At 68.7% G+C, this 112,621-nt stretch carries 110 protein-coding genes, 2 pseudogenes and 1 riboswitch (2 of these 113 cut by a window edge); of the genes and pseudogenes, 63 read left to right on the top strand and 49 right to left on the bottom strand.

The window, feature by feature from the left end; genetic code table 11:
* From G6N56_RS11255 to G6N56_RS11225, 7 genes are all read left to right on the top strand, one after another.
* Positions 1–229, top strand: partial view of a tetratricopeptide repeat protein gene (locus G6N56_RS11255; RefSeq protein ID WP_085256107.1) — the end only. Its footprint begins 1,022 nt before the window's first position; the window shows 229 of its 1,251 coding nt (coding positions 1,023–1,251); its start codon lies off the left edge, out of view; it ends in the stop codon at positions 227–229.
* Complete coding sequence (locus G6N56_RS11250; RefSeq protein ID WP_085256106.1) at positions 226–1,101, top strand: NifU family protein; 876 nt, start codon at positions 226–228, stop codon at positions 1,099–1,101. Before G6N56_RS11255 ends, G6N56_RS11250 begins: the two co-directional genes overlap by 4 nt.
* Positions 1,098–2,276 (top strand): NHL repeat-containing protein, encoded by a 1,179-nt coding sequence (locus G6N56_RS11245; RefSeq protein WP_085256105.1) that lies wholly within the window; start codon positions 1,098–1,100, stop codon positions 2,274–2,276. The genes G6N56_RS11250 and G6N56_RS11245 overlap by 4 nt, the downstream gene beginning before the upstream one ends.
* Positions 2,273–3,118 (top strand): hypothetical protein, encoded by an 846-nt coding sequence (locus G6N56_RS11240; protein WP_085256104.1) that lies wholly within the window; start codon positions 2,273–2,275, stop codon positions 3,116–3,118. The genes G6N56_RS11245 and G6N56_RS11240 overlap by 4 nt, the downstream gene beginning before the upstream one ends.
* A 75-nt stretch (positions 3,119–3,193) precedes the next feature.
* Complete coding sequence (locus G6N56_RS11235; protein WP_158090724.1) at positions 3,194–3,340, top strand: hypothetical protein; 147 nt, start codon at positions 3,194–3,196, stop codon at positions 3,338–3,340.
* A 3-nt stretch (positions 3,341–3,343) separates the two neighbouring features.
* Positions 3,344–5,230: an NADH-quinone oxidoreductase subunit L gene (nuoL, locus tag G6N56_RS11230; protein WP_085256103.1), complete on the top strand. Its 1,887-nt coding sequence runs from the start codon at positions 3,344–3,346 to the stop codon at positions 5,228–5,230.
* Positions 5,230–6,729, top strand: coding sequence for an NADH-quinone oxidoreductase subunit M (locus tag G6N56_RS11225; RefSeq protein WP_142280631.1), 1,500 nt, complete (start codon positions 5,230–5,232; stop codon positions 6,727–6,729). Before nuoL ends, G6N56_RS11225 begins: the two co-directional genes overlap by 1 nt.
* On the opposite strand, the gene G6N56_RS11220 is transcribed toward G6N56_RS11225, so the two are convergent.
* Both G6N56_RS11220 and G6N56_RS11215 read right to left on the bottom strand, forming a co-directional pair.
* Positions 6,726–7,613 (bottom strand): phosphoribulokinase, encoded by an 888-nt coding sequence (locus tag G6N56_RS11220; RefSeq protein ID WP_085256102.1) that lies wholly within the window; start codon positions 7,611–7,613, stop codon positions 6,726–6,728. The genes G6N56_RS11225 and G6N56_RS11220 overlap by 4 nt on opposite strands.
* A 32-nt stretch (positions 7,614–7,645) precedes the next feature.
* Positions 7,646–8,719 carry a class 1 fructose-bisphosphatase gene (locus G6N56_RS11215; protein WP_085256101.1) on the bottom strand — a complete coding sequence of 358 codons (1,074 nt, stop codon included), beginning with the start codon at positions 8,717–8,719 and terminating at the stop codon, positions 7,646–7,648.
* 774 nt (positions 8,720–9,493) lie between these two features.
* On the opposite strand from G6N56_RS11215, the gene G6N56_RS11210 reads away from it, so the two are divergent.
* From G6N56_RS11210 to G6N56_RS11190, 5 genes are all read left to right on the top strand, one after another.
* Entirely contained in the window at positions 9,494–10,549 is a 1,056-nt protein-coding gene (locus tag G6N56_RS11210; protein WP_085256100.1) for a YncE family protein, read from the top strand.
* A 231-nt stretch (positions 10,550–10,780) separates the two neighbouring features.
* Positions 10,781–12,406: a long-chain fatty acid--CoA ligase gene (locus G6N56_RS11205; protein ID WP_085256099.1), complete on the top strand. Its 1,626-nt coding sequence runs from the start codon at positions 10,781–10,783 to the stop codon at positions 12,404–12,406.
* A gap of 350 nt (positions 12,407–12,756) precedes the next feature.
* Positions 12,757–13,824, top strand: a complete 1,068-nt coding sequence (locus tag G6N56_RS11200) for an IS110 family RNA-guided transposase (RefSeq protein ID WP_456299247.1) — start codon at positions 12,757–12,759, stop codon at positions 13,822–13,824.
* 14 nt (positions 13,825–13,838) lie between these two features.
* Positions 13,839–14,708 (top strand): class II glutamine amidotransferase, encoded by an 870-nt coding sequence (locus tag G6N56_RS11195; RefSeq protein ID WP_085257828.1) that lies wholly within the window; start codon positions 13,839–13,841, stop codon positions 14,706–14,708.
* A gap of 28 nt (positions 14,709–14,736) precedes the next feature.
* Complete coding sequence (locus tag G6N56_RS11190; RefSeq protein ID WP_085257827.1) at positions 14,737–15,606, top strand: patatin-like phospholipase family protein; 870 nt, start codon at positions 14,737–14,739, stop codon at positions 15,604–15,606.
* 3 nt (positions 15,607–15,609) lie between these two features.
* On the opposite strand, the gene G6N56_RS11185 is transcribed toward G6N56_RS11190, so the two are convergent.
* Together G6N56_RS11185 and G6N56_RS11180 are read right to left on the bottom strand one after the other, a co-directional pair.
* The gene (locus tag G6N56_RS11185) at positions 15,610–16,698 is read right to left on the bottom strand and encodes a patatin-like phospholipase family protein (protein WP_142280796.1); all 1,089 of its coding nucleotides are present in this window, start codon (positions 16,696–16,698) and stop codon (positions 15,610–15,612) included.
* A gap of 97 nt (positions 16,699–16,795) precedes the next feature.
* Positions 16,796–17,248 carry a lipoprotein LpqV gene (locus tag G6N56_RS11180; protein ID WP_085257825.1) on the bottom strand — a complete coding sequence of 151 codons (453 nt, stop codon included), beginning with the start codon at positions 17,246–17,248 and terminating at the stop codon, positions 16,796–16,798.
* Positions 17,249–17,361: 113 nt separating this feature from the next.
* On the opposite strand from G6N56_RS11180, the gene G6N56_RS11175 reads away from it, so the two are divergent.
* The gene (locus tag G6N56_RS11175) at positions 17,362–17,943 is read left to right on the top strand and encodes a cysteine dioxygenase (RefSeq protein WP_085257824.1); all 582 of its coding nucleotides are present in this window, start codon (positions 17,362–17,364) and stop codon (positions 17,941–17,943) included.
* Positions 17,943–18,386 carry a rhodanese-like domain-containing protein gene (locus G6N56_RS11170; protein ID WP_085257823.1) on the top strand — a complete coding sequence of 148 codons (444 nt, stop codon included), beginning with the start codon at positions 17,943–17,945 and terminating at the stop codon, positions 18,384–18,386. Before G6N56_RS11175 ends, G6N56_RS11170 begins: the two co-directional genes overlap by 1 nt.
* On the opposite strand, the gene G6N56_RS11165 is transcribed toward G6N56_RS11170, so the two are convergent.
* Genes G6N56_RS11165 through G6N56_RS11155 form a run of 3 tightly spaced genes read right to left on the bottom strand, consistent with a single transcriptional unit; the run spans position 18,387 to position 21,984 of the window.
* Entirely contained in the window at positions 18,387–20,132 is a 1,746-nt protein-coding gene (locus G6N56_RS11165) for an alpha/beta hydrolase (RefSeq protein ID WP_085257822.1), read from the bottom strand.
* A 10-nt stretch (positions 20,133–20,142) separates the two neighbouring features.
* The gene (locus G6N56_RS11160) at positions 20,143–20,934 is read right to left on the bottom strand and encodes an enoyl-CoA hydratase (protein WP_085257821.1); all 792 of its coding nucleotides are present in this window, start codon (positions 20,932–20,934) and stop codon (positions 20,143–20,145) included.
* A 12-nt stretch (positions 20,935–20,946) separates the two neighbouring features.
* Positions 20,947–21,984 (bottom strand): enoyl-CoA hydratase/isomerase family protein, encoded by a 1,038-nt coding sequence (locus tag G6N56_RS11155; RefSeq protein ID WP_085257820.1) that lies wholly within the window; start codon positions 21,982–21,984, stop codon positions 20,947–20,949.
* Between the two features lie 227 nt (positions 21,985–22,211).
* Here G6N56_RS11155 and G6N56_RS11150 point away from each other — a divergent pair, with 227 nt between their 5' ends.
* Complete coding sequence (locus tag G6N56_RS11150; protein WP_085257819.1) at positions 22,212–23,057, top strand: Bax inhibitor-1/YccA family protein; 846 nt, start codon at positions 22,212–22,214, stop codon at positions 23,055–23,057.
* A 202-nt stretch (positions 23,058–23,259) separates the two neighbouring features.
* Here the strand turns inward: G6N56_RS11150 and G6N56_RS11145 are convergent, their stop codons facing one another.
* Together G6N56_RS11145 and G6N56_RS11140 are read right to left on the bottom strand one after the other, a co-directional pair.
* A complete protein-coding gene (locus G6N56_RS11145; protein WP_085257818.1) occupies positions 23,260–24,477 on the bottom strand; it encodes an acetyl-CoA C-acetyltransferase in 1,218 nt (405 codons plus the stop codon).
* 95 nt (positions 24,478–24,572) lie between these two features.
* A complete protein-coding gene (locus tag G6N56_RS11140; RefSeq protein WP_085257817.1) occupies positions 24,573–25,529 on the bottom strand; it encodes an SGNH/GDSL hydrolase family protein in 957 nt (318 codons plus the stop codon).
* 240 nt (positions 25,530–25,769) lie between these two features.
* Between G6N56_RS11140 and G6N56_RS11135 the strand changes: the two genes are divergently transcribed.
* From G6N56_RS11135 to G6N56_RS11120, 4 genes are all read left to right on the top strand, one after another.
* Positions 25,770–26,837 (top strand): alpha/beta hydrolase, encoded by a 1,068-nt coding sequence (locus G6N56_RS11135; RefSeq protein WP_085257816.1) that lies wholly within the window; start codon positions 25,770–25,772, stop codon positions 26,835–26,837.
* Positions 26,838–26,886: 49 nt separating this feature from the next.
* Complete coding sequence (locus G6N56_RS11130; RefSeq protein WP_085257815.1) at positions 26,887–28,293, top strand: cystathionine beta-synthase; 1,407 nt, start codon at positions 26,887–26,889, stop codon at positions 28,291–28,293.
* 112 nt (positions 28,294–28,405) lie between these two features.
* Entirely contained in the window at positions 28,406–29,140 is a 735-nt protein-coding gene (locus G6N56_RS11125; RefSeq protein WP_163645110.1) for an RDD family protein, read from the top strand.
* Between the two features lie 38 nt (positions 29,141–29,178).
* Positions 29,179–30,345 (top strand): cystathionine gamma-synthase, encoded by a 1,167-nt coding sequence (locus G6N56_RS11120; RefSeq protein WP_085256427.1) that lies wholly within the window; start codon positions 29,179–29,181, stop codon positions 30,343–30,345.
* A 78-nt stretch (positions 30,346–30,423) separates the two neighbouring features.
* Here the strand turns inward: G6N56_RS11120 and greA are convergent, their stop codons facing one another.
* Together greA and G6N56_RS11110 are read right to left on the bottom strand one after the other, a co-directional pair.
* Positions 30,424–30,918, bottom strand: a complete 495-nt coding sequence (greA, locus tag G6N56_RS11115) for a transcription elongation factor GreA (protein WP_007168983.1) — start codon at positions 30,916–30,918, stop codon at positions 30,424–30,426.
* 214 nt (positions 30,919–31,132) lie between these two features.
* Positions 31,133–31,567, bottom strand: coding sequence for a DUF4307 domain-containing protein (locus tag G6N56_RS11110; protein WP_085256428.1), 435 nt, complete (start codon positions 31,565–31,567; stop codon positions 31,133–31,135).
* Positions 31,568–31,680: 113 nt separating this feature from the next.
* On the opposite strand from G6N56_RS11110, the gene mca reads away from it, so the two are divergent.
* Genes mca through G6N56_RS11090 form a run of 4 tightly spaced genes read left to right on the top strand, consistent with a single transcriptional unit; the run spans position 31,681 to position 35,210 of the window.
* Positions 31,681–32,553 (top strand): mycothiol conjugate amidase Mca, encoded by an 873-nt coding sequence (gene mca, locus G6N56_RS11105; RefSeq protein ID WP_085256429.1) that lies wholly within the window; start codon positions 31,681–31,683, stop codon positions 32,551–32,553.
* Positions 32,550–32,840, top strand: a complete 291-nt coding sequence (locus G6N56_RS11100) for a hypothetical protein (RefSeq protein WP_085256430.1) — start codon at positions 32,550–32,552, stop codon at positions 32,838–32,840. Before mca ends, G6N56_RS11100 begins: the two co-directional genes overlap by 4 nt.
* Positions 32,827–34,827: a thioredoxin domain-containing protein gene (locus G6N56_RS11095; RefSeq protein ID WP_085256431.1), complete on the top strand. Its 2,001-nt coding sequence runs from the start codon at positions 32,827–32,829 to the stop codon at positions 34,825–34,827. The genes G6N56_RS11100 and G6N56_RS11095 overlap by 14 nt, the downstream gene beginning before the upstream one ends.
* A gap of 11 nt (positions 34,828–34,838) precedes the next feature.
* Entirely contained in the window at positions 34,839–35,210 is a 372-nt protein-coding gene (locus G6N56_RS11090; RefSeq protein ID WP_085256432.1) for a nuclear transport factor 2 family protein, read from the top strand.
* Here the strand turns inward: G6N56_RS11090 and trhA are convergent.
* Positions 35,207–35,977 carry a PAQR family membrane homeostasis protein TrhA gene (trhA, locus tag G6N56_RS11085; protein ID WP_085256433.1) on the bottom strand — a complete coding sequence of 257 codons (771 nt, stop codon included), beginning with the start codon at positions 35,975–35,977 and terminating at the stop codon, positions 35,207–35,209. The two genes, G6N56_RS11090 and trhA, sit on opposite strands and share 4 nt — an antisense overlap.
* A 159-nt stretch (positions 35,978–36,136) precedes the next feature.
* Here trhA and G6N56_RS11080 point away from each other — a divergent pair, with 159 nt between their 5' ends.
* From G6N56_RS11080 to G6N56_RS11070, 3 genes are all read left to right on the top strand, one after another.
* Positions 36,137–36,925 carry a (2Z,6E)-farnesyl diphosphate synthase gene (locus G6N56_RS11080; RefSeq protein ID WP_085256434.1) on the top strand — a complete coding sequence of 263 codons (789 nt, stop codon included), beginning with the start codon at positions 36,137–36,139 and terminating at the stop codon, positions 36,923–36,925.
* 39 nt (positions 36,926–36,964) lie between these two features.
* On the top strand, positions 36,965–38,335 hold the full coding sequence (locus tag G6N56_RS11075; protein WP_085256435.1) for a hypothetical protein: 1,371 nt from the start codon (positions 36,965–36,967) through the stop codon (positions 38,333–38,335).
* Positions 38,336–38,627: 292 nt separating this feature from the next.
* Positions 38,628–39,038, top strand: a complete 411-nt coding sequence (locus G6N56_RS11070; RefSeq protein WP_085256436.1) for a hypothetical protein — start codon at positions 38,628–38,630, stop codon at positions 39,036–39,038.
* A gap of 46 nt (positions 39,039–39,084) precedes the next feature.
* On the opposite strand, the gene coaA is transcribed toward G6N56_RS11070, so the two are convergent.
* The gene (coaA, locus tag G6N56_RS11065) at positions 39,085–40,023 is read right to left on the bottom strand and encodes a type I pantothenate kinase (RefSeq protein WP_085256437.1); all 939 of its coding nucleotides are present in this window, start codon (positions 40,021–40,023) and stop codon (positions 39,085–39,087) included.
* Between the two features lie 127 nt (positions 40,024–40,150).
* On the opposite strand from coaA, the gene glyA reads away from it, so the two are divergent.
* The 5 genes from glyA (at position 40,151) to G6N56_RS11040 (ending at position 46,386) form a co-directional block, all read left to right on the top strand.
* Complete coding sequence (glyA, locus tag G6N56_RS11060) at positions 40,151–41,431, top strand: serine hydroxymethyltransferase (RefSeq protein WP_085256469.1); 1,281 nt, start codon at positions 40,151–40,153, stop codon at positions 41,429–41,431.
* A gap of 108 nt (positions 41,432–41,539) precedes the next feature.
* The gene (locus G6N56_RS11055) at positions 41,540–42,367 is read left to right on the top strand and encodes an acyl-ACP desaturase (RefSeq protein ID WP_085256470.1); all 828 of its coding nucleotides are present in this window, start codon (positions 41,540–41,542) and stop codon (positions 42,365–42,367) included.
* Between the two features lie 239 nt (positions 42,368–42,606).
* On the top strand, positions 42,607–43,908 hold the full coding sequence (locus tag G6N56_RS11050) for an RNA 5'-3' helicase PhoH2 (RefSeq protein WP_085256438.1): 1,302 nt from the start codon (positions 42,607–42,609) through the stop codon (positions 43,906–43,908).
* Between the two features lie 67 nt (positions 43,909–43,975).
* On the top strand, positions 43,976–44,851 hold the full coding sequence (locus G6N56_RS11045) for a polysaccharide deacetylase family protein (protein WP_085256439.1): 876 nt from the start codon (positions 43,976–43,978) through the stop codon (positions 44,849–44,851).
* Positions 44,852–44,925: 74 nt separating this feature from the next.
* Positions 44,926–46,386, top strand: coding sequence for an adenylate/guanylate cyclase domain-containing protein (locus G6N56_RS11040; RefSeq protein ID WP_085256440.1), 1,461 nt, complete (start codon positions 44,926–44,928; stop codon positions 46,384–46,386).
* Here G6N56_RS11040 and G6N56_RS11035 read toward each other — a convergent pair.
* Genes G6N56_RS11035 through glpX form a run of 3 tightly spaced genes read right to left on the bottom strand, consistent with a single transcriptional unit; the run spans position 46,376 to position 50,040 of the window.
* Positions 46,376–47,428, bottom strand: a complete 1,053-nt coding sequence (locus tag G6N56_RS11035; RefSeq protein WP_163645109.1) for a hypothetical protein — start codon at positions 47,426–47,428, stop codon at positions 46,376–46,378. The genes G6N56_RS11040 and G6N56_RS11035 overlap by 11 nt on opposite strands.
* Positions 47,429–47,475: 47 nt before the next feature.
* The gene (locus G6N56_RS11030; RefSeq protein WP_085256442.1) at positions 47,476–48,900 is read right to left on the bottom strand and encodes a class II fumarate hydratase; all 1,425 of its coding nucleotides are present in this window, start codon (positions 48,898–48,900) and stop codon (positions 47,476–47,478) included.
* A gap of 27 nt (positions 48,901–48,927) precedes the next feature.
* Positions 48,928–50,040 (bottom strand): class II fructose-bisphosphatase, encoded by a 1,113-nt coding sequence (gene glpX / locus G6N56_RS11025; protein ID WP_085256443.1) that lies wholly within the window; start codon positions 50,038–50,040, stop codon positions 48,928–48,930.
* Between the two features lie 55 nt (positions 50,041–50,095).
* On the opposite strand from glpX, the gene G6N56_RS11020 reads away from it, so the two are divergent.
* Genes G6N56_RS11020 through G6N56_RS11010 form a run of 3 tightly spaced genes read left to right on the top strand, consistent with a single transcriptional unit; the run spans position 50,096 to position 53,150 of the window.
* Positions 50,096–50,785, top strand: coding sequence for a DUF4245 domain-containing protein (locus G6N56_RS11020; protein WP_180150522.1), 690 nt, complete (start codon positions 50,096–50,098; stop codon positions 50,783–50,785).
* A 22-nt stretch (positions 50,786–50,807) separates the two neighbouring features.
* Positions 50,808–51,605 (top strand): dienelactone hydrolase family protein, encoded by a 798-nt coding sequence (locus G6N56_RS11015; protein ID WP_085256445.1) that lies wholly within the window; start codon positions 50,808–50,810, stop codon positions 51,603–51,605.
* Between the two features lie 9 nt (positions 51,606–51,614).
* On the top strand, positions 51,615–53,150 hold the full coding sequence (locus tag G6N56_RS11010) for a carboxylesterase/lipase family protein (protein ID WP_085256446.1): 1,536 nt from the start codon (positions 51,615–51,617) through the stop codon (positions 53,148–53,150).
* Here G6N56_RS11010 and G6N56_RS11005 read toward each other — a convergent pair whose 3' ends face one another.
* The 4 genes from G6N56_RS11005 to G6N56_RS10990 form a co-directional block, all read right to left on the bottom strand.
* Positions 53,151–54,239, bottom strand: coding sequence for a 3-beta-hydroxysteroid dehydrogenase (locus tag G6N56_RS11005; RefSeq protein ID WP_085256447.1), 1,089 nt, complete (start codon positions 54,237–54,239; stop codon positions 53,151–53,153).
* Between the two features lie 72 nt (positions 54,240–54,311).
* Positions 54,312–54,548 carry an exodeoxyribonuclease VII small subunit gene (locus G6N56_RS11000; protein ID WP_085256448.1) on the bottom strand — a complete coding sequence of 79 codons (237 nt, stop codon included), beginning with the start codon at positions 54,546–54,548 and terminating at the stop codon, positions 54,312–54,314.
* Complete coding sequence (gene xseA, locus G6N56_RS10995; protein WP_085256449.1) at positions 54,538–55,788, bottom strand: exodeoxyribonuclease VII large subunit; 1,251 nt, start codon at positions 55,786–55,788, stop codon at positions 54,538–54,540. Before xseA ends, G6N56_RS11000 begins: the two co-directional genes overlap by 11 nt.
* Positions 55,785–56,360, bottom strand: a complete 576-nt coding sequence (locus G6N56_RS10990) for a lipid droplet-associated protein (RefSeq protein ID WP_085256450.1) — start codon at positions 56,358–56,360, stop codon at positions 55,785–55,787. The genes xseA and G6N56_RS10990 overlap by 4 nt, the downstream gene beginning before the upstream one ends.
* A gap of 89 nt (positions 56,361–56,449) precedes the next feature.
* Between G6N56_RS10990 and G6N56_RS10985 the strand changes: the two genes are divergently transcribed.
* A complete protein-coding gene (locus G6N56_RS10985; RefSeq protein WP_085256451.1) occupies positions 56,450–57,457 on the top strand; it encodes a 4-hydroxy-3-methylbut-2-enyl diphosphate reductase in 1,008 nt (335 codons plus the stop codon).
* On the opposite strand, the gene G6N56_RS10980 is transcribed toward G6N56_RS10985, so the two are convergent.
* Entirely contained in the window at positions 57,454–58,620 is a 1,167-nt protein-coding gene (locus G6N56_RS10980) for a DUF6542 domain-containing protein (RefSeq protein WP_180150519.1), read from the bottom strand. The genes G6N56_RS10985 and G6N56_RS10980 overlap by 4 nt on opposite strands.
* A 209-nt stretch (positions 58,621–58,829) precedes the next feature.
* On the opposite strand from G6N56_RS10980, the gene ychF reads away from it, so the two are divergent.
* From ychF to G6N56_RS10960, 4 genes are all read left to right on the top strand, one after another.
* Positions 58,830–59,918: a redox-regulated ATPase YchF gene (ychF, locus tag G6N56_RS10975; RefSeq protein ID WP_085256452.1), complete on the top strand. Its 1,089-nt coding sequence runs from the start codon at positions 58,830–58,832 to the stop codon at positions 59,916–59,918.
* 113 nt (positions 59,919–60,031) lie between these two features.
* The gene (locus G6N56_RS10970; RefSeq protein ID WP_142280658.1) at positions 60,032–60,304 is read left to right on the top strand and encodes a hypothetical protein; all 273 of its coding nucleotides are present in this window, start codon (positions 60,032–60,034) and stop codon (positions 60,302–60,304) included.
* Positions 60,301–61,194: a tyrosine-type recombinase/integrase gene (locus tag G6N56_RS10965; protein ID WP_232069273.1), complete on the top strand. Its 894-nt coding sequence runs from the start codon at positions 60,301–60,303 to the stop codon at positions 61,192–61,194. The genes G6N56_RS10970 and G6N56_RS10965 overlap by 4 nt, the downstream gene beginning before the upstream one ends.
* Positions 61,195–61,226: 32 nt before the next feature.
* Positions 61,227–61,544, top strand: a complete 318-nt coding sequence (locus G6N56_RS10960) for a hypothetical protein (RefSeq protein WP_085256454.1) — start codon at positions 61,227–61,229, stop codon at positions 61,542–61,544.
* Between the two features lie 378 nt (positions 61,545–61,922).
* On the opposite strand, the gene G6N56_RS10955 is transcribed toward G6N56_RS10960, so the two are convergent.
* The 12 genes from G6N56_RS10955 to G6N56_RS10900 all read right to left on the bottom strand — a co-directional run bounded on the left by G6N56_RS10955 (position 61,923) and on the right by G6N56_RS10900 (position 70,425).
* Entirely contained in the window at positions 61,923–62,117 is a 195-nt protein-coding gene (locus G6N56_RS10955; protein WP_142280659.1) for a hypothetical protein, read from the bottom strand.
* A gap of 507 nt (positions 62,118–62,624) precedes the next feature.
* On the bottom strand, positions 62,625–63,026 hold the full coding sequence (locus G6N56_RS10950; RefSeq protein WP_085256455.1) for a hypothetical protein: 402 nt from the start codon (positions 63,024–63,026) through the stop codon (positions 62,625–62,627).
* Positions 63,027–63,562: 536 nt separating this feature from the next.
* Complete coding sequence (locus G6N56_RS10945) at positions 63,563–64,030, bottom strand: hypothetical protein (protein WP_085256456.1); 468 nt, start codon at positions 64,028–64,030, stop codon at positions 63,563–63,565.
* 74 nt (positions 64,031–64,104) lie between these two features.
* Entirely contained in the window at positions 64,105–64,596 is a 492-nt protein-coding gene (locus G6N56_RS10940; protein WP_085256457.1) for a hypothetical protein, read from the bottom strand.
* The gene (locus G6N56_RS10935; RefSeq protein ID WP_158090727.1) at positions 64,593–64,757 is read right to left on the bottom strand and encodes a hypothetical protein; all 165 of its coding nucleotides are present in this window, start codon (positions 64,755–64,757) and stop codon (positions 64,593–64,595) included. Before G6N56_RS10935 ends, G6N56_RS10940 begins: the two co-directional genes overlap by 4 nt.
* A gap of 167 nt (positions 64,758–64,924) precedes the next feature.
* Positions 64,925–65,320, bottom strand: coding sequence for a hypothetical protein (locus G6N56_RS10930; protein ID WP_232069272.1), 396 nt, complete (start codon positions 65,318–65,320; stop codon positions 64,925–64,927).
* 181 nt (positions 65,321–65,501) lie between these two features.
* Positions 65,502–66,929, bottom strand: a complete 1,428-nt coding sequence (locus G6N56_RS10925; RefSeq protein ID WP_085256459.1) for an AAA family ATPase — start codon at positions 66,927–66,929, stop codon at positions 65,502–65,504.
* Entirely contained in the window at positions 66,926–67,267 is a 342-nt protein-coding gene (locus tag G6N56_RS10920; protein WP_232069271.1) for a hypothetical protein, read from the bottom strand. The genes G6N56_RS10925 and G6N56_RS10920 overlap by 4 nt, the downstream gene beginning before the upstream one ends.
* 248 nt (positions 67,268–67,515) lie before the next feature.
* A complete protein-coding gene (locus G6N56_RS10915; RefSeq protein WP_085256460.1) occupies positions 67,516–67,734 on the bottom strand; it encodes a helix-turn-helix domain-containing protein in 219 nt (72 codons plus the stop codon).
* Between the two features lie 96 nt (positions 67,735–67,830).
* Positions 67,831–68,244 carry a hypothetical protein gene (locus tag G6N56_RS10910; protein ID WP_142280660.1) on the bottom strand — a complete coding sequence of 138 codons (414 nt, stop codon included), beginning with the start codon at positions 68,242–68,244 and terminating at the stop codon, positions 67,831–67,833.
* The gene (locus G6N56_RS10905; protein WP_232069270.1) at positions 68,241–69,875 is read right to left on the bottom strand and encodes a recombinase family protein; all 1,635 of its coding nucleotides are present in this window, start codon (positions 69,873–69,875) and stop codon (positions 68,241–68,243) included. The genes G6N56_RS10910 and G6N56_RS10905 overlap by 4 nt, the downstream gene beginning before the upstream one ends.
* Positions 69,876–69,924: 49 nt before the next feature.
* Complete coding sequence (locus G6N56_RS10900) at positions 69,925–70,425, bottom strand: nitroreductase/quinone reductase family protein (RefSeq protein ID WP_085256463.1); 501 nt, start codon at positions 70,423–70,425, stop codon at positions 69,925–69,927.
* A gap of 71 nt (positions 70,426–70,496) precedes the next feature.
* On the opposite strand from G6N56_RS10900, the gene G6N56_RS10895 reads away from it, so the two are divergent.
* The 4 genes from G6N56_RS10895 to G6N56_RS10880 all read left to right on the top strand — a co-directional run bounded on the left by G6N56_RS10895 (position 70,497) and on the right by G6N56_RS10880 (position 72,682).
* Positions 70,497–70,808 carry a hypothetical protein gene (locus G6N56_RS10895; protein WP_085256464.1) on the top strand — a complete coding sequence of 104 codons (312 nt, stop codon included), beginning with the start codon at positions 70,497–70,499 and terminating at the stop codon, positions 70,806–70,808.
* Positions 70,805–71,806: a hypothetical protein gene (locus tag G6N56_RS10890; RefSeq protein ID WP_085256465.1), complete on the top strand. Its 1,002-nt coding sequence runs from the start codon at positions 70,805–70,807 to the stop codon at positions 71,804–71,806. The genes G6N56_RS10895 and G6N56_RS10890 overlap by 4 nt, the downstream gene beginning before the upstream one ends.
* Before the next feature lie 123 nt (positions 71,807–71,929).
* On the top strand, positions 71,930–72,310 hold the full coding sequence (locus tag G6N56_RS10885; RefSeq protein ID WP_180150517.1) for an Mtp family mycobacterial-type pilin: 381 nt from the start codon (positions 71,930–71,932) through the stop codon (positions 72,308–72,310).
* 90 nt (positions 72,311–72,400) lie between these two features.
* A complete protein-coding gene (locus G6N56_RS10880; protein WP_232069269.1) occupies positions 72,401–72,682 on the top strand; it encodes a hypothetical protein in 282 nt (93 codons plus the stop codon).
* Here the strand turns inward: G6N56_RS10880 and G6N56_RS10875 are convergent.
* A complete protein-coding gene (locus G6N56_RS10875; RefSeq protein WP_085256467.1) occupies positions 72,669–73,163 on the bottom strand; it encodes a nitroreductase/quinone reductase family protein in 495 nt (164 codons plus the stop codon). The two genes, G6N56_RS10880 and G6N56_RS10875, sit on opposite strands and share 14 nt — an antisense overlap.
* 189 nt (positions 73,164–73,352) lie before the next feature.
* Between G6N56_RS10875 and G6N56_RS10870 the strand changes: the two genes are divergently transcribed.
* Both G6N56_RS10870 and G6N56_RS10865 read left to right on the top strand, forming a co-directional pair.
* Complete coding sequence (locus tag G6N56_RS10870; protein WP_163645108.1) at positions 73,353–73,871, top strand: C40 family peptidase; 519 nt, start codon at positions 73,353–73,355, stop codon at positions 73,869–73,871.
* Between the two features lie 353 nt (positions 73,872–74,224).
* Positions 74,225–74,548: a putative quinol monooxygenase gene (locus G6N56_RS10865; protein ID WP_085253957.1), complete on the top strand. Its 324-nt coding sequence runs from the start codon at positions 74,225–74,227 to the stop codon at positions 74,546–74,548.
* Here G6N56_RS10865 and G6N56_RS10860 read toward each other — a convergent pair.
* Positions 74,545–75,225, bottom strand: coding sequence for a guanylate cyclase (locus G6N56_RS10860; RefSeq protein ID WP_085253906.1), 681 nt, complete (start codon positions 75,223–75,225; stop codon positions 74,545–74,547). The two genes, G6N56_RS10865 and G6N56_RS10860, sit on opposite strands and share 4 nt — an antisense overlap.
* 147 nt (positions 75,226–75,372) lie before the next feature.
* Between G6N56_RS10860 and G6N56_RS10855 the strand changes: the two genes are divergently transcribed.
* The gene (locus tag G6N56_RS10855; protein ID WP_085253907.1) at positions 75,373–75,582 is read left to right on the top strand and encodes a hypothetical protein; all 210 of its coding nucleotides are present in this window, start codon (positions 75,373–75,375) and stop codon (positions 75,580–75,582) included.
* On the opposite strand, the gene G6N56_RS10850 is transcribed toward G6N56_RS10855, so the two are convergent.
* Entirely contained in the window at positions 75,534–76,367 is an 834-nt protein-coding gene (locus G6N56_RS10850) for an adenylate/guanylate cyclase domain-containing protein (RefSeq protein WP_085253908.1), read from the bottom strand. The genes G6N56_RS10855 and G6N56_RS10850 overlap by 49 nt on opposite strands.
* A gap of 122 nt (positions 76,368–76,489) precedes the next feature.
* Here G6N56_RS10850 and G6N56_RS10845 point away from each other — a divergent pair, with 122 nt between their 5' ends.
* Both G6N56_RS10845 and gnd read left to right on the top strand, forming a co-directional pair.
* Positions 76,490–77,878: a glucose-6-phosphate dehydrogenase gene (locus G6N56_RS10845; RefSeq protein ID WP_085253909.1), complete on the top strand. Its 1,389-nt coding sequence runs from the start codon at positions 76,490–76,492 to the stop codon at positions 77,876–77,878.
* A gap of 24 nt (positions 77,879–77,902) precedes the next feature.
* Positions 77,903–78,925 (top strand): phosphogluconate dehydrogenase (NAD(+)-dependent, decarboxylating), encoded by a 1,023-nt coding sequence (gnd, locus tag G6N56_RS10840; RefSeq protein ID WP_085253910.1) that lies wholly within the window; start codon positions 77,903–77,905, stop codon positions 78,923–78,925.
* 15 nt (positions 78,926–78,940) lie between these two features.
* Here the strand turns inward: gnd and G6N56_RS10835 are convergent, their stop codons facing one another.
* Positions 78,941–79,804 carry an alpha/beta fold hydrolase gene (locus tag G6N56_RS10835; protein ID WP_085253911.1) on the bottom strand — a complete coding sequence of 288 codons (864 nt, stop codon included), beginning with the start codon at positions 79,802–79,804 and terminating at the stop codon, positions 78,941–78,943.
* 163 nt (positions 79,805–79,967) lie between these two features.
* Between G6N56_RS10835 and G6N56_RS10830 the strand changes: the two genes are divergently transcribed.
* The 3 genes from G6N56_RS10830 to G6N56_RS10820 all read left to right on the top strand — a co-directional run bounded on the left by G6N56_RS10830 (position 79,968) and on the right by G6N56_RS10820 (position 82,801).
* Positions 79,968–80,450 carry a VOC family protein gene (locus G6N56_RS10830; protein ID WP_085253912.1) on the top strand — a complete coding sequence of 161 codons (483 nt, stop codon included), beginning with the start codon at positions 79,968–79,970 and terminating at the stop codon, positions 80,448–80,450.
* 186 nt (positions 80,451–80,636) lie between these two features.
* The gene (locus G6N56_RS10825; RefSeq protein ID WP_085253913.1) at positions 80,637–81,545 is read left to right on the top strand and encodes an alpha/beta fold hydrolase; all 909 of its coding nucleotides are present in this window, start codon (positions 80,637–80,639) and stop codon (positions 81,543–81,545) included.
* 29 nt (positions 81,546–81,574) lie between these two features.
* Positions 81,575–82,801, top strand: a complete 1,227-nt coding sequence (locus tag G6N56_RS10820) for a WS/DGAT/MGAT family O-acyltransferase (protein ID WP_085253958.1) — start codon at positions 81,575–81,577, stop codon at positions 82,799–82,801.
* 1 nt (position 82,802) lies between these two features.
* On the opposite strand, the gene G6N56_RS10815 is transcribed toward G6N56_RS10820, so the two are convergent.
* Both G6N56_RS10815 and G6N56_RS10810 read right to left on the bottom strand, forming a co-directional pair.
* Entirely contained in the window at positions 82,803–83,417 is a 615-nt protein-coding gene (locus G6N56_RS10815; protein ID WP_085253914.1) for a MarR family transcriptional regulator, read from the bottom strand.
* Positions 83,414–85,036: a pyruvate, phosphate dikinase gene (locus tag G6N56_RS10810; protein ID WP_085253915.1), complete on the bottom strand. Its 1,623-nt coding sequence runs from the start codon at positions 85,034–85,036 to the stop codon at positions 83,414–83,416. The genes G6N56_RS10815 and G6N56_RS10810 overlap by 4 nt, the downstream gene beginning before the upstream one ends.
* A gap of 134 nt (positions 85,037–85,170) precedes the next feature.
* On the opposite strand from G6N56_RS10810, the gene G6N56_RS10805 reads away from it, so the two are divergent.
* Complete coding sequence (locus tag G6N56_RS10805) at positions 85,171–85,680, top strand: DoxX family protein (RefSeq protein ID WP_085253916.1); 510 nt, start codon at positions 85,171–85,173, stop codon at positions 85,678–85,680.
* A gap of 13 nt (positions 85,681–85,693) precedes the next feature.
* Here G6N56_RS10805 and G6N56_RS10800 read toward each other — a convergent pair whose 3' ends face one another.
* The gene (locus tag G6N56_RS10800) at positions 85,694–87,058 is read right to left on the bottom strand and encodes a flavin monoamine oxidase family protein (protein WP_085253959.1); all 1,365 of its coding nucleotides are present in this window, start codon (positions 87,056–87,058) and stop codon (positions 85,694–85,696) included.
* Between the two features lie 68 nt (positions 87,059–87,126).
* Positions 87,127–88,572: a short-chain fatty acyl-CoA regulator family protein gene (locus tag G6N56_RS10795; protein WP_142280417.1), complete on the bottom strand. Its 1,446-nt coding sequence runs from the start codon at positions 88,570–88,572 to the stop codon at positions 87,127–87,129.
* Positions 88,573–88,682: 110 nt separating this feature from the next.
* Between G6N56_RS10795 and prpD the strand changes: the two genes are divergently transcribed.
* The 4 genes and pseudogenes from prpD (at position 88,683) to G6N56_RS10775 (ending at position 95,617) form a co-directional block, all read left to right on the top strand.
* Entirely contained in the window at positions 88,683–90,191 is a 1,509-nt protein-coding gene (prpD, locus tag G6N56_RS10790; RefSeq protein ID WP_085253918.1) for a 2-methylcitrate dehydratase PrpD, read from the top strand.
* The gene (gene prpB / locus G6N56_RS10785) at positions 90,188–91,105 is read left to right on the top strand and encodes a methylisocitrate lyase (protein WP_085253919.1); all 918 of its coding nucleotides are present in this window, start codon (positions 90,188–90,190) and stop codon (positions 91,103–91,105) included. The genes prpD and prpB overlap by 4 nt, the downstream gene beginning before the upstream one ends.
* Positions 91,102–92,229: a bifunctional 2-methylcitrate synthase/citrate synthase gene (locus G6N56_RS10780; RefSeq protein ID WP_085253920.1), complete on the top strand. Its 1,128-nt coding sequence runs from the start codon at positions 91,102–91,104 to the stop codon at positions 92,227–92,229. The genes prpB and G6N56_RS10780 overlap by 4 nt, the downstream gene beginning before the upstream one ends.
* 5 nt (positions 92,230–92,234) lie before the next feature.
* Positions 92,235–95,617 (top strand): annotated as a pseudogene (locus G6N56_RS10775) (pyruvate carboxylase).
* Positions 95,618–95,633: 16 nt separating this feature from the next.
* Here G6N56_RS10775 and G6N56_RS10770 read toward each other — a convergent pair.
* Entirely contained in the window at positions 95,634–95,849 is a 216-nt protein-coding gene (locus G6N56_RS10770) for a hypothetical protein (protein ID WP_085253922.1), read from the bottom strand.
* 118 nt (positions 95,850–95,967) lie between these two features.
* On the opposite strand from G6N56_RS10770, the gene G6N56_RS10765 reads away from it, so the two are divergent.
* A complete protein-coding gene (locus tag G6N56_RS10765; protein ID WP_085253923.1) occupies positions 95,968–97,692 on the top strand; it encodes a DUF3556 domain-containing protein in 1,725 nt (574 codons plus the stop codon).
* A 68-nt stretch (positions 97,693–97,760) separates the two neighbouring features.
* On the opposite strand, the gene metE is transcribed toward G6N56_RS10765, so the two are convergent.
* The 4 genes from metE to G6N56_RS10745 all read right to left on the bottom strand — a co-directional run bounded on the left by metE (position 97,761) and on the right by G6N56_RS10745 (position 103,490).
* Entirely contained in the window at positions 97,761–100,031 is a 2,271-nt protein-coding gene (gene metE, locus G6N56_RS10760) for a 5-methyltetrahydropteroyltriglutamate--homocysteine S-methyltransferase (RefSeq protein ID WP_085253924.1), read from the bottom strand.
* 156 nt (positions 100,032–100,187) lie between these two features.
* A riboswitch (cobalamin riboswitch) is annotated at positions 100,188–100,410 on the bottom strand.
* Positions 100,411–100,579: 169 nt separating this feature from the next.
* Positions 100,580–101,221, bottom strand: a complete 642-nt coding sequence (locus tag G6N56_RS10755) for an SDR family oxidoreductase (RefSeq protein ID WP_085253925.1) — start codon at positions 101,219–101,221, stop codon at positions 100,580–100,582.
* Positions 101,222–101,250: 29 nt separating this feature from the next.
* The gene (locus tag G6N56_RS10750) at positions 101,251–101,811 is read right to left on the bottom strand and encodes a TetR/AcrR family transcriptional regulator (protein WP_085253960.1); all 561 of its coding nucleotides are present in this window, start codon (positions 101,809–101,811) and stop codon (positions 101,251–101,253) included.
* A gap of 629 nt (positions 101,812–102,440) precedes the next feature.
* Positions 102,441–103,490, bottom strand: coding sequence for an aldo/keto reductase (locus G6N56_RS10745; RefSeq protein ID WP_085253926.1), 1,050 nt, complete (start codon positions 103,488–103,490; stop codon positions 102,441–102,443).
* A gap of 102 nt (positions 103,491–103,592) precedes the next feature.
* Between G6N56_RS10745 and G6N56_RS29760 the strand changes: the two are divergent.
* From G6N56_RS29760 to G6N56_RS10720, 6 genes and pseudogenes are all read left to right on the top strand, one after another.
* A pseudogene (locus G6N56_RS29760) lies at positions 103,593–104,030 on the top strand (DJ-1/PfpI family protein); the annotation flags it as partial.
* 121 nt (positions 104,031–104,151) lie between these two features.
* A complete protein-coding gene (locus tag G6N56_RS29020; RefSeq protein WP_232069267.1) occupies positions 104,152–104,463 on the top strand; it encodes a helix-turn-helix domain-containing protein in 312 nt (103 codons plus the stop codon).
* A 41-nt stretch (positions 104,464–104,504) separates the two neighbouring features.
* Positions 104,505–105,797, top strand: a complete 1,293-nt coding sequence (locus tag G6N56_RS29015; RefSeq protein WP_158090663.1) for a haloalkane dehalogenase — start codon at positions 104,505–104,507, stop codon at positions 105,795–105,797.
* A gap of 4 nt (positions 105,798–105,801) precedes the next feature.
* On the top strand, positions 105,802–106,803 hold the full coding sequence (locus G6N56_RS10730; protein ID WP_158090664.1) for an AraC family transcriptional regulator: 1,002 nt from the start codon (positions 105,802–105,804) through the stop codon (positions 106,801–106,803).
* A gap of 217 nt (positions 106,804–107,020) precedes the next feature.
* On the top strand, positions 107,021–108,649 hold the full coding sequence (locus tag G6N56_RS10725; RefSeq protein ID WP_085253929.1) for a GMC family oxidoreductase: 1,629 nt from the start codon (positions 107,021–107,023) through the stop codon (positions 108,647–108,649).
* Between the two features lie 47 nt (positions 108,650–108,696).
* On the top strand, positions 108,697–109,896 hold the full coding sequence (locus tag G6N56_RS10720; protein WP_085253930.1) for a cytochrome P450: 1,200 nt from the start codon (positions 108,697–108,699) through the stop codon (positions 109,894–109,896).
* A gap of 111 nt (positions 109,897–110,007) precedes the next feature.
* Here the strand turns inward: G6N56_RS10720 and G6N56_RS10715 are convergent, their stop codons facing one another.
* The 3 genes from G6N56_RS10715 to G6N56_RS10705 form a co-directional block, all read right to left on the bottom strand.
* On the bottom strand, positions 110,008–110,850 hold the full coding sequence (locus G6N56_RS10715; RefSeq protein WP_085253961.1) for an SDR family oxidoreductase: 843 nt from the start codon (positions 110,848–110,850) through the stop codon (positions 110,008–110,010).
* Between the two features lie 77 nt (positions 110,851–110,927).
* The gene (locus G6N56_RS10710) at positions 110,928–112,214 is read right to left on the bottom strand and encodes a TetR/AcrR family transcriptional regulator (protein ID WP_085253931.1); all 1,287 of its coding nucleotides are present in this window, start codon (positions 112,212–112,214) and stop codon (positions 110,928–110,930) included.
* A gap of 149 nt (positions 112,215–112,363) precedes the next feature.
* On the bottom strand, positions 112,364–112,621 hold the final stretch of the coding sequence (locus tag G6N56_RS10705) for an acyl-CoA dehydrogenase family protein (protein ID WP_085253932.1). 852 nt of this gene lie beyond the right edge of the window; only the last 258 of its 1,110 coding nucleotides appear in the window; its start codon lies off the right edge, out of view; its stop codon occupies positions 112,364–112,366.

The raw sequence follows: 112,621 nt of genomic DNA, 5'->3' as shown, positions 1-112,621 counted from the left end.
CGCGACCCGCTCTCGCGAAAGCGACCCACTGGGCAGGGCCAGGGTGCTGGCCAACCAGGGCAACGCGCTGGCCCACCTCGGGATCTTCGACCAGGCCAAGGCCAAGTTGTACGAGGCGCGTTTCTTGTTCGAGGAGCACCAGGACAACGAATCCGTGCGTGCGGTGCGCGGCGTGCTGGACGAGATCGCCCGACAGGTGGCGCTTTCGCGTTCCGGGGAACTCGCATGACCGTGATATCCGAGCCCGGGCTCGAAGAACTGGCCAAGCGGGTTGACGACGCCGTCGCGGCGCTGGCCGACCTCGACCCGAAGGCCCGGGCCGTGGCCGAGGAGCTCAAGGCGGCACTCGAGGCCGTGCATCGTGCCGGGCTGGTGACCATGGTGCGCCGCATGCGCGCGGACGACGCCGCCCGTGCGGTCTTGTTCGAGCTGGTGGACGACCCGGTGGTGCACCTGTTGCTTTCCCTGCACGAGATCATCCGGCCCGACCCCGTCACCCACGCCAACCGGGTGCTGGCCTCCGTGCGGCCCCAGTTGCAAAGTCATGGGGGCGATGTCACCCTCGTCCGGGTCGAGGACGGCACCGCGTACGTGCGGCTCGAAGGAGCTTGCAACGGATGTTCGATGTCCTCGGCGACTCTGCGGAACCTTGTCGAGCAGGCGCTGGTCGAGGGCGTGCCGGCGATCGGCGCGGTCGAAGTGCTGCCGAACGAGCCGTCGCCGACGCTGATTCCGATCGAGGCCCTGCGCATCGGGTCGGCCACGGCGCGCGACGGGTGGGCCATGGTCGGGCCGGCCTCCGGGCTGGCCGACGGCGACGTGACGGTGCGCAGCCTGACGGCAGATTCGGGCGAGCATGCCGACGTGATCCTTGTGAGTGTCGACCATCGGCTGTCCGCCTACCGCAACGAATGCGCCCACGAGGCAATGCCATTGGACAACGCCGTCCTCGACGCCGACAGCGGGACGCTCACCTGCCCCTGGCACGGTTTCTGCTACGACGCGTCCTCGGGTGAATGCCTGAGCGCACCCGGCGCGCAACTCGAGCAATTGCCACTGCGCGTGGACGACGGAGACGTTTGGGTCCGAGTGCGCGGATGAGCCGCTACACGGTCCGGCACAACGTCACTGCGCCACCCCGGCGGGTCGAGGCCGTGCCCGATCTCGATCTCACCGGTGGCTGGTCGCCCGACGTGTGGCTGGGCGCACCCGCCCCCGGCGGACTGGCTCTTCCCGCGGCGGAACCCACCATGGCGTGGATGTATTCGCCGCGCGGGGTATACCTCGACGATCAGCATCTGGTGGTCGCCGACTCTGGGAACCATCGAGTGTTGTTGTGGCACGGCGTCCCCCAGGTCGACGAGCAGCCGGCCGACGTCGTGCTGGGCCAGCCGGACGGGTCGACCGAGGGCCGCGCGGCCGGCGGCCGCGGGCCCGAACGCGGCATGAACCTGCCCACCGGCGTCCTCGTGCACGACGGCCGGCTCGTCGTCGCCGACGCGTGGCATCACCGCATCCTGGTCTGGGACGAGTTTCCCGCGTGCACCGACGTCGCCCCGGATGTCGTGTTGGGGCAACCCGACGCGTCCTCGGTGGAGCCCAACGGGGGCGGCGAATGCTGCGCGGCGTCCTTTTACTGGCCCTTCGGGATCGCGATTGTCGGCGGCATTTTTTGGGTCGCCGACACCGGCAATCGTCGCGTTCTCGGCTGGCGGGGCGGGATTCCCGATCCGGGCCGGCCCGCTGACGTCGTGCTCGGCCAACCCGACGCCTCTCACCGGGAGGAAAACCGGGCGGGGGAACCCGGCCCGGCCAGCTTCCGCTGGCCGCACGACATCGCCGGACGGGAAGATCTGTTGCTGGTTGCCGACGCGGGCAACCACCGGATCCTGGGGTGGTCGCCCCCGCCCGGCTCCGACGCTCCGGCCGACGTGCTGGCGGGACAGCCGGATTTCGCCAGTGCGCAGGAATGGCCGTACGGTCCGCACACGGGTGACCGGTTTCGGTTCCCCTATGCGGTCGGTCTCGCCGGAGAACGACTGGCGGTGGCGGACACCGCCAACAACCGAATTCTGTTGTGGGACGGAGTTCCCACCGATGGCCGCCCTGCCGACTACGTGCTGGCGCAGCCGCACTTCGGGGCCAACGGCGAAAACCGCTGGTCGTCGGTGCAGCGCGACACCCTGTGCTGGCCGTACGGGCTTTCGCTGTGCGGGGACCGCTTGGCGGTTGCGGACTCGGGGAACAACCGGGTCGTGATCTGGCGGCGCCGGTGAGGCCGCGCATCGTCCAGGTCGACGGCCAGGTCGGGTTTTATTGGACCACAGCGGCCGGCGCACCGACCTCGCTTGCGCAATTGGCGGCGGCGGACGACGAGCCCGATCGGCTGGTGGCCACCCACCTGGAGGCGCTCGATGACGCGTTGATCATCGCCGCCGAGCGTTTTGGCGAAATGCTCGGCGGGGGAAGGGGACCCGCGGACGCGACCGAACGCGACGATCTGCTCGAGCTGCACCGCACCCTGGATCGGTTGTGCCTCGAGTACGCGCAGGCGTCCGAATCTGCTGGGGTAGAACCGGACCTGCGCGCCGGCAAGATCATCGGGACGGCCGCCTTGTTCTCGATCCGGGCCCGGCAGCCGCTCGGCCTGCTGGGGCCGGCACCGTTCGACGGCCAACTCGACGAACCCGGGATCGGGGTGGTGGGCGGCTTCGGGGAGATGCGGCAGGTGGATCCGGCACGACCCTGGCTGGGCGGCCGGTGGGTTGTTCGCACCGAAGCGGGACAACGATTCCCACTCACCCTGTCGATGTTGATGTTCGACAGCTCGGGGGTGAACAAGGACGGCGCGCGCCGGGAACACCTGGATGCGCTCGGTTCGGTGATCGCCGCGTCCCGCAGCCCCGATGCCGACCCACTTGCCGTCGCCTGTGCCGTCGACTGGTTGCTCTACGACTGGCTGATGGCCCATCGCGACGGGCCCGACAGCGCCGAAATCGTCTTTCCCAAAGGACACGAGGAGGGTGCCGCCGTCGTGGTGGCGGCGGCCGCCACGTCGGTGTCGGCCCGGGCGACCTTCGACCCGGGTCTGAGGGGCGTGGGCACGCGGCGACGCTGAGCGCCCGCGGGATCACCTGGCGTATCCCCCGATTCGGGGTTTGGTGACACGGTTCGAACGCCCAAGCTACGGGGTGTGGACCTCTGTCTCCTCGTCATGGTCGTGGCGGCCGTCGCTCTGGCGGTCGCGTGTGAGGTGATGGTCGAGTTGGCCATCACCGTGTTCGTCGCCCGCTCCCAGCCCGGCGCCGACGTGGATGACGCCCGACTGTCGAGGCACTGAGGGATGGCACCGGTGCTGTGGCCGCTCATTGCGCTGCCCTTGACCGGGGCGGCGATCTTACTGCTCGGCGGCAGGCGCGCTGACTCGTGGGGCCATGTGCTCGGGTGTGCGAGTGTGCTGATGTCATTCGGTTGCGGGCTGGCGCTTTTCACCGGCCTGCTGCATCGGGCGGCGCCCGATCGGGTGCTGCACGAGACATGGTTCTCCTGGGTGAAGGTTGCCGCGCTGGACGTCGAGTTCGGGCTGCAACTGGATGCACTGAGCGTGTGCTTCGTGCTGCTGATCACCGGCGTCGGGGCGTTGATCCACCTGTATTCGATCGGCTACCTGCGCGGCGACCCGGCGCGGCGACGCTTCTTCGGCTACCTGAACCTGTTCGTCGCGGCGATGCTGCTGCTGGTGCTGGCCGACAATTACCTCGGGCTGTACTTCGGTTGGGAGGGCGTAGGTTTGGCGTCCTATCTACTCATCGGGTTCTGGTCGCACAAACCGGCCGCGGCGACGGCGGCCAAGAAAGCGTTCGTCGTCAACCGAGTCGGTGATGTGGGGCTGGCGCTAGCCCTGATGATGATGTTCGCCCACCTCGGGACCCTTTCCTACGCAGGCGTATTCGCCAAGGCGTCACCGGCGGCACAGCCTGCGCTCACCGTCATCGGGCTGATGCTGCTGCTGGCGGCCTGCGGCAAATCCGCACAGGTTCCCCTGCAGTCATGGCTCGGCGACGCGATGGAGGGGCCGACACCGGTCAGTGCGTTGATCCACGCCGCCACGATGGTCACCGCCGGCGTGTACTTGATCGTGCGCTCGGGTCCCGTGTTCGACGCGGCGCCCGTCGCGCGGACGGCGGTGGCGGTCGTCGGCGCGGTAACCCTGTTGTTCGGGGCGATTATCGGCTGCGCCAAGGACGACATCAAGAAGGCCCTGGCAGCCTCGACCATGTCGCAGATCGGCTATATGGTGCTGGCGGCGGGTCTGGGACCGGCAGGCTACGCGGTGGCGATCATGCACCTGCTCACCCACGGCTTCTTCAAAGCCGGACTTTTTCTGGGCGCCGGGTCGGTGATGCACGGCATGGACGACGAGACCGACATGCGCCGCTATGGCGGGCTGCGCAGGGCGATGCCGGTGACCTTTGCCACCTTCGGGCTGGGCTATCTGGCCATCATCGGCATGCCGCCCCTGGCCGGGTTCTTCTCCAAGGACGCGATCATCGAGACCGCCTTCGCCGCCGGCCGCGTCGGCGGCGCGGTCCTGGGCGGCGTGGCAATCCTCGGGGCCGGGATCACGGCGTTTTACATGACCCGCGTCATGGTCATGACATTCTTCGGCAAACCGCGCTGGAACCCGGGTCTTCACCCCCACGAATCGCCCCTCGTCATGACGGTGCCCATGATCGTGCTGGCGTGCGGGTCGGTGGGCGGCGGAGCCGCCCTCGCGATCGGCGGCACCCTGCAGCGTTGGCTGCAGCCGGTGACCGATCCACGGTCGGCCGAGCAGCACCCCGCCGGGCCCGCCTGGGCGCTCATTGCCGCCACCTTGGCCGTGGTCGTGTTCGGAGCCGCGATCGGCTATCGCAGCCATGGGACTCGACCGGTGAAAACCGTTGCCTCGGAATGGGTGTCGGTATGGGTGATCGCCGCCCGTCGGGACCTGTTCGGGGACAGCCTGAACGAGGCGGTGTTCATGCGTCCTGGCCGGCGCCTGTCGCGGAGGCTCGCCGACGTGGATCGCCGGCTGATCGATGCCGCGGTCGAAGGCATCGCCCGGTTGGTCGGCGCCGGCTCGGCGAAGATCAGCAGGATCCAGACCGGCTTCGCGCGCTCGTACGCGCTGGCGATCCTCTTCGGTGCCACCGGTTTGTTGTGCAGTCTTGTCGTGGGAAGGCTCTGATGACCCAGTTGCCGTTGTTGAGCGTGTTGTGGCTGGCGCCCCTGGTGGGAGCCTTCGTGGTCCTGGCGGTGCCGGGGGGCAGGCCGGTCGCAGCGAAATACACGGCCGTCGGTGTCTCGTTGGCCGGCGTGGTGATCGCCGGGGTGCTCGTCGTGCGCTTCGAACCGAATCGACCGGGTTACCAGTTCGTGGAAAGCCACTCATGGTTACCGACTTTCGGTGCAGGGTATGTCGTCGGTGTCGATGGTGTCGCGATGGTGCTCGTGGTGCTGACCTCGGGGTTGATGCCGCTGCTGCTGACGGCCGGGTGGAACGACGCCGAGCGGCCGCACGGCTATGTGGCGCTGATGCTGGTCGCCGAGTCGACGATGCTCGTCTCGCTGGTTGCGCTGGACCTCCTGCTCTTCTTTGTGTCCTTCGAAGCGATGCTGATCCCCATGTTCTTCCTCGTCGGCCGGTACGGGGGGGCCGGCGCGCCTCGGGCCGCACTGAAGTTCTTGCTGTACAGCCTGTTTGGCGGCCTGCTGATGCTGGCCGCGTTGATCTTCCTCAACCGGGCAGCCGCGGGGACTTTCGATTTCCGCGCCATCGTGGCCGCGGTGTCCTCGGGTGCGATAGCCCCGACTCCCGCGGTCATGCACCTGCTGTTCCTTGGCTTCATGTTTGCCTTCGCCGTCAAGGCACCGCTGTGGCCGCTGCACACGTGGTTACCGGGGCTGGCCGTCGAGGCCACACCGGTGACGGCGGTGCTGATGATGGCCGTCGTCGACAAGATCGGCACGTTTGGCATGCTGCGATACTGCCTACAACTCTTCCCCGGGAGCGCAATCCTGTTCCGGCCGTTCGTCATCGCCCTGTCGGTCGTAGCGATCGGCTACGGAGCCCTGGTGGCGATCGGGCAGAGCGACATCATGCGCGTGATCGCCTACACATCGATCAGCCATTTCGGGTTCATCGTCCTCGGCATTTTCGCGATGACCGAGCAGGGCCAGTCCGGTGCGACGCTGTACATGGTCAACCACGGCGTGGCGACCGCCGCGCTGTTGCTCATCGCCGGCTTTTTGGTCTCGCGCAGGGGCACCCGGCTCATCGCGGACTACGGCGGCGTGCAGCAAGTCGCTCCCGTGCTTGCCGGAACGTTCCTGATCGCCGGCATGGCGTCGCTGGCCCTCCCCGGACTGGCGCCCTTCGTCAGCGAATTCCTCGTGCTGGTCGGCACGTTCGGCAGGTATCCGGTGTTCGCGATCTTCGCCGGATCCGCGCTCGTCCTCTCGGCCATCTGCATCCTGTGGCTCTACCAGCGGTTGATGACCGGGCCCCGGAGCGAGGGCGACGCACCGGTCGGCGACCTGCGGCCCCGTGAACTGGCCGCGGTCGCACCGCTGCTGGCGTTGCTCGTCGTCCTGGGCTGCTATCCCCAACCCGCACTGGACGTGATCAATCCGGCGATCGGGCACACCGCGCTGGCCGAGCCGGTGCCGCCACCCAGGCGCGGCTAACGCGCCGCGGCCAGCTGTGCTTTGCGCAGCTCCAGCAGGCGCAGTACCATCGGCGTGAAGATCAGCTGCATGGCCAGATCCATCTTGCCGCCCGGGCACACGATTGTGTTCGCACGAGACATGAACGAGTCATGAAGCATCGCAAGCAGATACGGGAAATCGATGCCGTGCGGGTCGCGGAACCGGATGATCAGCATCGACTCGTCGGCGGTGGGTATGGACCGGGCGATGAACGGGTTGGAGGTGTCGACTACAGGCACTCGCTGGAAATTGACGTCGGTATGCGAGAACTGAGTGCACATGTAATTCACGTAGTCGGGCATGCGGCGCAGAATGGTGTCGGTGACTGCCTCGGAGGAGTACCCGCGCGACACCTTGTCGCGGTGCAACTTCTGAATCCATTCGAGGTTGATCACCGGGACCACGCCGATCCGCAGGTCGGCATGCGCCGCGACGTCGACCTCATCGGTGACGATGGCGCCGTGTAGTCCCTCATAGAACAGCATGTCGGTGTCCTCCGGAATCTCCTCCCACGGCGTGAAGGTACCCGGCTCCTGGCCGAAGGGCTCGGCCTCCTTCTCGTCGTGCAGGTAACGCCGGACCTTGCCGGTGCCGGTCTCGCCGTAGGTCTGAAAGAGCTGCTGTAGCTCGTCGAAAAGATTGGCCTCCGGACCGAAGTGGCTGAAGGAGTGGTCGCCGCGCGCACGGGCGTCAGCGATCGCCGCCTTCATGGCGACGCGGTCGTATCGGTGAAAGCTGTCCCCTTCGACGAACGCGACGTCGATGCCCTCGCGGCGGAATATCTGGTCGAAGGTCCGCATGACGGAGGTCGTTCCCGCCCCGGAGGAGCCGGTGACCGAAATGATGGGGTGCAGGCGCGACATGTGTTCCCTCCAAATACGATCGGGTGATCGGGTCAGCCGACTCCACTGCGGTACAGGCCGCGGACGCCGTACAGCGGTGACGTGGAGGGCCTTACATAGTCCTTGCGGTGGTAATCCTCGATCAGCTCGACCTCGTCGGCCGCCCCGAAGATCAGGGGCACACGTTGATGCAGGCTCGTCGGGACGACATCCAGCAGGCGGCCGCGGCCGGTGCTGGCCGCGCCGCCTGCCTGTTCGACGAGGAACCCGATCGGGCTGGCTTCATACAGCAGCCGAAGGCGCCCCGGCTTGTCGGGGTCCTTGTCATCCCGCGGATACAGGAACACACCGCCGCGGCTGAGAATTCGGTGCGTCTCGGCGACCAGTGACGCGACCCACCGCATGTTGAAGTCCTTGCCCCGCGGCCCGGTCCGGCCCGCCAGGCACTCGTCGATGTAGCGCTGAACCGCGGGCTCCCAGAACCGCCTGTTCGAGGCGTTGATGGCGAATTCGGTGGTGGAGACGGGGATTTGGATCGCCTGTCGGGTCAGAACGAACTCCCCGAGTGTGGGATCCAACGTGAAGGCGTGCACGCCCGTGCCGACCGTGAGCACGAGCATGGTCGACGGGCCGTAGATCGCGTACCCGGCGCACACCTGCCGCGAGCCGGGCTGCAAAAAGTCCCCGGGCGCCGGGTCGCCGCCGGGATCGGATGCGCGCAGGATCGAAAAGATGCTCCCCACAGAGACGTTGACGTCAATGTTCGACGATCCGTCGAGCGGATCGAAGACGAGCAGGTATTTGCCGCGGGGATACTGCGTCGGCAGCAGGTAGGGCTCGGCGAGTTCTTCCGAGGCCATTCCCGATACCTGGCCGCCCCACTCGGTTGCGCGCAGGAAGTAATCGTTGGCCAGCACGTCCAGTTTCTGCTGCACTTCGCCTTGCACGTTCACCGCGTCGGCTGCGCCCAGAACACCGCCCAGTTCTCCCTGCGCCACCCGGGTCGAAATGGCCTTGCAGGCAAGGGCGACATCGAGGATCAGCGAGTTGAGTTCGCCGCTCGCGTCGGGGTGGCGCCGGCGTTCCTCGATCAGGAATTTGACCAGCGTGGTGCGGTTGGTGAGCATGCGCAGATACCTTTGGCGGGGCGGCACGAGGCCGACGGGCGTTCGGAAGACCGGTCTTCATCGTCCGATCCGGGCGGGCGCTATCCATCCCCCGCATGGGTGGCCGCGCGGGGGACGGGCCCCGCGGCGAAGCCCGGTCCGGTGTATGCGTGAAAGCCGCTGCGGCGCAGCGATTCCGTCCTTTCGATTCCCGTTGTGTGCTCACACCGCACCGCGCCCCGACAAGCCCCCCGCGCGATGACAACGAATGCTGACCATGTCCATCGCGGCCCGGCGGTGTCCCGCGACGGGAGGGCATTTGGGCGCGACCGCGGGACGAATTCGAAAGACCGCGTGGGCGCCGGCGGTTATCGATGCTCAGATCGAACTGGATTGCGCGACGCGGCCGGATCCATCGGGTAACGCCCTGCAGTCGCGCGACGCCGGCCCCAACGGGCTGTGATCTGCGACTCCCTCACGGCCTCCACCTGAGAAATCCTTGTCAATTGCGCCGTTTCGGGAACTTCGCTCCGATCGTTAGCTAGCGGGCTGGACCCGCTGGCAGGACGGGTGCCGATCTTCGCTGCAATGGGCATGAAACGCATTCGTGCATCGGCTTATTAAGAAACGCGTAAGGCCGCGCTCGGAACATGCCCGGCAGGGAATCTTTTCATGCGAGCGGGCCGAAATTCCGCCACTAAACTCGCAGAAACGGCGCCTATGGGCGCGGAAATCAATGAAGTCCGGGCCGTGGATATGCACCAGTGACTTCGACCTAGATAGGCGGTGCTCGGTATGAGCAAGGTGAACGGCCGGAAGGCTGCCCACGATCGAAACGCTTGCGTTCCCGACGGCGCGGTCCGCATTGCGGTCGAGAACGGCCCGATCAGCGACGTCGTCGCCGACGCGGACGGCGGCCGGCTGTTGGTCACGAACTACGGCGGCGACAGTGTCTCCGTGGTCGACCCCTACGCCTTCCAGGTCATCGACACGATCGCCGGCCTGAGCGAGCCGTTCGCGATCGCCATGGGCGGCGGCCGGGCGTACGTCAGCGTCGCGACGCCGGCGTACGACGCGATCGCGGTCATCGACCCGGGCGCCGGCGAGGTTGTCGCCACCCATCCGCTGGCCTCCCGCATCAGCGACCTGGCGGTCAGCCCCGACGGCGGCTACGTGTACGCCGGCCGGAGCGGGGCGGACGGAGCCGACGTGGCGATCGTCGAGACCGCCACGGGCCGCGTCGAGGAAGTCCGCCTGCCCGGCCCGGCGCACACCACCGAGTGCGTGCGCGTCAGCGCGGACGGCGCGCGCGTCTACGTGGCCACCAACGGCCCGGCCGGCGGCCAGCTCGTCGTGCTGCGGGCCCGCGGCGCCGGCCCGCGCGTGATGAACGCGATCGGCATCGGGCTGCCCATCCGCGACGTGGCGCTGAGCCCCGACGGTGCCGTCGCCTACGTCGCCAGTTGCGCCCCGGATGCCGGCGCGGTGGTCGATGTCGTCGACACCCGCGCCCACAAGATCACCCGCACGCGGAAGGTCGGCGACCTCGGGGGCATCCTCACCGGGCTCACCGTCAGCGGCGACGGCGACCGCGCCTACGTCGTCAGCGACACGGGGATCACGGTGCTCTGCACACTCACGCACGACGTCGTCGGCACCGTCACCGCGACCGACCGGCCGTCGCGCGTCATCGAAAGCCCGGACGCCAGGCGCCTCTACGTAGCGGACTACTCCGGGGCGGTCACCGTCGTCCCCGTCGGCTCGGCCCCCGCGCTGGTTGATGACGACGAGGCCTCACCCGGGGGTCTCCTGCTGCCCGATCTCACCCCGCGCGAACCGGCGCTCGTCTAGGCGGGCTCTGCTCATTTGCCGCCGAGATCGCCGCCGTGGTCGTGATCCGCGGCCAAGCGCGACCCGCACGGCGATCTCGGCGGCTTGCGCTTGACCGGTTGACGCCGGTTGACACCGGTTGACAATGGGGCAAGTCGGGGTAACCCGTTACGCGCAGCTGCGCACGGCGATAGCATTCGCCCGATTGCGCAGCAGGCGGCGCTGCGCCGGACCACAAGAGGCGGTACATCGATGGACAGCACGATGCAGGACTTCCCGTTGACCATCGCCGCGATCGTGCGCCACGGCTGCGGTGTGCACGGGGCACGGACCGTCACCACATCGACGGGGAACGGTTACCGGAGCTGCACTTACCGCGAACTCGGCGAGGAGGCCGCCCGGCTGGCAAACGCGTTGCGCCGCCTGGGCATTACGGGTGACCAGCGGGTCGCGACGTTCATGTGGAACAACAGCGAGCACCTGGCCGCCTACCTGGCCGTCCCGTCGATGGGTGCGGTTCTGCACACCCTCAACATTCGCCTCTTCCCCGAGCAGATCGCCTTCGTCGCCAACGAGGCCGAAGACCAGGTGGTGCTGGTCGACTCGTCGCTGACCAGGCTGCTGGCCCCCATCCTCAGCGAGCTCAAGACGGTGCACACGGTGATCCTGGTGGGCGAGGGCGACACCGCTTCGCTGGAGGAATCGGGCAAGACGGTGCTGCGCTACCGCGACGTGATCGATGGCGAGTCGGCCGAATTCGACTGGCCTGAGATCGACGAAAAATCCGCCGCCGCAATGTGTTACACGAGCGGCACCACCGGCAACCCGAAGGGGGTGGTGTACAGCCACCGGTCGAGCTTCTTGCACGCCATGGCGGCCTGCACCACCAACGGCATCGGCGTGGGCGCCAGCGACAGCGTGCTGCCGATCGTGCCGATGTTCCACGCCAACGCGTGGGGTCTGCCGTACGCGGCGCTGATGGCCGGGGCCGACCTGGTGCTGCCCGATTGCCATCTCGACGCCCGGTCGCTGATCGGCATGGTCGAGGACCTGCGGCCCACCCTGGCGGGAGCGGTGCCGACGATCTGGAACGACGTCCTGCACCGGCTCGACGACGAGCCCGGGCACGACATGACGTCGCTGCGGCTGGTGGTCTGCGGGGGTTCGGCCGTCCCCGTGTCGTTGATGCGCGCCTTCGAGGAGAACCACGGCGTCCAGATCCGGCAGCTGTGGGGCATGACGGAAACCTCCCCGATGGCCACCATGGCGTGGCCGCCGCCCGGCATCCCGGAGGACCAGCACTGGGCCTACCGCGCCACCCAGGGCCAGCCCATGTGTGGCGTAGAGATGCGGATCGTCGACGACGAGGGCCGGGTGCTGCCCAACGACGGCACCGCCGTGGGCGAGGTGGAAGTCCGCGGGCCCTGGATCACCGGCTCGTACTACCTCGGGCACGACGACTCCAAGTTCGACTCCGGCTGGCTGCGCACCGGCGACGTCGGCCGCCTCGACGAGCGGGGCTTCGTCACGCTGACCGACCGCGCCAAGGACGTCATCAAGTCCGGCGGGGAGTGGATCTCCTCGGTCGAGTTGGAGAACTGCCTCGTCGGGCATCCCCACGTGGTGGAGGCCGCGGTGGTGGCGGTGCCCGACGAGCGGTGGCAGGAAAGGCCGCTCGCCGTCGTCGTCGCCAAGCACTCCGTGAGCGCCGAAGAGCTGCGAAAGTACCTCGCGGACAAGGTGGTTCGATGGTGGCTGCCGGAGCGGTGGACGTTCGTCGACGAGATTCCGCGGACCAGTGTCGGCAAGTACGACAAGAAGGCCATCCGGTCGCGATACGCCGAGCACGGCTATTGGGTGGTCGAGGCCTTCGACTGATTGCCGCTACCCCGTTCCCTCGCGAGCAGACGCAAAATCGGCCATTTTTGCGCCCGAGAGCCGGATTTTGTGTCTGCTCGCGGTGCGTGGCCGAGCCCGTCGGAGCACGCCGGCGCGGACTGAGGTGGGTAGCGTCGGCGTCAGTGTCAGGGTGAGGTGCCGCTGATCGCGGTGGTGGGATCCTGATCATCTGGTGCTTGGCTCGTAGCGTCGGTGCCGCCTTCGGGTTGGCGTGCATGCGTTTTGTCGGCACCAGGTGTGAAGGACCGGCCGGCGTGACTTGATAGGAGCGTGGCACCGCCCCCACTGAGGTTTGTCCGCCGACCGGCCCAACCGTCACCTCTCAGTGAATGGAGGCAACCACCATGGTTGTTGTTGGAGCCGATGTACACAAGCGCACGCATACCTTTGTCGCCGTCGACGAGGTGGGCCGCAAGGTTGGTGAGAAGACCGTTACGGCGGTCACCGCTGGGCATGCCGAGGCGGTGATGTGGGCCCGCGAACATTTCGGCGACGACGTCGTCTGGGCCATCGAGGACTGCCGGCACTTGTCGGCGCGTCTGGAACGCGACCTGTTCGGATTTGGTCAGAACGTGGTGCGGGTTCCCCCGAAGATGATGGCTCAGGTGCGGGCTTCGGCGCGCACGCGCGGCAAGTCCGATCCCATCGATGCGTTGGCGGTCGCGCGGGCATTTCTGCGCGAGCCAGATCTGCCCGTCGCCTCTCACGACGAGGTGTCACGTGAGTTGAAGTTGTTGGTCGATCGCCGCGAAGTCCTTGTCGCACAACGGACTGCGATGATCAACCGGCTGCGCTGGCGTATTCACGAGCTCGATCCCGAGCGCGCCCCGGTGGCTCGGTCATTGGACCTGGCCAAACACCGGGTCATCCTCGGTGACTGGCTGAACACCCTCGACGGTCTGCTCGCCGAGCTGGCCAGCGACGAGTTGGCCGACATCACTCGACTCACCGAACAGATCAACGCCTTGGCTAAACGCATCGGTGAGCATGTGCGTGCCGTCGCCCCGGTGCTGCTGGCGATGCCCGGATGCGGGGAGCTGACCGCGACCAAGCTTGTCGGCGAGACCGCTGGCGTCACCCGATTCAAGAGTGAGGCAGCTTTCGCCCGCCATAGCGGTGTGGCGCCGGTGCCGGTGTGGTCGGGCAACACCCACGGCCGGGTCCGGATGACGCGTTCGGGCAACCGCCAGCTCAACGCTGCGCTGCACCGCATCGCGGTCACCCAGATTCGCCTCGACGGCCTAGGCCAGAGCTACTACCGGCACCGCCTCGCTCAAGGCGACTCCGCCCCCGAAGCTCTTCGTTGCCTCAAGCGCCGCCTCGCCCGCGTCGTCTTTCGCCACCTTCACACCGACCACAACAACCGCCAAAAGCCTTGCCAACTGGCAGCGGCTTGACATAGGAGAAACTCATGTGTCGACTCTTCGGCCTGCACGCCGGAACCGATGTGTGCACCGCAACGTTCTGGCTGCTCGACGCCCCGGACAGCCTGGCCGACCAGAGCAGGAGGAACCCGGACGGCACGGGTCTCGGCGTCTTCGACGAACACGGTCGGCCGCGGGTGTACAAGCGGCCGATGGCGGCCTGGGAGGACGCCGCCTTCGCCACCGAAGCGCACGAGCTGAGCGGCACGACGTTCCTCGCCCACGTGCGGTACGCGACGACCGGGTCGCATCAGGTCCGCAACACCCACCCGTTCCTGCAGGACGACCGCATCTTCGCGCACAACGGCGTCGTCGAAGGGCTCGATGTCGTCGACCATCGGCTGCGCGAACTCGGCGCCGAGGGCCTCGTGCTGGGCGACACCGACTCCGAGCGGGTGTTCGCGCTCATCACCGCGTCGATCCGCGCCCGCGCCGGCGACGTCCCCGGCGGCCTGCTCGACGCCATGCGCTGGCTCGGCGCCAACGTGCCGATCTACGCGGTCAACGTGCTGCTGTGCACGGCCACCGACATGTGGGCGCTGCGCTACCCGGACACCCACGAGCTGTACCTACTCGACCGGCGCCACGACACCCCCGCCACGCGCGACTTCCACATGCGCACCGACCGGATCCGTGCGTATTCCCGGCACCTGTGCACCCGGTCGTCGGTCGTGTTCGCCAGCGAACCGATGGACGACGACGAGCGCTGGCGGCTGCTGGAACCGGGGGAGTTGGTGCACGTCGACTCCGCCCTGCGGATCAGCCGGGGTGTGGCGCTGCCCGACCCGCCCGCGCAGCTGATCCGCCGATCGGAGCTGAGCCCGGACGTCGAGCAGGCGCAGCACGTCATGGCCTGACCTTGCGGCACTGGCATAGTGGATCGACGTGACAGCCAGACGAGCCCTTGTGCTGGGCGGTGGGGGCATCGCCGGGATCGCTTGGGAGACCGGACTTTTGCGTGGTATCGGCGACGAGTCACCGGAGGCGGCCCGGCTGCTGCTGGAGTCGGACGTGCTGGTGGGGACCTCGGCGGGCTCGGCGGTCGCCGCCCAGATCGGCAGCGGCACTGCGCTCGCGGAGCTGTATGACCGTCAGGTGGCCGAGGCGTCGGCCGAGATCGACTCCGGTGTCGATGTGGACGCCATCACCGGCATGTTCCTGGCGGCCCTGCGCGAACCCTACGACGACCCGCGGGACATCACCCGCCAGCAGATGCGGCGGATCGGAGCCGTGGCCGTCGCGACCGAGACCGTCGCCGAACCCGTCCGCCGCGCCGTGATCGCCCAGCGCCTGCCCTCCCACGACTGGCCCGACCGGGTGCTGCGCGTCACCGCGATCGACGTCGGCACCGGCGAGCTGGTCGTCTTCGATCGGGACTCCGGGGTGGACCTCGTCGACGCGGTGGCGGCCAGTTGCGCGGTCCCGGGGGCATGGCCGCCGGTGACCATCGGGGGCCGGCGCTACATGGACGGCGGGGTGGCCAGTCCGGTCAACCTCGGGGTGGCCGGCGACTGCGACGCCGCGGTGGTGCTGGTGCCCTCCGGCGCGGACTCACCCTCGCCGTTCGGCGACGGGCCCGCCGCGGAGATATCCGCCTTCCCCGGCGACACGCTCGGCGTGTTCGCCGACCAAGAGTCGCTGGCCGCCTTCGGCCCCAATCCGCTTGATCCGCGGTGCCGCGTCCACTCGGCCCGGGCGGGCCGAGCGCAGGGGCGCCGTGAGGCCGCGGCCGTCGCCCGCTTCGTGGGCGCCTAGCGGTCAGGCCTCGATCGCGGGCGGCGTGCCGCCGTCGTCCCCGGCCTCAAGGGCGTCCAGCGCCCGGTCGGCCAGCGCCCGGCCCACGCCGATCACCTCGACGGCCCGGTGAAATTCCAGGCTCCGGCACGTCGAGCGGGGCACCTCGATCAGCAGGTCGGGCGGGTAGGTCGCCAGCGTGTGGCGTGCCAGCGCCGCCTGCGCGATGTCGATGGTCCGGTTCATCACCTCGAAGCTGCCGAGCTTCGGCACCCCGGGCGCGATGGCCGGCTCCGCGTCGTCGGACGCGTGCTGGGCGTCGAGGTCCTCGGTGTTCCCGGAGTCCTCGAAGTCTTCCGCGGCCCCGGCCCAGCTCTCCGACCCGCCGAACCTGCTCAACACCGCGCGCGCGGTCGGACGGTCCAGCAGCGATCGCGCCGCCGCCGTGTCCAGCAGGGCGGTGGTGCTGCGCACCATGCGGTTCAACCACTCGGCGGTGGCGCCGGGTTCGGGGGCGCGGTTGGGGATAGCCTCGCTGCCGCTGAGGCTTACCGCGATGGTCAGGTCGGCGCTGACCGCGGCCAGCGGCGCCATCGGCAGCGGGTCCAGGATGCCGCCGTCGGCCAGCAGGCGGCCGTCGACCTCGTGGGGGGCGATCACGCCCGGTATCGCGATTGACGCCCGGATCGCCTGGTCCAGCGGGCCGCGCTGGAACCACACCGATTTGCCGGTCAGCAGATCGGTCGCGACGGCGGTGTAGGGGACGGGCAGCTCCTCGATGGCGACCGGGCCGACGATGTCGCGCACGGCATCGAGGATTTTCTCCGCGCGCATCACCCCGGCCGCGGTGATGGAAGGGTCCAGCAGCCGCAGGATGGTCCGCTGCGTCAACGATTTCGCCCAGTCCGCGAACTCGTCGAGACGCCCCGCGGCCTGCAGACCGCCGACCACCGCGCCCATGGACGAGCCAGCGACGCCCACGACCTCGTACCCGCGGGCGGCCAGCGCCTCGATCACCCCGATGTGGGCGTACCCGCGGGCGCCACCGCTGCCCAGCGCCAACGCCACCCGGGACGCCCCGCGTGGGCGCGCAGGTTCAGGTGTGCCGGCCATCCCCACATTCTGCGCGGCGTGGCGGGGCCGTACCGGCTGGGCCGGCACTTCGGGTACCCGTGATTTCAACTGCGCGGGCGCCCGGCGCCGGTCCGCGCTACCCGCACTCGTCGTTGGCGGCGGCGCGCGCGGCGGTGATCACGGCGGCCTGCCGCGCCAGGGTCAGATCCGCCCACCGGGCGTTCCACGTGCCCGGGGTGCCCGCCGGCGACGCCTGCACCATCGCCAGATACGGCTCGAACTGCGGTTGACCGGTCTTGGGCTGGCCCTCCATCCACACCTTTGCGGCGTGGCAGGCCTGGTAGTACTCCTCCTCGGTCGACTCCGCGGGGACATCGACCCTGGTCGTGGTACCGGCGGGGGAAAGACCAATGGCGCCCGGCGGCGCCGAGCCGGGCCCGGTCGGGATGCTCGAGGGCCGCGGTGACGGCGACGCCGGATGGCCGGGCTGGGCGTCGCGGCCCTCGTGGGAGCACCCCGCGACCGCCAACACACCGGCGACGAAAACCGCCCCGACCCACCGCGGGGACCCATGACCGCACCAACGCACGTAGTCAATCTATGCAACACTGGCGGCCGTGATGGAGCGCTTCGGATTTTGCGAGTGTTGTCGGCCCTAACGCGCCGCCGCTCGTCCGTTCGTTTTCCCTGGAGCCCCTCCCCATGTCTTTGTCCTTGACCAGGCCCCTGCCTGTCGACACCTTCCCCGCGCTGCGCCCGTCGGCCCCGTCGGCGGGGCCGACGCGGCTGCGGGTACCCGACCTGCTGAACGCCACCGACCAGGCCGCCGACGACGTGCTCAGCGGGCGCTGCGACCACCTGCTGCCCGCGGGTGGCCTGCCGGACTCACGGCGCTGGTTCACCCGCATCTACGGCGACGACGAGCTGGACGTTTGGCTGATCAGCTGGGTGCCCGGCCACGCCACCGAACTGCACGACCACGGCGGGTCCCTCGGCGCGCTGACCGTGCTGTCCGGGTCGCTCAACGAATTCCGCTGGGACGGGCAAAGCTTGCGGCGCCGGCGGCTCGATCCCGGCGATCAGGCCGGCTTCCCGCTCGGCTGGGTGCACGACGTGGTGTGGGCGCCGAGGCCGGTCCCGGCGCCCGCCCTCGAGGCATCACCCACGCTGAGCGTGCATGCGTACTCGCCACCGCTGACCGCGATGTCCTACTACGAGGTCATCGATCGAAACCGGTTGCGCCGCAAGCGCACCGAACTGACCGACCACCCGGAGGGAGCTTGATGAGCCGCATCGATGTTGTTTTGAGATCCGCCCGGCGCCGGTTTCGTCGCCTGCCCGCGGCCGAAGTGCCCGACGCCGTGCGGCGCGGCGCGCTGCTGGTCGACATCCGGCCTCAGGCGCAGCGCTTCCGCGAGGGCGAGCTGCCCGGGGCCTTGGTCATCGAGCGCAACGTGCTGGAGTGGCGCTGCGACCCCACCAGCGAGGCCAGGCTGCCCGAGGCCAGCGGCGACGACGTCGAATGGGTGATCGTCTGCTCGGAGGGCTACACCTCCAGCCTGGCGGCCGCCGCGCTGCTCGACATCGGCCTGCACAATGCCACCGACGTCATCGGCGGCTACCGGGAGCTGGCCGCCACCGGTGTGGTGGACCAGCTGCTCGGGCCGGCCGACCCCCGCCGGACGGGGCTGGCCGACGCCGGCAACCCCGGTCACCGCTGGCTCTGACTAGCTGGCGTGCAGCAGCGGGCGCAGCCGTTCGGTCTTGTCCGGCGTCCAGCCCGGCGGGGACAAGACCGCCGCCCAGGCGTCGGCGACGTCTGCCACGTAGTCGTGACCGTGCCCGGGCGGAACCTTCTGGGCGACCGCCATGTCGGCGGTGACCTGCAGGAAGGTCACCACCGGAATCCACTCCGTCTGGGGTAGCACGTCGTATCCCCGCTTCTCCCGCAGCCAGTCCGGGCGGGCGAAAAGCAGGTCGGGCGTCCACCAGGCGATCGGGTCCGAGGCGTGCTGCAGATAGACCACCCGCGGGTGGTCCCACTCGGGTGAGGGGCGATTCAAATCGCTTGCGCGCGCGACAAACCGGACGTTCTGGCCGCCGTTGTAGATCGGCAGCCACTGCGGCGAACCGGCATCGCGGGTGGAGGTGAGGTCGGTCCAGATGGTGTTGTTGAAGGTCGGTCCGCTGAACAGGGCGCCGTCGGTGCGGGCCAGCACGTTGTTGAGGCTCATGAACGGCGCCTCGCCGCCGAACGAGCCCAGGCTCTCGCCGAACACCACGAGCTTGGGGCGCTGCCCCTCGGGCAGCCGCCGGATGAGCCTGTCGACGGCCTCGAACAGCGCCTGGCCGGCGTGTCGGGCGTTCTCCTTGTCCACCAGGAACGACAACCAACTCGGCAGGAACGAGTACTGCATGCTGACGATCGCGGTGTTGCCGTTGTACATGTACTCCAGAGCGTCGGCCTCGGCCTCGTTGATCCAGCCGGTGCCGGTGGTCGTCCCGACCGCGACGACGGCGCGCTGCAGGCCACCTTCGCGCTCCAGCTCCTCGGCCGCCACCTCTGCGGTCGCCGTGATGCCGTCCGCCGAGTTCAGGCCGGCGTAGGCGCGGATCGGCTCGGTGGCCGGCGCGCCGTTGAACTTGGTCAGCTCGTCGGTGGTCGGACCGCTCTCGACGAAGATGCGGCCCTCGCGGCCCAGCGAGTCCCAGGACACCAGCGACTGGGGCCCACCCGATCGCAACGGCGTCTTCGGGGCTGCGGTGTCGGGACTCATCTCGTTGTTCGCCGAGGCGAACGTGTCGTTCATGGTGCGCATCGCCGCCTTGAGGACGACGCCGTTCAGCAGCGTGATCGTCAGCGTCACCAGCAGCACCACCACGATGGCCGCGGAGAGCCGAAACGGCGCAAACCGGTCGACCTGCCCGACCAGGAAGATGACCAGCCAGCGGACGAACTGCCCGATCTCGACCAGAGTGAACAGCACCACCAGCGACGTGCCGGCGGCGATCGGGTAGTCGTACCACTTCAGATGACCGACGCCCATCAGGTCCCGCACGTCGTCCTGCCAGTCGTGGAAGCCGATCGCCATCACGACCATGCCGACCGCGCCGGACGGGATCAGCATCATCCACGCCCAGCGCGGCGCGGGCGGGCTGGACTCCCGGGCCCAGAGGTACCGATAGAGCCACACGGCGAAGACGCCCAGCCCGTACCCGCTGGCGCCCGAGAGGCCGCTCACCAGCCCCTGGAACAGACCGCCGCGGGGCAGCAGCGACGGCGTCATCGAGCACCAGACGAAGACCAGGCCGACGGCCGTGCCGGTGAACGTGTAGTGGCGAACCCACCAGGGGTTGCCCTCTCGCCGCGGCCCGGCCGCCTCCGCTTGCGCGCCTTCAGTTTTCGTGTCGGCGCGCTCGGTGCCGGCCCGTTCGTCGGCGGTGGCGGTTTTCGTGGCGGGCGCTTCGCTCATCGCGCGGGTCCTACCGGTGGGTGAAGTTCGCGGGTCGCTTCTCGATGAAGGCCGCCATGCCCTCGGACTGGTCGTCGGTCGCGAAGGTCGAATGGAAGAGGCGCCGCTCGTAGAGAAGCCCTTCGGCCAACGTGGATTCGAAGGCCCGGTTGACCGCCTCTTTGGCCATCCTGGCCGCCGAGCGGGACATCTGCGAGATGGTCGTGGCGGCCGCCTTGGCCTCGGTCAGGAGGTCGTCGGCTGGGACCACCCGCGAAACCAGCCCGCTCCGTTCGGCTTCCGCGGCGCCGATGGTGCGCCCCGTCAGGATGAGGTCCATGGCCTTGGCCTTGCCGATGGCCCGGGTCAGGCGCTGCGAGCCGCCCATGCCCGGCAGCACGCCGAGTTTGATCTCGGGTTGGCCGAACTTTGCCGTGTCGGCCGCGATCAGCAGGTCACACATCATCGCCAGTTCGCAGCCGCCACCCAAAGCGTGTCCGGCCACCGCGGCGATCGTCGGGGTCCGCACCGCGGCCAACTTGGCCCAGGGGGCGAAGAAGTCGGCGCCGAACGCGTCGGCGAAGGTCAGGCCCGCCATCTCCTTGATGTCCGCCCCGGCGGCGAACGCCTTGGCCGAGCCGGTGATCACGATCGCCCCGATGCCGGGGTCATCGTCGAAATCGGTTGCGGCTGTAGTTACTTCGTTCATCACCTGGGTGTTGAGCGCGTTGAGCGCCTGCGGCCGGTTCAGGGTGATGATCCCGACGCGCTCGTCGCGCTCGACGAGGATGGTCTCGTAATTCCTGGGGGTGCTGTCGGTCACCGAACCGCCTTTCTAGAAGCTCAGGTCGTCGTCGACCGGAGCGAAATACGCCTCGACGTCGGCCGGGGTGATTTGGTTGAGAGTCGCCGGCGACCACTTCGGCTGGCGATCTTTGTCGATGAGCTGCGCGCGGATGCCCTCAACGAGATCGTGGGAGTGCACCGACGCCGACGAAACCCGATAGTCCTGCACGAGTACGTCTTCCAGAGTGTCCAGCTTGGCGGCGCGTCGCACCACCTCCAGCGCCACCGACACCGCGATTGGGGAGCGGGTGCCGATCAGGTTCGCCGCGTCGTGGGCCGGGCCTGCGTCGCGCTCCCGCAAGCCGGCGACGATGTCGGCGACGGTTTCACCGGCGTAGCACTCGTCGATCCAGTCCCGTTGCGCGACAAGCTCGCTCGGCGGTGGCTCGACGGCATGACCGGCAACCGCGGCCTCGACGCCGTCGTCGACGATCGACCGCGTGAACGCCTCGAGCCGCTCGTGCGGAACATAGTGGTCGGCAAAACCCATCGCGATGGCGTCGGCCCCGGAGAACGGCGCGCCGGTCAGGGCCGCGTGCAGGCCCAGCGCGCCGGGCGCGCGCGACAGCAGGAAACCCCCGCCGACATCGGGAATGAAGCCGATGCCCACCTCGGGCATCCCCACCTTGGAGGTATCGGTCACCACCCGAACGCTGGCGTGGGCGCTGACGCCCACGCCACCGCCCATCACGATGCCGTCCATCACCGCGACATACGGTTTGGCGAACCGGCCGATCTGGCCGTCGAGCAGGTACTCGTCGCGCCAGAACCGCCTCGCCTCGACCCCGTCCTTGCGGGCGCTGTGGTAGATCGCGACCACGTCGCCGCCCGCGCACAGTCCGCGGTCCCCGGCGCCGGTCAGCACCACGGTCTGGATGTCGTCGTCGTCCGCCCACCGCGTCAGCACGTCGCTCAGCGCATCCACCATCGCCTGGTTGAGCGAGTTGATCGCCTTGGGTCGGTTGAGCGTGATCAAGCCGACGTTGCCATCGACTCGGGTCAAAACCTCGTCGGACCCCTCGGTCACGCGTGCCCTCCCATCGCCGCCGGGTCTCGACCAGCAATCTAGATCGTCAAGGGGGAGGCGGTGCCCGCGGGTAAGGGTTATGTTGGTCCCGACGAGAGCGGCGGTGTCAGTCGTAGGCGGGCAGCACCCACGAACAGCAGGTTCGTTGGGGAACCCGGCCGGAGCGCCGATCGTTGGGTAGGTGTTCGCACAGCTCGAACCACAGTCCATCGAGAGAGGAACCGACGGTGCGGGAGACAAGCAACCCGGTATTTCGTTCGCTGCCCAAGCAGCGGGGCGGATACGCGCAATTCGGCACTGGCGCGGCCCCGGTGCAGGGCTATCAGAGCAACCCCTACAACCCCTACGCCCCCTACCAGGAGACCAGGGCGTCGCGTCCGCTGACCATCGACGATGTCGTCACCAAGACGGGGCTGACGCTGGCCGTCCTGTCGGCGACGGCGGTTGTCTCCTACTTCCTGGTGGCGTCCAACCTGGCGCTGGCCATGCCGCTGACCCTGATTGGCGCGCTCGGCGGCCTGGGGCTGGTGCTGGTCGCGACCTTCGGCCGCAAGCAGGACAGCCCGGCGATCGTGCTGAGCTACGCGGTGCTCGAGGGTCTCTTCCTCGGCGCCGTCTCGTTCGTGCTGGCCCACTTCACCGTGTCGTCCGCCAACGCCGGCGTGCTGATCGGCGAGGCCATCATGGGCACGATCGGCGTCTTCGTCGGGATGCTGGTGGTCTACAAGACCGGCGCCATCCGGGTGACGCCCAAGTTCACCCGCATGCTGGTCGCGGCGCTGTTCGGCGTGCTGGCCCTGATGCTCGGCAACTTCGTGCTGGCGATGTTCAACGTCGGTGGCGGCGAGGGCCTCGGGCTGCGCAGTCCCGGACCCCTGGGCATCATCTTCTCGCTGGTCTGCATCGGGCTGGCGGCGTTCAGCTTCCTCATCGACTTCGACGCGGCCGACCAGATGATCCGCGCCGGCGCGCCGGAGAAGGCGGCGTGGGGCATCGCCCTGGGCCTGACCGTGACGCTGGTGTGGCTGTACATCGAGATCCTGCGTCTGCTGAGTTATCTGCAGAACGACTAGCAAGGCCCGATGCAGAAAACCGGCACGCCGATCGGCGTGCCGGTTTTTTCGGTGCGGCGTGCGTTTCCCGGCGCTCGCGGGGCCTCGGCTCCGGGGCCTCGGCTCCTCGGGCGAGCAGACGCAAAAGCGCATGCCGCGCGGCGTGTCGTAAGGCTCTTGCGTCTGCTCGCGGGAACTGGCGCGCGGGGTCAGCTGCCCGGCGTCAGCTCAGCCGCTCGATCACCATCGCCATGCCCTGGCCGCCGCCGACGCACATGGTCTCCAGGCCGAACGTCTTGTCGTGCGTCTGCAGGTTGTTGATCAGCGTGGTGGCGATGCGCGCGCCGGTCATGCCGAACGGGTGACCCAGCGCGATGGCACCGCCGGACACGTTCAGCTTGTCCTCGTCCATGCCCAGCTCCCGGGCCGAGCCCAGCACCTGTACCGCGAACGCCTCGTTGATCTCGTAGAGGTCGATGTCTTTGATCGACATGCCGGCGCGCGCCAGCGCCTTCTTGCACGCCTCGATCGGGCCGAGCCCCATGATCTCCGGCGACAGGCCGCTGACCCCGGTGGACACGATGCGCGCCAGCGGCGTCAGCCCGAGCTCCTTGGCCTTGGTGTCGCTGGTGATGATCAGCGCCGCGGCGCCGTCGTTCAGCGGGCAGGCGTTACCCGCTGTCACAGTGCCGTTGGGCCGGAAAACCGGCTTCAGCTCGGAGACCTTCTCATAGGTCGTGCCGGCGCGCGGGCCGTCGTCCCTGCTGACCGTCGTGCCGTCGGGAAGCGTCACCGGGGTGATCTCGCGCTCGAAGAACCCGCTGTTGATGGCCTCCTCGGCGCGGTTCTGACTGCGTACCCCCCAGCGGTCCTGGTCCTCGCGGCTGATGCCGGTCATCAGGGCGACGTTCTCGGCGGTCTGCCCCATCGCGATGTAGACGTCCGGCACGTTGCCGTCGCTGCGGGGATCGTGCCATTCGTCGGCGCCCGACGCCGCGGCGGCGGTCCGCTCCTGGGCCTCGTCGAACAGCGGATTCTTGGTATCCGGCCACGAGTCGGAGTTGCCCTTACCGAACCGCGACACGGTCTCGACACCGGCCGAGATGAACGCGTCACCCTCGCCCGCCTTGATCGCGTGGAAGGCCATCCGGGTGGTCTGCAGCGACGACGAACAGTAGCGGTTCACCGTGGTGCCCGGCAGGAAGTCGAAGCCGAGCTCGACGGCGACCACGCGCGCCATGTTGAAGCCGGACTCACCGCCCGGCAGGCCGCAGCCAAGCATCAGGTCGTCGATCTGATGCGGGTTCAGGGCGGGCACCTTGTCGAGCGCCGCCCGCACCATCTGCGTGGCCAGATCGTCGGGCCGCATGCTCACCAGCGACCCCTTCATGGCGCGGCCGATCGGCGAGCGAGCGGCGGAGACGATGACGGCTTCGGGCATGGGGATTCCCTCCAATGGGATGTGGGCTCGCTACAAAAGCGGCTGGCATGGCACCCAAACGGGCTAGCACAAATCTAGTCGCCGACGACGGGCGGTCATGACGACGGGGCACTCGGCCCGGACGGCGGGCGCCGCCACAGCCGCGACAGCATGCTCAGCCGGGTGTGGCGCGCGTCGAGCATCGGCGCGGCCGGCCGTGCCGGCAGCGCGACCATGGGCTCCTCGACGTCCTCGCCGAGCGCCTCGCACAGCGCGACCAGCAGCGCGTCCGCCGCCAGCGCGTAGGCGGTCGCCGAGGGGTGATAACCGTCGGCGGAGAACATCACCTCCGGCTTCTTCCGGAAGTGGGGGGCGAGCCGCTGCGCCAGCGGGACCGGCACGCCGCCGGCCGCCCGGACGACGGCGGCCTGGGCGCGGGCGAGTTGAACGCACCGCTCGTGCGCCAGGGAACGAAGCGGCTGCGGGATCGCACCGATCACGCCGAGATCGGGGCAGGTCCCGACGATCACGACCGCGCCGCGGGCCCGCAGCTTGCGGACGGTCAGCGACAGCCGCTGCGCGGACTGGCTGATGCCGTTGAGGGCCGTGACGTCGTTGGCGCCCAGCATCATCACCGCCACGTCCGGCGGGGGACCGGCCACGAACATCGCGTCGACCTGACTGGATACGCCCTTGGACGTGGCGCCGACGATGGCCTTGGTACTCAGCCGGATTCGCTTTCCGGTCTGGTTGGCGAGCCCGCGCGCGATCAGGACGCCCGGGACTTCCTCGGCGCTCATGCAGCCGTACCCGGCGGCCGTCGAGTCGCCGAAGATCATCAGGTGCAGGTCGACGGCCATGCCGCGGTGCCACCGCTCCACCGGCCCGTCGCCGCGGGTGTACACACCGTCCGCGCGCGGCGGGATGTCCCAGGACTTGGGGATTATGGTGCGTGCGTGCGTCGCCTGGCCGACCAGCAGATTGCGTGCGCCCAGATAGGCCGTGCCCGTCGAAGCGAGTGCGCCTGCCGTGGCCAGGGCGATCGTCGAACGCCGCCGCACCCGGATGATCACGGCGTCATTTTAGTTCGGCTTGAGGGTTTGCGCGGGCGGCTAACGAACAATGTGATCACGGTGCGAATCAAATGTGGTATCGAATCAGATTCGTCAAACGCGCTTCTCAGGAACGCCTGCCAAGCTAAGTTCGAGGCCTTGGCTTAACTGCCGCTGAACGGCTGGAAACTCGGGTTAAACCAGACGCTCGGCAGCCTCGTTACATGCTGTATGCACTACAAAGGCGTAGGAGTGTCGAGCATGACCGCACCGAGCAAGGTATCCGGCTCACCCCGGTATTCCGTTCGCCCACACGACGTCCTCAAGGCTCGTAAACTCGAGGCCCGACGATTCGCCATCAGCGACGGTGCGCCGGTCGAGGTCCTCGAGTCCGGGCCGAGCGTTGCTGCGCGGGTGGCGACCCTCGCGTCACGGCTAACCATCCGGCCCGTCCTCGCCGTCGGCAGCCACGTCCCCAACCTGCCGTGGCCGTGGGGCCTCATCGATCTCGCCGCCCGCGTCGTCTTGCCGGTGTCGGCCACCGTCCGCGAAACGGTGAACTTGCCAAACGCCTCGGCGCAACTCGTGCGCGCGCCCGGTGTGCTGCCCGCCGACGGCACCCGTCGGGTGGTCCTCTACTTGCACGGCGGCGCGTTCCTGACGTGCGGAGCCAACTCGCACGGCCGGCTGGTCGAGGCCCTGTCGAAGTTTGCCGACTCGCCCATCCTGGTGGTCAATTACCGGCTGCTTCCCAAGCATTCGGTGGGAATGGCCCTCAACGACTGTCACGACGCCTACCAATGGCTGCGCGAGCGCGGCTACCCACCGGACCAGATCGTGCTGGCCGGCGACTCCGCCGGCGGCTACCTCGCGCTGGCGCTGGCGCAACGCCTGCAGGACGAGGGGGAAGGTCCGGCCGCGCTGGTCGCGATCTCGCCCCTGCTGCAGCTGGCAAAGGAATTCAAACAGGCCCACCCGAACATCAGGAGCGACGCGATGTTCCCCCCGAAGGCCTTCGACGCCCTCATCGAGCTCGTTGCTGGCGCGGCCGCCAAGAACAAGACCGACGGCAGACCCGAGGAGATCTACGAGCCCTTGGAGCACATCAAGCCGGGCCTGCCACGGACGCTCATCCACGTCTCGGGGTCGGAGGTGTTGCTGCACGACGCGCAGCTGGCGGCCACCCGGCTCGCGGCCGCCGGGGTGCCCGCCGAGGTGCGGGTGTGGCCGGGGCAAGTCCACGACTTCCAGCTGGCCGCCCCGATCCTGCCGGAGGCGGTTCGTTCGCTGCGCCAGATCGGCGACTACATCCGCGAGGCCACCGGCTGACCGACGGCGCGGCTGTGCGCCCGGCGAACGGGCTTGAGACGATGAACGCATGCGGATCGCGCAGCACATCAGTGACCTCATCGGCGGCACGCCACTCGTCCGGCTGAACTCCGTCGTACCCGACGGGGCCGGAACGGTGGCGGCCAAGATCGAATACCTGAATCCCGGCGGCAGCTCGAAGGATCGGATCGCGGTCAAGATGATCGACGCCGCCGAGGCCAGCGGGCAGCTCAAGCCGGGCGGCACCATCGTCGAGCCCACCTCGGGCAACACCGGCGTCGGCCTGGCCCTGGTGGCGCAGCGCCGCGGCTACAAGTGCGTGTTCGTCTGCCCCGACAAGGTCGGCGAGGACAAGCGCAACGTGCTGCTCGCCTACGGCGCGGAGGTCGTCGTCTGCCCGACGGCCGTGCCGCCGGACCACCCGGACAGCTACTACAGCGTCTCCGACCGGCTGGTCCGGGAGATCGACGGCGCCTGGAAGCCGGACCAGTACGCCAACCCCGAGGGGCCGGCCAGCCACTACGCGACCACCGGGCCCGAGATCTGGGCCGACACCGACGGCAAGGTCACGCACTTCGTCGCCGGGATCGGCACCGGCGGCACGATCAGCGGCGCCGGCCAATACCTCAAAGACGTGTCGGGCGGTGCGGTGCGGGTCGTCGGCGCCGATCCCGAGGGGTCGGTGTACTCCGGGGGCACCGGCCGGCCCTACCTGGTCGAGGGGGTGGGGGAGGACTTCTGGCCGCAGGCGTACGACCGCACCGTGCCCGACCAGATCATCGCCGTGTCCGACTCCGACTCGTTCAACATGACCCGGCGGCTGGCCCGTGAGGAGGCGCTGCTGGTCGGGGGGTCGTGCGGGATGGCGGTGGTGGCCGCGCTGAAGGTGGCCGAAGAGGCCGGGCCCGATGCGCTCGTCGTGGTGCTGCTGCCCGACGGCGGGCGCGGTTATATGGCGAAGATCTTCAACGACGCCTGGATGTCGTCGTACGGATTCCTGCGCAGCCGCCTCGACGGGTCCACCGAGGAGGCCAGGGTCGGCGACGTGCTGCGCGGCAAATCCGGGGAGCTACCCGACCTGGTGCACACCCATCCGTCCGAGACGGTGCGCGACGCCATCGGCATCCTGCGTGAGTACGGCGTGTCCCAGATGCCCGTCGTCGGCGCCGAGCCGCCGGTGATGGCCGGTGAGGTCGCCGGCAGCGTGTCCGAGCGCGAACTGTTGTCGGCCGTCTTCGAGGGCCGCGCAAAGCTGGCCGACGCCGTCTCGCAGCACATGAGCCCGCCGCTGCCCATGATCGGCGCCGGTGAGCTCGTCAGCGCCGCCGGCAAGGCGCTGCGCGACTGGGACGCGCTGATGGTCGTCGAGGAGGGAAAACCCGTCGGGGTCATCACTCGCTACGACCTGCTGGGCTTCCTCTCGGAGGGGCCGCGGGGGCTCGCGGGGCGCCGATAGCGGGGCCCCGCCGGGCGCCTACCGAGGTGTGATTCGGCTCTCGCCCGGCCGCTCGGCCCTCAGGTACTGTAAGGCCGCCCAGTCGAGCCGATCCGCAGTGGAAGGGTTGCCCATGACCGATCAACCGCCGCCCGGCGGCGCCTACCCGCCACCCCCCTCGTCGCCGGGTTCTCCTGGGTCACCCGGAGGTCATGAGCCGTCATCCGGTGCGCACGCGGCGGCGCCCTCGCCGTCTGGGCCGCCGGTGCCCGGTGGAGGCTCCTACCCGCCGCCCCCGCCGCCGCCCGGAGGCTCCTACCCGCCGCCGCCGCCGTCGTCCGGCGGGTACGCGCCGCCGCCCCCGGGGCCGGCGATCCGCACGCTGCCGACCGAGTCCTACGCGCCCTGGCTCACCCGGGTGCTGGCGTTCATCATCGACTACATTCCCTACGCCGTCGTGGTGGGCATCGGCTCGGCGATCTACTTCAGCACCCAGCAGTCGTCGTGCGTCACCGACATCACCCAGTACGACGTCAGCCAGTTCTGCGCCACCCAGCCCTCGATGATCGGCCAGCTGTCCCAGTGGCTGGCCAGCCTGCTCGGCCTGGCCTACCTGGTCTGGAACTACGGCTACCGACAGGGCACCACCGGCTCGAGCCTCGGCAAGTCGGTGATGAAGATCAAGGTGGTCAGCGAGGTCACCGGGCAACCCATCGGCTTCGGGATGTCGGTCGTCCGCCAGATCGCGCACTTCGTCGACGCGGTCATCTGCTTCATCGGCTTCCTTTTCCCGCTGTGGGATTCGAAGCGGCAGACGCTCGCGGACAAGATCATGACCACGGTGGTACTTCCGATCCGGGAGGCGTGAAGGGGACGCGGCCGCGCCCGTCACTAGGCTGAAGCCCGATGAGCCACGACAGCGACGGGCACCACCCGTTCATCGGATTCGCGACCAAAGCCATCCACGCCGGTTACCGCCCGGACCCGGCCACCGGGGCGGTCAACGCCCCGATCTACGCCAGCAGCACGTTCGCCCAGGACGGCGTCGGGGGGTTGCGCGGCGGGTTCGAGTACGCGCGCACCGGCAACCCGACCCGGGCCGCGCTCGAGGCGTCGCTGGCGGCGGTCGAGGAGGGCGCGTTCGGACGGGCGTTCAGTTCCGGGATGGCCGCCACCGACTGCGCCCTGCGGGCCATGCTGCGGCCCGGGGAGCACGTGGTCATCCCGAACGACGCCTACGGCGGGACGTTCCGGCTCATCGACAAGGTCTTCACCCGCTGGAATGTCGAGTACACGCCGGTGGCGCTGCCGGACCTGGACGCCGTCCGCGCCGCCATCACCCCCCGCACCCGGCTCATCTGGGTGGAGACGCCCACCAACCCGCTGCTGACCATCGCCGACATCCCGGCCATCGCCCAGCTTGCCGCGCAAAGCTCGGCGAAGCTGTTGGTGGACAACACGTTTGCCTCGCCGGCGCTGCAGCAGCCGTTGACGCTGGGGGCCGACGTCGTGTTGCACTCGACCACCAAGTACATCGGCGGGCACTCCGACGTGGTGGGCGGCGCGTTGATCACCAACGACGAAGAGCTCGACGACGCCTTCGGCTTCCTGCAGAACGGGGCCGGCGCGGTGCCGGGCCCGTTCGACGCCTACCTGACGCTGCGCGGCCTGAAGACCCTGGCGCTGCGGATGCAGCGGCACAGCGAGAACGGCATGGCGGTCGCGCAGTACCTCGCCGGGCACCCAGCGGTGAGTGCCGTACTGTACCCGGGCCTGCCCGGCCACCCCGGGCATGACGTCGCCGCGCGACAGATGCGGGACTTCGGCGGCATGGTGTCGGTGCGCATGCGGGGCGGCCGCCCGGCCGCCGAAACCCTCTGCGGCCGCACCAAGGTGTTCATCCTGGCCGAATCGCTCGGCGGGGTCGAGTCGCTGGTCGAGCTCCCCAGTGCGATGACGCACGCGTCGACGGCCGGTTCGCAATTGGAGGTGCCCGACGACCTGGTGCGGCTGTCGGTGGGCATCGAGGACATCGCCGACCTGCTGGGCGACCTCGAACAAGCCCTGGGTTAGTACGCCGAGCAGTCGCAAAAGCCCGCGACACGCCGGGCGTGCGGCGGCGTCTGCGACTGCTCGCGCAACGGATGCGACTTAGGAGTGGTAGGGCTCCGCGCTGACCAGCGTGACCTCGACGGTGTTGCCGTTGGGCACCACGTAGCTGCGCGTCTCGCCCACTTTGGCGTCGATCAGGGCGCCACCCAGCGGGGAGTTGGGTGAGTACACCTCGAGCTTGCCGTCGTTGACGCCCTCCTGGCGGGTGGCGATCAGGAACGTCTCGGTGTCGGACTTGTCGCCGTTGTAGTAGACCTTCACCACCGAACCGGGCAGCGCGACGCCGGACTGCTTGGGGGCCTCGCCGACCTTGGCGTTGTTGAGCAGGTCCTGCAGCTGGCGGATGCGGGCCTCCTGCTGGCCCTGCTCCTCGCGGGCGGCGTGGTATCCGCCGTTCTCGCGCAGGTCACCCTCCTCGCGCCGATCGTTGATCTCCGCGGCGATGACTGGACGGTTGGCGATCAACTGGTCGAGCTCGGCCTTCAGTCGGTCATGTGACTCCTGGGTCAGCCAAGTCACGGAAGTGTCCGTCATCTCGTCGTGCTCCTCATTGTCGTTCGCGTATTCGCGTAAGCCTGTCAGCCCCGCCACCGGGGTCGCCGGGTCCTCCCCGTGTGCTGCCGGCCCGTCGTCCCGACGGCCATTAATGCAGCAATACACGGTCCCAGCAGGAACCGTGCATTCACCCATGTTACCACCGCGCAAACAAAAGATGACCCGGTCGAGCGGTTCGACTTCGCCGGCGCGGTCAGGCGGGGCGCAGGTAAGCGGGCACTTCGGTGCCGCAACCGTAGATGTCGGCCATCACCGGCGGCTGCGACGACTTCACTGTCGTCGTCACTTGTACCGTCGCCTGGCTGGCCGGCGGGACGAGCACCTCGCGCCGGCCGGTCTCACTGCCGTCCTTCGCCTTCACCCGGACGATGCAGTCCACCGGGCGCGACGGGTCGGATCGCGTCACGCTGATCGTTACCGACGCGGTCTCGTCGTCGATGACGCGGTAACCGGCCAGCGAGCCCGACACGCTGCTCGTGGCGAGCCGCTGATAGCCGATGACGGCGACGGCGACGCCGGCCGCGACGACCAGCACGGCGAGGGCGATAACCGCGCTGCGCCGGGACCTGGGCGTCAGTCGGGAACGCCCGTAGCGGGACTCGGGACGCGAGATGGGAGTTTCGGTCATGCCTGGGTATCTGGGAATTGAGGACCGGCCGGACCGCCGCCGGCGCGCGCAGGGATCCGGAACTGGAATTATAGGGTGCAGACCGGGCGACCAGCGGACCGACAAGGGGGCACGTGAGCGAACTGCGGTTGATGGCGGTGCACGCCCACCCGGACGACGAGTCCAGCAAGGGTGCGGCCACCTTGGCCCGCTACGCCGACGAGGGGCATCGGGTGATGGTGGTGACCCTCACCGGGGGCGAGCGCGGCGACATCCTCAATCCGGCGATGGACTTCCCCGACGTGCTCGAGCACATGGCCGAGATCCGTCGCGACGAGATGGCCAAGGCCGCCGAGATCCTCGGCGTGGAGCACACCTGGCTGGGCTTCGTCGACTCCGGGCTGCCCGCGGGAGACCCGCCCCCACCGCTGCCCGAGGGCTGCTTCGCCCTGGTGCCGCTGGAGGAGTCGGTCGAGGCGCTGGTGCGGGTGGTGCGCGAGTTCCGACCCCATGTGATGACCACCTACGACGAGAACGGTGGCTACCCCCACCCCGACCACATCCGGTGCCACCAGGTGTCGATCGGCGCGTTCGAGGCCGCAGGCGACTACCGGCGCTTCCCGGACGCCGGCGAACCGTGGGCGGTGTCCAAGCTCTACTACATCCACGGCTTCCTGCGGGCGCGGATGCAGCTGCTGCACGACGAGTTCGTCAAGCGCGGCCAGGAGGGGCCGTTCAAGAAGTGGCTCAAGCACTGGGATCCCGAGAACGATCCGTTCGAGTCCCGGGTGACCACGCGGGTGGAGTGCTCGGCGTACTTCAGCCAGCGCGACGACGCCCTGCGCGCGCACGCCACCCAGATCGACCCGAACGCCGAGTTTTTTGCCGCGCCGATCTCGTGGCAGCAACGGCTCTGGCCCACCGAGGAATTCGAGTTGGCCCGGTCGCGGGTTCCCGTTCGGCTGCCCGAGGACGACCTGTTCGCCGGGATCGAGCGCGACGGGTGACCCACCTTCTTCTGGCGGTCCTCGCCGACAACGCGCCGCGCAACACCGGGCCCGACTTCGGGAAGGCCAGCCCGGTCGGGTTGCTCATCGTGGTGCTGCTGCTGATCGCCACGCTGCTGCTGCTGCGGTCGATGAACCGGCAGCTGAAGAAGGTCCCCGAGTCGTTCGATCCCAGGCACCCCGAGGCCGACCAGGCCGCCGACGAGGGCACCGACACGGTCGAGCAGGCCCCCGACCAGCCGGACGGGTCGGCGCGCGGACCGGGGACCGGCGATGAGCCCGGCTGACCCCGGGACGAACACCCTCGGGCTCGCGACGAGCCCTTATCTGCGTCAGCACGCCGACAACCCGGTGCAATGGCGGCAGTGGACGCCCGAGGCGCTGGCGGAAGCGGCCGCGCGGGACGTGCCGATCCTGCTGTCGATCGGCTACGCCGCCTGCCACTGGTGCCACGTCATGGCCCACGAATCGTTCGAGGACGACGAGGTGGCCGCCGCGATGAACGCCGGCTTCGTCTGCATCAAGGTGGACCGGGAGGAGCGGCCCGACCTCGACGCCGTCTACATGAACGCCACGGTCGCGCTCACCGGACGCGGCGGCTGGCCGATGACGTGCTTCCTGACGCCCGACGGCCGGCCGTTCTTCTGCGGCACCTACTACCCGAAAGACGGCTTCCTGCAACTTCTTTCGGCGGTCGGCGACACCTGGCGGCAGCGCCGCGGCGAGGTCGAGGAGGCGTCGGACCGCATCGCCGGCGAACTGCGCAGGATGTCATCCGGCCTGCCCGGCGGCGGGCCGAACCTGGCCCCCGGACTGTGTGACCACGCCGTCGCCGCGGTGCTGGGCGACCAGGACACGGTGCACGGTGGCTTCGGCGGTGCGCCCAAGTTCCCGCCGTCGGCCGTCCTCGAGGCGCTGGTGCGCCACCACGAGCGCACGGGCTCGGTGGCCGCGCTTCAGGCGGTGCAGCGCACCGGCAACGCGATGGCCCGCGGCGGCATCTACGACCAGCTCGCCGGCGGCTTCGCCCGCTACAGCGTCGACAACGCCTGGGTGGTGCCGCATTTCGAGAAGATGCTGTACGACAACGCGCTGTTGCTGCGGGCCTACGCGCACTGGGCCCGGCGCACCGGAGACCCGTTGGCGCGTCGGGTCGCCGCCCAGACCGCCGCCTTCCTGCTCGGCGAGCTGGTCGACGGGGACCTGTTCACGTCGTCGCTGGACGCCGACGCCGACGGCCGCGAGGGGTCGACGTACGTCTGGACACCCGCGCAGCTTTCCGAGTCCCTCGGCGCCGAGGACGGGCGTTGGGCCGCACAGCTGTTCGCGGTCACCCGGTCGGGCACGTTCGAGCACGGGACCTCGGTGCTGCAGTTGCCCGCCGATCCGGATGATCCGGACCGGGCCGAACGCGTCCGAGCGGCGCTGCTCGCCGCGCGGTCGACGCGGGCGCAGCCGGGCCGCGACGACAAGGTGGTCACGTCGTGGAACGGGCTCGCGATCGCCGCGCTGACCGAGGCCGCCGTGGCACTGGAAGACCCCGGGCTGGGGCATGCGGCGCGGCGCTGCGCGGCGGCCCTGCTGGACGTGCACGTCGTCGACGGCCGTTTGCGGCGCGCGAGCCTGGGCGGGGTCGTCGGGGCGAGTGGTGCCATCCTCGAGGACCACGCCATGCTGGCCACCGGCCTGCTCGCGCTGCATCAGCTGACCGGGGAGAAAACCTGGCTGACGTCGGCGACCGACCTGCTGGACATCGCTCTGGCGCACTTTGCCGACCCGCAGCGGCCGGGGCGCTGGTTCGACACCGCCGACGACGCCGAACCGTTGGTGCTGCGGCCCGCCGACCCGCTGGACGGGGCCACCCCGTCGGGTGCGTCATCGATCACCGAGGCGCTGCTGACCGCCGGCCACCTGGTCGGCGCCGACCGGTATCTACGGGCGGCGGCCGACGCGCTTCGCGAGCATTCCGTGTTGCTGGAGCGGGCGCCGCGCTCGGCCGGGCACTGGTTGGCCGTCGCCGAGGCGGCGGTGCGCGGGCCGCTGCAGATCGCCGTCGCCTGCGACCCGTCGCGCTCGCCGCTGCTGGCCGAAGCGCGCCGGCTGGCGCCGGGGGGAGCGATCGTGCTCGGTGGCGCCGAGGACTCGGCGCCGCTGCTCGCGGGTCGGGGCCGGGTGGCCGGCGCCGACGCCGCCTACGTGTGCCGCGGGCGGGTCTGCGACCTGCCGGTCACCCGCGTCGAAGACCTGGCGGAGTTGCTCGCTGAGCCACGGTAGCGTGACATTTCATGCCGAGCGCCGAACACATCACCGACACTGTCAACCGCTACATCGCGCTGGTTGCCAAGGGCAGCGCCGACGACCTGGTCGAGCTGTACGCCGACGACGCCACGGTCGAGGACCCGGTCGGCGGGGAGGTGCACATCGGGCACGGGGCCATCCACGGCTTCTACTCCGCGGTCAACGACGTGGAGCGCGAGTGCGAGCTGGTGTCGCTGCGGGTGGCCGGCAACGAGGCGGCTTTCCAGTTCCGGCTCACCGTCGCTGCCGGGCAACACCGGATGGTGATCGAGCCGATCGACGTGATGGCCTTCAACCACGAGGGCAAGATCGCGACGATGAAGTCCTACTGGTCGGCGGCCGACGTCACGCGGCTCTAGCCGGCGAGCCACGCGTTGGTGCCGGTGTAGAAGACCGCGAACCACATGGCGATGTAGTGCAGGATCGCCGCGACGGCGGTGCAGGCGTGGAAGATCTCGTGGTAGCCGAAAGTGCTCGGCCAGGGGTCGGGCCAGCGCAGCCCGTAGCAAATGCCGCCGATGCTGTACAACACGCCGCCGACGGCCAGCAGCACCATCGCCGCCACGCCCGCCTGGTGCAGGATGGTCGGCGCGAACCATACGGCCACCCAGCCCAGCAGCAGGTAGAGCGGCACGCCCACCCCGCGTGGCGCCGACGGCCAGCACACCTTCAGCACGATGCCCAGCACGGCACCGCCCCACACGATGCACTGCACCAGCACCCCGGTGTTCTGTGGCATGACGAGACGGGCGAACGGCGTGTAGCTGCCCGCGATGAACACGAAGATCATCGAGTGGTCGAGCCGCTTCATCCGCTTGCGGGCGGTCTCCGACTTCCATTGGACGCGGTGATACGTCGCGCTGACGGCGAACATCGCCACCGTCGACGCGGCATAGACCAGTGTCGAGTGCCCCGCGCGGGGCGACGCGACCGCCCACGAGACCGACACCAGCGTCGCGCCGGTGATGACGGCCAGCCACGCCGAGTAGAAGTGGATCCAGCCGCGCATGCGCGGCTTGGTCAGGACGTGGGCGGCGCCTTCGACGAGCTGTTCGACGGTGTTGCCGGGGGTGATCGCTTCGGACTGGGGATCTTTGCCGGTGGCCGTGTTGATCTGGCTACTCATGTCTCCTGTTGCCTCGTGCAAGCGGGGTTGGTGCGAGGGGTCGCCAGGGCTGTTCCCCATCAACAGTAGACGGGAACGGTCCGGAACCGGTTCGCCGTGCGGTGAGATTGCCCGAGATGCGCCCGGAAATCGGTACCGCTCACAGTAGGGTGGTTCCTCGTGGAGATCATCCCGCCGCGCCTCAAAGAGCCGCTGTATCGCGTCTACGAGCTGCGTCTGAGGCAGGGGCTGGCGGCCTCCAAGTCCGAACTTCCCCGCCACATCGCGGTCCTGTGCGACGGCAACCGGCGGTGGGCGCGCAACGCCGGGTACGACGACGTCAGCTACGGCTACCGCATGGGCGCGGTCAAGATCGCCGAGATGCTGCGGTGGTGCCAGGAAGCCGGGATCGAAATGACCACCGTCTACCTGCTGTCCACCGAGAACCTGCAGCGCGATGCCGACGAGCTCGCCGGGCTGATCGAGATCATCACAGACGTGGTCGAGGAGATCTGCGCGCCGGCCAATCGCTGGAGCGTGCGCACCGTCGGGGACCTCTCGCTACTCGGCGACGAGCCGGCCCGCCGAGTGCGCGACGCGGTGGGGTCCACGCCGGGGGTCGCGGCGTTCCACGTCAACGTGGCCGTGGGGTATGGCGGACGCCGCGAGATCGTCGACGCCGTGCGCGCGCTGTTGAGCAAGGAACTCGCCAACGGCGCGACCGCCGAGGAGCTGATCGACGCCGTCACCGTCGACGGCATCTCCGAAAACCTCTACACCTCCGGGCAGCCGGACCCCGACCTGGTGATCCGCACCTCGGGGGAGCAGCGGCTGTCCGGCTTCCTGCTGTGGCAGAGCGCGTACTCGGAGATGTGGTTCACCGAGGCGCACTGGCCGGCGTTCCGCCGCGTCGACTTCCTGCGCGCGCTGCGCGATTACAGCCAGCGGCACCGCCGGTACGGCAAGTAGGACGGCTTAGGGGCCCGCACTGCGTGCGAGACTGGACGCATGGCTGCGCTGTCGGCGGTGGTCTTTACGCTGAGTGGCTGGCTCGGGCTGTACCTGCTGGCCCGTGATCCGCGAAAACCGGTACTCGCGCTGGCGGCGGCCGGATTGTGTGGGTTCGCGTTGGTGGTCGCGCTGGACGCGGTGCGCACCGGCGGTCCCACGCACATCGCGGTGCTCGGCCGGCTCGAGGTGTACCTCGTCGCCGTGCCGAGCGTCGCGTGGTTCGCAGTGCTCGTCGAGCTGTCCCGGCCAGGTGATCACTGGCGGGCCCGCACCCGCGAGCTCCTGCTGGTGGGCGCGGTCGCGGCGCTCACGCTGGTCGGCGCGGCGGTGGCGGGCAGCGTCGCCGCGCCGCTGCGGCCCGGCCACCTGCTGATGTTCGCGGTGATCTCGGTGTCCACACTGGGTGCGATGGTGGCGGCGCTGCGGCGGCCCGCGCAGCCGGTGCCCGTTGTGGGCGTCGTCGTGGTGGCGACGCTGTTCTTCGCGCTGGCCAACGCGATCCTCATCATCCCGCTGGGCCTGGTGCCCAGCTGGCTGGCGCTGGCGTCGACGGGATTCGACCTGCTGCTGCTCGGCGTGGCGGTCGCCCTCTGGGACGCCTTCGACGAGGGCCAGGCGCTGCGCGCGGACATGCTGCGCTCTTTCGCCGGGTCGATGGTGGTGGCGGTGCTGTTGGGCGGCCAGGCGCTGATCGGGCTGGGCGCCACTCGCGGGGAGCCCACCGCGCAGACGGTGCTGACCGTCCTGCTGTTCACGACCCTGGCGATCGCCATCACGGTGCAGGTGCTCGCGGATCCGCTCGCCGGCGTGCTCGACCGGCTGGCGTTCTCGAAATCGCCGGCGTTGCGGGCCGACCGGGCCGCGCTGCGGCAAACCGAGGCCGCGCTGCCGCTGCGTTCCGTCGACCCCCTGCACGACGTCGACGACGAGACCTTCGCCCGGCTCACGCGCCGGGCGCTGGGACACTACGGTGACCTGACCAAGTTGGTGGCCAGCCCGCTGACCGCGCTGCCCGCCATCGACGAGCGACTGGCCGCCCGCGGAGCGCCCGACAACCCGCTGGAGCGGGCCAACGAGCTCAAGGCCGTCCTCGCCGAGGCCATCGGGCGGCTCAAGCCGCGCGACGCCGGGGACTTCGGGACCACCGAGCAGTGGCGCCATTACAACTCGCTCTACTTCCCGTACGTCGTCGGCGTGCGGGCCTACGCGCAGAACGCCACCGCGTCCGGATTGGACCCGACCGCCCGGCAGGCCTGGCAATGGTTGGTGACCGAGGTGCCGCAGCGCTCGCTGCACAATTGGCAGAACGCCGCGGCACGGGTGATCGCCGCCGACCTGCGCGGCCGGGTGCCGGTGCCCAGCGACTAGCGCCGGCCGTAACGCGGCGGCGTCAATCGGTCCGGATTCTCAGCCGTGGCGTTTACGCCCCGGCCTCGCCGGGTGTTCGAGGCCCACGCTTTCGGCCACAGTTCCCACAATGCGCGACGCACCGCGCGGGCACGGCCGGCGGGCGGAATAGCGCGCCGAAAGCCCTGGTCGTCTGTTGCGTGGCAGCACTTGGCAGTGCCACGGGTCGATATGGCAGTGCTCCGGCGGAACGCTCGAAACCGTTCGACGCTCGAAACTGTTTGACCCAAACCGATACACGAGGAGTGATCGCATGACCGCCATATCAGGTCCCACCCGCCGCCTCTACGACTCGACCGACTCGCTGCTGCGTTTCGCCATGCGCGCCGACGCCACCCTGACCGGGCTGTGCGGCCTGGCGGTCGCCTTCGTCGCCGACCCGCTCTCGTCGCTGCTCGGCCTGACGTCCTTGCGGGAATATGCGCTGGGCGCCGCGTTCGTGCTCTACGGCCTGGTGGTCTTCAGCCTGGCGGCCCTGCCCAACCTGCGGCGCGTCGGGTTCGGCGTGATCGTCGCCAACGTCGTCTGCACGGTGGCCGCTTGGGTGGCCGCCGAGGCAGTGCCGATGACCTCGCTCGGCGTGGCCGCGACACTGGCCATCGGCGTGTACACCGCGGGGTTCGCGGTGTTGCAATATCTCGGGGTGCGTCGTCTCGCGACATAGCCCGCCGGGAAGCCATCTGGTGGCGGGGCCTCGAGAATGGGCCCCGCTACAGCTTGCGCAGCCGGAGTCGGTTGATGGAGTGGTCGGCGTCCTTGCGCAGCACCAGCGTGGCGCGCGGGCGGGTCGGCAGGATGTTCTCCACCAGGTTCGGCCGGTTGATCGACCGCCAGATCTCCCGGGCGGCGGCCACGGCCTTCGTGTCGTTGAGCGCCGAATAGTGGTGGAAGTGCGATTCGGGATCGGCGAACGCCGTGCTGCGCAGCGACAGGAACCGCGACACGTACCACTGTTCGATGTCCTCGATCCGGGCGTCCACATACAGCGAGAAGTCGAACAGGTCGGACACCATCAGGGTCGGGCCGGTCTGCAAGACGTTGAGTCCCTCGAGGATCAAGATGTCGGGATGCCGGACCACATGCTTGGCGCCGGGGATGATGTCGTATTTCAGGTGCGAGTAGACCGGCGCGCACGCGTATTCGGAGCCGGATTTGATGGAAGTCACGAACCGCATCAGCGCGCGACGGTTGTAGCTCTCCGGAAAGCCCTTGCGATGCATCAGGTTTCGATGAGCGAGCTCGGCATTGGGGTACAGGAACCCGTCGGTGGTCACCAGGTCCACCCGGCGGTGGGGATCCCAGCGCGCCAGCAGCGCCTGCAGCACGCGGGCGGTCGTCGACTTGCCGACGGCCACGCTGCCCGCCACGCCGATGACGAACGGCACCGGCCGGTCCGGGTTCTGCTGCGGTTCGCCGAGAAACTCCGCGGTGGCGGCGAACAATCGCTGCCTGGCGGCCACCTGGAGGTGGATGAGCCGGGCCAGCGGCAGGTAGACCTCTTCGACCTCTAGCAGGTCGATCTGCTCGCCCAGACCGCGCAGGCCGATGAGCTCCTCCTCGGTGAGGGCCAGCGGCGTCGACATACGAAGCGCACGCCATTGCTTCCGGTCGAACTCCACATATGGGCTCGGCTCGCTAAGCCGCGGCATGGTGCCAGTCTTGCAGGGGCGGCACCGCCCCCGACGGTTGGGCTGGCCATTTCCGTCGCTCGATAGACTTGCGCCTGTGACCGCCGCACCTGACGCCCGCACCGCCGCCCCCCGGAACGCCTCCGTGATGTCCGCCCCGCTGTCCGAGGTAGACCCCGATATCGCCGAGTTGCTGGGCAAGGAGCTCGGCCGCCAGCGCGACACCCTGGAGATGATCGCCTCGGAGAACTTTGTGCCGCGTTCGGTGCTGCAGGCGCAGGGCAGCGTGCTGACCAACAAGTACGCCGAGGGGCTTCCCGGGCGGCGCTATTACGGCGGCTGCGAGTACGTGGACGAGGTGGAGAACATCGCGCGTGACCGGGCCAAGGCGCTCTTCGGCGCCGAATTCGCCAACGTCCAGCCGCATGCGGGCGCGCAGGCCAACGCCGCGGTGCTGCACGCGTTGATGAGCCCGGGGGAGCACCTGCTGGGCCTGGACCTGGCCAACGGCGGTCACCTGACCCACGGAATGAAGCTCAACTTCTCGGGCAAGCTGTACCGCGCCGGCTTCTACGGCGTGGACCCGACGACGCACCTCGTGGACATGGACGCGGTGCGGGCCAGGGCGCTCGAGTTGCGCCCCAAGGTGATCATCGCGGGCTGGTCGGCCTACCCGAGGATCCTCGACTTCGCGGCGTTCCGGTCCATCGCCGACGAGGTCGACGCCAAGCTGTGGGTGGACATGGCCCACTTCGCGGGCCTGGTGGCGGTCGGTCTGCATCCGTCGCCGGTGCCGCACGCCGACGTGGTCTCCACGACCGTGCACAAGACCCTCGGCGGCCCCCGGTCCGGGATGATCCTGGGCAAGCAGGAATACGCCAAGGCCATCAACTCGGCGGTGTTCCCCGGCCAGCAGGGCGGACCGCTCATGCACGTCATCGCCGGGAAGGCGGTCGCGCTCAAGATCGCCACGACGCCCGAGTTCGCCGACCGCCAGCGGCGCACGCTGTCCGGTGCTCGCCTCATCGCCGAGCGGATGCTGGCCTCCGACGTCGTCAAGGCCGGCGTGTCGGTGGTCAGCGGCGGCACCGACGTCCACCTGGTGCTGGTGGACTTACGTGAATCCCCGCTGGACGGGAAGGCGGCCGAGGACCTTCTCCACGAGATCGGCATCACGGTCAACCGCAACGCCGTGCCCAACGATCCGCGGCCTCCGATGGTGACGTCGGGCCTGCGGGTGGGCACCCCCGCGCTGGCGACCCGCGGCTTCGGCGACGCGGAGTTCAGCGAGGTCGCCGATATCATCGCGACGGCGCTGGTGGGTGGGACGAATGCGGACCTGCCCGCGCTGCGGGACCGGGTCACCCGCCTGGCCAGGGAGTTCCCGCTGTATGAGGGTCTCGAGGAGTGGACGCTGGTCGACCGCTAGGCCGGCGTCGGGACCAAGGAAGGACCGCGGAAGGACCAAAGTCACGACTTCGTCCCGACACGGGCAGGAAATTTCACAACACCTGTGAACGGGGGTTACAGTAACCGCATGGCACAGAAACCTGTCGCTAACGCGTTGACGCTTGAACTCGAGCCGGTGTGCGAGGTCAACATGGACCGCCACCTCAACACCGAGGACCTCTGGTTCGCCCACGACTACGTCCCGTTCGACCGGGGCGAGAACTTCGCCTTTCTGGGTGGACGCGACTGGGATCCGTCCCAGGCGACGCTGCCCCGGACCATCACCGACGCCTGCGAGATCCTGCTCCTGCTCAAGGACAACCTCGCCGGCCATCACCGCGAGCTCGTCGAGCACTTCATCCTCGAGGACTGGTGGGGTCGCTGGCTGGGACGGTGGACCGCGGAGGAGCACCTGCACGCCATCGCGCTGCGGGAGTACCTGGTGGTCACCCGCGAGGTCGACCCGACCGCGAACGAAGAGGCGCGGGTCCGGTACGTGATCAAGGGTTATCGCGCCGACCACTACTCGCAGGTCGAAACCCTGGTGTACATGGCGTTCACCGAGCGCACGCAGGGCGTCTTCTGCCGGAACCTGGCCGCCCAGATCGAGGAGCCGGTGCTGGCCGGGCTCATCGACCGGATCGCCCGGGATGAGGCGCGCCACGAACTGTTCTTCGCGAACCTGGTCGCGCACTGCCTGGACTGCACCCGCGACGAGACGATCGCGGCGATCGCCGCCCGCGCGGCCGACCTTCAGGTCGTCGGCGCCGACATCGACGATTACCAGGACAAGGTGCAGAACGTCGCCGGCGCCGGCATATTCGGCGAAGCTGACCTGCGGCAGGCCATCTCCGACCGCATCAGGGAATGGGAAGTGGCCGACGAGCCCGCGCTCAAGCGGTTCGTCGTCGGCTAGGCCGATCCTCGGGGGCGTCGCGCCTCTCACACCCTCACCCGGCTGACGTCGGCGCGCCTGCGCGGCGCGGACGCGGCCACGAGAGTAGCGTCACTCTTGATGGCCAGCGACAAGCTCTGCTGCCAGGGCGGCACCTCCCGTCACGAGAAGGGCAGGACCGGCCCCGGTCCTGGTGCCGCGGTTCCCGCCGACATGCCCGTGCGGGTCCGCGCGGGCTCATCCCGCTCGAGGAGCGCTACGTGACCGAAATCCGGACCTACGTGATCGATACGTCCGTGCTGCTGTCCGATCCGTGGGCCTGCAGCCGGTTCGCCGAGCACGAGGTGGTGGTTCCGCTGGTGGTGATCAGCGAACTGGAGGCGAAACGACACCACCACGAGTTGGGGTGGTTCGCCCGTCAGGCGCTGCGTCTGTTCGACGATCTACGACTCGAGCACGGACGGCTGGACCAGCCCATTCCCGTTGGGACACAAGGCGGGACGCTGCACGTGGAGCTCAACCACACCGATCCGGCGGTGCTGCCCGCCGGCTTCCGCAGCGACAACAACGACTGCCGGATCCTCAGCTGCGCCGCCAACCTCGCCGCCGAGGGCAAGCGAGTCACGTTGGTCAGCAAGGACATTCCGCTCCGCGTCAAGGCTGCCGCCGTGGGCCTGGCCGCCGACGAGTACCACGCGCAGGACGTGGTGGCGTCCGGATGGTCGGGTATGCGCGAGATCGAGACCGCCACGGAGGACATCGACGCGCTGTTCGCCGAGGGGGAGATCGACCTCGTCGAGGCGCGAGACCTCCCGTGCCACACCGGGATTCGACTCCTGGGCGGCAGCTCCCATGCACTGGGCCGGGTCAACGCCGACAAGCGGGTCCAGCTGGTGCGCGGCGACCGCGAGGTGTTCGGGCTGCGGGGCCGCTCCGCGGAGCAGCGCGTGGCCCTCGACCTGCTGCTCGACGAGTCGGTCGGCATCGTGTCGCTGGGCGGAAAGGCCGGCACCGGCAAGTCGGCGCTGGCGCTGTGCGCGGGCCTGGAGGCGGTGCTGGAACGCCGGACCCAGCGCAAGGTCGTGGTGTTCCGCCCGCTGTACGCCGTGGGTGGCCAGGAACTGGGCTACCTGCCCGGCAGCGAGAGCGAGAAGATGGGCCCCTGGGCGCAGGCGGTGTTCGACACCCTCGAGGGCCTGGCCAGCCCGGCCGTGCTGGAGGAGGTGCTCTCGCGCGGCATGCTCGAGGTGCTGCCGCTGACCCACATCCGGGGCCGCTCCCTGCACGACTCGTTCGTCATCGTCGACGAGGCGCAGTCGCTGGAGCGCAACGTGCTGCTGACCGTGCTGTCCCGGCTGGGAACGGGCTCGCGGGTGGTGCTGACCCACGACATCGCCCAGCGCGACAACCTGCGGGTCGGTCGCCACGACGGCGTCGCGGCGGTGATCGAGAAGCTCAAGGGCCACCCGCTGTTCGCCCACATCACGCTGCTGCGCAGCGAGCGCTCGCCGATCGCGGCGCTGGTCACCGAAATGCTCGAGGAGATCGCCGGACCGCACTGACCTGACGGCCCGCCCGGCATCGCTCAACGCCGTGAGTGGGCGCTCGATGCCCGGGTAGGCTGCCAGCGTGCCCAAACGACCCGACACCCAGGCCTGGCGCTACTGGCGCACCGTGGCCGGTGTGGTCGCGGCCACCGCGGTGCTGGTGATCGGCGGGCTGACGGGTCACGTGACGCGCGCCGACAACCTGAGCTGCTCGGTGACCAAGTGCGTCGCGTTGACGTTCGACGACGGGCCCAGCCCCTTCGACGGCCGGCTGCTGCAAATTCTGAAGGACAACGACGCCAAGGCCACTTTCTTTGAGATCGGCAACAAGGTGGCGGCCAACCCCGCCGGCGCCAAACAGGTCGCCGACGCCGGGATGGAAATCGGCAGCCACACGTGGGAGCACCCCAACATGGCGACGATCCCGCCCGAGGAGATCGCCGGACAATTCTCCAGGGCCAACGATGCCATCACGGCCGCGACCGGCCGCACACCCAACCTCTACCGCCCCGCCGGGGGCCTGTCCAACGACGCCGTGCGGCAGACCGCCGCCCGGTTCGGGCTGGCCGAAATCCTCTGGGACGTCATCCCTTTCGACTGGGCGAACGACTCCAATACGGCCGCAACGCGGTACATGCTGATGACCTACATCAAGCCCGGCTCGGTCGTGTTGTTCCATGACACCTATTCGAGCACCGTCGATTTGGTGTACCAGTTCATACCCGTGCTCAAGGCCAACGGCTACCGCCTGGTGACGGTCAGCGAACTGCTCGGGCCCCGGGCGCCGGGCAGCAGCTACGGCAGCCGCGAGAACGGGCCGCCCGTCAACGGGCTGCACGACATCCCGGCCAGCGAGATCCCCACGCTGCCCGACACGCCCTCGCCGAAGCCGATGCCGAACTTCCCGATCACCGACATCCCGGGCCAGAACTCGGGCGGACCGAACAACGGCGCCTAGTGGGCCGGCGCAGGGCTCCGTTCCCGCGGTGGGCGAGTAACCTCCGCCCGGAGCGCCGAAATTCGGTCCGGCGGTTGGCGATTCGGTACGGGAGTGATCTCGCCCTGGCCTACGCCATCGGCCTCCTCGACGCGTCGGCCATCCTGATTCCGCTCGGGAGGCACGCGGCCGTCGCCTTGCCGGAACGCCGCGTGATCGTGATGGTGGCGCTGGGTGTGCTGGGCGCCCTGTGCGTAGCGGTGGCGGGGGCGCTCAACCTCGCGCCGACGCTGAGGTGGTTCGTCGCCGGCGCCGAACCCACTACGGAGCAGCGCGATGCCGCGATGAATCTCGCGCGGCACCAGGCCGGCATCCTGCTGGGGGCCTGGGCGGCCGGCGGCGGCATATCCCTGCTGCTGAACCATGGCGCGGGGACGGGGCTATTGGTGCCCATCGCGCTCGGCGCGCTATTCGGCGGACCGGCCGCCGCGGGCACGGGACTGCTGCTGACACAACGCATCCTGCGACCGATCATGGGGGCGGCGACCCGCGGCGGGGAGCCGCGGGTGGCGGTTCCGGGCGTGTTGGCGCGGCTGGTCATGTTGTGGTTTTTGTGCAGCGCCCTGCCGATCGGCGTCATCGCGACGGTTGTCGTGCTCCGCTCCTACGGTTGGCTCATTCCGAGGTCCGTGTCCATAAACGTGCCCGTGCTGGTGGTGTCGCTGGCGGCGCTGTTGCTCGGCCTGCCGATGATGATTCTGACGTCGCGCTCCATCTCCGACCCGCTCAGCGAAGTGGTGGACGCGATGGCTGAGGTGGAGCACGGCCACATCGGCACGTACGTCGGAGTCTACGAGCGATCCCAAATCGGGCGGCTGCAAACCGGATTCAACCGGATGGTCGCGGGCCTCGCCGAGCGCGACCGGTTGCGCGACCTGTTCGGGCGTCACGTCGGCGCCGAGGTCGCCCACCGCGCCATCGAGGAGGGCGCCTCGCTGTCCGGGGACGTGGTCGAGGCGGGCATCCTTTTCATCGACCTGGTGGGCTCGACCCAACTCGCGGAAAGCCGCCCGCCGCAAGAGGTCGCCGAGGTGCTCAACGATTTCTTCCGGATCGTCGTCAACGCCGTCGACCAACACCGCGGGCTCGTCAACAAGTTCGCCGGCGACGCCGCACTGGCCGTCTTCGGGGCGCCGTTACCGATGAGCGACCCGGCGTCGGCGGCGCTGGCCGCGGCACGCGCGCTGGGCGCCGAGTTGCGTCGGCTACCCGTGGTCGACTTCGGCATCGGCGTCTCGGCGGGCCGGGTCTTCGCGGGCAACGTCGGCTCCGAAAACCGCTACGAATACACGGTGATCGGCGACGCCGTCAACGAGGCCGCGCGGCTGGCCGACCTCGCCAAGACCGCCGACCGCCGCATCCTGTGCGCCGCGGCGGCGATCGACCGCGCCGGCGAGCCCGAGCGGTCGCACTGGGCCGAGCGCTATTCCACCGTGCTGCGCGGCCGGTCGGAACCGACGCACGTCTCCGCGCCGAGCGGACTGGCTACTTCGTGACCTTGAGCGCCGCGATCACCTTGCCGATGATGCCCGCCGAACCGGCGTCGCCGATCGGGGTGGCGCCCATGAAGACGGTGACGGGCTTGGTGTCCACCGCGATGATGGTGACCGAGTCGCCCTTGACGTTTCGCGCGGGGTCGGCGATCGAGATGTCGGCGTCGACGCGGGCGGCCTTGACGCCGTCGACGGTGGTCGACGACGTCTTCGTCGGGCCCAGGGTGGGCGACGCGTTGGCGTACCCCGGGCCGTTGGCGATGCAGTCCATCAGCTTGGACGCCTGCGCGCCGACGTCCATGCTGGTGACGAAATTGGTGACGGCGACCTCGGCCTGCATCATCCACTGGTTGGCGCCCGGCACCTCCTGGCCGACGCCCACCGCCCCAATCAAGTTGGGGCTCTGGTCATCCGAGAAGCCCGCCCACCCCGGCGTCGCGCTGGCCGGGAACGAGAGCTTGCCCGCGCTGATCGTGTCGCCCGTGGGCTTGTCGCCCCCCGACACGTTCGGCGTGCAACCGGTCGCCGTCTGCATGGAGTTGGTCGGCTGCGATGTCGGCGCGCTCGACGGCGGCTGGGAGGCCTTGGTCGACTTGCTCCCGCTGCCGAGCCCGATGACCAGAATCACCACCAGCGCGATGACCCCGACCACGGCGACACCGGCCAGGATCAGCCACGGAAGCTTCGAGCGGGGACCGTTCGGCGGCGGTCCCGGCGGGTACGGCCCGCCCGGCCACCCTGGCGGAACCTGACCCGGCGGCGGGTACGGCTGACCAGATGGCGGGTACGGCTGGCCCGGCTGCGGGTACGGCTGGCCCGGCGGCGGGTACGGCTGGCCGGGCGGCGGGTACTGCTGGCCGGGCGGCGGCGGGTAACCGCCCGCGGCGTAGGGGTCGGCACCGCCCTGCGGATTGGGGTACGGCCCGCCGGGCGGCGGGTACGGGTAGGAGCCGCCCTGCGGTTGGCCGCCCCAATAGGGTCCCTGCCCATAGGGATTCGACCCGTAGGGGTCCTGACCGTAGGGACCCCCCGGAGGAGCCGTCATCGCTGAACCGCCCTTACTCTTCGTCTGGTTGGCTGTCGCCGTCGTTTCTAGTCTTCCGGCTTGACTTTCGCCATCGCCAAGACGTCCAGACGGCGGTCCAGTTCCTCTTCGGACAGCTTGTCGCCGATCAAGCCGCGGTCGATGACGGTCTGGCGGATCGTCTTGCGTTCCTTGAGTGCCTGCTTGGCGACGGCGGCGGCCTCCTCGTAGCCGATGGCCGAGTTCAGCGGCGTCACGATCGACGGCGACGACTCGGCCAGCTCGCGCAGGTGCTCGACGTTGGCGGCCAGCCCGACGATGCAGCGTTCGGCGAACAACCTCGACACGTTGGTCAGCAGCTTGAACGACTCGAGGATGTTGCGGGCCATCATGGGGATGTAGACGTTGAGCTCGAAGGCGCCCGACAAACCGCCGACCGTGACCGCCGCGTCGTTGCCGATCACCTGCGCGGCGACCTGTGTAACCGCTTCCGGCAGAACAGGATTCACCTTGCCCGGCATGATGGAGCTGCCCGGCTGCAGGTCGGGGAGCCGGATCTCGGCCAGGCCGGTCAGCGGGCCCGACCCCATCCAGCGGATGTCGTTGGCGATCTTGGTCAGCGACACCGCGATGGTGCGCAGTGCGCCGGACGCCTCGACCAGGCCGTCGCGCGCCGCCTGCGCCTCGAAGGAGTTCTTGGCCGGCCGCAGTTCATTCAGACCCGTGGAGACGATCAGGGTTTCGACCACCCGGGCGCCGAACCCGTCGGGCGCGTTGAGGCCGGTGCCGACGGCGGTCCCGCCAATCGCCAGTTCGCCCAGCCGCGGCAGCGTGGCCCGGACCCGCTCGATGCCGGCCTCGATCTGCCGGGCGTACCCGCTGAACTCCTGGCCGAGCGTGACCGGAACGGCGTCCATCAGGTGGGTGCGGCCGGACTTGACCACCGTGTGCCACTCGCGGGCCTTGCCGGCCAGCGCGTCGTGCAGCACCTCGAGCGCCGGGATGAGGTGGCGCACCGCCGCCTCGGTGGCCGCGATGTGGGTGGCCGTCGGGAAGGTGTCGTTCGACGACTGCGACATGTTCACGTCGTCGTTGGGGTGCACCGTGACCCCGTTGGCGGCCGCGATGGACGCGATCACCTCGTTGGTGTTCATGTTCGAGCTTGTCCCCGAACCGGTCTGGAACACGTCGATGGGGAACTGGTCGTCGTGTTGGCCGTCGGCGATCTCGGCCGCGGCGGCGATGATCGCGTCCGCCTTCTCCGGCGCCAGCAGCCCCAGGTCCTTGTTCACCTGCGCACAGGCCCCCTTGAGCAGGCCCAGCGCCCGGATCTGGGTGCGCTCCAGGCCCCGCCCCGAGATCGGGAAGTTCTCGACTGCGCGCTGAGTCTGCGCCCGCCACAACGCTTTTGCGGGTACGCGGACCTCGCCCATGGTGTCATGCTCGATGCGGTATTCGGTGTCTGTGTTGTCTTGCAGGGCGCTATCGGCCATAGGTGGCAATCCTTATTTGCTCGTCGGTCAGGGCAGGGGATAGGCGGCGGTGCTGTCGCCGGTGAAATCGATGGACGAGTATTCGTTGAGCTTCGAGAGCCGGTGGTAGGCCTCGATCATGCGGACGGTGCCCGACTTCGAGCGCATCACGATCGACTGGGTGGTGCACCCGCCCGGGTAGTACTGCACGCCCTTGAGCAGGTCGCCGCTGGTGACGCCGGTGGCGCAGAAGAAGACGTTCTCGCCGGACACCAGGTCCTCGGTGGTCAGCACCTGGTCCAGGTCGTAGCCGGCGTCGATGGCCTTCTGGCGTTCCTCGTCGTCCTTCGGCGCCAGCTGTGCCTGGATGGCACCGCCCATGCAGCGGATGGCGGCCGCGGCGATGATGCCCTCCGGGGTGCCGCCGATGCCGGCCAGCAGGTCGGTGCCCGACTGGTACCGGCACGCCGAGATAGCGCCGGCGACGTCGCCGTCGGTGATCAGCCGGATGCGGGCGCCGGTCGCCCGGGCCTCCTCGATCAGCCGGGCATGCCGGGGCCGGTCCAGGATGCAGACGGTCATGTCCCGCACGGAGAGGTGCTTCACCTTGGCGACCGCACGGATGTTCTCGGCGATCGGCGCGGTGATGTCCAGCACGTCGGCGGCCTCGGGCCCGACGGCGATCTTGTTCATGTAGTACACCGCCGACGGGTCGAACATCGCGCCGCGCTCGGCCACCGCCAGCACAGAGATCGCGTTGGGCATGCCCTTGCTCATCAGCGTGGTGCCGTCGACCGGGTCGACGGCGAAGTCGCATTCGGGGCCGTCGCCGTTGCCGACCTCCTCCCCGTTGTAGAGCATCGGCGCGTTGTCCTTCTCGCCCTCGCCGATCACCACCACGCCGCGCATCGACACCGAGTTGACGAGTTCGCGCATCGCGTCGACGGCCGCGCCGTCACCGCCCTCTTTGTCGCCGCGGCCGACCCAGCGGCCGGCCGCCATGGCGCCGGCCTCGGTGACGCGGACCAGCTCAAGGGCCAGGTTGCGGTCCGGGGCCTCGCCCCGCCCGCGCGCCTTGGGCGGGCCCCCGCCCGGGCCGGCGTCCTGCTGCGAATGGGACGCAGGACCGGGTCCAGATGAGCGGGCGCCCTCAGCTGTCATGGTTGGTGATTGTCCCAGAAGCGGATCGTTGCCGGAGAACTGGGATACTCGGGGGGTGACCCAGGAGCCGGAGCCGAATGGCAGCTCGGAAGCCCAGGTAGCCGCGGAGCCGGCGCCGGCGGCGAAGCCCGCCAAACCACGCCTGCTGCAGGACGGTCGCGACATGTTCTGGTCGCTGGCACCGCTGGTGATCGCCTGCATTCTGCTGGCCGGCCTGGTCGGCATGTGCTCCTTCCAGCCGGGGAGCGCCAACAAGGTCACGATCCCGGCCTACGACGCGACGGGGGCCCTGCGCGCCGACGCCCAGGCGCTGGGCTTCCCGATCCGGCTACCGCAGTTGCCCGCAGGGTGGCGGGCCAACTCGGGCAGCCGTGGGTTCATCCAGAACGGGCGAATCGATCCGGCGACCGGTCAGCGGCTCAACGCGGCCACCTCGGTCGTGGGATTCATCAGCCCGACGGGCATGTACCTGAGCCTGACCCAGAGCAACGCGGACGAGGACAAGCTGGTGGGCTCGATCCACCCGCCGGCGTACCCCACCGGGGCGGTGCAGGTCGACGGCACCAACTGGGTGGTCTATCAGGGCGCCGGCCAGAGCGGCGCGGACGCCGAACCGGTGTGGACGACCCGGCTCACCGGTCCGGCCGGCGCCACCCAGCTCGCGATCACCGGCGCCGGGAACGCCGACCAATTCCGTACGCTGGCTGCGGCTACCCAATCGCAGCCGCCGCTGCCCGCGCGCTGAAGGGCTTGAAGGAAGGCAGAGCGTGACCGCACCCGAAGCAGACCTTTTCGGATGGTCGGCGGCGCCGTTCACCGGCGGCGGCTACACCCACGATGTCTACCGCAAGGGCGCCGGGCCCGGGGTCGTGCTCATCCCGGAAATACCCGGCATCCATCCCGGCGTGCTCGCGCTCGGTGACCACCTCGTCGACAACGGGTTCACCGTCGCCATGCCGTCGCTGTTCGGCAAACCGGGCAGGGCCAAGACCACCGGTTCCATCGCGGCCAGCCTCGCCCGGCCCTGTGTGGCACGGGAATTTGCCGCGTTCGCCACCGACAAGCAGCGACCGGTGGCGCTGTTCCTGCGGGCGCTGGCCCGCGACCTCAACGCGTCGACGCCGGGCAAGGGCGTCGGCGTGATCGGCCAGTGTTTCACCGGCGGCTTCGCGCTGGCCGCCGCCGTCGACGACAGCGTGCTGGCCCCGGTGCTCAGCCAGCCGTCGGTGCCGCTGCCGCTGGGCGCCGCCCGGCGGCGCGACCCCGGTCTGAGCGAACCCGAGCTGGCCACCGTCGCCCGGCGCTGCGCCAACGACGGGCTGTGCGCGCTGGGGCTGCGGTTCAGCGAGGACAAGACCGCGCCGGCGGAACGGTTCGCCACGCTCAAGCGGCGGCTCGGCGACGCCTTCGAGGTGATCGAGATCGACTCCAGCCCGGGCAACAGGGGTGGCTTCGGCAAGGCCGCGCACTCGGTGCTCACCACCGAGGTTCGCGAGGTCGACGGCCATCCGGCGTACGAGGCGCGTAAGCGGGTCGTCGAGTTCCTCGTCGAGCGCCTCGCTTAGGGGACTGGCATGGCGATCGATGACCTGGTGGTGGAGACCGCCCACGGCCCGGTCCGCGGAAGCGACCTGGGCCGCGCCCGGGCGTGGAAGGGCATCAGGTACGCGGCGCCCCCCGTCGGCGACCTGCGTTTCCGTGCACCGCAGCCCCCGGCGCCGTGGACCGTGGTCGCCGACGCCACCCGCTACGGCCCGGTCTGCCCGCAGCCGGTCTTCCCCAACATGCCGCTGGACCTCGGGGCGCCGCAGGGCGAGGACTGCCTCCGGCTGAACGTCTGGGTTTCGTCCGGCACCCGGCCCGGCGACGCGAAGCCGGTGATGGTGTGGCTGCACGGCGGCGCCTACGTGCTGGGCTCCAGCAGCCAGGCCCTCTACGACGGGCGCCGGCTGGCCGGCGGCGGCGAGGTCGTCGTGGTGACCGTCAACTACCGGGTCGGGGCGCTCGGCTTCATGGACCTGTCGTCGTTGAACCGGCGATTCGACTCCAACGTCGGGCTGCGCGACGTGCTCGCGGCGCTGCGCTGGGTGCGCGACAACATCGCGGCTTTCGGCGGTGACCCCCGACGGGTCACGCTGTTCGGGGAGTCGGCCGGCGCGGGCATCGTCACGACGCTGCTCGCCAGCCCGGCCGCCGAAGGCCTGTTCGCCCGGGCGATCGCCCAGAGCTCACCGGCGACATCGGTGTACGACCGGGGCAGGGCGCAGCGGGTCACCGAGGCAATCTTGGAGCGGCTGGACATCGCGCCGTCCGACGTGAACAGGCTGCTCGGCGTGCCCACCGCGGTGCTGCTCGCGACGTCCCAGGAGGTCTTCGACGAGGTGCCGGTGCGCAACCCGGGCATCCTGGCGTTCGTCCCGATCGTCGACGGCGAACTGCTGGACGACTACCCGGTCAAGCTGGCGCAGGAGGGCCGCTCGCTGTCCGTCCCGCTGATCGTGGGCACCAACAAGCACGAGGCGGCGCTCTTCCGGCTGATGAGGTCGCCGCTGATGCCGATCACGCCGCGAGCGATCACGTCGATGTTCGACCAGATCGCCGCCGAGCAGCCCGACCTGCAGCTGCCCACCGAGGAGCAGATCGGGTCGGCCTACTCGCGATTCCGGCGCCGGTCCCGGAGTTTGAACATCGCGACCGATGTCGGGTTCCGCATGCCGTCGGTGTGGCTGGCCGAGGGACACTCCCAGGTCGCGCCGGTGCATCTCTACCGGTTCGATTACGCCACCCCGCTGCTTCGCCTGCTGCTGGTCAACGCCGCCCACGCCACCGAATTGCCTTACGTGTGGGGCAATCTCGGTGGGCCCAGGGACCCGACGCTCAAGCTCGGCGGCGCCAAGACCGCTCGGGCCGTCTCCAAGCGGTTGCGCACGCGGTGGATCAACTTCGCGACGCGCGGCGAACCCGAAGGCCCGCCCGGCGAGCCGGACTGGGCGCCCTACCGGCCCGCGGATCGGGCCTGCCTGCTCGTCAACAAGCGCGACACGGTGGCGCGTGACGTCGACGCGCACATCCGCGCGGCGTGGGGTAGTGAGATGGTGGGCTTCCGGTAGCTAACCGGTGGCCTTGGCCTGCCGCGCCTGGTTCTTCATCCGGTGGAACATGTCCACGTAGTACGGAAGGCATTCGGAGAGGGCCTGTTCCGTGGTGAACAGCGGACGGTAACCGAGGTCGCGGGACGCCTTGGCGACCGAGAAGTAGTTGTCGAGGTACAGCCGCTCGACCGCGAGCGGCTCGAGCAGCGGGGCCGGGATGCCGAACCGGAAATGTAGGCGCTGCCAGCCCGTCATCGCCGCGCGCACCATCGGTCCGTTGACCCGCACCCGTGGCCAGCGCTCCCCACACGCCTCGATCACCGGCCGCGCGAACTCGAACATGTTGATGGGCTCGGCGTCGTTGATGAAGTACGCCTGGCCGGGCGCCGCGCCGCCGGGCACCAGATGCTGCGCGGCCAGGATGAAACCGTGCACCAGGTTGTGCACGTAGGAGTTGTCGAGCCGCGCCGACTTGCGGCCGATCAGCACCTTCACGTGGCCGGCGATGACGCTCTCGAACAGCTTGCGGAACATCGTCTGGTCGCCGCGGCCCCAGATGCCGCTGGGCCGGATCGCGCACGTGAGCATTCCACCGACGCCGTTCTGGGACAATACGAATCGCTCGGCGACCACCTTGGTTTCGGTGTAGAGGTCGTCGAACCGGTCGGTGTAGGGCAGCGTCTCGTCACCCCCGGCGATGTCCTGTCCGCCCATCACCACGCTGTTCGACGAGGTGTAGATGAACCGCTGCACACCCGCGGCCTGCCCGGCGTGCACCAGGTTTTCGGTGCCGCCCACGTTGACCGCGAAGCTGCGCTGACGGTATTCGTCGGTCACCGACGCGCCGCCCATCAGGTCGATGACCGCCGCGGTGTGGAAGATCGTGTCGACGCCGTCCACCGCGGAGGCGCAGGTGGACGCGTCGGTGATGTCGCCCTGCAGCACCTCCAGCTGCGGGTGCTGCGGCAGCGTCGAGGGGACGCGGTCGAAGGAGCGCACCCGGTAGCCGCGGTCGAGCAGGGTGGTCACCAGGTTGGCGCCGACGAATCCCGAGCCGCCGGTGACCAGGGCGTGGCCGGGTTCGGATGTCAGTGCTGGATCACCCACCGGCGAAGCATAACTGAAACGTGTTCCAGTTCGGCGGCGGCCCGGGTGGCCGGTTTCGCGAAACGGTCTGGATCAGGCCTCGTCGGCGTGGCCTGAGGCCAGCGCGTCCTCGATCCGCTTGCGCGCCCCAGCTAAGTGCTCCTCGCACCTTTTGGCGAGCTGTTCGCCCCTTTCCCACAGCTGCAGCGACGCATCGAGGTCCAGCCCGCCCTGCTCGAGGAGCCGGACGACCTCCATCAGTTCGTCGCGGCACGCCTCGTAGCCCAGCTGACTAATGGGCGTAATCGCGTCGTCGTCCCTACGGTCCATCGGTGCGTCCTTCGCTCGTCGCGGCTATCGCGCCGTCGGCCACCCGCACCCGCAGCCGCGTCCCCGCCGGTGCGTCCTCGACCGACCGCAGCACCGCCGCGGGCGCGCCGTCGGAAAGCGCTTGGACGACGGCGTAGCCTCGGGCCAGGGTGGCCGCCGGGCCCAGCGTGGCCAGCCGCGCGCCCAGGTGACCGACCCGCTCGCTTTCGCCCGCGACCAGCCGGGTGATGTCGCGGCGCACGGCCGAGCGGGCCCGGTGAATCTCGTCGGAGCGCGCCGTCAGCGCCGTCAGCGGCTCGGCCAGCACGGGCCGGCTGCGCAACTGGTCCAGCGCGCGCTGTTCGCGGGCGACCCAACTGCGCAGCGCCCGGGCGCTGCGCCGGCGCAGGTCGTCGACCAGCCGCTGCTCGGCGGCGGTGTCGGGGACCACCTTCTTCGCCGCGTCGGTGGGGGTGGCGGCCCGCAGGTCGGCGACCAGGTCGCACAGCGGATTGTCGGGTTCGTGGCCGACCGCGCTCACCACCGGCGTGCGGCACGCCGCGATGGCGCGGCACAGCGTCTCGTCGGAGAACGGCAGCAGGTCCTCGACGCTGCCGCCGCCGCGGGCGACCACGATCACGTCGACCTCCGCGTGGCGGTCGAGTTCGCGGAGCGCCTCCACGATCTGCGCCACCGCGTTCGGTCCCTGGACCGCGGTGTTGCGCACCGCGAAGCGCACCGCCGGCCAGCGCGCGCCCGCCACCGTTCGCACGTCGTGTTCGGCGGCGCTGGCCCGGCCGGTGATCAGTCCGATCATGTTGGGCAGGAAGGGGATCGCCCGCTTGAGCCGGGGGTCGAAGAGGCCCTCGGCGTCCAGTAGCCGGCGCAGCCGATCGATGCGCGCCAGCAGCTCGCCGACGCCGACGGCGCGAATCTCGCTGAGCCGCAACGAGAACGTGCCCCGGCCGGTGTAGAAGGAGGGTTTGCCGCACACGACGACTTGCGTGCCTTCGGCCAGTTTCACCGGTGCCCCGAGCACCAGGTCACGCGGGCAGGTGACGGTCAGCGACATGTCGGCGGCCGGGTCGCGCAGCACCATGAACACGGTCTTGGAGTCGGGCCGCATGTTGATCTGAGCCAGCTGCCCCTCGACCCACACCGTGCCGAGCTTGTCGATCCAGCCGGCCACCCGGATCGCCACCGCGCGCACCGGAAACGGGTTCTCGGCGGAATTGCCCTCGGAATTCGCCGCCCGGGTCACTTCGCGTTCGCGCGGGTGATCCTGTTGGCGAGCAGCGTCTGGAACGGCGCGCGCGCCTTGGTGGCCTGTTCGTAGGCCAGCAGGGCTTCGAGTTCGTCGACGCTCAGCGACTGCAGCCGCGCCCGCAGCTGCGCCAGCGTCAGCGTCGGGTAGTCGAGCTCGACCACCACCTCGGGTTCCGGGACGTCGGGCGCCGGCCTGGTGGACGGCTTCGGCGGCGTGGCCGAGGCCTCCGCCGCATCGGCCACCGAGTACAGGGCGAACCGGCCCTCGGTCAGCCGATCGCCGTCCTCGGCCGCGGGGATCGCCGCGGATTCGGATTCGGGCAGGTCCTCGTCGAAGGTGGCCCACTCCGGCTGTTCGTCCTTGGGCGGGAAGATGCTCTCCAGGGTGCTGTCGCCCTTGATCACCAGCTCCGCCAGGTTCTGCTGAAACAGCATCACGATGTGCGCCGCCTGACTGGCCAAAGTCATCGGGTACATCAGAATGGTTTTCGGCAGCTTCATGGTCTCCTCGACGGCGACTGTCGCCGCGCCGACCAGCAGCCGAACTCCATACGGTGCAGTAGCCATGGGACCAAGATTGCCTTAAGCCGCCGCTAACGCCAACCCCGCCCGCGCGAGCTGGCGGGCCCGCGTCGGCAGTCAGTACCCTGGAGGGCATGCCGCCGACTGTTGATATGGGGATTCCCGGCGCGTCCAGGTCGGTAGCCGACGACCCAACCGGCAAGCGAGTCCTCCTGGCGGAGCCGCGTGGCTACTGCGCGGGCGTGGACCGGGCCGTCGAAACGGTCGAACGCGCGCTGGAAAAGCACGGCGCCCCGGTCTACGTGCGCCACGAGATCGTGCACAACCGGCACGTGGTGGACACCCTGCAGAAGGCCGGCGCGGTGTTCGTCGAGGAAACCGATCAGGTGCCCGAGGGGGCCATCGTCGTGTTCTCCGCGCACGGTGTCGCGCCCACGGTGTACGCGGCGGCCGCCGACCGTAACCTGCGCACCATCGACGCCACCTGCCCGTTGGTCACCAAGGTGCACAACGAAGCCAGGCGATTCGCCCGTAACGACTACGACATCCTGCTGATCGGCCACGAGGGCCACGAGGAGGTCATCGGCACCTCCGGGGAAGCGCCCGAGCACGTCCAGTTGGTCGACGGGGTGGCCGCCGTGGACCGGGTGACGGTGCGCGACGAGGACAAGGTGGTGTGGCTGTCGCAGACCACGCTGTCGGTCGACGAGACCATGGAGATCGTCGAGCGGCTGCGGCAGCGGTTCCCCAAGCTGCAGGACCCGCCCAGCGACGACATCTGCTACGCGACGCAGAACCGGCAGGTCGCGGTCAAGGCGATGGCGCCCGAGTGCGAGCTGGTGATCGTCGTCGGCTCCCGCAATTCGTCGAACTCGGTCCGGCTGGTCGAGGTGGCGTTGGGCGCGGGCGCCCGGGCCGCGCACTTGGTCGACTGGGCCGACGACGTCGACCCGGCATGGCTGGAGGGCGTCACGACGGTGGGTGTCACCTCGGGTGCTTCCGTCCCCGAGGTGCTGGTGCGGGGCGTGCTCGAGCGGCTCGCCGACTGCGGCTACGGCGTCGTGCAACCGGTCACGACGGCCCAGGAGACGCTGGTGTTCGCGCTGCCCCGGGAGATCCGGTCACTGCTGAAAGACGTCTAGCTGTCGTATTCCCATGATTCTGCGGGTGGGCGGCCGCGCGACCGGCCCGACGTTCGCGACCGGCTTGGGCGCTCGGCCCCGGGTTCGTCGAGGGGGGACCCCCCGCGGTAGCGGACTTGCGAGATCGGATGGTGCGTCGGGTCGGACCCGTTGGTGCCCCTCGGCGCCGATCGGCGGGTCGGACGCTCATACGGCTCGTACCGGTTGAGGTGCTCGGGCGCGCCCGGCGGGTCGTAGCGGTCGTAACCGTCGAAGCGGTTGCCACGTGGCGCGGGTCGCTCGTAGGGGCTGCGGCGCTGGCGCGGCTCGCGGCGGGGCTCCCGGGGCGACTGCCCCCGCGGGTCGGCGTCGGCCTCCGGCCTCGGCCGGCGGGGACGACGGGGCGGGTCGGCGGGGTCGAAGTCGCGAGAAGCGGTCTGGCTCCTGCGGTTCGAGCGACGCGGGCGCTCGGCCAGGGGGTCCTGCTCGTCGTCCCGCGGCGGGCGGCCGTGGCGGGAGTGAGCCCGGCCGGCGGATCGGTTGGCGCGTGCGGCGCGGCGGGCTTCGGCGGCCCGGCGAGCGTTGCGGGCCCGTCGCTTGTCGGCGGGCGTCGCCCCGTCGGCGTCGTCCGCTCCCGGCTCGCGCCGCAGGACCGCCTGCACCTTCGCCGCGATACCGCTGACGAAGGATTTCACGTCGGCGCCGTTCGCCGTCTCCGCGCCGTCCTCGGGGGCCGCCGCGTTGGGCCGGTGCGACATCCCGAAGTACCACCTGACCAGCCCGATCAGCAGCACGCCGCCGGCGGTCCCAAGCATCAGCGGAAATCGCTCGATCAGCGGATAGCCGCAGTTGATCAGCAGGTCCTTGAGGTGGCCGACCTTGCGTCCGTGGAACAGCCAATAGGCGCCCGGGACGGCGCAGAACAGGATCAGGGGTGGCTGGATGACGGCGGTGAACACGCCGTCCTGCCGCACGGCCAGCACCGCGGCCACGCAGCCGGCGATGTAGAGGCCCGCGAAGATGTGGGTGAGCTCCTTATGGCCGGAGCCGGCGTCGATCGCGAATCCGACGACGCTCGCGCCCACGGCGAGGAGCAGGGCCGCCCACCACGGCAGGCCCGGGATATTTGGGTGGATCGAGCGGTGGGAAGCCTCTACCGCCGACCTTGCCCGCTGTGCTGACACATCTAGACCGTACCGGCTATGAGCCGAAAGGCCCGTATATAGCGAGTCGTGTGCCACGACTTACCCACGAGGCACTTTCGAAACGTCGACCCCTTTCGCACCACGAGGCTAGAGGTGGTGGTCCCAGTATGCGATAGCGCCGGTGATATCGGCTCCGGATGGCCATCGGCGCGAACGGTCCGTCGGCCGGCCCCTAGACTTGGTTCCCCGTGAGCCTGAGCCTGGGAATCGTCGGCCTGCCCAACGTCGGCAAGTCAACCCTCTTCAACGCGTTGACGCAGAACGACGTGGTGGCGGCCAACTACCCGTTCGCCACGATCGAGCCCAACGAGGGCGTCGTATCGCTGCCCGACCCGCGACTGGGCAAGCTCGCCGAGCTGTTCGGTTCGGAGCGCATCGTCCCGGCCCCCGTCACCTTCGTCGACATCGCCGGCCTGGTCCAGGGGGCGTCCGAGGGCGCCGGGCTGGGCAACAAGTTCCTCGCCCACATCCGTGAATGTGACGCCATCTGCCAGGTGGTCCGGGTGTTCTCCGACGACGACGTCACCCACGTCGCCGGGCGGGTGGATCCGCAGTCCGACATCGAGGTCGTCGAGACCGAGCTGATCCTGGCCGACCTGCAAACCCTCGAGCGCGCCCTCCCGCGGCTGGAGAAGGAGGCGCGCACCAACAAGGAACGCAGGGCGACCTACGATGCCGCCGCCAAGGCCCAGGAGGTGCTCGACGGCGGGAAGACGCTGTTCTCCGCCGGGGTCGACGTTTCCCTGCTGCGGGAGCTGAACCTGCTCACCACCAAGCCCTTCCTGTATGTCTTCAACGCCGACGAGTCGGTGCTCACCGACGCCGCGCGGGTCGCGGCGCTGCGCGAGCTCGTCGCGCCCGCCGACGCCGTCTTCCTCGACGCCGCAATCGAATCCGAGCTGGCCGAGCTCGACGACGAGTCGGCTGCAGAGCTGCTGGAGTCGATCGGGCAGACCGAACGCGGGCTCGATGCGTTGGCCCGGGCGGGCTTCCACACCCTCAAGCTGCAGACGTTCCTGACCGCCGGCCCAAAAGAGGCGCGCGCGTGGGTGATTCACCAGGGCGACACCGCTCCGAAGGCGGCCGGGGTCATCCACAGCGACTTCGAGAAGGGCTTCATCAAGGCCGAGATCGTGTCCTATGACGATTTGATCGCCGCAGGGTCGATGGCGGCGGCGAAGGCCGCCGGGAAGGTTCGCATGGAGGGCAAGGACTACGTCATGGCCGACGGCGACGTGGTCGAGTTCCGACACGGAGCAACAACTAAGTCGAAGTGATGAAACCGTCGGTGCCCGTCGTCGTGTGATTGCACGCCCAATCCCGCTGCAATGCCCGATTATCGTGCATTGCATTGTGGTGCAATAGGTTTCGGCTTGCTACAGTCCCCGACATGAGCATCGAGAAACCGCTCCCGACACCCCCCGGGGCCACGCGCGTGCTGCCGTGGGACACCGACGGCTCCCGCATCTTTGAGCGCACCGCTCACCAAGTTGCTGGCGTGCACCTGCTCAACGCTGGCGTCCAGCACGCCGACGGAAGCATCCGGCGGCAATGGGTTTCGGTGACGGTCGACGACGACTACACCGAACTCGACGCGCCCGAGCTGCGCCGGCTGGCCGCCGCGCTGCTCGACGAGGCCGACGTGTTGGACGGGCCGCGGTGAGCCGCAAAGGACTCCCCGGCGTTGCCCGTAGCCGGCCGCTGCCGACGGCGTGGCAATTTGCGATCGACGACTACCTGCACGCTATCGCCGCCGTCGGGCAGCGTGAGGCCACCCGCAAGCTTCGGCGTGACACGCTGCAACGCATGGCCCGCGGGCTCGGATGCCCGTCGCCCGATGAAGTCACCGCCGATCATCTCGTCGACTGGTTTGGCCGTCAGACACACTGGGCTCTCGAAACGCGCCGCAGCTACCGGGCCGCCGCGAAAGGGTTCTTCACGTGGTCGTACCGGACCGGGCGGGTGCCGACCTATCTCGGCGATGCGCTGCCTGTGGTGCGGCAGCCCAAGGCCGCTCCCCGGCCGGCACCCGACGATGCATGGGCGGCGGCGCTGGCGGCAGCGGATGCGCGCACCACGCTCATGCTGCGACTCGCGGCCGAGGCCGGGCTGCGTCGCGCTGAGGTCGCCCAGGTTCGCACCGGTGACGTGTACGTGGCCGGCGGCGGCGCTCAGCTCGTTGTCAACGGCAAAGGCGGCAAGCAGCGAATCGTGCCGATCAGCACGGAGCTGGCCGGGTTGATCCGCCGCGGCGCGGCCGGCCACACCCCGCAAGTGGGCGCCTACGGTTGGGGTACCGCGGGTTGGCTGTTCCCCGACGGCGCTGGCGGGCACCTAAGCCCGGAGTGGGTCGGCCAGTGCGTCGCCGGCGTGCTGCCGGCCGGCTTCACGATGCACACGCTGCGACATCGCTTCGCCACCCGCGCCTACCGAGGCAGCCGCAATCTGCGTGCTGTGCAGGTGCTTCTCGGTCACACGTCGATCGCCACCACCGAGCGATATACGGCTGTCGACGACGATGAGATACGCGCGGCGATGATGGCGGCCGTGTAAGCGCGACCGCTAGCCGGCCTAGTCTGGTCGCTATGGACGAGTCAGATGCCGAGCTCGACGAGCGCCGGGTCGACGCCGAGGCTGCCGAGCGGTGGCTCAACCAACTCGAGGACCTAGACCCCGATGATCCGTCGCTGCGCGCCTATGACGTCGAGGCTATCTCCCGCGCAGCCAAGGAGCTCGAAGATGCTGTGTCCAGCGCGCTTGCTCGCGGCGTGCCCGCCCGCGTGATTAGGCTGACTACTGATCTCCTCGAGGACCAGCTCAGCGTGCTGCTGCGCACCGGCGACACGATTTCCGCGGCCGAGCTGTCGGGTCAGCTTGGCCTCCGCGATGAGGGCGGCAAGTAGCTCTACCCGGGCGCACGAGCGCGACAGCCCGTGATGAATCCGTTTTCAGAACGAGCTGCGTTCGCCGGGGGGCAGCGGCGCCCAACGTTCCCTCGGCACAGCATCCGACGCCGGAATCCTTTAAGGGATTCCCGGACGGCAGTCCATGACTCAAAACTGTGCACGGCCGTGCACAGTTCGTCCTCGGTCGGGAAGGCTTCCGCGAACCTGACTCGGTAATCGGCCGTGGCGAACTGCCAGATATCGAAGTGCTGACGAGACTCAGGCGGTTGCACATCCGCAGATTTGCGCTCTTGCAACCACTCGCCGACAGTCGGCAGGTCGACGACCACGAGGTACGCGCGGCCGCGGCGTGCGCCTGGTGAAGCGAAGCAGCCACTACCCCCAATACAGCTGCGACCCAACGTCGATAACCTCGGCGTCCGCCGCCAACGCGTCGCCATAGAGCGGCCCGATATCTTCGAGAACGTCGTCAAACAGGATTCGCTCCACTAGCGCTTCGTAACGGAACACGCGATTCTGCCATCGCCACTCCGCGTCGGTGAGCGAGTCGCCAGAAACACTTTCCGGCACCCAAAACCCTGTGCGAGACAGCTCTGTGCCGTAGCGCTCGAAGGCCAGAATTTGGGCTGGCCCACGGGCTTGTCCCTTCCCAATGTCAAGCCGTCGCCTGGCAGTTGAGGAATGCAGGAACGGGCAAACCAACGCCGAAAACAGGATGCACGACCTGTGCATCGGTCCCGGTATCCAGGTACACAGCCCACCAGGAACTTCGAACCAAAAGGAGGTCGGATACACGCACGTGTAAACCGGTGCGCTCAGGGTGCAGCCGCACGCGGCGCAACGTTGCCGTAGCGCCAGCGCCCACGCGCGAACTGGGTCACCAGCGGTCTCGCCCGGGACCGTCGTAGCGATGACAGGAAGCTGCTGGTGACGGCGAGGTCTAGGGTATGCCGAACCACTGGACAAGCGAGGAAAGTGCGCGATCCAGGGCGGCTCAGCAATCACACTGCTGCCGGGCCCAGGGCAGCCGGCGCGCGGCAACGGATTCGGTGGAGTCATCTTGCCTCGGTTGCGCCGCTACAGCGTCGACAGGTCGAACGAATCGTCATCGGGGTCGTCCTCGTCGTCGCCCACATCATCGGCTTGCTCGGCTTCCACCCTCGCCGCCTCGTCCAGCGCGCGAATCTGCGCATCGACCTCGCGAAATTGACGCATCAGCGCGACAGCCTGGTAGGCCGGTGGGTCGCTGTCGATCAGCGCGGCCAGCTTGCGCCGCAACACCACCAACGTGTCACGCTCACTACCACCCGGCCCGATCGCCGCCCGCAACGTCCGCGGCGCCCTGGTGCGCGCACTACTCGGGTGCTTGACGACGCTCGCCAACTTCTCGGGCGGCCACCCCGTCTTACCGGCCTCGGCGAGCTTCTCGACCAGCCGGTTGTGATCGCGCCGCGGAGGTTGCTGCCGCTTACCGCTCATCAGACCCCCCGCTCAGCAATCGCAGCAAATCCCTTGCGGCACTTGGTAAATCGCGATCATGCGTTGTTTTTTCTTCATTTCGGTCGCGATTCGTTTTCGGCGCATGTATACCACCCGCGACCGGCTCGGCCGCCATTGCCGTAAGCAAGAAAATACCCCCTGAGCTGCGGAAACACTCCCCGGCGGGTTTGGTCGGCTTGAGCCTCTGACCTGCAGTTCTGCGATACCCCCCAGGGGATGCTGCATACCCCCTGGGGGTTGCGCTCGTCGGGCTGGCCAGGGTGGGCGTCCAGCAAACTTTGGAGGATGGCTTGCGGGCTCGACAGTAGACGGGTGAGGGCCCGGGTCCCGCGCCGGGGATGGTCGGGCCGCTCACCTGGCGATTCCTGCGGCGTCGCAGTGGCATGCGAGGCCAGCGCGGTTACATTTGACGCACAGCCGGCCGGCGAGGAGTTTCTCGATTCTCGCGATCTGGTAGACGGCCTCGGCGTGGGCGGATCGGCATCGGCGCAGGAAGGCACGCGTGTCACCCCCGGTCATCGGCGTAGGCCGAGCTGTTCAAAAGGGGATGCTGGCTTGCTCGGTGGGCGAGGTGGTGCAAGAGCCTCGTCGAGGCCGCGGGCCATGAGTTCTTCGCCGGCACGCTGGGCGTCGGCCTCGGGATCGAGGTCGCCGCTGGCGACTTGGAGCAGCGCAAGTCCGTCGAGTTCGAGGCCGGCGGCGCGCAGCTCGGCCTGTCGTCGGGTGTGGGCGGCGATGCGGGCGTGGACGGGATTGAGCTCGCCTGCTCGGCGCCGGCGCTCGTCGGCCGCAGCTCGACGGGTGGCTTCGCGTTCGTCATAGAGACGTTGCGCCACTTCGGCGGTGATGCAGCGTAGCCCGGTGCTGACGGTGATCGTGATGCCGCGTCGCTGCAGCCACGCCGCGAATTGCTCGACGGGTTGGTCGTGTTCGGCGGCGAGCAGGCCGAGCGGCACGAGCGCCTCTGTGTCGGTGAATTGCATGGTGGTAATTCTCCCTTCGGTGGTGGGGTTTTGTTGCTCTACGGGGCGCACAGCCCCGGGAACGGGTGTCGGGGTCATCGCGGGGTGTCCTGTTGCAGTCGCAGGGCGGCGCCGCGGGTGACGGTCGTGCAGTGTGCGCCGGCGGTGTGCCGCTGGCGGCATTCGATGAACAGCCGGGCGTGCACCGCGGTCGAGCTGGCGCAGGCGCCACATAGGACGGCGCCGGCCGCGCCGTCGATGAGATAGCAGCGAGCACGCCGGCCGAATCTGTGGCCGCATGTTGAACAGCGGAGAGGGTCGCCGGGAGCCGCGGGTGGCGGAGTGGTCAGCGCTGGCGGCGGGTCCGGCTCGAACGGCTCGCAGTCGAGTTCGTCGAGGTCGGGTTCGTCGGGCTTGGTTGCGGCGTCGGGGCGGGCTGGCGTGTCACCGTTGGCGCACAAGCGACACTTGCGGCCGGTGACCGCCAGGCCGCGGCCGCAGCGACACAGCTCGCCGAGGTCGGCGAGAGCACGGGCGCGCGCCTTGCCGCGGCGTCGTAGGACCGGTCCGCTGTTCACCACGTTCACGGGCGCGCCAGTTCGTAGGTGCATGAGTGGCGGTTGGTGGTGAACGTAATCACGCCGGCGGCGGTGAGTTCGGCAGCGGCGGGAGCGAAGTGCTGCCGTAGCTCCGAACTGAGCGCATGACTGATCTGGGTGCCCGTCAGCGGGCCGCCGTCGTCGAGCACGCCGAGGATCGCGACCTTTGCCGTTTCGATTCGGGCCGGAACGTCCGGGAGCGCTGCAGGCGCCGCGATGACAGTAGTGCGAGCGTCGGCGGGCCGCCCGGTCGCGCATTGGACGCAACGCCGGGAGCCAGGTTCGGCGAGCGCGTCGAGACACGTCGAGCACAGGATCATCGGTGAGCGTTCCCTTCGTCGTGGACATCGGTGGTGGTGGTCGTCGGTTGGCGGTGCCGGGCGCATGCGGCGCCGGCGTGGGTGACGATTTGACGGCATGGGCGGCCGGTTGTGCGGGTGGCGCGGCCACACCGGATCGGCGCCAAGGCGATCCGATCGCGCCAGCCTGCGGCGAGCGGCCCGGGTTGCTCGTGCGGGGCGTCGCTGCACGCGGCGTCGAATACCGCGGTCGTGTCGCCGATCCGCGCGGTTTCGGCGACCAGCAGCACGGTCGAGCCGTCGGCGTGGACGGCGGTCACGGCGCCGTAGCCCGGAGCCCCGACGCCACACAGGCACACCGAACGGTCGTGATCGACGAGCGCAGTTGACGCGGGCGGCAGGTGGCCGGTCACGCGATCACCCCGCTCGCAGTCCTCGTCACTGACGAGGTTCCGGGATTCGTCGGGTGGTGCCCGACCACCACCACCACCACCTCGTCATATAGACGAGGTAACGAGGTGGTTGGGTGGTCAGGCTCGGACCTCGTTGACGAGGTAGCAACGAGGTCTAACGAGGTGACGAGGTTTAGGGGTCTCACAGCGCCAATTCCTCCGCCTTCTCGGGACATGAGAGGTGCCGGTCGGTGCCGCCGCTCACCGGCAGCCCGCACTCGCTGCAGGGGTTCGCGATGCGGTGCAGCTTCGCAACGCCGTTGCGGTCGCCGCCCTCGACGACTACGAGCCCGTCCTTGACGGCGGCGGCGAGGCCGTCGCGTATCGCGCGCTGCGGGTGGTCGCCGTCCTTGAACGCGGTCTCGATCGCGTTCTTGCTCACGGCCGGTTCGCCGCGCAACTCGCGGCCCGCGAGCCACTCCACGACGGCGACCTTGGCGGCCTCGGCTTTCGAGTCCTTGCGGGAGCCGCTCGCATAGGTGAGTCGTCGGGTGCGGGTGTCGAAGTCGAGGCGCCCCTCAGGCACGCTCACGTCGCGGCCGATGGCATGGAAGAACCGCGGCGAGCTCGGGTCGTCGGGTTTTTCGCGGACTATCCGCCAAATCACGTCGGGCCAGTCTTCGATTCGGGAGTCGCCGCGGGCCCGCTCGGCGCCGTGGCCCATGTGGTGCACGATCAGGGCATCGGTGACCCCGGCGTCGGCGAGCATGGCGTCGAACGGGACGAGGAACCGGCCCGCCTCGCGGTGCTCATCGAGCCCCAGGGCGTCGAGGATGGGGCGGAGGCAGTCGAGCACGACGAATGTCGCGCCGAGGTCGGCGAGTCGGGCCGACCATTGCTCGCGGCAGCGGTCGTTCAGCAGGTTGAACGCGGAGATTCGGCCGCGAAGCGATGCCACGTCGACAACGGCGGAGGTGTTGCGAATCTGTTGATCGCGCAGCCAGGAACGCAGCATCCGTTCGGAGAGTTCGTCGTCGATTAGCGCTATCCGATGGCCGCTGGCCGGCTCGAAGCGACCGAGGAACGGGTCGCCGTCGGCCAGGGCGCGCAGCAGGTTCCCGACGGTGATGGTCTTGCCCGCTTTGTACTGCGCCGACAAGACGATCCGGCCTTCGGCGGGGGCGAGCTGGTCGATGGTGTAGCGGATCGGTGCGTCGGGTTCGTCGAGCAACTCGGCGAGGTTTTTCACCGGCGGCGGGACGGCGGGCGGGTGTTCCTCGTCGTCGAGTCTCCGCTTGGCTTCTCGGGTGATCCGCAACCAGTCGAGCCGATAGCCGATCCTCGTTTCGAGGTCGTCGGCGGGCGTCTCGCCCGCGGCGGCGGCTGGCAAGGTGACACCGTTGTTTACCGGGTGGTTGTTCAGCGCCTGCAGCTCGTCATGCGCGCCGAGCAGGTGGGGGTCGTCGGGCATGTGCCCGCTTCTCTCGTCGTCGTCGAACCACTCTCCGAGGTGCGGTGGTTTGTCGACCACGCGGTGCGCGCCGGTGGTGCCGAACGGGTCGGGTTTGGGCGCATGTTTGCCGCTCTCGGCGATCCGCTTGCCGCGGGCGATGAGCTCCTCGTTGGTCATGCTGCCCGCCCTGCGGTCAGGTCGTGGAGGCGGCGGGCGAGGGCCTGTTCGTGTCCGCCGCGGCGCCACAGGCCGCGCAGTTCGTCGACTGGGAGCAGCGGCAGCAGCCCGTGGGCGAGTAGGTGCCGGGCGGCGGCGCCGGCGCCGGTGATCGCGAGCTCGGACGGTGGCGGGTCACTGCACCGGCAGGTCCACGGGTCGCGGTGTCGCCCACAGGCCATCGGTTCGCAGCGGTCGGCGGCGAGCCGGCGCCGGTGGAGCTGGTCGAGCAGCTCGAGCAGCTCGACGTCACGGCGCGCAGTGCCGTGTGAGTGTCCGCGGGAGCCGCTAGCATTCATGTGTCACTCGCTTTCGCATCAGGGCATCGGCGGGTGAGGTGAAAGTGGTGGCGGCGCCCCGGTCGGTTCAGCCGGGGCGTCGCGTTTTTGGTCTGCGGCATCGGGCTAGACAGCCTCGGCCGCGCTGCCGCCGCGCAGGAGTGCAGCTATGCGGTCGCGCACTTCCGGCGGTGGTGTCGGCCAGTCGGCCACGACACGGGCAGCGTGCTCGGCGAGGGAGCGCCCAGCCGGCGCCCCGGAATCCCCGCTCACGCTGCGCCACCGACGGGCTGCATCAGGGCGTCGAGGTCCTCGGCGCGGACTTTCAGCAGCCGCGGCCCGACGCGCACGGCGTTAAGCCGGCCGTCGCTGATCCAGCGGTGAATGGTGCGGGATGACACGTCGCAGCGTTGTGCAGCGGCCACGACTCCGATGAGCTCGGGGTAGCGACGTTCGGCTCGGTCCTGCGGGTTTCCGGATTTCGGCATGGGACTCAGCCACTCCTTGAGTGGTCTGCGACCCACCTACCGACGGATACCTAATGGTGGGCTACCGGGTCCCTGCCCGACGGCGCATCTCGGAGTCTATGTCAACGTGGGGCGCGGCGCGTCAGGTAACGGCAGAACATGCTGGCCTCGCCGTGTCACCACATCGGACGCCGACACTGCCCAGCGTCGGTGTCGACACCACACGAACTGCGGGAGTCCACGTTCGGCCATCTGCTCGAACGCGGTCAGCCACACTGCGCCCTGCTCCTCGTAGGCGCGAGCGCCCGCCCACGGTTTACGGTCAGCGTCGCTCAAATCCGTGTGCCCATAAGACAATTGGCCTACGAGGACGCACGGCGGGTCGGTCTGCATGACCTCGATCATCGGCCGGCGGTCTTTGCAGCACGGCGCGACGATCGCCAGCCGTCGCAGTTTCGCCCACGCCTCGTGATCACCGCGCAGCCGCTCAAGTGCCGCCAGCACCGGCAGGTAGCCGTTGGGGTCGCTCATGCCTTCGCGGCCCACTGTCGCGGCGTGACAGCCACGGTTGCCTCGTCGAACGTCCGCGAATACCGAGTGCCCTTGTGTAGTCGGACGACGCTCAGCGCGTCGATCACCGAGCGTTGAGCCATCAGCCCGGCATCGAGAAACGCCGCGGCCGGGTCGGGAGCGGCCAGTATTTCGCCGAGCGCGGCGCTGGTGCTATGAGCGGCCATCTCGCGTTCGACCGCAACCAGTTCAGCGCGCACGTGCGCGGTCGCCGAGGCATATCGGTGGCCGTCGATCCGGTCGGCGTCGTAGTCCGCCTCGATCCGCGTGAGCCGGTTGTGCAGCCGGGTCGATTCGGCCAGCAGCGGGGCCAGTTGGGCCTCCGTCGGCGCCAGCAGCTCGGCCATGTCTTCGCGACGCAGCCGCGCGGCGATAACTTCGCGCACCCACGCGTCAACAGGGCCGCGGGCCCGATTGACGTGTCGTTCTTTGCAGCGGTAGCGGCCTTGGGACCATCCACCAACCGGCTCCTCGCACACACCGCACAGGAACAGGCCCGAACCGAGATGCCGGCGATCGGTGCCCTCACGGTTAGAGACCCGGCGCGGGTCATTCAACCGAGCCTGCACAACGTCGAAGACGTCTTCGCTGACCAGCGGCTCCCAATTCCCTTGTGCCCCTGTCGGACGCCCCTGGTAGATTGCGCGGCCCGCATAGCGCGGGTTGACCAGGATCGAGCGAACGGTCGACGGATTCCACGGCTTGCCGCGGCGGGTGGTAACGCCTTCGTCGGTGAGTGTGCGGCAGATCGAACGCAGTGATTCGCCGGCGTAGAACAGCTTGAAGATTCGGCGCACCAGATCAGACTCGCCGGGAACGGTCTCACCCTTGGCGGTGTAGCCCGTCAGTCGGACGCCGAGCGGCGGCCGCCCGAGTCGGGCCCGTTGGCTCAGAGCGTCGCGCTGGCGGCGTGATTTGCGGTCGACCTCGGCGCGCGCGACGGCCAGTTTCACGCGGGCGAACATGCGGCCGCCGTCGGTGGTGAGGTCCGCCTCTCCGTTGGCCGTCACCAGCGCGAGACCGCGCCCCTCGGCGGCGTCGATCCAATCTTCGAGCTGCCGAGGCTGCCGAGTCAGCCGGTCGAGGTCGTAACACACCAGGGCGTCGAATTCGCCTGTCTCGTAAGCACGTACGAGTGCGTCGTATCCGGGTCGGTTCTTCCGGGCATCGCTCGCCGAGATGCTGTTGTCAACGAATTCGGGGCCGGCCTTCCAACCCCGTTGGCTAATGATGCGGGCGCATTCGTCCCGCTGACGGGCGATCGCGAGCCCTTCGCCGGTCTGGTCCAGGGAGATACGGAGGTATGTTGCGGCGCGCCGCGCGGTACTCATGGCGATATTGTTGCATGGCGTCGTAATGTGGTGGAGTTCCGGTTCAACGTGTAGGGACCCGAACGTCGTAAAGACCCCAACCTGGGGGAAGGCTGCTTCGCACGGCCATATCGGCCCTGCCCCGAGCGCCAACAGCGCGCGCACGCCGCAGCAAGGGCGCTTCGGTCGCCCAGAAAGTGAGTTCGCGTCGCGAGACCGCAGTGGATGCGGTCGAGTTCCGTTTGCGTGTCCAGGTGGAGACGCGTCGAGCGCGGGGGGCAAGCACGCGAGCGGGGCGGGTTCCGCTGCAACACCCGTCGATGGTCGTCGGTTATTGCGACCCTTCTGCAGAGAAGACCGCGATCGGGCGCACGGGCGTCAACATCACCAGCGGGATTTGCCGGGTGGTCGACTGCTGATAAGTGAGGTATGGCGGGTACAGGTGAGCCATATACGCCCACACCTGATGGCGCTCCTCGCCTTCGGGTTCCCGCCACGTGGCCTCGAACGCTTGGGTCGCGATTTGCACACCGATCGTGTTGCTCTCCAAGACGTTCAAGTACCACCCTGGATGGGTGTCGGCACCACCCTTCGACGCGACGACCACGATCTCGCCGCCGACGTTGCCGTAGATCAACGGCCTGACATAGACCTTCGCCGACTTGCGACCCACACACTTGATCAAGCAGTGTGTGGTCAGCGCACGCCCCCCGACCGCACTCACGTCCATGATGTGGCCACGCGTGCCACCGGAGGTCAGGTAGATCTCGAGGTGCTCGCTGATCCAGTCACCTCTCGCCGCTCGTATGGCCGCGGCATCGGCGTCGCCCATAAGTGACTCCTGAACTAGACGGCCCGAAGGTACCATCACCTGTACCTACGATCGCTGCGGGGCATCCAGACATGACAACCCAACCGGAGCGCGGCGCCCTGTACTTCCTCGATATCAGCGGAGGCCGTCCCGAACCCGAGATCGTGTTCGACCAGGGGATGGAAGGTATCGGGCTGGCACTCGACATGAGCGGTGAGCGGGCGTTCGTCGCCGAATTGGCCGGCTCGGTCTACACGGCCTCCCCCGGTGGTGCTAACAGAACGACACTACTTGCGGCCCAAGGAAAGCTGACCCGGCATCGCTTACACCGACGTGAGCGTTCGATGACCGAGTACCAAATCGAGCGATCGTCTGCCGGCCGACGCGGAGCGCCGCCGGCATGACCGCCCGTCGTGTCGGCGTCTATTACGCCTGGAGCCGGCCCGGGGAGAGCTCTGCGCCGCTCGCCGTCATCGAGGACCGATTCCCGGCCCTCTTCGAGAGTCGCCGGATGCTGTATCCGCGCCTCGCGGAACTCGCCGACCCGATTCAGTTCGACCAGAATGTGGCCGGGTTCCTCGACCACATCCTGAAAAAGAACTTCGCCGCATTCATCGAGCAGGCGAGCGCTCAGACCGGGCAGCAGGCCCTCGAGGCGGAGCGCGTCGGGGACGACGGCAAGATGGTTCCACTCTCCGACGAACTCGCCGCCGCCCTCGACACGCTCATCGTCATCAGTTTCGACTCACTGCGTACCGGCCAGGAAGCAACGGAAGCCGAGGTGCGTGCCGTGCGCGGCTTTCTGGCGAAGCCCGGCAACCTCCTCGTCGTTTCGCCGCACCACGACATCGGCCACGTCGAAGGAATCCCGGCGCCGGATCGACAGCACCGCCAGGAAACGGAGTTCTTTCACCATGGTGACAAGACCATTCCACCGCGGCAAGGATTCGGCGGTTTCGGGCGATCGCTGCTCGCGGGGCTCGGTGTGCCGGTCCGCAACCGGTTTGGGCTCCGCCCCGCCGCCGAGCCGGATGGTTCGCCGACGCCGATCGAAGTCGACAGGCGGCTCGACCGGTCGAAGATTCTCGACGGGGTGACCACCTTCAATCTCCATCCCCACCTCCCGCACTTCCAGCGGCTCGACGACGCCGTTCTGAAGATGGACGTGTTGGCGCGGCAACGAATCGACCCCGGCGCCCCGCCGCATCCGGCCTTCACTCAGGGCGGACGGTTCGATGCGCTACTGCAATCGCGAACCGGAGTCTTTGCCGGTGACGTCCTGGTCTGCGACGCAACCCTCTGGAGTTCCACGGCCGGGGGAGTGGACAGCCTTCGCCGGTTCTGGACCAATCTGGTCCGGCGGCCGCACGGCGATCGGCCGCTGCTCGGCGCGACCAGTTGATCGGTGGTTGAAAGTCCCACCGGCTGGTCCAGTTGGCCCACGCGACCGTTGATCCTGCCGGGTCGACCCCGACGCCTTGAGTCCCCACTTGCCCCGATCCGGTTCAAGGGAAATCCTGGGGAGATGGCGTCTATAAACCAAGCGGTTCGGCGGTCTGCAAGCGTGCTGGTCGGCAGCGGCTTGGCCTTGTCCGTCTTCGGAGCCGCGGGCGGCCCCGCCCCGGAGGCCCAGGCTGCCCCGGTGCCCAGCTACCACTGGTGCCCCGGCGGGGGATGGGATCCCGGCTGGGGCAAGGCGTATGACTGGGACTGGAATCACTGCCACGACTGGCAGGGTGCGGCGGGCCAGAGTTACCCGGCGGGCGCCGGACCCTGGGGACCGCCGCCGCCGTGGGCGCCGCCGGCGCCGCCACCGCCGTCCTGGGCACCCGGGGCGCAATTGATGTGGAACCCGACGGGTGGCAACTGGGGCTTCTGGAACAACGGGGTGTGGACTCCGGTCTAGCGGGGCTGAAGGGGAGCGCGATGCGGTGGCGGGGCGTTTGTCACGTCGAGTTCGCGGTGCTGGACTATGGCGAGTCGGTGGCGTTCTACGATGTCCTGTTCGGATGGCGGGCTACAGCAGCTTTCGGCCCTGGGCATGGAGTACCAGTCGACGTACAAAATGACGCGAAATATGAACCCGCACAGCTACGTCGGGCCGAAAATGCTCACACCCCGCCAGCTTTGGTCGTGCTACCGCGCGATTCGCGCTTTCGCCGGCGGTCGCCCGGACCTGGCGAATACGGTGCCCGGCCTGATCGTGCAGGCGCGACGAACCTTGCCGCGGGCCGCGCCCTCGGCGGTCACCGCGCCCTCGGCGTTCAGCGCGGCCTGAGCCGGAATATCGGGATCTGCCGGCCCACGGGGGCCGTCTTCGCGCGGTAGTCGGCGTATCCGCCATAGACCCGCTCGGCGAACCCGTACAGCCTCGCATATTCGTCGGCTTCGGCCACCAGCGAAGCGGTGAAGCGCTCCCCGCCGAACTCGCACTCGGGGTGCGCCTTGAGGTTGTAGTACCACTGCGGATGCTTGTGCCCGCCGAAGTTCGACGCCAGCAGGATGACGTCGGGCCCGTCGTGAAAGTAGGTCAGCTGCGTTTCGCGCCGCTGCCCCGTCTTCGCCCCGACGGAGACGAGCGGCGCGTTGATGATCGAGCCCATGTTCACGCGGCCGCCGGTCAGCCGGAACAAGTAGGGATCGGTATGGCGTGCGACGTGCCGGGCGACGAATTGGCCCACCGGCGAGCGACCGAAGCGGACGCTCGCCCGGTAGAGGCGGCCCCGCTTCTTGTGGGGATCCACGTAGCGCAGCGGCACGGTTCTAGACCGTACGCGCGGCGCCGGCCGGGTCGGGCGCCGGACCGCCCGGGGATAGCAAAGGGGTCACGAACGCGCAACCGCCGAATAAGTTTGCTGTATCTGCGACGAAAGCCATTCTCCGCATCGCGAATGACGTACGCCACAAATTTTGGTTACCAATAAACTCGCTTGCTAGCGTGCCTGGCCATGGTTGTTCTTGCCACACTCGTATCGCTCATTAATCAGGTTTCCGGGACGCCCTATATCGTGGGCGGAGATTCTCCCGCGGGTACTGATTGCTCCGGGCTGGCCTCCTGGGTCGCCAACGCGGCAACCGACCGGCCGGTCTTCGGGAATCGCTTCAACACGGGCAACGAGGAAGCCGCACTGCTGGCGCGGGGGTTCCAATACGGAACCGCGCCCAACGCCGTTGTGATCGGGTGGAACGGCGGCCACACGGCGATCACCCTGCCGGACGGCACCTCGGTATCCAGTGGTGAGCGCGGTGGTGTGCACGTCGGCGGGCCGGGGGCCTACCAGGCCGGATTCACACACCACATGTTCCTGCCGATGCCACCCGACGGCGACGGCGCCCTTCCCCCTCCGCCCGACGCCCCGCCCCCGCCGCCGGACGCGCCGCCCCCGCCTCCGCCGCCGGACGCACCCCCGCCGTCCGACGCCCCGGCACCACCCCCGCCCGGTGACCCGGCAATGGCGAATCAATAATGATTCGAATTGAGCACCGGCATTCAGCGAGGACATAATTGTTTGGCGCCGGTGTGAAGCGGCCCGGCAAATAGTCGCGGTGTGTTGTGCATCACGAGCAGTGGATGTTAAGAATTTCGCACTCGCCCGGCGCTCGTGCAAGAGCAAATTTGCTGTCGTAGCTCGACCGGCGGGTCGCCCACCGACCCTCGGAAGCGATATCACCCGCGCTATCGCTTTCGGCGGTCATAGGGCGGTCCCGGGATGGTGCGCCTGTGGCGTATGAGGTGGCCCGCGACCGCACGTATCCTGGCGCTGCCCGGCACGATCGAGCCGGTGCAGTGGAAGCCCAGAGCGTGGACGGGGAGCGGTCAATGATCTTCATCGTCGTCAAGTTCGAAACGAAGCCGGAATGGACCGAGCGCTGGCCGGAACTGGTCGGGCCCTTCACCGAGGCCACCCGTGCGGAGGAAGGCAACCTGTGGTTCGAATGGTCCCGCAGTCTGGACAATCCGGCGGAGTACGTCTTGGTGGAGGCGTTCCGGGACGATGAGGCGGGCAGCGCTCACGTCAACAGCGACCACTTCGAGCAGGCGATGCGAGACCTCGCCCAGGCGGTGAAGTCGACGCCGAAGATCATCAATCAGACGATCGACGCGACGGGGTGGTCGGAGCTGGGGGAGATGGCGGTCGGCTAATCGGGGACGACTTCGATCTCCTTGCCGAGCTGATATCCGGGCGCCAGCGGGAGCCGGTCCCCGCTCCAGAACGACCCGGGGTCGAACCAGTTGGGATACTTCTCCGTGGAGAGCAACCCCATCTCCTCGTAGGTGATCGCCACCGTTTCGGCGCAGTACGCGGCCTCCAGGCCGACGCGTCGCCGGGCTTTGCGCCGCCGGGTCGATTCCCGAACCTTCTTGTCCAGGAAGGGGATTCCCTGGGTCCAGTCATAGGCGGTGGGAAGCCGCCCGCGCAGCCATCGGCCGGTGAGCCGCGCGGTGGCGGGAAACGGGGTGCCGTCCATGCGTGCGATCACCCGTAGCAGCGCGTCCTCCTGGGCGCGGTCGGCGTACGGCGTCAGCTGCCGCAACCAGCAGCGCTGCTGGTAACGCTCCATCCACTGCCGCACCGCTTCGCGCAGGTCGTTGACCTGAACCCCGCGGTGATTGGTGCCGGTCCAGACGTCAACGAGCTTCTCGCCCAGCTCGGCATGCCAGATCAACGGCGGCAGATCGTCGATGGCTACCGTCATCCCGACGTGGTTGACCGGGCTGTTGGTCAGGGTCTGGATGGCGCGGTCCGGGCGCGAACCGCCGCGGAACAGCCACAAGTCGCCGGTCCGGGTTTCGTCGACGGCTTGGTTCAGCGTGAGCATCGTCGTGTAATCCCGGTCATCACTTGATCTTTCGGCGATTATGGGCGGACGGGCGCGGCGCGAGCCGCGGGACGCTTGATGGTGGACGGGCACACAAGTTAACCACAACCCTGAACGGACGGGCTCCCCGGCGAATAGCCTGTGTCCATGCGCAACATCTGGAAGTGGCTCGGCCTGGCGGGGGTCGCCGGCGTGGTCGCCGGGGGCGCTCTGGTCGTCCGCGATCAACGCAAGCGCCGTGCCTACACGGCCGACGAGGTTCGGGCCCGCCTGCATCGAAGGCTGGCCGAATCCAACGGGGAGAGCTTTCAGTCGAGTTCCGGATCGGCCACGGGTTCGACGGCGAATAATCGGTAGCTGCCCGAAAAGCCTTTCAGCTCAACGTCGTGCCCCTCGCCGAACCGGATGTCGGCACAGTCCCTCAAGGCGTCCCGCACCGGTTCGCTCACCAGGACCTGACCGCCGACGGCCTCCGCCGCGACGCGCGCCGCCATCGCGACATTGCGGCCGAACAGATCGTCGCCACGGCGCACCGAGCGCCCCATGTGGATGCCGATGCGGACGCGGATCTCGGTGTGCCGCTTACGTTTCGCTTCCGCGCGCAATGCGCGCTGCAGGTCGATCGCGCACCCGACGGCCTCGTCCGCCCGTGAGAACGCGATCATGAAGCCGTCGCCCTGGCTCTTCACCACGTGCCCGCCGTGTTGGCGGACGAGCTTGTGCACGAGCTTGTCGTGCGCGCTGATCAGCTTGACCCACGCGCGGTCGCCGATGCGCTCGTTGAGGGCGGTCGACTCCTCGATGTCGGAGAACAGGATCACCACCCGGCCGTCCGGGGTGACCCGGGCCAGGTCGGGCCGCTCCACCTCGGCCCAGTCGGCGAGGTCCTCGATGGAGCTGCGCACCACCGCGCCGAAGCCCTCCTTGCGCATCAGGTTGGCGGTGTTCCACACGGTCTTGACCGCCTCGCGCCCACCCGACAGCAGCCAATTGCGGGTGTCGGCCCGGTGCTGCAGTTCTTCGATCTCCCTGCGGCTGCTCGCCAGCAGCCTCGACAGCACGACGATGGCGCCGGCCTCGAGCACCGCAACCCCCGCCACGATGTAGACCGCGATATGCAGCGCATCATCCACGGGGGCCATCCTTTCAAGCCCGCGATGCGCTGCGGTTGTCGCTCCCCCGGGCAGTGTCTAGTGTTGGGATCGGCCGCCGCGGGTAGTGGACCTCAAAGGAGCCCATCAGGTGACTTTCGGGAGGTGCGGTCTTGGCCGACGGCGGCATTAGCGCGTCGAACGCGCTGGTGATCTTCGGAATCACCGGCGATCTCGCCCACAAGATGACATATCGGGCGCTGTACCGGTTGGAGCGCCGCAAGCTGCTCGACTGCCCGATTCTCGGCGTCGCGAGCGACGACATGTCCCTCGAGGCCCTGCTCGACCGAGCGCGCAAGGCCATCATGGATTCCGGCGAGGAGTTCGACGAAGCGGTGTTCGACCGGCTCGCCGGCCGGATGTCCTACCTGCACGGTGACGTCACCGACAGCGGGCTGTACACGGAATTGAGCAACCGGATCGCGTCGGAGTCGCGCCCGCTTTACTACCTGGAGATGCCGCCGGCATTGTTCGCCCCGATCGTCGAAAACCTGGCGAAGGCGGGCCTGCTCGAGCATGCGCGGGTCGCCCTCGAGAAGCCCTTTGGCCACGACCTGGCCTCCGCGCGCGACCTCAACTCGCGGCTGCGAGCTGTGTTGGACGAGGACCAGATCCTGCGTGTGGACCACTTCCTCGGCAAGCAGCCCGTCGAGGAACTCGAATACCTACGGTTCGCCAATCGCTCCCTCGCCGAACTGTGGGACCGCGACGCCGTCTCGGAAATCCACATCACGATGGCAGAGAACTTCGGCGTGGAGGACCGCGGCAAGTTCTACGACGCCGTGGGCGCCCTGCGCGACGTCGTGCAGAACCACCTGCTGCAAGTCCTGGCGCTGGTGGCGATGGAGCCGCCTGTGGGCCCCAGCGCCGACGACCTGAACGACAAGAAGGCCGAGGTGTTCCGCGCGATGCCTGCGCTGGACCCGGAGCGCTGCATCCGCGGCCAGTACCGCGGCTACACCGACGTCCCCGGCGTGGCGAAGGACTCGCAGACCGAAACCTACGTCGCGCTGCGCACCGAGATCGACAACTGGCGCTGGGCCGGCGTGCCCATCTTCCTGCGCGCCGGCAAGGCTCTGCCCGAGCGGGTGACCGAGGTGCGGATGTTCCTGCACCACGTTCCCGGGCTGGCGTTCCTGCGCAATCGGCCGAGCGAGCCCAACCAGATCGTGCTGCGCATCGACCCGGACCCCGGCATGCGCCTGCAGTTGTCCGCCCAGGTCGAGGACTCCTGGCAAGACGTGCATCTCGACTCGTCCTTCGCCAAGGATCTCGGCGAGCCCGTTCGCCCCTATGAGCGCCTCCTGTACGCCGGATTGACCGGCGACCGGCAGCTTTTCGCCCGCGAGGACAGCATCGAGGAGACGTGGCGGATCGTGCAGCCCGTCCTGGACAAGCCGGGCCGGATTCATCACTACGAGCCCGGCTCGTGGGGACCCGAGGCCGCGCAGTCACTCCTGCATGGCCACCGCAGTTGGCAACAACCGTGGCTGCCTCAGTAACGCTGACAAGAAGGAGAACAGGACATGCAGCTTGGGATGATCGGCCTGGGCCGGATGGGCGCCAACATCGTTCGCCGCCTGACCAAGGACGGCCACGAGTGCGTGGTGTATGACCACAACCCCGACGCGGTCAAGGCCATGGCGGGGGAGGACAAGACCACCGGGGTGTCGTCATTGCAGGAGCTCGCCGAGAAGCTGGAAGCCCCGCGCGTGGTCTGGGTGATGGTGCCGGCCGGAACGATCGTCACCGGGGTGATCAAGGAGCTCGCCCAGACGCTCGACGCCGGGGACATCGTGATCGACGGCGGCAACTCGTACTACCGCGACGACATCCGCCACGCAGAAGCGTTGGCGGAGCGGGGAATTCATCTACTCGACTGCGGCACCAGCGGCGGCGTGTGGGGCCGCGAGCGCGGCTACTGCCTGATGATCGGCGGTGACGACGAAGCTTTCGCCCGCGCCGAGCCGATCTTCGCCAGCGTCGCGCCTGGCGTCGACGCGGCGCCGCGCACCCCGGGACGCGACGGCGAGGTCGCGCAGGCGGAGAAGGGCTACCTGCACTGCGGGCCGTCCGGCGCCGGGCACTTCGTGAAGATGGTGCACAACGGCATCGAGTACGGGATGATGGCCTCGCTCGCCGAGGGGCTCAACATTCTGCGCAATGCCGACATCGGCAAGCACGTGAACGAGGGTGACGCCGAAACAGCGCCGCTGTCGAATCCGGAGTTCTACCAATACGATTTCGACATCCCCGAGGTCGCCGAGGTGTGGCGCAGGGGCAGCGTCATCGGCTCCTGGCTGCTGGACCTGACCGCGATCGCGCTGCACGACTCGCCCGACCTCAAGGAGTTCTCCGGGCGGGTGTCCGACTCCGGGGAGGGCCGCTGGACGGCTATCGCGGCGATCGACGAGGGTGTCCCGTCGCCGGTGCTGACCACCGCCCTGCAGTCGCGCTTCGCGTCGCGGCAGCTCGACGACTTCGCCAACAAGGCGCTGTCGGCGATGCGCAAGCAGTTCGGCGGACACGCGGAGAAGCCGGCCAACTGAGCCGTCCGCCCGCGATCAACTGCGCTTGACGAACCCGACCACGACGTCGCTGAAGGCGTCGTTGTCGTCGCCGGCCGCGGTGTGCCCGGCGTTGGACAGCTCGACGAACTCCGCGCCCGGCACCGTTTCCAGGAAGTGCTGGACGCCCTCGGGGCTGACGACGTCGGATAATTTGCCGCGAATCAGCATTACCGGGATCGTCAGGTTCGCGGCCGCGTGCTCGAATTTCTCCGTGCGCAGCTCGGGGTCGTCGCCGGGTTTGGTCATAAAGGCCGGGTCCCAGTGCCAATACCAGCGCCCGTCGCGCAGCCGCAGGTTCTTCTTCAGCCCTTCCGGGCTGCGCGGCTTGGCCCGGTACGGCAGGTACTCGGCGACGGCGTCGGCGGCCTGGTCCAGGGTGTCGAAGCCGTCGATGTTGCCCATCATGAAGTCGCGGATGCGCGCGCTGCCGCCCTTCTCGAACCGCGGCACCACGTCGACGAGCACCAGCTGGGTCACGCGGTCGGGTCCGGCCTGGTGGGCGGCGAGGATGCCGGTCAACCCGCCCATGCTCGCCCCGATGATCATCACGGGCCGGCCGACGGCCGCCAGCACCTCCATGACGTCGGCGGTCAGCGTGTCTACGGCGTAGTCGGCGTCGGGGGCGCGGTCGCTGTCACCGTGTCCGCGGCTGTCCAGGGCGACGACGTGGAAGCCCTCGTCGGCCAGGATCTGGCCGGTGTTCTTCCATGAGAACCTGTTCTGGCCGCCGCCATGCAACATGAGGATGGACGGCCGGCCCGCCGACTCGATGCCGCGGTTCCATTCGTCGGCGACCAGGGCGATGCCGTCGCGGCCGGCGAACTGGACCGTCAGGGGTGTGCTGCTCACGGCACTCACGGGCGTCCTCTCGGTAGATCGCCCTCCGACGTTACCTAGGTTGTCTATTCACCCGTCGCGCCGGTACCCCGATGGCGGGGCGACGCGGTCTGCGGTGACTTCTTGCCGTGGGCGCGGTCAGTCAGGTAGACCCCATCTCGAAGACCCTCGACAAGGAGGCGCCATGCCTGCCATCACCCCCACGCTGTGGTTCGACGACAATCTGGAGGAAGCGGCCGAGTTCTACACCTCGGTGTTCCCCGACTCGCGCATCGAAGGGATGAACCGGACCACCGAGGCCGGACCCGGCGAACCGGGCACCGTCCTGTCGGGCAGCTTCGTGCTGGACGGCAACCGGTTCATCGGGATCAACGGTGGACCGCTGTTCTCGTTCAGCGAGGCGGTGTCCTTTACCGTGCACTGCAAGGACCAGGACGAGGTGGACTACTACTGGGACCGGCTCAGCGATGGCGGCGAGGAGTCGCAGTGCGGCTGGCTGAAGGACCGCTTCGGCCTGAGCTGGCAAATCGTTCCGGATCGGCTGTACGAGCTGATCGGCGACCCCGATCGCGCCCGCGCCGCGGCCGCCACCCAGGCGATGTACGGCATGCGCAAGATCATCATCGCCGACCTGGAGCGGGCGGTGGCCGGCGAACCCGTCCAATGAGCCGTTGGCGAAAACGCTTGCCGTCGTAGCGCCTCGGTGACTCCCGATCGCGGCCGGTGCGCCCCGTTCGGGCAGGGGTAGGTTGGTCCCTGCGACGCCACGAGCAGGGAGGGAACATGGCGGACGGTGTTCGATGGGCCACCCGGTTCGAGCGGCTCGCCCCAGGGTCCGGCCAGGTGGCGCGCCATGGGTGAAGCAGGCTGGATCGACGTCAAGGGCCGGGCCGGTGACCTCAAGGCGCTCACGTGGGGACCGAGTGACGCCCCGGTCGCGCTGTGCCTGCACGGCTTCCCCGACACGCCCTATGGGTGGCGCAAGCTTGCACCCCTGCTGGCCGAATCGGGGTGGCGGGTCGTCGCACCCTTCATGCGCGGGTACGCGCCCTCATCGATCCCGACCGACGGCAGCTATCACATCGGCGCCTTGATGGACGACGCGCTGCGGGTGCGCGAAGCCGCCGGCGGCACACCACGAGACATCGTGATCGGTCATGACTGGGGTGCGCTCGCCGCCACCGGCCTGGCCGCCATGCCCGACAGCCCGTTCGCCAAGGCGGTGATCATGTCGGTGCCCGTCTCGGCCGGCCTCCGCCAGCGTGCAGGCCTCGCCGAGCGAGGCCGCCTCGCCGGCCTGATCTCGCGCCAGCTATTGCGCAGCTGGTACATGTTCTATTTCCAGTTGCCCTTCCTGCCGGCACATTCCGCGTCGTGGGTGCTACCGCTGCTGTGGCGGCGGTGGTCACCTGGTTACCGCGGCGCCGAGGACGACCTCCGTCACGTCGACGCCGCGATCGGCACACCGGAGAGCTGGCGGGCGGCGCTGGGACCGTACCGGGCCACGATCCGCAATACCCGGCCGCCCGCGCAGTACGCGGAGTTACACCGGCTGTGGACCGAGGCGCCGCTGCTGCCGTGCCTGTACCTGCACGGCCGCGACGACGGCTGCATGACATCGGCGTTCACCCGCTGGACCGAGAAGGCGTTGCCGGCGGGCAGCGAGGCCGACATCGTCGAACACGCCGGGCACTTCCTGCAGCTCGAACAGCCGAACAAGGTCGCCGACCTGATCCTCGGGTTCATCGGTCCGGCCGCCTGAGGCCGCGCGCCATGGCAGCCGGGCGCCGGATGGCCGCCGTCGACGCGCAGTTCTACTGGACGTCGGCGAAGATCCCGAACGACGAGTTCCTCCTCTATGCATTCGACGGCGCACCGGCCGATCCGGGGCGCGCGGTCGAGGAGATCCTTGTTCGGGGGCGGGGGTGCCCGGAGCTGGCGGTGCGAGTCGAAGAGGGCAGTCGGCTGGCCTACCCGCGGTGGGTGCCGGCCACCGTCGGGCCGCAGTGGCTGGTCCGCCACGACCTTGGCGGCGACAGTTGGAGCGGATGCCTGACCGCCGTCGTCGGCCTGGCGCGCAGCCAGCTCGACGCGCGGCGCATGCCGTGGCGACTGCACCTGTTCAGCCCGGTCCGGGGCATCCCGGGCGTCGACGGCCCGGGTGCGGTTGCGGTCATGCAGGTGGCGCACGCGCTGGCCGACGGGAACCGTGCCGCGGCGATGGCGGCCCGGCTGTTGGGCCGGCCCACCCCGGTGCCGCGGGTGCCCGAGCCAAGATCGGGCTTCCTGCCGGCGCGGGCGGTCCAGGCCGCGCGCACGCACCACCGGTTCGAGCGCGACACCCGCGCGGGCCTGCTGGCGCCGGGGCTGGGGTCGCGGCCGCCGCTGCCCACCAACGCCCGCCCGGACGGTGCCATCTCGGTGCGCACCGTCGTGCGCCGCCGCGCCCAGCTGCCCGGGCCCACCGTCACCGTTGGCGTGCTCGGCGCCGTGTCCACAGCGCTGTCCCGCCTGATCGGTGCGGCGGCCGATTCGCTGGGCGCGGAGGTCCCGATGGCCAAACCCGGTGAACGGCAAGCCAACAACCACTTCGGGAACGTCGTCGTCGGGTTGTATCCGACTCTCGAGCCGGGTTTGCGCGCCGAGCGGATCGCCGCAGACCTGGCCAACGGGCGGCGCCGCTTCGAGCATCCGGCGACCGGCGCCGCGGATCGGGCGTTGGCGGCGGTACCGGCGTCGCTGCTGCGGTGGGGCGTGGCCCAGTTCGACCCGGATGTCCGCCCGGCGGAGGTGGCCGGCAACACCGTGGTGTCCAGCGTGTATCGGGGAGCCGCCGATCTCGGGCTCGGCGAGGCGCGGGTGGTGTTGACCGCGGGATTTCCGGCGCTGTCGCCGATGATGGGCCTCACCCACGGCGTGCACGGCATCGGCGAGACGGTCGTGATCAGCGTGCACGCGGCCGAGTCGGCGGTCGGTGACATCGACGCGTATGTGCGGCTACTGGATGCGGCGCTGTAACCTATTGCGCATCACCGGATTTGGCGGCGGCCGCGCGGGTCAGGCCGACCGCGACGATGAGTTCCTCGTGCAGCTCGAACCACACGGTGTGGTAGGAGTCGACCAGCGGCCTGGTCAGCCAGGCAGTGTCGCCGGCTTTGATTTTGTCCAGGGCCGCACGCAATTTGACCGCGTAGCCGCCCAGTCGAGGCAGCTGCGTCGCGGCCGTCTCGATGAGCGGGACCACCCGCGCGTGCACGCGGTCGAGGCGTCGCAGCACCGCCGCGTCGTATTCCGCGTCGTCGTGGGCGTTGGGGCGGCCCTGCGGGCCGCCGTACAACTGCCAGTCCGTGACCAGAGATTTGAATTCGGCATTGACGGCACGAAAGTCGTTGTAAACGCCGAGCATTGCGGCGTGATCGACGCCGTCGCGCTCCTGCGCCAGCAGCGTCTCCAGCCTGGCGCGGCCGCCGGGACTGATTCGCAGCGTCGCGCCGTCGATCAGCAGTCCCGCCGCGGTAAGCCGCTCGACGGTGTCGCCGATGTTCGCGAGGTCGTCGTTCAAGGTCGCGGCCAGCTCAGCGGGCCGCACCCGGCCCTTGAGCCGGACGGCCTGCAACACGGCCAGTTCGGTCACCCGCCCGCCCGGCCCGCCAGCCGCAGGGCGGTCAGCATGACGATCAGGGGAGTGGCCGACACCACGTCGGACAGGCCGGCGTCCATGGCTGCGCGGACCGCGGCGTCGGAGGTGTCGTCCAGCCGCGGGTGAGCGCCCACAGCGTGCGCCCGCAGCGGGCAGACCCGTCGCGCGAGGTCGGCGAGCTCGCGTAGTTCCGGCGTGTCGTTCTCCGACCACGCGGACAGGGTGAGGTTGCCTTCGCGCACTTCACCTTCGGCGCCGTCGACCGTGACCTGTCTGCCGGACAGTGCCGCCGCCACGCCCCTGCCGCACCCCACCACGGCCACCCGGCCCAGTTCGCGGCTTACCACGGCCGCATGGCTGGCGGCGCCGCCGACCTCGGTGACGATGCCCTGTGCGGCCAGCATGCCGAGCACGTCTTCGGGCCGCGTGTGGTCGCGGACGAGGATCACCCGCTCGCCCCGGTCGGCGGCGTCGAGCGCCTCGTCCACGTCCGTATAGGCTTTGCCCGTCGCCACACCCGGGCAGGCGGGCAGGCCCCTTGCCAAGAGCGGTGCCGCCAAACGAGTTTCGGGTTGCAGGGCGGGCAGCAGCAGATTCTCGACGTGCGCCGGGGTCACACGGCGCAGCGCCTCGGCGTCGTCGATGAGGCCCTCGCGGCGCAGTCGCAGCGCCAGACGTATCGCCGCCTGCGCCGACCGCTCGGCCGCCCGCGTCTGCAGCAACCACAGGTTGCCGTCCTCGACGGTGAATTCGATCTCCTGGACATCGGAGGCGAGCCGTTCCAGCAGGCGGGCGGCGCCCAGCAGTTCGTCGTAGACGTCCGGTTGCTCGTCGTGCAGCGCCGCGATGGGTTCGACGTCGACCGATCCCGACACCACCTCGTCGCCCTGGCCGCCGGGTAGCCATTCGCCGAACGGCTCATCGGCGCCCGTGATCGGGTTGCGCGAAAACAACGCGCCGGCACCGGATCTGGAGCCACGGTTGCCGAACACCATCGCCTGCACGATGACGGCCGTGCCGCCGCGGTCGTCGAGGCCGTAATGCGTGCGGTAGGCGACCGCGCGTGGCGAATTCCAGGAGTCGAACACCGCCCTGATGCCGGCGTGCAGCTGGGTGTACGGATCGTCGGGAACCGCGCCGCCCACGATGCGCCGATACATGCGGTCCAACCGCTCCCGGATGTCGCGGGCGAAGCGCGCCGCCCCGGCCGCGGTGAGGGAGCGCTCGACGGCCTCGTTGACGCCCAGGTCGAGAATCGTGTCCATCATGCCGGGCATGGACTGGGTGGCCCCGGAACGGACGCTGACCAGCAGCGGTCGGGGGCCGCGCCCGAACGTGCGGCCGGTCTCGCGCTCCAGCCAGGCCACCCCGTCGAGCACCTCGTCCCAGATCGCGTCCACGGTCGCGCCCGGCTCCGTCAGGTACCGGGCCCCGACCCCGATGGTGATGCAGAACGCGGGCGGCACCGGCAGCCCGTGCCGGCGCATGAGCTCGACGCCGTAGCCCTTGTTGCCGAGGACTTCCCGTGGCTCGTCGCCGCGCCCATCCAGCAAGACCACGGCGTTGTGCAGGGTGCCTTCGGGGGAGACGGTGCCTCGTGAGGCACGAGCCATGGTTGCACCCCCTTCGCCATTCGGCTGCTCATTCGGCCAACGTCGGAACGCCCGCTATGTTCCCACATGGACCGGTGAAGTTAGCTGCTCGCGCCGCTATTACCCGATCCGCCGCATGATCTAGGTTTGCACGTATGACTGCCTACTACGTCGGCGTACTGATCCTTCGGCTGGTGCTGGGCCTGACGCTGGCCGCCCACGGCTACAACAAGTTCTTCGGCGGCGGCCGCATCCCCGGCACGGCGCGATGGTTCGAGAGCATCGGGATGAAGCCCGGCAAATTCCACGCCACGGTGGCCGCCACGACCGAAATGGCCGCCGGGCTGGGGCTGGCGGCGGGCCTGCTCACTCCTATCCCCGCGGCGGGCTTCGTCTCGCTGATGCTGGTCGCCGCCTGGACCGTGCACCGGGCCAACGGCTTCTTCATCGTCAAGGAAGGCTGGGAGTACAACCTGGTGCTGGCGGTGGCCGCCGTCGTCGTCGCGACCCTCGGCGCCGGCAAGTTCAGCCTGGACTGGCTGATCTTCGGGAAGAACTGGTTCGACGGCTGGTACGGCCTGCTGATCTCGGTCGTCCTCGGTCTTGCCGGGGCGATCGGCCAGCTGGTGATCTTCTACCGGCCGCCGGCCAAGCAAGCGGGGTGACGGTCGGAGCCGTTCAGCCGGCGGAGACGGCCTCGGCTTCCCGGACCTCGTCGGCGGCGCGCTCACCCGAACGGATCGCGCCATCGATCCACCCGCACATGACGGTCGAGCTTTCGGTCCCGGCCCAGTGGATGCGGCCGCACGGCTCGCGCAGGGTGTAGCCGAATTCGGTGAGCACGCCGGTCGGGGCGTGGCTGATCATGCCGCCCCCGGAGTATCGCTCGGTGGTCCAGTTCTGCTCGTGGTACTCCCGCGGCGTTCGCGCCCTCGCGCCGAAGCGGTCGACCAACTCGCCGACGATCGCCGCCTGGCGCTCGGCCTCGGTGAGCCTGCCCAACCGGCGCGCCGCGACGCCCTCGGAGATGGCGCACATGATCCCCGGGTTGCCCGTGTCGGTGCAGGCGTCGATGGTCAGCGAGGCGAGTGAGCCCGGCGCGGCCGTCTGACCGGACAACCCGTCCGCCCGCCAGAACGGCTCGTCGTAGACCACCGAGGTCTTGAGGACGGCGCCGCCGGGCATGCGCTGGTGCAGGAACGCCCGGTCCACCGGCAGCATCGGCTCGTAGTCGATCGAGGCGGCGATCGCCAGCGGGATGGTGACGATGACCCGCCGCGCGCGCACCGTGACGCCGTCCGCGCGCACGGTCACGCCGTCGGCATCCTGGCTGACCTGCCGGACCGGTCGCGACAGCTGCACGGCATCGCCCAGTTCGGCGGCCATCGGGCCGTAGACGGCGCCCATCCCGCCGATCGGGCGGGCGTCCTGGGAGCCGCCCCTGCTTGAGATGACGAAGGTGGGGCCGCCGGCCGATCCCATCTGGGCCAGCACCCACAGCATCGACACCTCGGACGCCGCGGACGTGTAAGCCCCGGCCAGCGCCATGTCGAGCATCTCGCGGGCCGGTTTGGACATGGTGTTCCGGTCAAGCCACTCGCCCAGGCTGATCCGGTCCCACTCGGCGGCATCCCTTGCCTCCCAGGGGCATTCGCCAGGAACGGAATTGCACATCTTTTCCACCGCGCGCAGCGCCAGGCCCAGGTTGGCGACCGCCCACGGGCTCATCGTCCACGGGATGGTTCCGCCGTAGCGGTGCTTCTTGCCGTCGATGACCATCATGGCGTCGCCGTCGTTGTACTGCTTGTATTCCGGCACGCCGAACTCGGCCATCAGCGCATGGATCCGGTCCTGGCCCGGGCCGACCCACGCCCCGCCGCGATCGACCCAGCTGCCGTCGGCGCGGGTTTCGGTGAATGTGCGGCCGCCGACGCGGTCGCGCGCCTCCAGCAATGTCACGGAATGCCCGGCTCGGCTCAACCGCAGGGCCGCCGCCAGGCCCGCGAATCCGGCACCGACCACGCAGTAATCGACGTCCGCCACGACCAGCTCCTCGATGAGCGCCACCCCAGCAGCAAACTACACCCGGCGCGGCCGCGACAGTAGCGGGTTCACGGACATTTCCGTGGTGGTTCAGGTGCGATGGCCGGTGGGTAGGGCAGGTCCGTGCTGGTGTGCGGATCGACGCGCACCGGACGGCCGAGGTAGGGGAAGGCCCGTTGTGGGCAGGACGGGCGATCGCAGATCTTGCATCCCGCCCCAATGGGCACCGTCGCCTCGCGACTTCCCAGGTCGATGCCAACGGAATAGACGAGCTTTTCGGCGTGGGCCACGTCGCATCCCAGCCCGATCGCGAAGCTCTTGTCGGGGCCGAGGTAACTGTCGTGGTCCGCCGCCGTGGTCCGCGCAACCCAGAAGTAGGTGCGCTCGTCGGGCATCTGGGCGACCTGCGTCAGAAACTGCCCCGGTCGGGAGAACGCCTGGTGAACCACCCACAGCGGACAGTTACCACCCACCCGAGAGAAGTGAAAACCCGTGGCGGACTGGCGTTTCGAGATGTTGCCCGCGCTATCGGTCCGGACGAAGATGAAGGGAACCCCCCGTGCGCTGGGGCGTTGCAGAGTGGATAACCGATGGCAGATCGTCTCGAAGCCCACCTCGAACCGTCGCGCCAACCGGTCGATGTCATAGCGGACACTCTCGGCGGCATCGAGGAATTGCCGGTAGGGGAGGAGCAGGGCGCCAGCGAAATAGTTGGCCAGGCCGATGCGGGCCACACTGCGGGCGTCGTCGCTGAGTTGGTCGTCGGCCGCGATGATGCCGCTGATCAGCTCGGCCTGGGTGAGCAGCGCCACCTGGGTCGCCAACTGGAATGCGCGTTGACCCGGACGCAGCCACCGCGCCACGTACAAGGTCCGCTGATCCGGCCGAAATAGGCGCTTGGAGTTACGATTCAGCGTCCGGCCGTCGTCGACGATTACGGTCACGCCTAGCTCCTCATCGAGGAACTGCGCCAGCGCAGTGTCGAGTCCACCGATCCGCAGGCGGTTGAGTTCGAACAATTCCTCGGCGGCGAGGTCGAGCTCACCGATGTAGTTCTTGCGGTCGTAGAAGAAGTCCCGCACCTCCTCGAAGGGCATCGGCTGCTGGGGAGCCGCGGAAACCTCGGCGTTGGCCCGGCTGTGCAGCGCTTCGAGGTCGGCGGTGGCGTCGTGCAACCGCCGGTGGAGGTTGATCAGCGTCTGTCCGACCGCGGGCATGCGCGCGACCAACTCTTCGATCTGCGCGGCGGTGGCGGGCGCCTCGGCGAGAACCTCCCGCAAATCCGAGACCAGGCGAGCGTCGGATTCCGGCGCGAAGTACTGAGCCGGCAGGCCGAAACGCTCCGTGAGGGTGAACAACACCGGCACGGTGAGGGGGCGCTGGTCGTTTTCCAATTGATTGACATAGCTCGTCGACAGCCCCAGGGCGCGCGCCAAGGCCACCTGGCTCAGCCCGTGGTCCTCCCGGAGCCGCCGTAGGCGGGCGCCGGCAAACGTCTTCACCACGGGTGTCACGATACGCGCATGCGCTTACACAAGATCCGCAAGATCACGTGGATGTGGACACATAAATACGCTTATTTAGGGCATTTACCCGGGGTTGGGCGCTGCGTACTGTGCGGCTTATGCGAGTACACGAGGTCCGCACCCGGCGCAGCGCCGAAAACTTTCCCCGAAGCGAGCACCTGGCCTGGAAGATCGCCGAGGTCGCGACCGACCCGGTAGCGGTGCCCGCGGACACCGAGGCGATGGTGATCAACCGCGTCATCGACAACGCCGCGGTCTCGGCCGCGTCCGTGATCCGCCGCCCGGTGGCCGTCGCCCGCGCCCAGGCGCAGGCGCATCCCGTCTCATCCCCGGGCGCAAAGGTTTTCGGCGTCAACGGCGACTACTCACCGGAGTGGGCCGCCTGGGCCAACGGCGTGGCCGTGCGCGAACTGGATTTCCACGACACCTTCCTGGCCGCCGAGTATTCGCACCCCGGCGACAACATCCCCGCCCTGGTGGCCGTGGCCCAGCACCTCGGGATCGGTGGCGCGGACCTGATCCGGGGCATCGCGACCGGCTACGAGATCCAGATCGACCTGGCCAAGGGGATTTCCCTGCACGAGCACAAGATCGACCACGTCGCGCACCTCGGCCCGTCGGTAGCCGCGGGCCTGGGCACCATGTTGCGTCTCGACAAGGAGACCATCTACCAGGCGATCGGCCAGGCGCTGCACCTGACCACGTCCACCCGGCAGGCACGCAAGGGCCTGATCTCGAGCTGGAAGGCGTACGCGCCGGCGTGGGCCGGCAAGGTCGCCATCGAGGCCGTCGACCGCGCCATGCGCGGCGAGGGCGCACCGGCGCCCATCTGGGAGGGTGAGGACGGGGTGATCGCCTGGCTGCTCTCGGGTCCCGAACACACCTACCGGGTCCCACTGCCGGAGCCCGGCGAGCCCAAACGGGCCATCCTGGACAGCTATACCAAGCAGCACTCGGCGGAATACCAGAGCCAGGCCCTTATCGACCTGGCCCGCAGGCTGCGCGAGCGGATCGGTGATCTGGCGCAGGTCGCGGCGATCGTGCTGCACACCAGCCATCACACGCACCACGTGATCGGCACGGGCTCAGGTGATCCGCAGAAGTTCGACCCCGACGCATCGCGTGAGACGCTGGACCACTCCGTGATGTACATCTTCGCCGTCGCGCTGCAGGACGGCACCTGGCATCACGAGCGGTCCTACACAACTGAACGGGCACGCCGGCCCGACACCATCGAGCTGTGGCGGAAGATCTCGACGGTCGAGGATCCCGGATGGACCCGGCGCTACCACTCCATCGATCCTGCCGAGAAGGCATTCGGTGGGCGGGCGGAAATCACCCTGAAAAACGGCGACGTCATCGTCGACGAGATCGCCGTCGCCGACGCTCATCCGCTGGGGGCTCGGCCGTTCGAGCGCAAGCAGTACATCGGGAAGTTCACCGAGCTGGCCGAGGGTGTCGTCAGCGCGACCGAGCAGCGGCGGTTCCTGTCGTCGGCCGAAGCCCTCCCGGACCTGCAGGCCGGGACTCTGAGCGCGCTCAACATCGCGGTCGGTCCGCGGGTGCTCGACAAGGCGCCCGCGATTCCCCCGGGGATCTTCGGATGAACGGGCTCGTCAGCAGCGCCGTGCCTGCATCCGGCAAACGCGCAGCCTTTCGAGCTGCGCTGGAAAGCGGGCGCCTGCAACGGTTTCCGGGCGCGTTCTCACCCCTGGTGGCCAAGCTGGTCGCCGATCTCGGGTTCGATGGCGTGTACGTCTCCGGTGCGGTGGTGTCGGCCGACCTGGGCATGCCTGACATCGGGCTCACCACGCTGACTGAGGTCAGCGCCCGGGGCGCGCAGATCGCCGCGGCCACCGAACTGCCGACGTTCATCGACGCCGACACCGGCTTCGGTGAACCGATGAACGCCGCCCGCACCGTGGCCGTGTTGGAGGACGCCGGGCTGGCCGGCTGTCACCTGGAGGACCAGGAGAACCCCAAGCGCTGCGGCCACCTCGACGGGAAGACGGTGGTGCCCGCCCCCTCGATGATCAAACGTCTACGGGCCGCGGTGTCGGCCAGGCGCGATCCCAACTTCGTCATCTGCGCCCGGACCGACGCCGCGGGCATCGAGGGCCTGCCCGCCGCGGTCGATCGGGCCAGGGCCTATGCCGACGCGGGCGCAGACCTGATCTTCACCGAAGCCCTGCACACGCCGGCCGAATTCGAACAGTTCCGTGCCGCCGTGGACACGCCGTTACTGGCCAACATGACCGAATTCGGCAAATCGCAGCTACTGAGCGCCCGGCAACTCTCCGACATCGGCTACAACCTGGTGATCTACCCCGTGACAACTTTGCGGTTGGCCATGCATGCCGTCGAGGCCGGCCTCCGCGAAATCGACGACACCGGAACACAATCCGGGCTCGTCGGGCGCATGCAGCCCCGCAGCCGGCTCTACGAGCTGCTCCGCTACGCCGACTACAACCAATTCGATTCCGATACCTACAACTTCACCCTCGAAGGGGTCGCGCAATGAGCACCATCGAAGAGAACAAACCCCGCATCTGCAAGGGCCTGGCCGGTGTCGTGGTGGACACCACCGCCATCTCCAAGGTGGTGCCGGAGACCAACTCGCTGACCTATCGCGGGTACGCGGTGCAGGATCTGGCCGCGCACTGCAGTTTCGAGCAGGTTGCCTACTTGCTGTGGCACGGGGAGCTGCCCAGCGACCAGCAGTTGGCCCTGTTCACCCAACGGGAACGCGCCGCCCGCCGGCTAAACCGGTCCCAGTTGTCGCTGTTGGCCAAATTGCCCGACACCTGCCACCCGATGGACGTGGTGCGCACCTTCATCAGCTCCATGGGCGCCGAAGATCCCGAGGAGGACGACAGCAGCGCGGCGGCAAACCACGCCAAGGCGCTGCGGATGTTCGCGGTGCTGCCCACCATCGTCGCCGCCGACATGCGACGGCGACGCGGCCTGGAACCCGTCGCCCCGCACAGCCACATGGATTACGCGCAGAACTTCCTGCACATGTGCTTCGGCGATGTCCCCGAGCAAGTGATCGTGGACGCCTTCGAGCAATCGATGATTCTCTACGCCGAGCACAGCTTCAACGCCTCCACGTTCGCCGCACGGGTGGTCACCTCCACCCAATCCGACATGTACAGCGCGGTGACGGCGGCCATTGGCGCGCTCAAGGGTCCGCTGCACGGTGGCGCCAACGAGGCGGTGATGCACGACATGCTCGAAATCGGCAGCGCCGAAAAGGCCTCGGAGTGGTTGCAGGGCAAGCTTGCCCGCAAAGAGAAGATCATGGGATTCGGCCACCGGGTCTACAAGAACGGTGACTCGCGCGTACCGACCATGAAGGAAGCCCTCGACCGCGTCGCCGCCGTTCGCCACGGTCAGAAGTGGCTCGACATCTATGACGTGCTGGTAGAGGGCATGGCCGAGGCCAAGGGCATCAAGCCGAACCTGGACTTCCCGACCGGGCCCGCCTACTACCTCATGGGCGTGGACGTCGCCTGCTTCACGCCCGTCTTCGTGATGAGCCGCATCACCGGGTGGACGGCCCACATCATGGAGCAGACCGCGTCGAACGCGTTGATCCGTCCGCTCAGCGAATACGTCGGGCCGGCGCAGCGCGCTCTATCGTAAAGAGCGTGTTCGCCAAAGTACTGGTCGCCAATCGCGGGGAGATCGCGATCCGCGCCTTCCGCGCCGCCTACGAGCTGGAAATCGCCACCGTGGCGGTCTATCCGTACGAGGACCGCAACTCCGTGCATCGGCTGAAGGCCGATGAGTCGTATCAGATCGGCGAGCAGGGTCATCCGGTGCGCGCCTACCTGTCGGTCGACGACATCGTCGCGACGGCGCTGGCCTGCGGAGCGGACGCCATCTACCCGGGCTACGGATTCCTGTCGGAGAATCCGGACCTGGCCGCGGCATGCGTTTCGGCGGGGATCACGTTCGTGGGCCCCAGCGCGGAGGTGCTGGAGCTGACGGGCAACAAGTCGCGGGCCATCGCAGCGGCGCGGGCGGCGGGTCTGCCGGTGCTGGCCTCCTCCGCGCCCTCGACGTCGGTGGAAGAGCTGGTGTCGGCTTCCGAGTCGATGACGTTTCCGCTGTTCGTCAAGGCGGTGGCCGGCGGGGGCGGCCGCGGCATGCGGCGGGTCGCCGACCCGGCGGCCCTGCCCGAGGCGATCGAGGCGGCCAGCCGCGAGGCCGAGTCCGCCTTCGGCGACGCCTCGGTGTTCCTCGAGCAGGCCGTGCTCGACCCGCGCCACATCGAGGTGCAGATCCTGGCCGACACCCAGGGAAACGTCATCCACCTCTACGAGCGGGACTGCAGCGTTCAACGCCGCCACCAGAAGGTCATCGAGATCGCGCCGGCGCCGAACCTGGATCCCCAACTGCGCGAGCGCATTTGCGCGGACGCGGTGGCGTTCGCGCAAAGTATCGGCTACACGTGTGCGGGCACGGTGGAATTCCTGCTCGACGAGCGGGGCAACCACGTCTTCATCGAGATGAACCCCCGCATTCAGGTGGAGCACACCGTCACCGAGGAGATCACCGATGTCGACCTGGTGTCTGCCCAACTGCGGGTCGCCGCCGGGCAGACCCTGGAACAGCTTGGCCTGAGCCAGGATTCGGTCGTCCCGCACGGTGCCGCGTTGCAGTGTCGCATCACCACCGAGGATCCGGCCAACGGCTTCCGTCCCGACACCGGCCGGATCACCGCCTATCGCACCCCGGGCGGCGCGGGGATTCGGCTGGACGGCGGTACGACGCTGGGTGCGGAGATCAGCGCGCACTTCGACTCGATGCTGATCAAGCTGACCTGCCGAGGGCGCGATTTCGCCACCGCCGTACGCCGGGCGCGGCGCGCGGTCGCGGAGTTCCGCATCCGCGGGGTGTCGACGAACATCCCGTTCCTGCAAGCGGTTCTGGACGATCCCGATTTTCGGGCCGGCCGAATCACGACGTCGTTCATCGAACAGCGTCCGCAGCTGCTCACCGCGCGCAGCTCGGCCGACCGCGGCACCAAGATCCTCAGTTACTTGGCCGACGTCACGGTCAACAAGCCGCACGGCGAGCGCCCCTCGACCGTGTATCCCTACGACAAGCTCCCCGACATCGACCTGTCGGCGGACCCGCCTGCTGGATCCAAGCAACTCCTCACCGAACTGGGACCGGAGGGTTTCGCGTCCTGGCTGCGGGAATCGCGCGGCGTGGGCGTCACGGACACCACGTTCCGCGACGCGCACCAGTCCCTCCTGGCCACGCGGGTGCGCACCAGCGGACTGATCATGGTGGCGCCCCACATCGCCCGCACAATGCCGCAGCTGCTGTCGATCGAATGTTGGGGCGGGGCGACATACGATGTCGCCCTGCGCTTTCTGAAAGAGGACCCGTGGGAGCGGCTGGCGGCCCTGCGCGAGGCGGTGCCCAACGTATGCCTGCAGATGCTGCTGCGCGGCCGCAACACCGTTGGCTACACGCCCTATCCGGCGACCGTCACGACGGCGTTCGTCGAGGAGGCGACGGCGACCGGCATCGACATCTTCCGAATCTTCGACGCGCTGAACAACGTTGACTCGATGCGCCCTGCGATCGACGCGGTCCGCAACACCGGCACCGCCGTCGCCGAGGTGGCGATGTCCTACACCGGCGATCTCAGCGATCCGGCCGAAAAGCTCTACACCCTGGACTACTATCTGAAGCTGGCCGAACAGATCGTCTCGGCGGGCGCGCACGTGCTGGCGATCAAGGACATGGCCGGGTTGTTGCGCGCCCCGCCGCCACCACGCTGGTCTCGGCGCTGAAGTCGCGGTTCGACCTGCCGGTGCACGTGCACACCCACGACACCCCCGGCGGGCAGCTCGCCACCTATGCCGCGGCCTGGCACGCCGGAGCCGACGCGGTCGACGGCGCCGCGGCCCCGCTCGCAGGGACGACGAGCCAGCCCGCGCTGTCGTCGATCGTGGCCGCCGCGGCGCACACCAGCCGCGACACGGGGCTGTCGCTGGCGGCGGTGTGCGAACTGGAGCCGTACTGGGAGGCGCTGCGCAAGGTCTACGCGCCGTTCGAATCCGGGCTGCCGGCTCCAACCGGCCGGGTCTACCGCCACGAAATCCCGGGCGGCCAACTGTCCAACCTGCGCCAGCAGGCCATCGCCCTGGGCCTCGGTGACCGCTTCGAAGACATCGAAGACGCCTATGCCGGGGCCGACGCGATCCTGGGGCACCTGGTGAAGGTCACCCCGTCGAGCAAGGTGGTCGGGGACCTGGCGCTGGCGCTGGTCGGTGCGGGCGTCAGCGCGCAGGATTTCGCCGACGACCCCGCCCGTTACGACATCCCCGACTCCGTCATCGGCTTTCTGCGCGGGGAACTCGGTGACCCGCCCGGTGGCTGGCCGGAGCCGTTGCGCACCAAGGCGTTACAGGGTCGCGGTCCGGCGAGGCCGGAACAACACCTGTCGTCCGCAGACGAAAGGGCGTTGGCCCTGCCGGGCGCCGAGCGCCAAGCGACGCTGAACCGCCTGCTGTTCCCCGGGCCCACGAAAGAGCTCGAGGATCACCGTGAGCAGTACGGCGACACGTCGCGGCTGAGCGCCAACCAGTTCTTCTACGGGCTGCGGCAGGGCGATGAGCACCGCGTCGAGCTCGAGCGCGGCGTGGAGTTGCTGATCGGTCTGGAGGCCATCTCCGATGCCGACGAGCGCGGCATGCGTACCGTGATGTGCATCCTCAACGGGCAGTTGCGCCCCGTCTTGGTGCGCGACCGGAGCATCGCCGCGGACGTGCCGGCCGCCGAAAAGGCCGACCGCACAAACCCCGACCACGTCGCCGCGCCGTTCGCCGGCGTCGTCACGGTGACCGTGGACGTCGGGGACGAAGTGGAAGCGGGACAGACGATTGCGACGATCGAGGCGATGAAGATGGAGGCCGCGGTCACCACCGCGAAGGCCGGGAAGGTCGCGCGGATTGCCGTTTCGCGGACCGCTCAAGTCGAGGGTGGTGACCTGTTGGTGGTGGTCGGTTAGCGGACGGCCCCAGCCCCTAGGCCGGGCCGCCATACTGCCACACCAGCGTGTGGGCGCCGGTCATCGTCGGGTTGCACCACATGGTCCGGCCGTTGGCGTCCTGGGTGGTCGCGTGCAGCACGGTGCACGCTTCGCCGGGCCCCGGGGCGTCGGCGCGGGACGGACCGGCGACGAAGGCGAACGGAGAGGCGGCGGCCAGCGCTGCGGCCAGGGCGAACCGAAGTGTCTTCATGGTGGACTCTCCTCGGGCGCGGCTTCATCCGACGGTATCCGGCCAAGAACCCGCGGGCAAAGGAAACTTTGCCCGAACGTGATCGCGCGGGGCTAGAACAGGTTCTAGTCTTCAGACCATGGGATTCCTGAAGCCCGACCTGCCGCAGATCGACATGGACGAATGGAACAAGGGCACCCGCAGCGAAAAGATCCGCCCGATGGCCAAACACTGGGCCGAGGTCGGGTTCGGCACGCCGATCGTCCTGCACCTGTTCTACGTCGTCAAGATCCTCCTTTACATCCTCGGCGGCTGGCTGTTCGCGTCGGCCACCAATGGTCTCGGCGGATTCACTCACGTGGCGTCGTGGTGGTCCGAGCCAATCGTGTTCGAGAAGGTCGTCCTCTACACGATGCTGTTCGAGGTGATCGGCCTGGGCTGCGGCTTCGGGCCGCTGAACAACCGCTTCTTCCCGCCAATGGGCTCGATCCTGTACTGGATGCGGTTCGGCACCATCCGGTTGCCACCGTGGCCCGACCGCGTCCCGTGGACCAGGGGAACCAAGCGCAAGCCCGTCGATGTTGCGCTGTACGCGCTCTTGCTCCTGCTGACGCTGAGCGCGCTGTTCGCCGACGGCACCGGCCCGGTACCGGAACTGGGCACCATGGTGGGGCTGTTGCCGTGGTGGAAGATCGTCCTGATCCTGCTGACGCTGGGCGTGCTCGGGTTGCGCGACAAGGTGATCTTCCTGGCCGCCCGCGGCGAGGTGTACGCCACCATGGCCGTAACCTTCCTCTTCGGCGGCGTCGACATGATCGTCGGGTCCAAGGTGGTGTTCCTGGTCATCTGGATGGGCGCGGCGACGTCGAAGCTCAACAAGCACTTCCCGTTCGTCATCTCCACGATGATGTCCAACAACCCACTGGTGCGACCCCGGTGGCTGAAACGGCGCTTCTTCGAGAAGTTCCCGGACGACCTGCGTCCCGGGCGGCTGTCGCGCTGGCTCGCGCACCTCAGCACGGCCATCGAGATGCTCGTGCCGCTGCCACTGTTCTTCTGTCACGGCGGCTGGCCCATCACCGTGGCCGCCGTCGTGATGGTGTGTTTCCACCTCGGCATCCTGCTGTCGATCCCGATGGGGGTGCCGCTGGAGTGGAACGTCTTCATGATCTTCGGGGTGCTGTCGCTGTTCGTCGCGCACGCCCGCCTCGGGCTGGCCGATTTGAGACACCCGGTTTTGGTCGCGGTTCTGTTCGCCGTCATCGTGGGAGTCGTGGTGCTCGGCAACATGTTCCCGCGCAAGATCTCGTTCCTGCCCGGCATGCGGTACTACGCGGGCAACTGGGACACCACGCTGTGGTGCATCAAGGGATCGGCGAGCGAGAAGATCTCGCGGGGCATCGTCGCGATCGCCAGCATGCCGCAGGCCCAGCTGGAGCGGTTCTACGGCAGCCCCGAGGCGGCGCAGATCCCGATCTACATGGGATATGCGTTCCGCGGCTTCAACACTCACGGCCGGGCGCTGTTCACGCTGGCGCACCGCGCCATGGCGGGCCAGAACGAGGACGACTACGTCATCACCGACGGTGAGCGGATCTGCAGCACCGCCCTCGGGTGGAACTTCGGTGACGGCCACATGCACAACGAGCAACTGATCGCCGCGTTGCAGCAGCGCTGCCATTTCGAGCCGGGTGAGGTGCGGGTGGTCCTGCTCGACGCGCAACCGATTCACAAGCAGACGCAGGCCTACCGCCTGGTGGATGCGGCGACGGGGGAGTTCGAGCGCGGGTTCGTCCGGGTGGCCGACATGGTGACCCGGCAGCCCTGGGCGGACGACGTTCCCGTCGAGGTGGTCTCGGACTAGGGCCGCGAGCGTAACCGCACTGCGAAATAATCGCGCGAAAATCGCAGTGGGGTTACGCTCGCGAAACCCTACGCCCCCGCCCGGACCTCCCGCGCCGCCGCGACCATGTTCCGCAGCGACGCGGTCACCTCGTCGACCGAGCGCGTCTTCAGCCCGCAGTCCGGATTCACCCAGAGACGTTGGGGTGGGACGGCTTTGAGCGCCGCGCGCAGCGACTCGGCCATCTCGCCGGTGCTGGGCACCCGCGGCGAGTGGATGTCGTAGACGCCGGGACCCACGCTGTTGGAGAAGCCGACCGAGTTGAGATCGTCCAGCACCTCCATGTGCGAGCGCGCCGCCTCGATCGACGTGACGTCCGCGTCCAGGTCGGCGATGGCGCCGATCACCTCGCCGAACTCCGAGTAGCACAAGTGGGTGTGGATCTGGGTTGAATCGTCGACGCCCGAGGTGGCCAGCCGGAAGGCGCCGACGGCCCAACGCAAGTACTCATCTTGCTGTGCCCGACGCAGCGGTAACAGCTCGCGCAGCGCCGGCTCGTCGACCTGGATGACCGCGATGCCCGCGGCCTGCAGGTCGACGGTCTCGTCACGGATGGCCAGCGCCACCTGGTTGGCGGTGTCGGCGAGCGGCTGGTCGTCGCGGACGAACGACCACGCCAGAATCGTGACGGGCCCGGTCAGCATCCCCTTGACCGGCTTGTCGGTCAGCGACTGGGCATACGAGATCCATTCCACCGTCATGGGTTTGGGCCGCGAGACGTCCCCGTACAGGATCGGCGGACGGACGCACCGGCTGCCGTACGACTGCACCCAGCCGTTCTGTGTGGCGAAGAAACCCTCCAGCTGTTCGGCGAAATACTGCACCATGTCGTTGCGCTCCGGCTCCCCGTGCACCAGCACGTCGAGCCCGAGTTCCTCCTGCAACTTGATGACGTCGGCGATCTCCTGCCTCATCCGGCGGACGTACTCGGCCTCGTCGATCTCCCCGGCCCGAAAAGCCGCACGCGCCTTGCGGATCGCGGAGGTCTGTGGGTAAGAGCCGATTGTCGTGGTCGGCAGCGGCGGCAGGTGCAGCCGCGCCTCCTGATTCGCCCGCCGCTGGGCCGCATCCCCGCGGTGCACGCCCGCCGCGACGATCGAGGCGATGCGCGCCCGCAGCTCCTCGTTGCGCAGACGCGGGTCGTTGCGGCGGGAGGCCACGGCCGCGTTGGAGGCCGCGATCGCGTCGGCAACCGCGTCCCGCCCGTCGCGCAGCGCGCGCGCCAGCGTCACCACCTCGGCGACCTTCTCCCGACCGAACGCCAGCCAGCTGCGCAGGTTGTCGTCCATTCCGGTCTCGGGTTCCAGCGAGTACGGCACGTGCAGCGTCGAGCAGGACGTCGAAACGGCCACCGTCGCAGCCGATCCCATGAGGGAGGCCAGCCGGTCCAGCGCCGACTCGAGGTCCGTGCGCCAGACGTTGCGCCCGTCCACGACGCCGGCCACCAGCGTCTTGCCCGCCAGCTCGGGCACGCCGGCCACGGCGGTGTCGGGGCCGTACACCAGATCGACGCCGATCGCCTCGACGGGCGTGCGCGCCAGCCCGGCCAGGGCGGCGCCGGGGTCACCGAAATAGGTGGCGACGTAGATGGCGGGCCGGTCGGCCACCGCACCGAGCTTGTTGTAGACAGCCTCGGCCAGCGCGGCGGCGTCGGGGGAGATGTCGGTTACCAGCGCCGGCTCGTCGAACTGCACCCACTGCGCGCCGTTCGCGGCCAGCAGCGACAGCAGCTCGGAGTAGACCGGCACGAGTTCCTCGAGCCGCGCGATCGGCGCGCCGGCTCCCTTGACTGCCTTGCTCAGCAGCAGGAACGTGATCGGCCCTATGACGACGGGACGTGCCGGGATTCCTTGCTCGAGCGCCTCGTTCAGTTCGGCGAGGACCTTGTGCGGATGCAGCGCGAACGTGGTGGCGGGTTCGATCTCGGGCACCAGGTAGTGATAATTGGTGTCGAACCACTTCGTCATCTCCAGGGGCGCGACGTCCTTGTTGCCGCGCGCCAAAGCGAAGTAGCGGTCCAGCTCATCGGGGATCTGCGCAGCGCGCGACGGTAGGGCGCCCAGCATGACAGCCGTGTCGAGCATCTGGTCGTAGTAGGAAAACGTGTTCACCGGCACGGAATCCAGTCCGGCCGAGGCCAGGTGCGAACACATGTCGCGGCGCAGCGTCGCGGCGACGGACTCCAGCTCCGAACGGCTGGTGCGTCCGGCCCAATAGCCCTCGGTAGCGCGCTTGAGTTCGCGGTTGGGGCCGATGCGCGGGGAACCGGTAACGGTGGCGGTGAAGGGTTGTGAGGTCACGATCTGGTCCTATCGATCGACGGGTGGTCACCGCCGGCGGACGCGCAGCCAATCCGCGCTGCGCGGCGCACCTTTGGCCCACCTCCGCAACGCGCACAGCCTAACGCCCATTCCACGAGGCGATGAGCCGCCGGACGCGGCGCGCCCGGCACAGCCGGCAGGTCTTCGGACTCGCAGGCGCGCACCCGGTTGGTGCTCCGCCCGGCCGACTATGCGGCCCGAAAGGGCCGCTCAGGAGCCGGGCAGAATTCCTAGTGGCCGTCGCTTCCCAGCCTCTGTTGCCGTGAGACCAGTGCTGTTGACGGCGGTCGTTCCTGCTCACCGCTGCGGGACAGTCCCGGACTTCCACCGGGTTCCCTCTCACGAAGCGTTACTAACCTGCCTCGTTCGATGCCGGCGCCGCGCGATGCGGCGACGGCAGACCAGCTGCGTAGCGGAGCCTACCCCCCGCCGGTCGGGGGTCCCCAACGACTCGGCGAGCGCGTCGAGAGTGACGCCACGGTCACGGTGGTGCCGTGACGGACAGCAGCGTCACGTTCGTGCCGGGGTCAGCCGCCCAGCGCGGCGGCGATCGGGATGTCGCCGTTGTTGAAGTCGACGGTTCGGCCGATCGTCGAGTCGTCGGCCAGCGCGGCGGCCACGACGGCCGCGACGTCCGCGCGCGACACCGCGCCCGTTCCCTCGCCCAGTTCGATGCGGCCGGTCGGTGGGTCCAGGGTGAGCCGGCCGGGTCCCAGGACGGTCCAGTCCAGGCCGCTGGCGCGCAGATGGGCGTCCGCCGCCGCCTTGGCCTCCGCATAGGCGAAGAACGAGTTGTCCTGCGGCACGGCGTGGTCGGGACCCGCGCCGAAGTACGACACCATCACGAATCGCCGCACCCCCGCCCGCGCGGCGGCGTCGATCACCCGAATGGCGGCGTCGCGATCAACGGCGTAGGTCCGCGCCGGGTTGCCGCCGCCGGCCCCGGCGGAGAACACCACCGCGTCGTGGCCGGCCAGCAGCTGCGCCAACTCGTCGGTGTCGAGCGGCTCGATGTCGGCGACCACCGGATCGGCGCCGGTGGCCGCGACGTCGTCGGAGTGCTCGGGGTTGCGGAAGACGGAACTGACCTCGTCACCGCGTCCGGTGAGGATGCGGGACAGCTGCAGCGCGACCTTGCCGTGGCCGCCGATGACGGCGATGCGTGCCATGCCAACCGACCGTACCCGCCTAAACTGGGCTAGTCGCTCCGCAGTCCCTCGATCGCGAGCTCCATGATCCGTTTGGCCTGCCGCTTTCCCTCCGCCCCTGCGCCGACCCGCCACAGGAAACTCATCAGCAGTAGGACGTCGGCGGGATCGAGATCGGACCGCAAGGATCCCGCCTCGGCGCAAGCCTCGACCAGCTGACCGACCGCGGCGACGACGGGCGCGTACGTCTCATTGATCGCATCCTGCGCCGCCGCACTATGGAGCGCGTCGCCCAGGCCGTGTTTGACGCGAACATAGTCGGCGAGCTTGAGAAACCACAGACGCAACGCCTCCAGCGGCGGATGGGTGCGCAGCATCCGGGGCACCGCACTCACCAGTCGCTGGACGTCATACCGGTATACCGCGAGGATCAGGGCTTCGCGGGTGGGGAAGTGGCGGTACAGCGTTCCGGCCCCCACCCCCGCGCGCTTGGCGATCTCGTTGAGCGAGGTGGTCCCCGACTCCGCGAACGCGTCGTGTGCCACGTCGATGATGTGTTCCCGATTGCGCAGCGCGTCGGCGCGAATCCGGGTGACGCCGTCGTCTGCCACGGACCGCACCTCCTTGGTCAACGGAGACCGCTCCGCTGTTGTACCGAGGATAAGTGGAGAACGTCTCCGTACGAGCAGGCGAGGCACAACGAAGTGGCGCGACCACAGCCAATCCGCGCACGCCTGCTCGCCAAGGCCGAGCGACCGGGCCAGTACCGTCGCCGCCGTTCCATGACGTCCACCGGAGCCAGTCGATGATCCCCTGATTATCTGGTGATGAGGAGATGACGGGACGTGCGCGGCTCGGGAACGACTCGACTTGGCGGCGGAGCCGTCGGTTGCCGCCGTCGCAATGCTCGGTATCGCCCCACTCCGCGGGGCCGAACAGGACCAGCCCGTTCAACACCAAGCAACAGAGCCCGTCGCCAGGTGAACAACGCATGCGCTGCGTGCGGCTCGGCGTTCTCGGTTGCCCGGGAGCCGATTTCGTCGCATAGCTTCAGGATTCCACGCTTCGGAGCCGGGACCGCGACGATCAATGACTGTCAGTTCGCGACATATGGTGTTGACAGCGTGGACATTTCACTCATCCGGCATCCGGCATCCGGCGAAGCTCGAACGGATTACGTTCACGTGCGAAGCGATGTCCGCGGTTCACGCTGGGGTGCCCCCGCGACTCCGGGCCAACGCTATCCGGCGGGGCTCAACTGCGGGATGCGTTCCGTTATCGCACGCAACTGCGCTTCATCCGAGATGCCCTGGAAGTCGTACCGCGGTGTGTACGGCGCCTCCAGCATGCGTATGTCGGCGTCAGTGAGCTCCACCTCGAGGGAGGCTATCGCCTCGTCGATCTGGCCGACACTGCTCGCGCCGACAATGGGTGCTGTCACGACGGGTTTGGCGCGCAACCAGGCCAGCGCCACCTGGGCTCGGCTGACGCCGTGCCTCTCGGCGGTAGCGCCGACGGCGTCGACGATGGCTTTGTCGGAGTCGCCACCGGTAAGGGCGTAGAGCATGTCGGCGAACCCGTCCTGCGACGACCGCGCCGTGGCTTTGGCGTCGCCCCAGGACCGCGCCAGTCGTCCGCGCGCCAGGGGGCTCCAGACGATGGCCCCCACACCCTCGTCGAGGCAGAGTGGGATCATCTCGCGCTCTTCCTCCCTGGCCAGCAGATTGTAATGATCCTGCATCGAAACGAATCTCGACCAGCCGTTGGCGCGCTGAAGGTGCAGGGCTTTGGAAAACTCCCACGCCGGCATCGACGAAGCCCCGAGATAGCGGACCTTGCCGGCCTTCACCAGGTCGTGAAGTGCCTCGAGCGTTTCCTCCAGCGGAGTGGCGTGATCGTTGCGATGGATCTGGTAGAGGTCGACATAATCGGTGCCCAGCCTGCGCAGCGAATGGTCGATCTCCGTCATGATCGCCTTGCGGCTCAAGCCCTTCCCGTTCGGTCCGGGCCGCATCGGATGCCTCAATTTCGTCGCGATGACGACGTCGTCGCGATCGGCATAGTCGCGCAGCGCCCGACCCAGGATTTCCTCGCTGCTGCCCTGCGAGTACATGTTGGCGGTGTCGAAGAAGTTGATCCCGGCTTCGATCGCGTGCCTGATCAGTGGTCGCGCCGCGCCTTCGGGCAGCGACCACACGGGATGGCCCCGCTCGGGATCGCCGTATGTCATGGCCCCGATCGCGATGGGAGACACGTCGAGTCCTGACGTGCCGAGCTTGATGTATTCCACGGTCGCTCCTTTGAAAGGGTGTAGCGGAGAATTCTCCGATAAGCTGCTTGGGAAGTTACCGGAGAGATCTCCACTTAGCAATCGACGGCGGGACAGCGGGTGATGTCCGTTTATGGCAGTTGTTCGTCATTGCGGACCCATGCGCTCGGTCATCATGCTGGGTTCATGAGCGCAAGAACCACCCATTTGGTCGCCGTCACCGTCTTTCCCGGTGTCGACGCGGTGGACGTGGCCTGGCCGGCCGAGGTCTTCGCGATGGCCAACCTCGCGCTGCCGGATGGCGCGCCGCACTACGAGGTGCGGGTGATTGCGAGCCGCCGTGAGCCGGTACGCACCTTCTCAGGGCTGCGGCTGGCCGTCGACCAGGCTTTCGGCGAGCTGGACCGGCCGCCCGACACCCTCGTGGTGACCGGACGGGTCGACATGAGCCCGATGCGCGGTCCCGTCGCGGTCGTCGATCCGCAGGTGGTGAACTGGCTGCGCCACCATGGCGCCGCTGCCGCTCGCATCGCGGCGGTTTGCGCGGGCAGTAACATCGTCGCGGCGGCGGGGCTTCTCGACGGTCACTGTGCGACCACGCACTGGGGGACAGCCGCTCAAGCAGAGTCAATTCAGTGCGGCGCTATCGCTACCGTCGGGGTCGAGGCCGGATATCGCCGAATTGCGGCGGTGGATCGGCTCGCACCTTTCCCACGACCTGACCGTTCCCGCCCTCGCGCGCCGCGTGGCGGTGACGCCGCGGCACCTGACGCGGGTGTTCCAGTTCGACGTGGGCTTGGCCCCGGGCGAGTTCGTCGAGCGGATGCGGGTCGAACACGCCCGCCGTCTGCTCGAGCGCACCGACTTGGCGCCCGAGCGCATCGCGTCCGAATGCGGATTGGGGTCGGCGAGGACGCTTTACCGGCTGTTCCGCGACCGCCTGGGCACGACGCCGGGCGAGTACCGCCAACGATTTGCCGGTGCGCCCGCTTAGCCCGTTCGGACCGGCCCTGGGAAACAGCGAAAGGTACTGTCGTGCACCAGATCTTCATTGGTTTGTACCGATACCGCCAGGCATGGACGGACCTGCCCGCGGCGGAGCGCGAGTCGTTCGTCAACCGAATCGCTGGCGCGATCGGAGATCTTCAGTCTCGAGGCGTAGAAGTCCTGGGCTTCGGCGCGAACGATCCGGAAATCGACTGTCGCGCACCCTATGACTTCTTCGGCGCTTACCGCGTGCCTGACCCCGGCACGCGACGGCTGATCGAGGCGGGCATTGCCGCGTCCGGCTGGTACGGCTACTTCGACCAGATCAATATCGGCGGGACCGCCTTGACGCCGCTCGGCGCGTTGTCGCAGAACATTCTGCTGCGGCCCGCTCTGCCGCAGGGACTGCCCACCGCCCCGACTTCGGATTATGTGAAGAAGCAGGCCACGGTGAACGGGCACACCATGGCGTACATCGAGGAAGGAAAGGGTGAGGCGGTCGTGCTCATCCACGGCGATGTGATGTCATCGTTCCTGTGGCACAACGTCATTCCCTACATCGCCGACCGCCGTCGTGCCATCGCCGTTGACCTCATCGGCGCCGGCGACTCCGACAAACTCCCCGCCGCCGGCGAGGGTACGTACAGCTTCGACACCCACGCCCGTTACCTCGGCGAGCTCCTGGACGAGCTGGAACTGGGGGATGACATCGCCTTGGTCGGCCATGACTGGGGCGCCAACCTGGCCTTCGACTGGGCGATGCGGCACGAGGACCGCGTGTGCGGGCTCGCGTTCGGTGAGGCCCTGCTGCCGCCGTTCGAGTGGGCGGACTGGCCCGTGATGGTGCGCGACGGGTTCTGGCATCTACGCACCGGGGAAGGCGGCGACGATGTCCTCGAGAACAATTTCTCTGTGAACTTCTCGCGTGCCAACATGCTGCGAATGCTGGCGCCGCAGGAGTGGGGCGAGATGGTCCGGCCTTACGCGAATCCCGGCGAGGATCGCCGCCCGACATTGGACTGGCCTCGGTCGATCCCCTTCGGGGACGACGACACGGAGATACGTCGAGTCCTGGAGGCGCAGGCGGCGTGGCTGGGCGCCACGCCAATTCCCAAACTGCACCTGGCCGGGATGCCCGGGGGGATCGACAAGGTTGGCGGGCGCCGCCGCGAGATCATCAGCACATTGCCCAACTCGACGGTGGCCACCGTGCAAGGCTTGCACTGGACACCGCTTGACGACCCGCATGCCACCGGGGCGGGGCTGGCGGCATGGCTCAGTGAGCTCGCGTCGGCGGTCCCCCGGTTGGACCGCCCGGCAACCTCCGAACGGAATCGATGATCTGATGGCCGGCCCCGGCGGCGAAATGGATTCGAGCCGCGAACTGCCCAATTGGTTTCGCACGCGATCGCCCGATCACGCGATCCACCTCTGCGAGACCGCGTTTCATCCGCACCGGCTCGAGTTGCTGGAATCCGGCGGCTTCGGCTTCGCCCAGCATTTGACGCGCGCCGGGCCCATCACATTGGCCGACCTGACCTACGATACCGACGTGTCGCTCAGCTTCGCTGGCGACCGAGATAGCTACTACATCCACCTCACACTCGACGGTCGGCTCGAGTCGCAGTATCTCGGCCGGCATCTGGTCTCTACTCCGGCGGTCGCGACGATATACCGGCCAGAGGCAGAGATGAGCGTCACTCGGTGGCCCGGTGGTACCCGCCATCTGGGCATCAAGATCGACCAGCTGGTCGTCGATACGGCGCTCAAGGCCCTGCTGGGCCGTTCGCCGGAGTCCTCCGTCGCCTTCACCGCAACACTGCCGCTGTCCGACCATGCCGCCCAAAGCTGGGTGAGCCAGGTGCGTTGGATCAATCGCGAATTCGCGCGTCCTGACAGCCCCCTACAGCATCCGGCGGTTCTGGACCCGCTGGTGGAGAGCGTGGTTTGCGGCCTGCTACTAGTCGCCGGACATCCCGACCGCGAAGGCCTCGCGGCCTCGACGCGACCCGTCCGGCCCCCTGCTGTCCGCACGGCTATGGACATCATCGAGAGCAAACCGCAATCGGCTTTGACGACGTCCCGGCTCGCGCTGGAGTGCCACGTCAGCGTCCGCGCATTGCAAGAGGGCTTTCACCGACACGTCGGAATGTCGCCCATGGCGTACCTTCGCCAGGTCAGGCTCCGTCGTGCGCGCGCCGATCTGCGCGCTGCCCACTCCTCCCACACCGGCGTCGCCGCCGTCGCGCACCGATGGGGGTTCGGGCACCTGGGGCGGTTCGCCGCCGCCTACAAGGTGATGTACGGGGAGACACCGCTGCAGACCCTGCGCGCGGGCGGCGATTAAACGCGGCCGCGGCGGACGCTGTCCGCTCAGCGCGGATCGATAGCCGGATAACGCGGCCGGGGTAGCTACATGTCGCCGCACGGTATGACGCTCGGGTAGCCAGGAAGTATGCACGGACACAAAGCATCTGACTCCATGCCGAGGAATGAGTGTGGGGTCGCGTCGACGTGGCTGAGCGCACCGATCCCCGTCCCCACCGTCTGAAACGAGAGCCGATATGACGACGCCCGTCACCGAAACCGGACTTCCGGCAGCTGAATTCACAGATCGGGTCCGCCGCAATCAGCGATGGCTCGGCTCGGAATTGAAGCCGCAATACGACTTCATCGTGTGTGGGTCGGGCTCGAGCGGCTCGGTGGTGGCCCGCCGCCTCGCCGAAAACCCCAATGCCAGCGTCCTGGTACTCGAAGCGGGCGGCCCCGACGAAGGGCCCGAGATCACGGAACCGGGAATGTGGCTCGCGAACCTGGGCAGCGAGCGCGACTGGAACTTCACCGCTGAGCCCAACTGTCACCTCAACGGGCGGGCAATCCCGTATGCGATGGGGAAGGTGCTCGGCGGAGGCTCGAGCATCAACGTCATGGTGTGGGCGCGCGGTCACAAGACCGACTGGGACTACTTCGCCTCGGAGGCGAAGGACCAGCGTTGGAGCTACGATTCGGTCCTCGCCATCTACCGCGCGATCGAGGACTGGCACGGCGATCCCGACCCTGAGCACCGCGGCATCGGCGGTCCGGTCTACGTCGCGCCGGCCGCCGAACCGAGCCCGATCGCCCATGCCGGCCTGGAAGCGGGTTGTTCAGTTGGCATTCCGGCCTTCCCGAGCCAGAACGGCAGCCTGATGGAAAGTGCGGGTGGCGGCTCGATGGTCGATGTGCGTATCCGCGACGGCCAGCGCGAGTCGGTTTTTCGCTCTTACCTGTTCCCTGTCATGGATCGGCCCAACGTGACGGTGTTGACGGGCGCGCTGGTGACCCGCGTGACCTTCGATGCGGCGCGGGCCACCGGCGTGGAATTCCTGCGCGACGGCAAGTTGCACCGGGTCGGTGCGGGCTCGGAGATCGTGTTGTCCCTGGGTGCCATCCACACGCCGAAGGTGCTCATGCAATCGGGCGTGGGCGATCAATCGCACCTGCAGTCACACGGGATTCGCGTGGTCCAGCACCTGCCCGGCGTGGGCCGCAATCTGCAGGACCACCCCGGCTTCTCCTGCGTCTGGGAATCTAAAGAGCCCCTGGCTTGGCGTAACAGCGGCGGCGACGTGACCTTTTTCGCCAAGAGCGATTCGCGGCTGGAGTCGCCAGACCTGCAGGCTTACCAGCTGGAGTTTCCGTTCTCGAGCACGGAGAACGCAACCAGATACCGTGTCCCCGAGGCGGGCTGGGCCATGTACGGCGCGGTGGTACGGCCGAAGAGCCGCGGGCACATCTGCCTGACCGGGGCCGATCCGACCGACCCGGTGAAGATCCACGCCGGTCTGATGTCTCGCCCCGAGGACCTGAAGGCGGCGATCGCCTGCATCGAAATGTGCCGCGAGATCGGGAATTCCCCGAAGCTTCGCCGGTTCAGCAAGCGTGAAGTCATGCCCGGCAAGCTCGACAATGCCGAATTGGTGCGCTTCATCCGCAACGAGGTCACCACCTACCACCACCAAACGTGCACGGCGAAGATGGGTTGCGACAGCATGTCGGTGGTCGATGGGTCACTGAAAGTCTATGGACTGCAGGGCCTGCGGATCGCCGACGGCTCCATCATGCCGCGGGTCACCACGGGAAACACCATGGCGCCCTGCGTCATCATCGGCGAACGCGCGGGTCAGATTCTGCGGCATCACCACGCTCTGTGACGGCCGACCGCGTGGCGGCACTGAGTCTGTTTCGAAGGAAGTGAGACATGCCGACCAAACCGCTGGTAGACCTGACCGGCAGCTTCACCACCCAGATGCACACAGTCCTCGCCGAGGCGGTGCGACACGGCCCGCTGGCCACCGACGAGGTCACAGGAGCCACCGTGGTGCTGCGCCAGCGTGACGTAGAGGCACTCGCCCGCGACGAGCGGTTGAATGGCATAGGGCTGGCCCTGTTCGACACCATGGGCATCAGCGAAGGGCCGTTGCGCGACTGGTACGGCAGGCTGATGTTCACGACCGAGGGTGACTATCACCGCCGGATTCGCTCGTTGGTGTCTCGCGCCTTCACGCCGCGTTCCGTCGCCCAACTCAGGCCGGCGGCCGCGAGCATGGCCGCCGCCGCCGTCGCATCAGCCGGGCGGGATGGGGGAGACCTGGTGGCATCCTCCGCGGCACTGGCCACCACGCTGATTTGCCGCCTTCTCGGAGTGCCCGACAGCGATGTCGATGTCTTCACCGAGTGGGCCGATGCCTTGAGCCCGGTCTTCTACATGATGACACCCGACCAGATAGCGGATGCCACGCGCGCGATCACCGAGTTGCAAAGCTACGTGGACGACTTGGTGCAACGGCGGATCGAGGATCCCGGTTCGGATCTCATCACCGGCTTGCTTACCGCGGAGAGCGACGGTGAGCGGCTCACCCAAGACGAGACGGTGTCGATGATCGCGAATCTCCTTGTGGCCGGACATGACACCATGGGCAGCCAGATTCCGTGCAGCCTGCTGGTGACCCTGCGGCACCGCGATCGGCTTGCCGGTGTGGCGCGCGACGCCGCGTCGCTCGCGAGCGCGGTCGCCGAGACCATGCGCTTCGAACCCAGCATCCCGCTGATTCCGCGCACCGCCATCACGCCAATCGAGCTGCACGGCACGATCATCCCGGCCGGCTCCATGGTTCTGCTGTGCATCGCCTCGGCATGCCGGGACGCGTCGGCGTGGCCGTCGCCGGACCTCTTCGATCCCGAGCGCTTCACCCGAGGGACTCCACGGCTCATGAACTTCGGCGCAGGAGCGCACTACTGCCTCGGTACCTCGTTGGCGAAGGTCGCCGTGGAGGAGTGCGTGCGGGCCGTCCTGGCAGCACAGCCCCCGCTGCGATTGACCGAAGATCCTGCCGACATTGCCTGGCGCCGCATCCTGGGTCGCAGCCCCGCACGCCTGCTCGTGCAGGCGGACTCGTGAGCGACCAGGGCCCGCTTCGCCCAGCGTCGAGTTGTTGTCGAGATTTTGGCTTGTTTTGGCTCAACAACTCGACGTTGGGCGCAGTTTTTCAGCACGCGCTCGCGATCACCACTAGAGCTTCACGCGCCCCATGATCAGGTCGATGATCGGCTTCCCCGGCGGGTAGGCGTTGGTGAGCGAGGCCATCGTGTGCCCGTAGTCGACCAGCAGCGTGATCCCGCTGATGCCGAACGCGGCGGCGCTGTTGAGGAACGCCATCACGTCGCCCATCTGCTCGGGGGTGTGCACCTTGGAGCCGGTCTCCTCGCGATAGTCCTGCGCGAACGTGAGCCAGAGGTCGGCATTGGCCTGGGCCAGCGGGGTGTCGGTGGGGCCCGGGCAGATCGCGTTGATCCGGATGCCCTTCTTCAGCAACGGGAAGCCCTGCGTCGCGACGTAGGCGTTGACGACCTTCTTGGAGAAGCCGTAGTGGACGATGCCCTCCGCCTCGTGCGCTTTGACCCACTCCTGCGCGGACGCGAAGTCCGGCGTGGCGAGGAATTCCGTCAGCAGCTCCAGGTCGTTCTCCCAGCCCATCCCGGCGACGGAGGAGATGAAGCAGATCGCCGAGCCTGAGGGAAGCTGGTTCTTCTCCAGGAGGCGGTCGATGAGGTGGCGGTGGCCGATGAAGTTGATTGCCATCAGGTCGGTGGTCCCGTCGGCGATCCCTGCGGCGGAGAAGAGCGCGTGGATCGGTCCGTCCAGTTGCTCGAGCGCGGCGTCGATCGACGCGGGGTCGCGAAGGTCCACCTGAATGGCCCTGGCGACCTCATAGTTCACCGGCGCGTAGTCGAGGACGATGACCTCGGCACCGAGCTCGGCCGCTGACTTGGCCGCCGCGGCGCCCATTCCGGTCGCGCCGCCGACCACGAGCGCGCGCTTGCCGTCATACCGCAAGCGATCGACAACAGTCATGGAAATCCCCTTCTCGTTCACTGCCAACCCGGTTCTAATTGCCCAACTGTATGTAGAACAGTTATTCGGTTCAATACCTAGTTGCCGTGAACCGCAACCCCGCGCAGCACCGTGTCACGGGCGTGCACCAAGGCCGCGCGCTTGCCGGTGGCGCGAAGGATGTTCTCCGGTATCCATTGCAGGCCGATGAGGCATCGAGCCAGCATCGTCGTGGACGGCGCGTCGATACCGATCTCCCCCGAGCGGATGCCTTCGGAGAGGAGAGCTTTCATCTGCCGTAGCCGTGTGGTGTACAGCCACCCCGGATTGGGGGTGTTCGGTGGTGATTGCCGCATCCAGGCGAGTTGGATCCTGAACTCGTCGGAGAACCGATCGAGCGCGTTGACGTTGACCCAGCTGAGGGCGTCGAGCTTCTCGACGGGCGTGGCCTCCGAGCGCAGGACGGCCACCCAGCCCGCCTCGACCTTCCTTCCGAACGATTCCATGATCGACGCGAGGAGTTCGTCCTTGGATCCGATCACGCGATAGACGGTTCCGGTGCCGAGGCCGGCCGCGGCCGCGATGTCCCTGATCGTGGTGACCTCGTACCCCCTGCGGCCGAACTCCGCCCGTGCCACGGCGAGGACATGGGCGGCTTTGTCGCCCGGGTCCGCGTCACTGTCGTCGGCCCACGTCGCGATGACGTCGTTCGCGGCCCTCAAGGCCTTGGACCGGTCCAGCTCCGAATCCGTGGGCGACCGGCTGGCCAAGCCCTGCAGGATGATTCGGCACAGCAGCCCCGCCACCTGGTCGGCCGGTGAATTGCCGCGCATCACGGCGAGGCCGACCTGCAGCATCGTTTGGCAGATGCGGTCGGCCAGCGTGGGCAGGTCGATGTCCGGCTTGATGTAGCCGCTCCATCTGCCGGCGCGAAGCGTTTGGAGCATCGCCTCCTGGATAGCGGTGGGCTCTTGCCGGGTCAGCTTCATCAGCTCCGGATCCGCGCTCGGACCCTCATAGAACGACATCTGCAGGGCAGCCCCGTGCCGCACGGCGCAGTCGGCGATCGACTGTCCCAGTTCGACGATCTGCTCCGACACTGGACGGGAATCGGGTTCGTCCAGCTTCGCTTGTGCGGCTTGCCCGATCCGGTCCAGATCCTCCTGATAGCGGTGGATCAACTCGATGAGGATCGCTTCCTTGGATTCGAAATGGTGATACAGACTTCCGGGGAGGATGCCCGCCGCGTCAGCTATCTCCTGCAGTGAGGTCCGCAACCCCGAGGACGCGATCAACGCGGCCGCAGTTTGCAGGATCTCGGTGCGACGGGTTCCGGCGTCCTCTGCCGGCGGCCGGCCCTTGGGCAACGAGTCGGCTTTGGCCATGTCTAGCGCTGCGCACTGGGGGGCGATGGCGAATAGGCAAGAGCGCGCATTCGTCCTCCCGACCGAACCAAAAGTTTGTTAGAGGCTATCAGATTGGGCGGAGCGAACCCGCGACGCTGGAGTCTTCCTCGCGGTGCCGGGCCGCACCTTCAGAAGGAACCCCTCTCGGCAAGGCGCGCACCGACTTCAGCGAGGTACCGGTCGGGGCTGCCCAGGAACTCGCTCCAGCTCAGCAGGCGCTTGAGGTAGAGGTGGGCGTCGTGCTCCCACGTGTATCCGATTCCGCCGAACACCTGGATGGCGGTGTCGCCCACGGTGGCCAGTCGCCCCGCGAACGCCTTGGCGCGCAGCGCGGCAAGGTGCCGCTCCTCGGAAGGGAGCTCGGCGTCGGCGGCCCAGAGAGCGTG

Source organism: Mycobacterium saskatchewanense, assembly GCF_010729105.1.
GTDB lineage: Bacteria > Actinomycetota > Actinomycetes > Mycobacteriales > Mycobacteriaceae > Mycobacterium > Mycobacterium saskatchewanense.
The sequence above is the reverse complement of the archived record's forward strand: the minus strand, read 5'-3'. Positions and strand labels throughout refer to the sequence as shown.

Bases quoted from the DNA above. Each gene is read 5' to 3' on its own strand.
- G6N56_RS11035 (WP_163645109.1), bottom strand. From the start codon at position 47,428: ATGACGGCTCCTCCGGGGGGTCCCTACGGTCAGGACCCCTACGGGTCG.
- G6N56_RS10770 (WP_085253922.1), bottom strand. From the start codon at position 95,849: ATGAAGACACTTCGGTTCGCCCTGGCCGCAGCGCTGGCCGCCGCCTCT.
- G6N56_RS10730 (WP_158090664.1), top strand. From the start codon at position 105,802: ATGGCCGGCCCCGGCGGCGAAATGGATTCGAGCCGCGAACTGCCCAAT.
- G6N56_RS11215 (WP_085256101.1), bottom strand. From the start codon at position 8,719: ATGCTCACCAACCGCACCACGCTGGTCAAATTCCTGATCGAGGAACGC.
- G6N56_RS11090 (WP_085256432.1), top strand. From the start codon at position 34,839: ATGCCGAGCGCCGAACACATCACCGACACTGTCAACCGCTACATCGCG.
- G6N56_RS10820 (WP_085253958.1), top strand. From the start codon at position 81,575: ATGGCCGCCGTCGACGCGCAGTTCTACTGGACGTCGGCGAAGATCCCG.
- G6N56_RS10825 (WP_085253913.1), top strand. From the start codon at position 80,637: ATGGGTGAAGCAGGCTGGATCGACGTCAAGGGCCGGGCCGGTGACCTC.
- G6N56_RS11185 (WP_142280796.1), bottom strand. From the start codon at position 16,698: ATGGCCGGCACACCTGAACCTGCGCGCCCACGCGGGGCGTCCCGGGTG.
- G6N56_RS11175 (WP_085257824.1), top strand. From the start codon at position 17,362: ATGTCTTTGTCCTTGACCAGGCCCCTGCCTGTCGACACCTTCCCCGCG.
- G6N56_RS11000 (WP_085256448.1), bottom strand. From the start codon at position 54,548: ATGGACCGTAGGGACGACGACGCGATTACGCCCATTAGTCAGCTGGGC.
- G6N56_RS11110 (WP_085256428.1), bottom strand. From the start codon at position 31,567: ATGACCGAAACTCCCATCTCGCGTCCCGAGTCCCGCTACGGGCGTTCC.
- G6N56_RS11170 (WP_085257823.1), top strand. From the start codon at position 17,943: ATGAGCCGCATCGATGTTGTTTTGAGATCCGCCCGGCGCCGGTTTCGT.
- prpB (WP_085253919.1), top strand. From the start codon at position 90,188: ATGAACGGGCTCGTCAGCAGCGCCGTGCCTGCATCCGGCAAACGCGCA.
- G6N56_RS10765 (WP_085253923.1), top strand. From the start codon at position 95,968: ATGGGATTCCTGAAGCCCGACCTGCCGCAGATCGACATGGACGAATGG.
- G6N56_RS11145 (WP_085257818.1), bottom strand. From the start codon at position 24,477: ATGCCCGAAGCCGTCATCGTCTCCGCCGCTCGCTCGCCGATCGGCCGC.
- G6N56_RS10710 (WP_085253931.1), bottom strand. From the start codon at position 112,214: ATGGCCAAAGCCGACTCGTTGCCCAAGGGCCGGCCGCCGGCAGAGGAC.
- G6N56_RS10880 (WP_232069269.1), top strand. From the start codon at position 72,401: ATGTCCTGTTCGGATGGCGGGCTACAGCAGCTTTCGGCCCTGGGCATG.
- G6N56_RS10780 (WP_085253920.1), top strand. From the start codon at position 91,102: ATGAGCACCATCGAAGAGAACAAACCCCGCATCTGCAAGGGCCTGGCC.
- G6N56_RS10910 (WP_142280660.1), bottom strand. From the start codon at position 68,244: ATGAGCGACCCCAACGGCTACCTGCCGGTGCTGGCGGCACTTGAGCGG.
- G6N56_RS10885 (WP_180150517.1), top strand. From the start codon at position 71,930: ATGGCGTCTATAAACCAAGCGGTTCGGCGGTCTGCAAGCGTGCTGGTC.
- G6N56_RS11030 (WP_085256442.1), bottom strand. From the start codon at position 48,900: ATGGCCGATAGCGCCCTGCAAGACAACACAGACACCGAATACCGCATC.
- G6N56_RS10970 (WP_142280658.1), top strand. From the start codon at position 60,032: ATGAGCATCGAGAAACCGCTCCCGACACCCCCCGGGGCCACGCGCGTG.
- coaA (WP_085256437.1), bottom strand. From the start codon at position 40,023: ATGCCGCGGCTTAGCGAGCCGAGCCCATATGTGGAGTTCGACCGGAAG.
- G6N56_RS11225 (WP_142280631.1), top strand. From the start codon at position 5,230: ATGACCCAGTTGCCGTTGTTGAGCGTGTTGTGGCTGGCGCCCCTGGTG.
- G6N56_RS10925 (WP_085256459.1), bottom strand. From the start codon at position 66,929: ATGACCAACGAGGAGCTCATCGCCCGCGGCAAGCGGATCGCCGAGAGC.
- nuoL (WP_085256103.1), top strand. From the start codon at position 3,344: ATGGCACCGGTGCTGTGGCCGCTCATTGCGCTGCCCTTGACCGGGGCG.
- G6N56_RS11075 (WP_085256435.1), top strand. From the start codon at position 36,965: ATGGCTGCGCTGTCGGCGGTGGTCTTTACGCTGAGTGGCTGGCTCGGG.
- G6N56_RS11250 (WP_085256106.1), top strand. From the start codon at position 226: ATGACCGTGATATCCGAGCCCGGGCTCGAAGAACTGGCCAAGCGGGTT.
- G6N56_RS10990 (WP_085256450.1), bottom strand. From the start codon at position 56,360: ATGGCTACTGCACCGTATGGAGTTCGGCTGCTGGTCGGCGCGGCGACA.
- G6N56_RS10870 (WP_163645108.1), top strand. From the start codon at position 73,353: ATGGTTGTTCTTGCCACACTCGTATCGCTCATTAATCAGGTTTCCGGG.
- G6N56_RS10865 (WP_085253957.1), top strand. From the start codon at position 74,225: ATGATCTTCATCGTCGTCAAGTTCGAAACGAAGCCGGAATGGACCGAG.
- G6N56_RS11220 (WP_085256102.1), bottom strand. From the start codon at position 7,613: ATGTCGCGCCTGCACCCCATCATTTCGGTCACCGGCTCCTCCGGGGCG.
- G6N56_RS11125 (WP_163645110.1), top strand. From the start codon at position 28,406: ATGACCGATCAACCGCCGCCCGGCGGCGCCTACCCGCCACCCCCCTCG.
- gnd (WP_085253910.1), top strand. From the start codon at position 77,903: ATGCAGCTTGGGATGATCGGCCTGGGCCGGATGGGCGCCAACATCGTT.
- prpD (WP_085253918.1), top strand. From the start codon at position 88,683: ATGCGAGTACACGAGGTCCGCACCCGGCGCAGCGCCGAAAACTTTCCC.
- G6N56_RS10860 (WP_085253906.1), bottom strand. From the start codon at position 75,225: ATGCTCACGCTGAACCAAGCCGTCGACGAAACCCGGACCGGCGACTTG.
- G6N56_RS10985 (WP_085256451.1), top strand. From the start codon at position 56,450: ATGCCGCCGACTGTTGATATGGGGATTCCCGGCGCGTCCAGGTCGGTA.
- G6N56_RS10725 (WP_085253929.1), top strand. From the start codon at position 107,021: ATGACGACGCCCGTCACCGAAACCGGACTTCCGGCAGCTGAATTCACA.
- G6N56_RS10920 (WP_232069271.1), bottom strand. From the start codon at position 67,267: ATGAATGCTAGCGGCTCCCGCGGACACTCACACGGCACTGCGCGCCGT.
- G6N56_RS10900 (WP_085256463.1), bottom strand. From the start codon at position 70,425: ATGGGCGACGCCGATGCCGCGGCCATACGAGCGGCGAGAGGTGACTGG.
- glpX (WP_085256443.1), bottom strand. From the start codon at position 50,040: ATGACAGCTGAGGGCGCCCGCTCATCTGGACCCGGTCCTGCGTCCCAT.
- G6N56_RS10890 (WP_085256465.1), top strand. From the start codon at position 70,805: ATGACCGCCCGTCGTGTCGGCGTCTATTACGCCTGGAGCCGGCCCGGG.
- G6N56_RS10805 (WP_085253916.1), top strand. From the start codon at position 85,171: ATGACTGCCTACTACGTCGGCGTACTGATCCTTCGGCTGGTGCTGGGC.
- G6N56_RS11070 (WP_085256436.1), top strand. From the start codon at position 38,628: ATGACCGCCATATCAGGTCCCACCCGCCGCCTCTACGACTCGACCGAC.
- G6N56_RS11120 (WP_085256427.1), top strand. From the start codon at position 29,179: ATGAGCCACGACAGCGACGGGCACCACCCGTTCATCGGATTCGCGACC.
- G6N56_RS10715 (WP_085253961.1), bottom strand. From the start codon at position 110,850: ATGACTGTTGTCGATCGCTTGCGGTATGACGGCAAGCGCGCGCTCGTG.
- G6N56_RS10960 (WP_085256454.1), top strand. From the start codon at position 61,227: ATGGACGAGTCAGATGCCGAGCTCGACGAGCGCCGGGTCGACGCCGAG.
- G6N56_RS10895 (WP_085256464.1), top strand. From the start codon at position 70,497: ATGACAACCCAACCGGAGCGCGGCGCCCTGTACTTCCTCGATATCAGC.
- G6N56_RS10850 (WP_085253908.1), bottom strand. From the start codon at position 76,367: ATGGCCCCCGTGGATGATGCGCTGCATATCGCGGTCTACATCGTGGCG.
- G6N56_RS11055 (WP_085256470.1), top strand. From the start codon at position 41,540: ATGGCACAGAAACCTGTCGCTAACGCGTTGACGCTTGAACTCGAGCCG.
- G6N56_RS10950 (WP_085256455.1), bottom strand. From the start codon at position 63,026: ATGAGCGGTAAGCGGCAGCAACCTCCGCGGCGCGATCACAACCGGCTG.
- G6N56_RS10855 (WP_085253907.1), top strand. From the start codon at position 75,373: ATGCGCAACATCTGGAAGTGGCTCGGCCTGGCGGGGGTCGCCGGCGTG.
- G6N56_RS11130 (WP_085257815.1), top strand. From the start codon at position 26,887: ATGCGGATCGCGCAGCACATCAGTGACCTCATCGGCGGCACGCCACTC.
- G6N56_RS11210 (WP_085256100.1), top strand. From the start codon at position 9,494: ATGAGCAAGGTGAACGGCCGGAAGGCTGCCCACGATCGAAACGCTTGC.
- G6N56_RS11200 (WP_456299247.1), top strand. From the start codon at position 12,757: ATGGAGGCAACCACCATGGTTGTTGTTGGAGCCGATGTACACAAGCGC.
- G6N56_RS10945 (WP_085256456.1), bottom strand. From the start codon at position 64,030: ATGCAATTCACCGACACAGAGGCGCTCGTGCCGCTCGGCCTGCTCGCC.
- G6N56_RS11195 (WP_085257828.1), top strand. From the start codon at position 13,839: ATGTGTCGACTCTTCGGCCTGCACGCCGGAACCGATGTGTGCACCGCA.
- G6N56_RS11245 (WP_085256105.1), top strand. From the start codon at position 1,098: ATGAGCCGCTACACGGTCCGGCACAACGTCACTGCGCCACCCCGGCGG.
- G6N56_RS11205 (WP_085256099.1), top strand. From the start codon at position 10,781: ATGGACAGCACGATGCAGGACTTCCCGTTGACCATCGCCGCGATCGTG.
- G6N56_RS11165 (WP_085257822.1), bottom strand. From the start codon at position 20,132: ATGAGCGAAGCGCCCGCCACGAAAACCGCCACCGCCGACGAACGGGCC.
- G6N56_RS10755 (WP_085253925.1), bottom strand. From the start codon at position 101,221: ATGGCACGCATCGCCGTCATCGGCGGCCACGGCAAGGTCGCGCTGCAG.
- greA (WP_007168983.1), bottom strand. From the start codon at position 30,918: ATGACGGACACTTCCGTGACTTGGCTGACCCAGGAGTCACATGACCGA.
- G6N56_RS11135 (WP_085257816.1), top strand. From the start codon at position 25,770: ATGACCGCACCGAGCAAGGTATCCGGCTCACCCCGGTATTCCGTTCGC.
- G6N56_RS10830 (WP_085253912.1), top strand. From the start codon at position 79,968: ATGCCTGCCATCACCCCCACGCTGTGGTTCGACGACAATCTGGAGGAA.
- G6N56_RS11095 (WP_085256431.1), top strand. From the start codon at position 32,827: ATGAGCCCGGCTGACCCCGGGACGAACACCCTCGGGCTCGCGACGAGC.
- G6N56_RS10720 (WP_085253930.1), top strand. From the start codon at position 108,697: ATGCCGACCAAACCGCTGGTAGACCTGACCGGCAGCTTCACCACCCAG.
- glyA (WP_085256469.1), top strand. From the start codon at position 40,151: ATGTCCGCCCCGCTGTCCGAGGTAGACCCCGATATCGCCGAGTTGCTG.
- trhA (WP_085256433.1), bottom strand. From the start codon at position 35,977: ATGAGTAGCCAGATCAACACGGCCACCGGCAAAGATCCCCAGTCCGAA.
- G6N56_RS11010 (WP_085256446.1), top strand. From the start codon at position 51,615: ATGGCGATCGATGACCTGGTGGTGGAGACCGCCCACGGCCCGGTCCGC.
- G6N56_RS10915 (WP_085256460.1), bottom strand. From the start codon at position 67,734: ATGCCGAAATCCGGAAACCCGCAGGACCGAGCCGAACGTCGCTACCCC.
- G6N56_RS10810 (WP_085253915.1), bottom strand. From the start codon at position 85,036: ATGGCTCGTGCCTCACGAGGCACCGTCTCCCCCGAAGGCACCCTGCAC.